We start from the raw sequence: 110510 nt of genomic DNA, 5'->3' as shown, positions 1-110510 counted from the left end.
AGTTGTTGACGCAGGCGTTGCCGAAGGTCGGGTTGAGCAGGCCGACCACGGAGGTGCTGTTGCCGCAGATGTTCGCGGGGATGTGGATCGGCGCCTGGGTGACGTTGCCCGAGGCGACGCCGGGCGACCCCACCGCGGCACCCTGGGCCTGGCCGTCGTGCGCGGAGGCGACGCCGGCGCCCGCCAGGACGAGACCGGCCCCCGCCATCGTGATGGCCGCAACCCGCTTGATGTTCTTCACTGCTCTTGCTCCTCGTTGCCGATGCCGTGGCCAGCCGCCACGACTGCACTGGGAAACGGCCCGGCACGGAGCTGGGATACGCCAAACGGGCTACGTATACACGACAGTATGAATCTCGGATCCGCGAGGCGACGTTCGGCTAATAGCTTTGATGGTCCGTCAGTACGCCGTACTCCCCCGTGTTTCAGGCCCCGATGCCGTGTCGCACGGCCCACAGGGCGGCCTGGGTGCGGTCGGCGAGGTCGAGTTTCATGAGGATGTTGGAGACGTGGGTCTTGACGGTCTTCTCCGACAGCACCAGTGCGCGGGCGATCTCGCGGTTGGAGCGGCCGTCCGCGATCAGGCCCAGCACCTCGCCCTCCCGCTCGGTGAGCGAACTCCCGCGTCCCTGGCCGCCGTTGCCGTCCTCCTGGGAGAGCAGCGCGCCGGCCACCTCGGGCTGCAGCAGCACGTGCCCGGCGTGCACCGAGCGGATGGCGCCGGCCAGGGCGTCGGGGTCGATGTCCTTGTAGACGTAGCCGGCCGCACCTGCGCGCAGGGCCGGGACGACGGTGCGCTGCTCGGTGAAGCTGGTGACGACCAGGACCTTGGCCGGGTTGTCGAGGGTGCGGAGCTGGCGGAGGGCCTCGATGCCGTCCATGCCGGGCATCTTGATGTCCATCAGGACGACGTCCGGGCGCAGTTGCTCGGTGGCGGCGATCCCCTCGGCGCCGTCCGACGCCTCCCCCACCACCTCGATGTCGTCCTGGACCTCCAGGAACGTCCGCAGGCCGCGGCGCACCACCTGGTGATCGTCGACCAGCAGCACGCGGATCGCGTGCCCCTCGCCCGTGGCCCGTTCCGTACCGCCCCGCGTGTGGTCAGCCACCGGGCACCTCCATCTCGACAGTGGTGCCCTTGCCGGGCTCCGATTCCACGGTGAGCTTGCCACCGACGCCACCGGCGCGGTCGCGCATCGACACCAGTCCCAGGTGCCGGCCGGCCCGGCGGACCACACGGGTGTCGAAGCCCCGCCCGTTGTCGGCGATCTTCAACAGGGCGCCCTGGCCGGCACGGCCGAGGCTGACCTCGACGCGCTCGGCGCCGGAGTGGCGCAGCGCGTTGTGCAGCGCCTCCTGGGCGACCCGGAGCATCGCCTCCTCCTGGGCGGAGGGCAGGGCCCGTACCCCCTGGGCGGTGAAGGTGACGCGGGCGGAGTGGGCCCGGTCGAGGACCTGGATCTGGGAGCGCAGGGTGGCCACCAGCCCGTCCTCGTCCAGCGCCGCGGGGCGCAGCTCGACGACGGCGGCGCGCAGCTCGTCGGCGGCCTCCGCGGCCAGCGCGGCGACCTGGTGGAGCTCGTCCTTGGCGCGGGCCGGGTCGCGGTCGACCAGGGCGGTCGCGGCCTGGGCGGTGAGCCGGAGCGAGAAGAGCTTCTGGGAGACCGCGTCGTGCAGCTCGTGGGCGAGCCGGGCGCGCTCGCCGGCGATGGTCAGCTCGCGGCTGCGCTCGTAGAGGCGGGCGTTGGTCAGGGCGATGGCGGCGTGCTGGGCGAGTATGCCGAGAAGCCGTTCGTCCTCCTCGGTGAAGCCGCAGCCGCCGGTGGGCTTGGGGCAGCGCTTGTTGGCCAGGAAGAGGGCGCCGAGGATCTCGTCGCCGTCGGCGACCGGCAGGCCGAGGAAGTCGGACATGTCCGGGTGGGCGGCGGGCCAGCCGCCGAAGCGGGGGTCCTCGCGGACGTCGGCGAGCCGCTCGGGGGTGGCGTTGTGCAGCATCGCGGCGAGGATGCCGTGCTGGCGGGGCAGCGGGCCGATCGCCTTCCACTGCTCGGCGCTGACACCGTCCACGACGAACTGGGCGAAGCCCCCGTGGTCGTCCGGCACGCCGAGCGCGGCGTACTCGGCGTCCAGCAGCTCACGGGCCGAGGCCACGATCGTCTTGAGGACGTCGCGCACCTCCAGATGCCTGCTCATGGCCAGGATCGCGGTGCTCACCGCGGGGATCCCGGCTCCCGGTCCGTTGCTCATGCGTTCACCGTACCGGCGCGTCGAGCAGCCGGTATCGGTCCGCCGACGCCGCGTGCCTACGCCGGCGGGCCTAGGTCAAACGCCCCGCTCAGAGTCGTGCGCGCATCACATCCGGGTCTCGTTTATACCGATTCGCACCTATGTATGCCTTATACCCCTTACATGGCTCGTTGCGTCCTCTTATATAGAGAGCCCCATATAGGGGGGTTCGATGGGGAGGTTCGATGCAGGGGGTCGATGGAAGGGCGCCCCGGCGCGGGGGCCGATACGGAGGGGCGGCAGTCGAACCTTTCCCCTTATATAGGGGTGAAGGGAATTAATAGGGACAGAGTGCGTGATTCCGGGGGTGGCTTCGCGTCGATCTCGTCCTGGACGCGGGGGGTCTCGGCGGGAATTCGGTGATCTGCGTCTCACGCCGCCATCGTCGCCCCCACACTCTGGGCATGTCCTCTTCATCGCAGGCGCGTACCGCGCCGACACCCCCCGAGCGTTGGACGCCGACCCACGGAGAGCCCTACCGCCCGGTGCCGTACCGGCCCGAGCGGATGCCCGCGACCGAGTCCCTGGCCCGCGCCGCCGAGCTGCGGGCCCGGATGGACGACCGACGGACGGTGCGGCAGTTCGCCACCGATCCGGTGCCGGAGCAGGTGGTCCGGGACGCGATCGCCTGTGCGGCCACCGCACCGTCCGGGGCCCATCAGCAGCCGTGGACGTTCGTCCTGGTCAAGGACCCCGAGGTGCGCCGCCGGATCAGGGCGGCGGCGGAGGTCGAGGAGCAGCGCTCGTACGAGGGGCGGCTGGGCGAGGAGTGGCTGGCGGCGCTGCGGCCGCTGGGCACGGACGAGGTCAAGCCGCACCTGACCGACGCCCCGCACCTGATCGTGGTCTTCCAGCAGCGGCACTGGCTGGGCCCGGACGGCACCAAGCGCAAGCACTACTACGTGGACGAGTCGGTGGGCATCGCGGTCGGCATGCTGCTGTCCGCGCTGCATCTGTCGGGGCTGGCGGCGCTGGTGCACACGCCGAGCCCGATGCGGTTCCTGCAGGAGGTGCTGGGGCGGCCGGCCAACGAGAAGGCGTTCGCGGTGATCCCCGTGGGGTACCCGGCACCGGACTGCCAGGTGCCCGATTTGGTCCGAAAGTCCCTTGACCAGGTGCTGGTCGAGGTCTGATCCGCACAGCCGGCCCACAAGGTACGCACAGTCTGTGCGATTGCAATTACTACCGGCGAGATAAACCTCGGCCGGATGTGACCCCGCGCATAGGGCGCAGGTCACTTACGACCCCGGTTAGTGGACTAACAAATCCGCCTTGAACTGGGAATATTCCCGTCCCGACGCAATCCGGGCAAGGTCGGTTCCACTAACCGGGGTCGTACGTCACACCATTGCTCGGCGAATTTTCGGCCGCTAAGAATGGCTCCCGTCGCTCGGCGCCGGATCAGAACTCGGCGTACTGCCGCCGCTCATGGCCCGTGCGACGCCCCCCATTGGAAGAGGTCGAGCCGCCATGTCCAAGTACGCCGTCTCCGGTCTGAATCTGACCCGCGTCCACAAGCTCACCGCCGCCGGCATCGCCGCCGCGGGTGCCGCCGCACTGGTCTTCACCGCCGTCCCGGGTGCCGACGCCGGCCAGAGCAAGGCCGAGGCCGCCTCTGCCAGCCTCAACGTCAAGCCGGTGGCCTTCAGCGCCGTCGACACCGCCGCCCGCGCCCAGCAGGCCACCATCGCCCAGCAGGCCGACGCTTCCGCCGCGCAGGGCAAGGCCGAGGCCGCCGCCGCCAAGAAGCAGGCCGAGGCCGAGGCGAAGGCGAAGGCCGAGAAGGAGCGCCAGGTCAAGGAGGCCGCGAGCCGCGCCGCCGTCCGCCAGGCGATCCCCGCCGCCGTCGAGAAGCCGGCCAAGGTCTACCCGAACAACCTGGACGGCTGGATCCGCGAGTCGCTGGCCGTCATGGCCAAGCACAACATCCCGGGCAGCTACAACGGCATCTACCGCAACCTGATGCGCGAGTCGTCCGGCAACCCCAAGGCGATCAACCTCTGGGACTCCAACGCCCAGGCGGGCATACCCTCCAAGGGCCTGCTCCAGGTCATCGACCCGACGTTCCGCCAGTACCACGTCTCCGGTACCTCCTGGGACATCTACGACCCGGTCGCCAACATCACCGCCGCCTGCAACTACGCGGCCGCCCGCTACGGCTCGATGGACAACGTCAACTCGGCCTACTGAGCCGGACGTTCACCGCGGACCGCGGCACCCGCACACACCGCCGAGGGGCGGCACCCGATTCCGGGTGCCGCCCCTCGGCGGTGTGTGCGGTGGTCGCGGGCGCTACTTGCGCATGACCTCCGGCTCGTGGCGGCGCAGCAGCCGCGAGACGACGAGGGCGAGTGTCACGCCCAGGGCGACCAGGATGATCACGTCCATCACGTAGACGCCGGTCTGGTGCTTCCACAGCGGGTCGGGGTTGCCCGGCTCCCACGGCAGCAGGGTGTTCATGTCCTCGGTGGCGCCGAGCGCGGCGACCGCCCAACGGGACGGCATCAGCCAGGAGACCTGGGAGACGCCGACGGTGTCGAAGAGCTGGAAGAGGACACCGGTGAAGACGACCTGGACGATGGCGAACATGACCAGCAGCGGCATGGTCTTCTCGGCCGTCTTGACCAGCGACGAGATGATCAGGCCGACCATCATCGAGGTGAAGCCGAGGGCGATGATCGCGATCGTCATCTCGACGGCCGGGACCTTGGCCACGATCAGGCCCTGGGACGGCATCTTCCGGGTGGAGAAACCGATGGCCGCGATGATCACGCCCTGGAGGGCGGTGGCCACGCCCAGCACGATGATCTTGGACATCAGGTACGCCGACCGCGACAGGCCGGTGGCCCGTTCGCGCTCGTAGATGACCCGCTCCTTGATCAGCTCACGGACCGAGTTGGCCGCGCCGGAGAAGCACATGCCGACCGCGAGGATCAGCGAGATGGTGCTCGCGTCGCGGTTGGTCTGGTGCTTGGAGACCGGGCCGTACCCGAGGCCGTAGTCGCTGGGGATCAGCAGGGAGACCACGCCGAGCACCGCCGGCAGGATCACCATCAGGGCGAGGAAGCCCCGGTCGGAGGCGAGCACCGAGACATAGCGCCGCATCAGGGTCCACAGCTGGGAACCCCAGCTCTGCGACTTCTGTATACGGGCCGGCGGGGCCTGGACGCTGACCGACTGCGGCGGGGCGGCGTCGAGGTCCGCGGCGTACATCTGGTAGTGCGGGGAGCCGCGCCAGCGGCCCGCCCAGTCGTAGTCCCGGTAGTTCTCGAACGCCGAGAAGACGTCGGCCCAGGTCTCGTACTGGAAGAAGTTCAGCGCCTCCTCGGGCGGGCCGAAGTAGGCCACCGAACCGCCGGGGGCCATCACCAGCAGCCGGTCGCACAGGGCGAGTTCGGCCACCGAGTGGGTGACGACCAGGACCGTGCGGCCGTCGTCGGCGAGACCGCGCAGCAGCTGCATGACGTCGCGGTCCATGCCCGGGTCGAGGCCCGAGGTGGGCTCGTCCAGGAAGATCAGCGACGGCTTGGTCAGCAGCTCCAGGGCGACCGAGACGCGCTTGCGCTGGCCGCCGGAGAGCGAGGTGACCTTCTTGTCCTTGTGGATGTCGAGCTTGAGCTCGCGCAGCACCTCGTTGATCCGGGCCTCGCGCTCGGACTCCGCGGTGTCGCCGGGGAAGCGGAGCTTGGCGGCGTAGCGGAGCGCCTTCTGGACGGTCAGCTCCTTGTGGAGGATGTCGTCCTGCGGTACCAGGCCGACGCGCTGGCGCAGCTCGGCGAAGTGCTTGTAGAGGTTCCGGTGGTCGTAGAGGACCTCGCCCTCGTTGGCCGGGCGGTAGCCGGTCAGCGCCTTGAGCAGCGTGGACTTGCCGGAACCGGAGGGGCCGATGACGGCGACCAGCGACTTCTCGGGGACGCCGAAGGAGACGTCCTTGAGGATCTTCTTGCCGCCGTCGACGGTGACGGTGAGGTGGCGGGCCGAGAAGGAGACTTCGCCGGTGTCGACGAACTCCTCCAGGCGGTCGCCGACCAGCCGGAAGGTGGAGTGGCCGACGCCGACGGTGTCGTTCGGACCGACCGGCGCGGTGCCGGACTTGGGGACCGGCTGGCCGTTGACGTAAGTGCCGTTGTGGCTGCCCAGGTCGCGGATCTCGAACCGGCCGTCGGGGGTGGCGCGGAACTCCGCGTGGTGACGGGAGACCTGGAGGTCGGAGACGACCAGCTCGTTGTCGAGCGCACGACCGATCCGCATCACCCGGCCCGAGTCCAGGCGGTGGAAGGTGGTCGGGCTGCGGTCGCCGCCCTGGGCCTGCGGGGCCGGGCGCTGCTGCGGCTGCCCCGACTGCTGGGCGGGGGCGGCCTGCTGGGGCACGCCCTGCTGCGGCTGGCGGGCCTGCTGGGCCTGCTGGGCCTGCTGGGCCTGCTGGGCCTGCTGGGCCTGCTGGGGCGGGACGTACGGCGGCTGCTGGCCCTGGGCCGGGGCCTGCCAGTTCTGCTGGGCCGGCGGCTGCCGCACGGGCTGCTGCTGCGCGGGCGGCGCCTGCCAGCCCTGCTGCGGCGCGGCCGCGGCGGGCTGCGCGCTGAAGGCGTCGGCGGGCGCCGCGGCGGCGGACAGGCTCAGCCGCGGGCCGTCGGTGGCGTTGCCCAGATGGACGGCGGAGCCAGGGCCGATCTCCAGCTGCTGGATGCGCTGGCCCTGGACGTAGGTGCCGTTGGTGCTGCCGTGGTCTTCGATGAGCCAGCTGCGACCTGACCACCGGATGGTGGCGTGCCGCCAGGAGACCCTGGCGTCGTCGAGCACCATGTCGCCCTGCGGATCCCGGCCCACGCTGTAGGTCCTGGACGGGTCGAGCGGCCAGGTCCTTCCGTTCAATTCCAGTACGAGTTCAGGCACTCCAGCCCCATTACATAGTCCCCCGAGTGACGCCCTGTGCGGGAAGTCTAGGGATGGCGAAACATCGTGAGGAACTATTTCAGGCTCGGCCCGCGGACCGGAAACCGGGACGGCGCCGGGGCACGCGGTGCACCCGCCGGCATCCGGCGAACCCTCCCGGAGAGCCGGAAGGGCCCGCGGTGTCTGCGATAGCCGGAATTCTGGGCATTTGATGCACCGCGGCTGGCGTCGGACGCTCTCCGGACCCCGAAGACGCCATACCAAAAGGGGAGTTGGAGTGCCAGCCCGGTCCCTCGCACCGGTGCAACCGGGGAGACGCGACACGAGTGCATAACGATCGCGTCGCAGCCCCCGGGGCCCGGCGCACGGCAGGCCGGACGCCGGCCCGGCACCCCGGAGACGCGGGGTCCGAACCCCGGACGCCCGTACGGCCGCGACCGCCCGCCGGATACCGTGGGGGCACCATGAGCGCATCGCAGACCCCGCCTGCCGCCGCCGCATCAGGCGAAGACGTACCGACACTCCTCGTCAAGATCTTCGGGAAGGACCGGCCCGGCATCACCGCGGGCCTCTTCGACACCCTCGCCGCCTACTCCGTCGATGTCGTGGACATCGAGCAGGTGGTGACCCGGGGACGCATCACCCTGTGCGTACTGGTCACCGCCCCCTCCCCCGGTGAGGGCACCACCGGGTCCTCCGAGGGCGACCTCCGGGCCACCGTGCACAGCTGGGCCGAGTCGCTGAACCTCCAGGCCGAGATCATCTCCGGTCGTGGCGACAACCGTCCGCGCGGTGTCGGCCGCTCCCACGTCACCGTGCTGGGCCACCCGCTCACCGCGGAGTCCACCGCCGCCATCGCCTCGGCCATAACGGCCACCGGGGGCAATATCGACCGTATTTTCCGGCTCGCCAAGTATCCGGTGACGGCCGTCGAGTTCGCCGTCTCCGGCGCAGCGACCGAGGCGCTGCGCACGGTGCTGGCCCCGGAGGCGGCCCAGCTCGGGGTGGACGTCGCGGTGGTCGCGGCCGGACTGCAGCGCCGGGCGCAGCGGCTGGTGGTGATGGACGTGGACTCCACGCTCATCCAGGACGAGGTCATCGAGCTGTTCGCGGCGCACGCCGGCTGCGAGGCCGAAGTCGCCGAGGTGACCACCGCCGCGATGCGCGGCGAGTTGGACTTCGAGCAGTCGCTGCACGCCCGGGTCGAGCTGCTCCGCGGGCTGGACGCGTCCGTGGTGGACCTGGTCCGCAAGGAGGTGCGGCTCACGCCGGGGGCCCGCACCCTCGTCCGGACACTCAAGCGGCTCGGCTACCAAGTGGGCGTGGTCTCGGGCGGCTTCACCCAGGTCACCGACGCGCTCCAGGAGGAGCTGGGGCTGGACTTCGCCTCCGCCAACACCCTGGAGATCGTCGACGGCAAGCTCACCGGACGGGTCATCGGCGACATCGTGGACCGGGCCGGCAAGGCCCGGCTGCTGCGGCGGTTCGCCCACGAGGCCGGGGTGCCGCTGGCGCAGACCGTCGCGATCGGCGACGGCGCCAATGACCTGGACATGCTCAACGCCGCCGGACTGGGGGTCGCCTTCAACGCCAAGCCGGTGGTCCGCGAGGCCGCGCACACCGCGGTCAACGTGCCGTTCCTGGACACCGTGCTCTATCTGCTGGGGATCACCCGCGAAGAGGTGGAGGCGGCGGACACCCACGCGGAGTGAGCGGCCGGGCCCGGCCCGCCGCCCCTTCCGGCCCACCACCGGCTCCCGGACGACGGACGGGGCCCCGGTGCGCACGATGCGCGCCGGGGCCCCGTCGCATGTCACCCGCCCGCCGCGGGTCGGGCACCGTCGGCTCGCCCGGCGTCCGGGAAGGCGCCGGGGGTGGCCTCAGGCGTGCGGCGACCAGAACGCGACGAGCCGGCCGATGCCGTGCTCGACCGCCTTCCAGGTGCCGTTGAAGGTCAGCACGGCCATCGACGCCGTCGGGAAGCCGCTGCGGTTCATCCGCGCCAGCAGATCCCCCTCGGCCTCCCCCGCCAGGGCGTCGGCGAGGGCGTGCACGCCGGGGTTGTGCCCGACGACCAGCAGGTCGCTCACTTCGTCGGAGGTCTCGTTCAGGATCGCGATGAGCTCGCCGAGAGAGGCTTCGTAGAGCCGCTCGTCGTAGACGGTCTTCGGCCGCTGCGGGAGCTCGGAAACGACCAGCTTCCAGGTCTCGCGGGTGCGGGCGGCCGTCGAGCAGAGGGTCAGTTCGGGGGTGACACCGGCTCCGGCCAGCCAGCGGCCGGCGACCGGGGCGTCCTTGCGGCCGCGGTCGGCGAGCGGACGCTCATGATCGCTCTCGTCGGACCATTCGGCCTTGGCGTGTCGGAGCAGGACAATCCGGCGGGGTGTATCGACGCTCATGCGTCCCAGCTTCGCATGAAACCCGCCGACCGGCGCGGGGTGTTGAAGCGCTGCGCTCGGCCGGGTGATGCTCGCCGTCGGCGCCGGCAGGCGCCCCCGCGCGGGCACCGCTCACCCCCCGAGCCGGAGCATCCGGGCGAGGAATTCCAGCAGCGGCGCGAGGCTCTGCGTGGCTCGTCCGGCGCCGGCCGCACCGGCCTCGCCGGGACTCACCACCAGCGCCAGCAGGGCTATGAAGGAGACCACCGGCAGCGCCAGCCCCCACCACGGCAGCGCCTTCCGCAGGCGCGGTGCCTTCGCTGCGGACGAACGGCTGAACGCGGCGGACATGGCGGGCTCCAGGAGAGGTCGCGGGGGCGGCGCGCCCCGCGAGCGGCGGCGCGCCCACCGCGATGCCGCGGTGTGACTCCGACGCTACGGATCTCCGGCGGCCGTTCCCATCCGGGAGGCCCCCTATTCGTCCCTGATACCCGCCCCCTAGGGGACGGGGGGACAACCCCACCACGGGGCGTCCGACCGGCGGCCGCACCGGGGAGCCGGCCGCCGCCGGATCATGGCGCGGCGATGCTCGCGACGATCGCCACGACGACGGTGACCCCGAGCATCAGACCCAGGACGAGCAGCAGCTTCTTCTGGCTGCCCTGCGGATTCGGTTCGAGCACTGGCATGCGCCCAGTGTCGCACCCGCCCTCCGCGCCGCACCGGCCAGGGCTCGCGAGCGGGTGCGAGGGGCGCGGTGCGGCGCCTCGGGAGCCCCCCCCGGAGAGGACCCGTGACCGGGCGGTTCAGCCGCCGGCCGGCACCCTCACCGCTCGTCCTCGATGCGGCGGTTACGCCCCGCCAGCACGCCGACCGCGATCTGCGGCACCATGAGCCCCACCATCAGCGCGATCGGCAGCCCCCAACCACCGCTGTGCTGGTAGAGCGTGCCGACCAACAGCGGACCGGGGATGGAGATCAGATAGCCGACGCTCTGCGCGAAGGCGGAGAGCTTGACCACCCCGGCCGGGGTGGCGGAGCGCATCCCGATCATCGTCAGGGCAAGCGGGAAGGCGCAGTTGGAGATGCCCATCAACAGCGCCCAGCCCCAGGCACCGGCGGCCGGCGCCAGCCACAGACCGGTGTAGCCGGCCAGCCCGCACACGCCGAGCGCGACCACCAGGGGACCCTGGTGCCGCATCCGGGACGCAAGCCGCGGCAGCACGAAGGAGAGCGGCACGCCCACCGCCATGGTGACGGCCAGCAGCACCCCCGCGGTGCCCGCCGAGACCCCGGCGTCGCGGAAGATCTGCGGCATCCACCCCATGGTGATGTAGGCGGCGGTCGCCTGGAGGCCGAAGAAGACCGCGAGCGCCCAGGCGGTCGGCGACGAGGTGATCCGGATGGGCGGTTCCCCGGCGCCCGGCCTGCCGCTCCCCGGCGCCACCCCTGCCGGCCGCCGCCGCAGCACCGCCAGCCAGGGCAGCACCGCGAGCGCGGCGAGCAGCGCCCAGACGGCCAGGCCGGTGCGCCAACTCCCGCCCAGCGCCGCCGTCATGGGGACGGTGAGCGCCGCGGCGAGCGAGGTGCCCAGGGCCAACGCCATCGAGTAGAGCCCGGTCATCGACCCGACCCGGTCGGGGAACCAGGTCTTGATGACCACCGGCAGCAGCACGTTGCTGACCGCGATGCCGGCCAGCGCCAACGCGCTGCCGGCCAGGAAGCCGGGCGTACCGCCGGCGAACGGGCGCACCACGACGCCCACCCCGATCGCGGCCATGCCGGCGCAGACGATCGCGCCGGGTCCCCAGCGCCGGGCCAGCCGGGGCGCGGCGAAGCCGAAGACGGCGAAGCACAGGGCCGGGACGGACGTCAGCAGGCCGGCGACGGTGCCGCTCATGCCGAGCCCGTCGCGGACCTCCTTCAGCAGCGCGCCGAGGCTGGTGATCGCCGGGCGGAGGTTGAGCGCGGCGAGGACGAGACCGGCGATCACGATCCCGGTCAGCCAGCCGGCGGCGGGCCCGGACTCCGGGACGCGCTCGGGGACGGCGTCGGGGCGCACCGCACCGGTGTCCCGGGCGGGCGGGGTGACGGGGGTCAGGGGCTCGGCGGCCGGGCCGAGGGTCGCGAGGTCTTCGTCTGCCATAGGGGACATCATAGAATCATGGGATGAATAGTTGTCCAGGGGAAATCGGTAGCCTCGGCACACCTCCACGGCGCCCCGGACCCCGCCGCCCCGCCCCTGTCCGCGCCGCCTCCGTCCGCCCGGACCCCCGGGCCCAGCACCCCGGAGCCCTGCCATGCCCCTGACCTCGCCCCGCCGGTCCGCGCTGGCCGACCAGGTGATCGCGCAGCTGCGCGCCCAGATCACGTCCGGCGACTGGCCGGTGGGGTCCCGCATCCCGACCGAGCCGGAGCTCGTCGAGCAGCTCGGGGTGGCCCGCAACACCGTCCGCGAGGCCGTCCGGGCGCTGGCCCACAACGGCCTGCTCGACATCCGGCAGGGCTCGGGCACCTACGTCGTGGCCACCAGTGAACTGGCCGGGGTGATGAACCGCCGGTTCGCCGACGCCGACCCCGGGCACGTCGCCGAACTGCGCTCCGCCCTGGAGGCCGAGGCCGCCCGGCTCGCCGCGTACCGCCGCACGGAGCAGGATCTGCGCCAGCTCGACGCCCTGCTGGAGCGGCGCGAGCGGGCCTGGGAGTCGGGCGCCGCCGAGGCGTTCGTGGCGGCCGACGCGACCTTGCACATGGCGGTGGTGGCGGCCTCCCACAACGACGTGCTGGCCGCGATCTACGCCGATCTGGGCGGCGTGCTGCGCGACTTCCTGCGGGCCGACGTCGGCGCCGTGCTGCGGCCCGAGGCGCACATGGACCACTCCCGGCTGGTGGAGGCGATCCGCGCCGGGGACGGGGAGCGGGCCGCCGCCGAGGCGGGCGCGCACCCCTTCGGCTGCCGACCGGGCGAGGGGGCCTCGGGGGAGTCGAAGGAGCCCTAGGTGTATTGCCCTGTGAGGTTGGGGACGCGGCTGGCGGGTGGTTGGCCTGCGAGTGCGGTGTGTCCGCGGTGGTGATTGTAGGTGTGTAGCCATTGTGGGAAGGCTTCGCGTCGTTCGGTTTCCGAGCGGTAGGGGCGGGCGTAGGCCCATTCGTCGAGCAGGGTGCGGTTGAGGCGTTCGACTTTGCCGTTGGTCTGGGGTCGGTAGGGCCGGGTGCGCTTGTGGGTGATCCCGGCCGCTGCCAGCGCGTCCCGCCAGTCGTGTGAGCGGTAGCAGGAGCCGTTGTCGGTCAGGACCCGCTCGACGGTGATCCCTGCCTGGGTGAAGAACGCCTGGGCGCGTTGCCAGAAGGCGGTGGCGGTCTCTTTGCGCTCGTCGGTGTGGATCTCGCTGTAGGCGAGGCGGGAGTGGTCGTCGACGGCGGTGTGGATGTAGCTGTAGCCGGCGTTCGAGCGGGTCTTGCGGCCTGCTTGCCGGCCGAGCGCCTTGTGGCCGCCGCCGTCGGGAATGTTGCCGAGCTTCTTGATGTCCACGTGCACCAACTCTCCTGGTCGTTCACGCTCGTAGCGGCGTATCGCACGGCCGGTGGCACGGTCGAGGTGGGACAGGCGGGCCAGACCGAAGCGGGTCAGGACGCGGTGCACGGTGGACGGCACCAGGTGGAGCAGGCCCGCGATGCGGGCGGGGCCCCACCGGCGCAGGAGGCGGACCTTGATGATCCGCCGTTCGGTGCGGGTCGGGGTTCGTCCCGGGCTGCGGTGCGGGCGGCTGGAGTGGTCGGCCATGCCCGCCTCGCCGAGCTGACGGTAGCGGTCTGCCCATCGCTGGGCCGTGGTCGGGGAGACCTGGAAACGTTCGGCTGCCCTGCGCAGGGGCCAGCCGTCCTCGACCACACAGCGGGCCAGGCGCAGGCGTCCGGTCTCGGTCAGGGGTGCATTACGGTGGGGCATGAGGGCCTTTCTGTCGGTGTAGACGTCGCAATCCACACCGAACCGGAAGGCCCTCACCCGTTCAAGATCCCCCAGCCGAGACCTGGCTCACCCGTCCACAACCTCCCCGGACAGAACACCTAGGGGGAGTCGAACAGACTCCGTAGGGGGCGTCAACGCCCCCTCGGGGCCACAACGGGGCGGGGGCCGGGGGCTATTCCCGGGCGAGGGTTCCCAGCGGGGGCAACGGATGCACCGCCGGCGCACGCGCGGCGCAGGCCACCGGGCAGCGCACGCACACGCAGCGGACGCGCCCCTGCGGCGCACGCGCGGTGGGGCACCCCTGCGGCGCACGCACGGTGGGCACGCCCCGGCAGCGCACGCACAGCGGTGAGGTCCCGGCAGCGCACCCGCGCACGGCAGGGCCGTCCCTGCGGCGCACGCGCGCAACGGTGGGGCACCCCGCGAGCGCACGCGCACGCTGAGGACGCCCCTTCCGGCGCACGCGCACGCTGGGGACGCCCCGCCCCAGCGCACGCACGCGCGGTGGGGGTCCCACGTGCCGACACGGAGCGGAGGCGGCCCGGCACCCGGTCGTCTCCGCTCCGGAATGCCGCACCGCCCGCCCCGGTGGACCGGGACGGGCGGTGTCGGCGGGTGGTGGGCGTCAGGCGCCCATCATGTGCACGCCGCCGTCGACGTGCACGATCTCGCCCGTCGTGCGGGGGAAGAAGTCGGACAGCAGGCCGACGACACCGCGGCCGGCCGGCTCCGGGTCGGCCAGGTCCCAGCCGATCGGGGCGCGGTGGTTCCACACGTCCGCCAGCTCCTCGAAGCCGGGGATGGACTTGGCGGCCATCGACTTGATCGGGCCGGCCGAGACCAGGTTGCAGCGGATGCCCTTCGGGCCCAGGTCGCGCGCCAGGTAGCGGTTGGTGCTCTCCAGCGCCGCCTTGGCCACGCCCATCCAGTCGTACTTGGGCCAGGCGATCTGCGCGTCGAAGGTCAGGCCGACGATCGAGGCACCGTTGCTCATGAGCGGCAGGCAGGCCATCGTCAGCGACTTGTAGGAGTACGCCGAGACCTGCACGGCCGTCGAGACGTCGTCCCAGTCGGCCTCCAGGAAGTTGAAGGCGCCCTGCGGGCCGAAGGCGATGGAGTGCACGATGCCGTCGAGGCGGGCGTCCTCGCCCAGGTGCTCGCGGACCTTGCCGGCCAGCCCGTCCAGGTGCTCCTGGTTGGTCACGTCCAGCTCGATGACCGGGGCGGGCTTGGGCAGCCGCTTGGCGATCCGCTCGACCAGGGAGAGCCGGCCGAAGCCGGTGAGGATGACGTCGGCGCCCTCGTTCTGGGCGACCTTGGCCGCCTGGAACGCGATCGACGACTCGGTCAGCACACCGGTGACCAGGATGCGCTTGCCTGCGAGGATTCCACTCATGCTGATCAGTGCCCCATGCCCAATCCGCCGTCGACAGGAATGACGGCTCCGGTGATGTACGCGGCCTCCTCGGAGGCCAGGAAGCGGACCGAGGCGGCGACCTCCTCGGGCTGGGCGTAACGCGCCAGCGGCACCTGCTTCACGATGCTCTCCCGCTGCTCGTCGCTGAGCACCCGGGTCATGTCGGTGTCGACGAAGCCGGGGGCGACGACGTTGACGGTGATGTTGCGGCTGCCCAGCTCACGGGCGAGCGAGCGGGAGAAGCCGACCAGCGCGGCCTTGGAGGCGGCGTAGTTCGACTGCCCCGCCGCGCCCGTCAGGCCGACCACCGACGAGATCAGGACGATCCGGCCCTTACGGGCGCGCAGCATCGCCCGGTTGGCGCGCTTGACCACACGGAACGTGCCGGTCAGGTTGGTGTCGAGGACGGCGCTGAAGTCCTCCTCGGACATCCGCATCAGGAGCTGGTCGCGGGTGATGCCGGCGTTGGCCACCAGCACCTCGACCGGACCCTGCTTCTCCTCGATCTCCTTGTACGCCTGCTCGACCTGCTCGGCGTCCGTGATGTCGCACTTCACGGCCAAAAATCCCGCCGGGGGCTCGCCCGAGCGGTAGGTGATGGCGACCTTGTCGCCTGCCTCGGCGAAGGCGCGGGCAATGGCGAGGCCGATGCCGCGGTTGCCTCCGGTGACCAGAACCGAGCGGCTCAAGAGATCACCCTTTCCGTGTCCTGTCCGTCTTGCGTTCGGTACGAAACTATCGGTCGGGGCGCCCTTCCGGGGAATCGAGGCCACACAGCGGCACGCCCCGGTTCACTGTCGGGTCCCCACAGAAGCACGGCATGATGCACCCGCCGACTACGGGAGGATGCCGTGCCAGCCGCACCCCATGACCTTGACCAGACCTTCCTCGCGCTGCCGCTGCGCGCACTGGCCGACGCCGCACTGGCGCGGGCCCGCGCACTGGGCGCGGAACACGCCGACTTCCGCCTGGAACGGGTGCGCAGCGCGATGTGGCGCCTGCGGGACGCCCGCACGTCGGCCACCTCCGACACCACCGACCTGGGCTATGCGGTGCGCGTGGTGCACAACGGCGCCTGGGGCTTCGCCGCCGGCGTCGACCTGACGATGGACGCCGCCGCGCGGGTGGCCGGCCAGGCGGTGGCGATGGCGAAGCTGTCCGCCAAGGTGGCCGAGGCGGCGGGCACCAGTACGGGCGGGAAGGTGGAGCTGGCCGACGAGCCCGTCCACCCGGACCGCACCTGGGTCTCCTCGTACGAGATCGACCCGTTCGACGTCCCGGATGCCGAGAAGACCGGGCTGTTGGCGGAGTGGAGCGCCCGGCTGCTGGCGGCACCGGGCGTGGCGCACGTCGACGCGCAGCTGCTGGCCGCGCAGGAGAACAAGTTCTATGCGGACACCGCCGGTACCAGCACCACCCAGCAGCGGATCCGGCTGCATCCGGAGTTGACCGCGGTCGCGGTGGACCCGGCCACCGGTGACTTCGAGTCGATGCGCACCCTCGCGCCGCCGGTCGGCCGCGGCTGGGAGTACCTGACCGGCGGCTACGACTGGGTGGGCGAGCTGGACCGGATGCCCGAGCACCTCGCCGAGAAGCTGCGCGCCCCGAGCGTCGAGCCCGGCAGCTACGACCTGGTGATCGACCCGTCCAACCTCTGGCTGACGATCCACGAGTCGATCGGCCACGCCACCGAGCTGGACCGGGCGCTGGGCTACGAGGCGGCGTACGCCGGTACCTCGTTCGCCACCTTCGACCAGCTCGGTTCGCTGGTCTACGGCTCGCCGATCATGCAGGTCACCGGCGACCGGACCGCCGAGCACGGGCTCGCCACGATCGGCTACGACGACGAGGGCGTGGCCGCCCAGTCCTGGGACCTGATCAGGGACGGCATCCTCACCGGCTACCAACTCGACCGCAGAATGGCGAAGTTGACCGGCTTCCCGCGCTCCAACGGCTGCGCGTACGCGGACTCCCCCAGCCATGTGCCGGTCCAGCGGATGGCCAACGTCTCGCTCCGTCCGGCGCCGGACGGCCCGTCCACCGAGGAGCTGATCGCCGGGGTGGAGCGCGGGATCCATCTCGTCGGCGACCGCTCGTGGTCCATCGACATGCAGCGCTACAACTTCCAGTTCACCCAGCAGCGGGCGTACCTCATCCGGAACGGGCGGTTGGCCGGGCAGCTGCGGGACGTCGCCTACCAGGCCACCACCACCGACTTCTGGGGGTCGATGGTCGCGCTCGGTGGCCCGCAGACCTACGTCCTGGGCGGCGCCTTCAACTGCGGCAAGGCCCAGCCGGGCCAGATCGCGGCGGTCTCCCACGGCTGTCCCTCGGCGGTCTTCGAGGGCGTGAACGTGCTCAACACGACACAGGAGGCAGGACGATGAGCCCGCGCGGTACGCGCAGCAACCGGCCGTACGAGATCGTCGAGCGGGCGCTGGAGCTGTCCCGCGCCGACGGCTGTGCGGTCATCGCCGAGGAGCGCTCCAGCGCCAATCTGCGCTGGGCGGGCAATGCCCTCACCACCAACGGCACCACCCGCGGCCGGACGGTCACCGTGGTGGCGACCGTGGACGGCGCCCAGGGCACCGCGTCGGGGGTGGTCTCGCGGTCGGCGGTGACCGCGCAGGACCTGGAGCCGCTGGTGCGGGCCGCGGAGGCGGCCGCCCGGGACGCCGGTCCGGCCGAGGACGCCCGGCCGCTGGTCACCGGCGGCCGGCCGGCGGCCGACTTCACCGACGCCCCGGCCGAGACCTCCTCGGAGGTCTTCGCCGCGTTCGCCCCGGCCCTCGGGGAGTCCTTCCGGCAGGCCGCCGGCGGCGGCCGTGAGCTGTACGGCTTCGCCCAGCACACCGTCGTCTCGTCGTACCTGGGCACTTCCACCGGACTGCGGCTGCGGCACGACCAGCCGTCCGGGACGCTGGAGCTGAACGCCAAGTCGCCGGACCGCACCCGGTCGGCCTGGGCCGGCCGGGCCACCCGGGACTTCGCCGACACCGACCCGCGGGAGCTGGACGTCGAGCTGGCCCGGCGGCTGGGCTGGGCCGAGCGTCGGATCGAGCTGCCGGCCGGCCGCTACGACACGCTGCTGCCGCCCAGCACCGTCGCCGACCTGCTGATCTACCAGCAGTGGTCGGCCACCGCGCGGGACGCCGCCGAGGGCCGCACGGTCTTCTCCAAGGCCGGTGGCGGGGAGGGTGCCGGCCGGACCCGGGTCGGCGATCGGCTCTCCGCGCTGCCGCTGACGCTGCGCAGCGATCCGACGGCCCCCGGACTGGAGTGCGCGCCGTTCGTCCTGGCGCACTCCTCCGGCGCGGACGCTTCGGTCTTCGACAACGGGCTGCCGCTGACCGCCACCGAGTGGGTGCGCGAGGGGGTCCTGGACCGGCTGGTGGCCACCCGGCACGGCGCCGCGCTGACGGGGCTTCCGGTGGCCCCGGCCATCGACAACCTCCTGTTGGAGGGCGGCGGTTCGGGGACCCTCGACGAGATGGTGGCCGCGGCGGGCCACGACGGCCCGACGCTGCTGCTGACCTGCATGTGGTATATCCGCGAGGTCGATCCGGCGACGCTGCTGCTGACCGGGCTCACCCGGGACGGCGTCTATCTGGTCGAGAACGGCGAGGTCGTCGGCGAGGTCAACAACTTCCGGTTCAACGAGTCGCCGGTGGACCTGCTGGGCCGGGCGGTGGCGGCGGGCCGCACCGAGCGGACGCTGTCGCGGGAGTGGGGCGACTACTTCCCGCGGACCGCGATGCCGCCGCTGCGGGTGCCGGACTTCAACATGAGTTCGGTCAGCCGGGGCGTGTGAGGGTCCGCCGCCGCCCGGCCCCCGGGTGGCGGCGCGGCCGGGGGCCGGGGTCGGGGCGGTGCGGGGCGCCGCCCGCCCCGACCTGCGTCCGGGTGGGCGGATATCGCGGTGAGCGGCGCATCCCGGCCTAATAGACTGTCGCTCTGTCCTCCCCTCGGGGAACCACGATCGATCAGGAACGCCATGACACGCCTCGGCGAATCCGTCGCCCGCGCCAGCACGCTGCTCTCCGCCGACCTCTCCTCGGACGCCACCGTCCGGGAGCTGCTCCAGGAGACCGGTGAGCGGCGCTATCTCGACCTGACGGACCTGTCGTCCAAGGAGCAGGCCGAACTGATCGCGTCCCGGACGGTCGAGGTGCTGCCGGGCGTCACGAAGCTGGCCGAGCGGATCGAGGAGCGCCGGGCGGCCGGCAAGGGTCTGCACGTCAAGCTGGGCATCGACCCGACGGCGACCGATGTGCACCTGGGGCACGCGGTGCCGCTGATCATCCTGAGCCGGTTCCAGCGCCTCGGCCACGACGTCACCCTCATCATCGGCGACTTCACCGCCAAGATCGGCGACCCGTCGGGCCGTACGGCCGAGCGCCCGCCGCTGACCGACGACGACATCGCGCACAACCTCGCCACCTACCGCGAGCAGGTGCGCCCGTTCTTCGACTTCGAGAAGGTCAGCTTCCGGCAGAACAGCGAGTGGCTGGCGCCGTACACCTTCCCGGAGCTGCTGGGGCTGCTCGCCCAGGTGCCGGCCTCGCAGCTGTTGCAGCGCGAGGACTTCCGCAACCGGCTGGCGGCCGGCTCGGGCCTGACCATGACCGAGCTGCTGTACCCGATCGCGCAGGGCCTGGACTCGGTGGCGCTGGAGTGCGACGTGGAGCTGGGCGGCTCCGACCAGCTGCTCAACCTCCAGATGGGTCGCAAGCTGATGGAGCTGCGCGGGCAGCGGCCGCAGCTGGTGGTGACCATGCCGCTGATCGAGGGCACGGACGGCACCGGCGCCAAGATGTCGAAGTCCAAGGGCAATTACGTCGGGCTGAGCTCGCCCGCCGACGATGTCTTCGGCAAGATCATGTCGGTGCCGGACCGGCTGATGGAGCCGTACCTCAAGGCATGGACGGAGTGGACGGACGAGGAGATCGCCCTCGTCCTGGGTCGGGTCGGTGACCGCTCACTGCACCCGATGGACCTCAAGAAGGTCCTCGCGGGCGAGGTCGTGGCGGCGCTCTACGGGCTGGACGCAGCGATGGCGGCCCGCGCCGGTTTCGTGGCGCAGTTCTCCAAGAAGTCGTTCGGGGACGTGGAGTCCCTGCCGGTCGTGGACGCCGGCGAGCACGGCGCCCTGACGGTCGCGGCGGTGCTGACGACGGTGCTGGAGTTCACCCCGAGCGCCTCGGCGGCGCGGCGGTTGGCGAAGCAGAACGCGCTGCGGCTGGTGGTCGAGGGCGGGTCCGGCCAGTCGACGGTGGTGCTGGCCGAGGCCGACGCGGTGCGGCCGCTCTCCGAGGTCCTCGCGGAGAAGCTGTCCGACGCCGAGGGCGTGGCCTACCTGAAGGCCGGGCGCAAGCTCGCCCAGGTCGAGGGCCGCTAGGGCTCTGGGAACAGACGGGCGCGCGTCGCCTTTCCGCGGGGGCGGGGAGGTCGACGCGCGCCTACGTCGTTCGGGGTACCGCCGCGTACGCCGACGGCACGACCCGGTCTCGTCGCGTGGGAAAGGGCGGCGTACCGTGGGATCTGACCGGAATGCGGGGAGAATCCGGCGGGACCGAGCAGGTGGTGGAACGTGATGCGGAAGCAGAGCGGCGGCGTCGAAACCTTCCGGATCACGGGGGCCCGTCAGGGGCTGACCGAGGACGTGCGGGGTCGCCAGCGGCGCTATGTGATCTCGATGGCGGTGCGGACCCTGGCCGTGGTGCTCACCGCGGTGCTCTGGAACGTCGAGCGGCCGATTGCCATTGCAACGCTCGTGATCGGCATGGGACTCCCGTACATCGCGGTGGTGATCGCCAACGCCGGTCGGGAGAACGTCCCTTCGCTGCCGTCGACGCTGGTCACGCCCACGCGTCCGGCGCTGACCGAGGGCCGCGCGGAATCCGTTGCGGAACGGCCCGCGGAGGGGCGTTCGCAGTCGCGGGACGAACGGGGCTGAGTGCCGCGGGGCGCGGCGGGCACAGCAAAGCTCAAGAAAAGCTCAGATCAATCATGCGGTTCGGCTGCACCGCGCACCATTCCCCATGACATACTGCGTACGCGCTCCGCATCCCCCGTCGGAGCGACGGACCGACGCCGGGCGGCTCCCCCCGTGGCTGCCCGGCGTCGTCATGTCCGCAGCGGGAGTTGGCGATGTCGTACGGAAGAGGGCGACGGGGCGCTCACGGGGCGGGACGTAGGGTTGAGGAGTGAACTCCCCGAACGATCCCGAGACTCTCACCATCTGCTCCGCCAAGGGCTGCCACGCCGCCGCGGTGTGGGTGGTGGCCTGGAACAACCCCAAGTTGCACACTCCGGACCGGCGCAAGACCTGGCTGGCGTGCGACGAGCACCGGGAGCATCTGTCGCAGTTCCTCGCCGTGCGCGGGTTCCTCAAGGACGTGGTGACGTTGGAGGAGTGGGAGCGGCGGTCAGCCGCCGATGGCTGACATCGGGCGCTCCGGCTGGAGGAAGGCGGGGTCGTCGAGACCGGATCCCGCCTTTTTGCCCCACATGGCCAGCTTCCAGATGCGGGCTATCTCGGCGTCGGGGGCACCGGAGCGCAGTGCGGCGCGCAGGTCCGTCTCCTCGGTGGCGAAGAGGCAGGTGCGGATCTGACCGTCGGCGGTGAGCCGGGTGCGGTCGCAGGCGCGACAGAAGGGGCGGGTCACCGACCCGATCACGCCGACGCGGTGCGGACCGCCGTCGACGACCCAGCGCTCGGCGGGGGCGGAGCCGCGCTCGTCCTGGCCCTCGGGGGTGAGGGTGAAGCGGGTGCGCAGCGAGTCCAGGATGTCGCCGGCGGTGATCATTCCGTCGCGCTGCCAGCCGTGTTGGGCGTCGAGCGGCATCTGCTCGATGAACCGCAGCTCGTAGTCGTGGGCGACGGCCCAGGCCAGGAGGTCGGGGGCCTCGTCGTCGTTGAGGCCGGGCATCAGGACGGTGTTGACCTTGACCGGGGTGAGGCCGGCGGCGCGGGCGGCTTCGAGGCCGCGGAGGACGTCGGCGTGCCGCTTGCGGCGGGTCAGGGCGGTGAAGACGTCGGGCCGGAGGGTGTCGAGGGAGACGTTGACGCGGTCCAGGCCGGCGGCGCGCAGGGCGGCGGCGGTGCGTTCCAGGCCGATGCCGTTGGTGGTCAGCGACATCTGGGGGCGGGGGGCGAGGGCGGCGACCCGCTCGACGATGCCGACCAGGCCGGGGCGGAGCAGCGGCTCGCCGCCGGTGAAGCGGACCTCCTCGACGCCGAGGTCGCGGACGGCGACGGTGATCAGGCGGACTATCTCGTCGTCGGTCAGCAGGTCGGGCTTGGCGAGCCACTGCAGGCCCTCTTCGGGCATGCAGTAGGTGCACCGCAGATTGCACCGATCGGTGAGCGAGACCCGCAGGTCGGTGGCGACGCGGCCGTAGGTGTCGATGAGCACTGGGCCCCCTCCCCGAGAGTGTGGATCGGTCTGTCGATCAGTACGCCTCCGAGACTACGCGATGGGTCCGACCGTGAGGAGGCGTGAGAAGCACGAGGTGGGCGGGGTGACCTCGTAGATCTCTACGAGGTCACCCCGCCCGTCGGCTGTAGGGACGGCTCAGTGCCCGTGGGGAGGGGTCAGTGGGCGCCGGTGCCGGTCAGGGAGCGGACTTCGAGTTCGGCGTACTTGGCGGCGTCCGGTTGTTCCTTGGAGAGCAGGGAGCCGAGCCAGCCGAGGAGGAAGCCCAGGGGGATGGAGATCAGGCCGGGGTTCTCCAGGGGGAACACCGCGAAGTGGGCGCCGGGGAACATCGAGGTCTCCTTGCCGGAGACGACGGGCGAGAAGAGGACGAGGAGGACGGAGGCGAACAGGCCGCCGTAGATGGACCAGAGGGCGCCCTGGGTGGTGAAGCGCTTCCAGAAGAGGCTGTAGAGGAGGGTCGGGAGGTTGGCGGAGGCGGCGACCGCGAAGGCGAGCGCCACCAGGCCGGCGACGTTCAGGCTGCGGGCGAAGACGCCGAGGACGATGGCGACCGCGCCGATGCCGACGGTCGCCCAGCGGGCCGCGCCGACCTCTTCCTTCTCGGTGGCCTGCCCCTTGCGGAGGACGTTGACGTAGATGTCGTGGGCGAAGGAGGAGGACGAGGCGAGGGTGAGGCCGGCGACCACGGCGAGGATGGTGGCGAAGGCGACGGCGGAGATGACGGCGAGCAGGACGGCGCCGCCGGTGGAGCCCGCGCCGCCGCCGATCTCCTGGGCCAGGAGCGGGGCCGCGGTGTTGCCGGCCTTGTTGTCGTGGGTGATGACGCCGGGCTTGAGGAGGGCCGCGGCGCCGAAGCCGAGGGCCAGGGTCATCAGGTAGAAGACACCGATGATGCCGATCGCCCAGTTCACCGACTTCCGGGCGGCCTTGGCGGTGGGGACCGTGTAGAAGCGGATGAGGATGTGCGGCAGGCCCGCGGTGCCCAGGACGAGGGCGAGGCCCAGCGAGATGAAGTCGATCTTCGAGGTGGCGGTGGCGCCGTACTTGAGGCCAGGCTCCAGGAAGGCGGAGCCCTTGCCGCTGTTCTCGGCCGCGGCGCCGAGCAGCGCGGAGGGGTTGAAGTGGAACTTCCATGCCACCAGGAAGGTGATCAGCAAGGTGCCGGCGATCAGCAGGACTGCCTTGATCATCTGGACCCAGGTGGTGCCCTTCATGCCGCCGATGGTGACGTAGAGGATCATCACGATGCCGACGAGGACGACGACGAGGATCTTGCCGGTCTCGCTGGTGATGCCCAGGAGCAGGGTCACCAGGGCGCCGGCGCCGGCCATCTGCGCGAGCAGGTAGAAGATCGAGACGACGATGGTGGAGGTGCCGGCGGCGGTCCGGACGGGGCGTTGGCGCATCCGGTAGGCGAGCACGTCGCCCATGGTGAAGCGGCCGGAGTTGCGCAGCGGTTCGGCGACGAGGAGGAGCGCGACGAGCCAGGCGACGAGGAAGCCGATGGAGTAGAGGAAGCCGTCGTAGCCGAAGAGGGCGATGGCGCCGGCGATGCCGAGGAAGGACGCGGCGGACATGTAGTCGCCGGAGATGGCCAGGCCGTTCTGGAATCCGCTGAACTGCCGTCCGCCGGCGTAGAAGTCGTCCGTGCCCTTGGTCTGCCGGCCGGCCCAGACGGTGAGGCCGAGGGTGGCGGCGACGAAGACGGCGAAGAGGGTGACGATCAGGGTGCGGTGCTCGCCGGCGGCACCGGCGGCGAGGTGCGGGGTGAGGTTCATGCGCCGGCCTCCTGTACGTCGGTCTGCTCGGGGCCGTCCCCCGGGGCGTCGGCCTGTGCCGCGCCGGCCTGCCGGGCGGCGGTCCGCGGGGCAGCGGCCTGCGGGGCGGGGGCTGTGCCCTCCAGGCGGGCCTTGATGGCCTCGGCGCGGGGGTCGAGCCGGGCGGCGGCGTGCCGGGAGTACCACCAGGCGATCAGGAACGTGGTGACGAACTGGGCGATGCCGAGCACGAGGGCGACGTTGAGGTGGCCCGCGACCCTGGTGGCCATGAAGTCGCCGGCGTAGCTCGACAGCAGCACATAGCCGAGGTACCAGAGGACGAAGGCGAGGGTGAGCGGGAAGGCGAACGAGCGGTGTGCGCGCCGGAGTTCGGCGAACTCCGGACTCGACTGCACCTGTGGGTAGTCGGGCGGGTCGTGCTGCCCCGGGTCGGCGTTGGGTGCGGTGATCACGAAGTCTCCTGACGCTCGATGAGCTGGTACGAGGCCGACGATAAGGCCCGGATAAGTGACGTGGATCACGCATCGTAGGGCGGCCGGGCGCGATGCGACAGACGATGGATGGTTGAATTCCCGAAGAAATCGGGGGAATGGGTGCACCGGCCGCCACCGCTCGGGCGACGCTTCGTTGACCGGTCATGACTCCGCCGCCCTCACCGGACCCGGCTCCGCACGCCCCCCGCCGGCGCCCGTACGGCAGCGTCCGGCTGTCCGCGCCGATCGCCGTCGCTCCGGCGCGACCGCACCCCGGGGCGGGCGCCCGGCGCTGGTACGGCCCGCGGGTCCCGCTGCCGCCGCTGAGCATGGGCACCCTGCGGCGGCGCGGCGGGGCGGGCCGCCGGGACTGAGGCCGGGGGCGACGCCCGGGGCGCGCGCCGCGTCGCGCCGCCGCGCCGCCCGTGCGTCTCCGCGCACCCTCGCGCGCGCCGACCGGCCGTCCGGCGGTCGCCTGACTGCCCGTCAATATGCTGCTCCTGAGCGGTTTTCTCCGCGTTCCATTGTTGTGCGCCGGTGATCGCCGATAGCTTCACCTGTCGTGTAACCGCCCGTGCGCGTCCCGCGCCCGGGCGGTCCGACGGATGAGGTGGAGTACCCCATGGCACGTCCCCTTGCACATCCCCGGAACAGACGCCTGCGGGCCCTGGCCGTACCGCTCGGGCTGGCGCTGACCGCGACGACCGGGTTCCTCGGCGCCCTGCCCGACGCGGCCGGCGCCGCACCCCAGGACAGTGGCCCGCTGCTGTCGTACGTCGTGAACACCGCCCCCGGCCACGCCACGGTCGACAAGGTCGAGCAGGCGATAGTCCGGGCCGGCGGCAAGGTGATCACCGCCCACGAGCGGATAGGCGTGATCGTCGCCCACTCGGCCAACCCGCGGTTCGCCGCCACCGTCCGGACGGTGGCGGGCGTGCAGTCGGCGGGCGCGACCCGCACCGCGCCGCTCAAGCAGTCCGGCACCACCGACTTCGGCAAGCCGCAGCGGCTGACCGCGGCCCAACTCGCCGCGGCCGAGCGGACCGCCAGGGCCAAGGGCGAGGAGCCGCTGGAGCCGCTCCAGTGGGACATCCGCGCCATCAAGGCCGACCGGGCGGCCAAGGTGAACCCCGGCAGCCCCAAGGTGACCGTGGCGGTCATCGACACCGGCGTGGACGACACCCACCCGGACCTCAAGCCGAACTTCTCGGCCCGGCAGTCCGCCAACTGCGTGGGCGGGGTGCCCGACACCTCCCCCGGGGCCTGGCGACCCTACGACCCGGTCGGCGACGCGCACGGCACGCATGTGGCGGGCACCATCGCCGCGGCCCGCAACGGCATCGGGGTGACCGGTGTCGCGCCGGGCGTGAAGGTCTCCGCCATCAAGGTGAGCGAGCCCAGGACCAGCTTCTTCTATGCGGAGAGCGTGGTCTGCGCCTTCGTCTTCGCCGCCGACCACGGCGTCCAGGTCACCAACAACAGCTATTACGTCGACCCGTGGATGTTCAACTGCAAGGACGACGCCGACCAGGCGGCCATCATCGACGCGGTCGGCCGGGCGGCGAAGTACGCGCAGGACAAGGGAGTGGTGAACGTCGCCGCGGCGGGCAACGCCAACTCCGACCTCGGGGCCGACAAGCTCACCGACGCCAGCAGTCCCAACGACTCCACCCCGGTCAGCCGCGCCCTCAGCCCCAAGACCTGCTGGGACGTGCCGACCCAGCTGCCGGGGACGGTGACGGTCGCGGCGACCGGTTCGCACGGCCTGAAGTCCGGCTACTCCAACTACGGCCTCGGCCAGATCGACGTCGCGGCGCCGGGCGGCGACACCAAGCAGGTGCCCGAACCGCCCGCCAAGAACGGCAACGTCCTCTCCACCATCCCCGGTGGTGACTGGGCCTTCTACGCCGGTACGTCCATGGCCTCACCGCATGTCGCGGGCGTGGCGGCGCTCCTGAAGAGCACCCACCCGAAGGCGAGCGCGCAGGAGATCCAGTGGCTGCTCAAGGAGCAGGCCGACAACCCCGGCTGCCCGGCGGGTGACGCCACCTGCACCGGCACCCAGCAGGTCAACAGCCACTTCGGCTACGGGATCGTCAACGCGCTGAAGGCCGTGGAGTAGCCGCCGGCCCGGACCGCCGATGCGGCGGCCCGGGCGGCACGGCGGGCCGGGCGGTCGACCGCCCGGCCCGTCACGCCTCGCGCCCCAGGAAGGCGGCGAGCCGGTCCGCCGCGGCGGCGCCGGGCGGCGCGGGCCGCTCCGGGGCGAACGAGCCGCCCTCGGTGCGGGGCGCGGCCCCGTAGATCCGGCGCGCCGCCGCCAGGGTCTCCTCGGCGACCTCCGGTGCCAGTGCGGTCGGCGCGCCGAGCGCCCGTGCCAAGTCCCAGCCGTGCGCGAGGAGTTCGACGACCACCTGCTGGACGAGGAGCGCGCCGGGCGCCTCGTAGGGGCCGAAGGTCCGCTCCGTCATCCCGCTGCTCCGGAAGGCGGCGAGCGCGGCCCGGGCAGACTCCTCGAAGGCGGCACGGGGGTCGTCGCCGAGATGGTCGGCGGTGTGGTCGGTGCGTGGCATCCCCTCGGCGATGGAGGTGACCATCAGGCTCTCCCACACCATGTGGTCGAGCAGTTCCCGGACGGTCCAGTCGGCGCACGGCGTGGGCCGCGCGAGGTCCGCCGGCCGCACCTGCGCGACCAGCGCGCCGACCGCGTGGACGACCCGTTGGTAGGCGTACAGCACCCGCTCCGGGTCGGGGGTGCCGAACGCGGCGCGGTCCACCAGGACGGGGGTGCGGTGGGCGCGCAGCGCGGCGGCGGTCCAGGCGCCGGCGGTCTCCCAACGGGGCGGCGCGGGGCGGCCGGTGGCGGTGCACAGTAGTCGCCAGTAGCGCGCGACGAGGGGTTCGGCGACGGTCTCCAACTGCTCCAGCAGACGGGTCCGGGCGGCCGGGCCGTCCTCGGCGGGCGGGGGGTCCTCGACGGGCGGGGCTTTCTGGGTGGGGAGCCAGGCGGCGACCAGCTCCGCGACGATCGGCTCGGCGGCCGGCGAGTCCGGCGCGATGCCGTCGGCGACGGCGGCCTCGGCGCGGGCGTGCATCAGGGCGGCGACCCGCTCGGCGGCCCTGGTGTCGGCCGCCGAGCGGCCGTCGGGCGTGGGGGTGCCGGGCGCCGTTCGGGCGCTGTAGACGGCCAGGCGGCGCAGGGCGGCGCGGAACTCCGGATCGCGGACCAGGGAGGCCAGTTCGTTCCAGGCGTGGAGCTGGTCGGGGGTGGGGTCGTCGGGCAGATCGGGGGTGGCGGCCAGCAGGCCGCTGCGGTAGGCGGGGGCGGGTACGCCGTCCAGCGCGTCGTCGATGACGTCGGCGACGATGCGGCGGCGTTCCTCGGCGGTCAGGCGGGCCTTACGTTGTTGGGCGGGTTGATCGAGCCATTCGTAGGGTTGGGTCGCCCAGGGGTGCTGGGTGTGGCTATCAGGCGGCTGCCGTCCGTGGCTGAACTCGCTTCGCCGCCCGGCACCCCACGACGACCAGGCCGCTGATTGGGAAGTGCGAACGAGTCGCTGTGTAAGGCAATGCCGGCGAGGTCGTCTGTGGTACGCACTGCAACGACGACCGTCTGGAGCATGATGAGCCGGGTATGGGCCGGGATCGACAGCGGCAAGACCCACCACCATTGCGTCGTCCTGGACGCCGACGGCGCCAAGCTGCTGTCGCGCCGGGTGGCCAACGACGAGCCGGAGCTCCTCCAGCTCCTTGCAGACGTCCTCGGACTCGCGGACGACGCAACGTGGGCGGTGGACATGGCCGACGGCGGTGCCGCACTGCTGATTGCACTGCTGGTCAACCACGATCAGGAACTGCTCTACATCCCCGGCCGCGCGGTCAACCGGGCCGCCGACGGCTACCGAGGCGAAGGCAAGACCGACGCCCGCGACGCGCTCGTCATCGCCGACCAGGCCCGCGTCCGCCGTGACCTGAAGCCCATACGTCCCAGCGACGAGATCACCGCGGAGCTGAAGCTGTTCACCGCGCGCCGCACCGACCTCGCATGCGACCGTAACCGGTCGATCAACCGCTTGCGTGCCACGCTGACCAGCATGTTTCCCGCACTGGAACGCGCGCTGGATCTGACCACCAAGGGGCCGCTGGTGCTGCTGACGGGCTATCAGACCCCGCTGGCAATCCGTCGCGTGGGCCTGACCCGTCTCACCAAGTGGCTGAGCGTCCGCAACGTTCGCAATGCGGAGTCCCTGGCCACCGCTGCGGTCAGAGCCGCCGAGCGGCAGCACACCGCCGTCCCCGGCGAAGCGGCCATCGCCTCGCTGGTGGGTGCGCTGGTCGAGGAGGTGATGGCCCTCAACGAGAAGATCGCGGACGTCGACAAGCTCATCGAGGGCCGGTTTCGCCGCCACGAACTCGCCGAAGTGATCACCAGCATGCCGGGAATTGGCTCCCTGCTGGGCGCAGAATTCCTGGCCGCCGTGGGCAGCGACATGGCATCCTTCGCCACCCCGGACCGGCTGGCCGCCTTCGCCGGCCTGGCTCCCGCCCCGCACGACTCCGGGAAGTCCCACGGCAACCTGCACCGACCGCAGCAGTACCACCGCGGCCTCCAGCGGGTCTTCTACACCTCCGCGCTGATCAGCATCCGCAGCGACCCGAACTCGCGCCGCTTTTACGACCGCAAACGCGCTGAGGGGAAGCGCCACATCCAAGCCGTCCTCGCGCTTGCCCGCCGACGAGTCAACGTCTTCTGGGCTCTGATCCGTGACCGTCGGTGTTACCAAGTGATACCTCCAGTCACTCATGCGGCTTGACTTCCAGATTGGGAAGCGAGTCGGGTCATCTGCGGCAGTTCCTCTGCTGCGGTGCCCCCCGCGGCCACCGCCCGGAGGACGGCGCGCTGCGCGCGCAGCGCGGCGATCTGCGCGTCCAGGGCGTCCGCGGAACGCGCCGCCGTGTCGGCGAGGGTGCGTTCGCGGTGCAGGACGGCGCGGATCGCCGCCGTCCCGACGCCCAGGTCGCGCAGGCTGCGCACGATCTCCAGGCGGGCCGGGGCGTCCGGTCCGTAGCGGCGGTAGCCCGCGGGGGTGCGGGCGGCGGGCGGCAGCAGGTCCTGATCCGACCAGTTCCTTATCGTCTTGACGGAGATTCCGGTCAGGCGCGACAGCGCGCCGATCGAGAGCAGTCCCGTGCCGTCCTCGTACATGCCCCCACCTTCGGGTCTCCCACGGGGGGAGACTCAAGGGGCACGGTACGCGACCGTCGGGCGGGGCTCCGCTGACTCCGGTGCGTCCGGACCCGCCGCGGCCGCCAACACCCCGATGGCGAGGGCGTATTGGGCCGACGTGTAGGTGAGCATGATCCAGAACTGGGGGGCGGGCAGCTGGGGCCAGCGGGCGATGCCGCCGGCGATCAGGGAGTCGGAGAGCAGGAAGAGCAGCCCGCCGACGGCGACCAGGGGACCGCCCCGGAGCGCGCCGAACGCCATCGCGGTGAGCAGCAGGCTGTAGCCGGCCACGGGGATCCGCAGGGCGGCCGGCAGGTCGGGCCAGAGCAGCAGCACGGTGGCGACCAGGGCCGCCGCGTACAGCCCGGCGGCCAGCGCGGTGCGCGCCCTGCGACCGCTGATCGGGCCGCCGTGCCGGGCGAAGAGCAGCAGGTAGCAGAGGTGTCCGGCGGCGAACGACCCCATCCCGACGCGGAACGCGGTCTCGCCGCCGATCTGGAGGAAGGTGTCGCCGCCGCAGCCGAACAGCAGCGCCCCGGCCAGCAGCGGTGGCCCGCCGCGGAGCAGGACGTGGGCGGCCAGCAGCGGCATCAGGGCCGGCTTGGTGACGTGGACGGCGGTGTCCGCCAGGGTCGCGAGGCCGTCGCCGGGCGCGGCGGCGGCGTGCGCCACGAGGGCGGCGAGGTGGCCGACGGCCAGGACGGCGAAGGCGACGAGCAGGGCCCGTGCGGCGCGCGGGCGGGGCGCGAGCGGGCTCACGCGGCGGTCTCCCCCACGGCCGGCTCGGCGGCGCTCCGGTCCGCGGCCGGGCGGCTGCCGGTGGGCGCGCCGGCCCGCTCCGCCGCGGCGGCGACGGCCGCGGCCTCGGCGGCCCGGACCCGGGCCGGCTGCCAGCCGGGCCCGCGGAACACCCGCCCGGCGCGCTCGCCCCAGCTCTCCGCGGCCCGGATGTCGCGGGCGATGGCGGCGTACTCGTGGGTGGCGACCCGCAGCGGGTTGTGGGTCTTGATGTTCTTGGTGAGGCCGTAGACGGGCCGGTCGGTCTCGGGGACGAACGAGCCGAACATCCGGTCCCAGACGATCAGGATGCCGCCGAAGTTGCGGTCCAGGTAGCCGCCTTGGGAGGCGTGGTGGACACGGTGGTGCGAGGGCGTGTTGAACACGAACTCGACGGGGCGGGGCAGTTTGCCGATCCGCTCGGTGTGCACCCAGAACTGGTAGACGAGGTTGGCGCCGGAGGTGAAGGCGATCGCCGCCGGGTGCACGCCCAGCGCGACCATCGGCACGTAGAACGGCCAGACCGTCCACGTCGTCCAAGGCTGCCGCAGCGCGGTGGTGAAGTTGAACTTCTCGCTGGAGTGGTGGACCACGTGGCAGGCCCACAGGACGCGGACGACGTGGTGGCCGCGGTGCGACCAGTAGTAGAAGAAGTCCTGGGCGAGCAGCATCAGGAGCACCGTCCACCACAGGACGGGGACGCGCAGCGGGGTCAGCTCGTAGACCGCGGCGTAGATCGCCACGATCGGTATCTTCCACAGCGCGTCGAAGACCAGGCTGCCCAGCCCCATGGTGATGCTGGTCGCCGCGTCCTTGGTCTCGTAGCCCTGGGCGTCCTCGTCGGGGTGCAGGCGGTAGCTCACCATCTCGACGACGGTGAGCAGGACGAAGGCGGGTACGGACCACAACACGACATCGGGCAGGTGCGGCATGCCCCGCACCATAAGTGCGCCGACGGGCGTACCGCTAGAGGTTGTTACTCAGAAGTATGTAAGACGTGGTGTCAGCTTCGGGCCGGGGCGTACCGGCGGTAGCCCGCTGTGCGGCCCTCAGGACTGCTGCCTTGACACGGCGCCGTCGGCCTTGATCTGGGCTGTGGGCGAGAGCTGGCGGTCTCCGCGCGTCCGGAGGGTGACATCGGCTTCGGGCTCGGCGACCGCCCACGCGGCCGCCTGGACCGCGTAGCCCTCCACGGCGTCGGCCGAACATGACAGGGGGCTGTACCAGATCGTGTCCGGGTTGATCACGATGCGTTGCCGCAGCGCGCTTCCCGTCTCGCATTCCCTGAGCATCCCCTTCCGGAGCCAGGCGACGTCCACGGACACCACGGCCTGTACCGACCGCGTATTGCGGACCCTGACCCCGAACTGTGCGGTGCCCCTGTGGTCCACGGCCTGTACACACGGGCTGATGTCCAGACCGCCGGCCCCCGAGCCACGCCAGTCCCCGCAGTAGACATCCGTGTGCGGATACGTGCTGATGGGTGACGCCTGAAGTGGCGGGGAGTCAGACGTCGACGGCGGGGCGGGCCGTTTCCGCTCCGCGGAGGCGGACTGCCCGGACGGCTCGGCCGTCGAGGGCCGTTCCGTCGGCGTCGCCGTGCCGGACGGGCCCGCCGGCCGGCTCGACCGCGGCGTGGCCGAGCCGCCCCGCGCCGTTGCCATGGGGTCCGACTGCGCGGTGTCCGCCACACCGGCCGGCCCGCCGAACCACTTCTGGCCACCCAGGGCGAACGCCACCGCGGCCAGCAGCACCCCGCCCGCGACCAGCGGCACCGGCCGGAGCAGTCGGGGGCGGGGCGGTCGCGGCGGCTCCGCGGGGAGGGTGACGAAGGTGTACTGCCGGTTGTCGGAGCGGTCGTTGACGTCTCCGCTGCCGGTGATGTTCTGCCGGCCGTCGTCCTGGGCCCGGTTGTGCTGGGCCCCCGGGGTCGTCATCCGGCGTTCTGGGGGCCGGGGTGGACGTTGATGGTGCCGCTCTGGAGGATGTTCTGGGTGCCGCCCGCCTGGGCGGTGTTGTGCTGTACGAAGGTCTGCCGGGCCGCCGGGCCGCCGTCGGCGGGTACCAGGGCCACCAGTTCACGCAGCCGTTCCGCGGCGTCCGGCCGTTCGGCCAGCAGCGCGTGCAGTTCGCCCGCCCACTGCTCGGCCTCCCACCGGCCGACGGTCGCGCGTTCCGCGTCGTCGGCGCGGGCGAGGGCGGCCGCCGCGTTCTCCAGCCGGCGGTCCGCCTCCTGCGTACGGCCCTGATCCCCGCGCCCGAGCAGTTCGGCGAAGCCCGTCCGTACCGAGTGCCACGCGTCCGTCGCCATCGCTCCGATCAGTGCCGTGCCGCCGGCCGCCGCGAGCTGGCCAAGCGCTTCTGGGATCACCGAACGCCCCCTGAATTCAGTCGAGTTGGGTCATCTTCCCGGCAACAGGCGATGCGGGAAGAGAAAATTACCCCCTTCAGCCTTGTCGCGCCACATCAGTGTGGTGATCGCGGGCAGCGGCGGCCCGTCACCACACCCGCGCCGCACCGCCCCGCGCGAACGCCGGGCTCGTCGCGTCCGGCGGGACCGTTTCCAGTGGTTCGGCGATCTCGGTGACCGTGGGGCCCACCCGGGCCGCGACGGCGTCGAGGGCGGTGAGGTCGAAGCCGTAGACGCGGGCGGCGTTGCCGCCGGTCATGGCGGCGATCTCGGCCGGTGGAAGGCCGGCGTAGGCGGCGCGCAGGGCGTGCCGGGAGTACGGGTGGGTGCCCTCGTCGTGAGGGTAGTCGCTGCCCCACATGATCTTGTCGAGGCCGATCCGGTCGCGCAGCGGGACCTCGTGCGGGCGCATGAAGCTGGCGCCGACATAGCAGTTGGCGTGCCAGATCTCGGTGGGGGTGCGGTCCAGGGAGGCGGCCAGCCCGGCGCCGAAGCGGGACTCCGCGGTGGTGGCGCGGGAGGCGGAGGCGACCAGGCGGCCGTGGTAGTAGTCCAGCATGTCGAGGACGCCGGGGATCCAGCCGGAGCCCTGCTCGGTCAGTACCAGGGTCAGCCCCGGGTGGCGGGTGAAGACGCCGCCGAAGACGAGGTGCCACAGCGCCCGGTGGGAGAACCACGTGGTCTCCACCATGAACACCGCGCGGGCGGCCGGTTCGTCGCCGAGCGGCGGGGAGGCCGAACCGCCGTGGTGGTTGACGGGCACGCCGAGTTCGGCGCAGACCGCCCACAGCGGGTCGTAGTACGGCGAGTGGAGTTCGGGCAGCCCGGAGCCGGGCGGGGTGCCGGGGAGCATGATGCCGCCGGTGAGGCCGGCTTCCTTGGTGCGGCGGACCTCGCGGACCGCCTCGTCGACGTCGTTGAGGAGGATCTGGGCGACGCCCGCGCGGCGGCCGGGGGCCTGGGCGCAGAAGTCCGCCAGCCACCGGTTGTGGGCGCGCAGGCCGGCCCAGCGCAGCGCGAAGTCGGCGAGGGTGGGCGGCGGCGCCATCAGGGACGCGCTGGGGAAGAACGGCGGGATGGTGTTGGGGAAGACGACCTCGGCGACGATGCCGTCGGCCTCCTGCTCGGCCAGTCGCCGGTCGGAGTTCCAGTTGCGGTCGGCGGTGTCGGCGAGCAGGTCCTCGTGCGGGTTGACGTAGCCGGCGGCCCAGGCGTCGAACGCCTCGTGGTGGCCGGAGGGGAGGTAGGAGCGGTAGTCGAGGAGGTCGGCGCCGGCGTGGCAGTCGGCGGAGACGACGGTGTAGCGGGGCGCGTCGGTGGGCGCGCCGGGCACGGCGGTGTTCTCAGGCATGGGTCACCCCCACGTACGGGAAGTCCTGTCCGGTGAGCCAGTGGCGGCCGGTCTCGCGGGCGCGCCGCCAGGACGCCGCGACCGGTTCCTGGTCGGCGGGCTGGCCCAGCTCCGCCGGGGTGGGGCCGATGCGGCGGGCGTGCGGGGCGAGCCGGGCCGGGTCGAAGCCGAAGACCTCGGCGGCGGACGTGCCGAGGATGCGGCGGGTCTCGTCGACCGGGATGTCGTGGAAGGTGTTCGCCAGCCACTCCCGGGTGCGCGGCCAGGTGCCCTCCGGGTGCGGGAAGTCGCTGCCCCAGAGGATGTTGCCGACGCCGATCTCGTAGCGCTGGGCCAGTTCGCGGCGCTTGGTGTTGGTGGCGCAGACGAAGACGTTGCGGTCGAGGTACTCGTGCGGCGGGCGCTTCAGCCCGGCGAACGGGGAGAGCTTCTTGCCGCCGTGCGCGCCAAGGTAGAGCCGGTCCATGAACCACAGCAGGTTCGGCAGCCACCAGCAGCCGGACTCGGCGATGCCGAAGCGCAGGCCGGGGTGGCGTTCGAAGACCCCGGACCAGAGCAGGAACCACAGCGGGCGGGCCGGCCACCAGGTCACCTCGCTGACGAAGATGCCGAGGTGGTCGCCGTACTCCTCGCGCGGGGCGGCGCCGGAGTGGGTGACCACCGGCATCCCGGCCTCGGCCGCGGCGGCCCACACCGGGTCGTAGCGCCGGTCGTGGTAGGGGGCGCCGGCGCCCCACATGGCGGGGACCATCAGGGCGCCCAGGCCGTCGTCGCGGGCCCGGTGCAGCTCGGCGACGACGGTGTCGACCTCGCCGGTGACGGGCAACAGCGCGACGCCGCAGTGCCGTTCGGGGTCGGTGGCGCAGAACTCCGCGAGCCAGCGGTTGTGGGCCCGGGCGCCGGCCATGCCCAGTTCCGGGTCCTGGTCGCCGGACAGGCCGAGGCCGACGCCGAAGGGCGCGGCGGTCGAGCTGTCCACGGCGTCCGCGTCGGGGAAGACGACCTCGGCGGCCACCCCGTCGCCGTCGAGCTCCTTGGCCCGCCGCACCGGGTCCCAGCCGCCGCGCAGCCCCTCCTCGTGGTCCACGAACCACCGGGTGGCGAAGGTCTCGTTGCGGACGCCGAGCCGGGTCATGGCCGCGCGCCGGGCGTCCCGGCCGGCCAGGAAGTCGTCGAAGGCCCGGTGGAAGCGACGCTCCAGATAGGGGCGGTACTCCTCGGTGGGCAGTCCGGCGTGGCAGTCCGAGGAGATGATCAGGTAGGGGTCCTGGGACCCGGGGTCCGCGGGGCCGCCGCCCGGTGGGGCGGGGCGCGGTGCGGCGGGGTCCTGGTACGGGTCGCTCATGGCGGTCCCTCACTCGTCGTCGAGGATGAAGTGCTCCAGGTACGTGGGGGCGGTGCGGTCCAGCTGGGACCGCGCCCGCGCCCGGATCTGTGCGTCGGTGTGCGCGCTGGGCGGCAGCAGCCAGAAGCGGCCGGCCCGGATGCCGGCCACGACCTGCTCGGCGACGTCCTCGACGGGCGTGAACGCCACCTCCTGCCCGGCCTCCTTCATGGCCGCCTCCCACGCCACGAGGGTGCGGTAGGGCGTCCTGCGGGGGCGGGACTTGGCGTGCCGTGCGGGCCGGTTGCGGTGCGACTCCCACAGGCCGGTGCGCAGCATGTGCGGGCCGGGGAAGAGCACCGACGCCCCGACGGGGGCGCCCTCGGCCGCCAGGTGCGCGTACAGGGACTCGGTCAGGGTCACCACGGCGGCCTTGGTGACGGCGTAGACGGAGGCGGTGGGCAGCGGCGCGATCCCGCCGTCCGTGGAGGAGGTGTTGACGACGTGCCCCGGCTCCCCGGAGGCCAGCATCCGGGGCAGGAAGCACTGGACGCCGTGGAAGACGCCCCAGACGTTGACCTCGAACGCCCACCGCCAGTCGCTGGGGTCGTGCTCCCACATCCGCCCCTCGGCGCCGGAGCCCACCCCGGCGTTGTTGCAGAGCACGTGGACGGCGCCGAAGGTCTCGTACGCGGCGCCGGCCAGCGCCTCGACCTCCTCCCGTACGCCGACGTCCACGGTGCGCGCCAGCAACTCGACGCCGTCCGCGGCGAGTTCGCCGGCGGCGGCGCGCAGCGGACCCTCCTCGACGTCGGCGAGGACGACCTTCAGGCCCTCGGCGGCGAAGCGGCGGGCCATCGCCCGGCCGATGCCGCTCGCCGCGCCGGTGACCACCGCGACCTGCCCGGCCCGCAGCTCCATCAGACGCTCCCTTCCGGCGGGGCGTCCAGGACCTGCCGCGGGTCGTCGTAGCGCTGGTGGACGTAGGGCAGCAGGGATTCGGCGGGGACCCGCCGGACGACCTCGCCGCTCTGGTCGGAGGTCTTCTCGCCCAGGGTGATCCCGACCAGGGCCTGCACCGGGAGGTCGGCGACGGGGTCGTACATCGACTCCCGCAGCACCACGTCGCCGGTGATCCGCTCCAGCGTGCGGACCTTCTCGGTGCGCCGGCAGTGCACCAGGAGCGGGTCGCCGTCGAAGCCCGAACCGTCCACGGCGGGCAGGAACTTGAAGTAGAAGTCGGTCCGGGTCTCCGGTGCCGGCGGCGGCAGCTGGCCGCCGACCGCGCCGCGCACCTCCACGAAGGCGATGCCGTGCCGGGCGAGGGCGGCGCGGATGGTCAGACCGTCGCGCTCCACGGTGACCTCGCCGAGCTTCTTGGGCTCGCCGAAGACCTCCCGGCCGCCGGTCAGCGCCCGCTCGTGGGTCATCGGCATGACCAGCGGATACCAGCCCTCGGTGCCGTCGTGGGCGGCCGCGACCGCGACCGAGCCGGCGCCCAGCGGATAGCCGGGCAGGTTGACGGTGCTGATGGTGGCCCGGACCAGCGGGCGTCCGGTGGGCGTGAGCGGAGGCGGGAGGACGGCCGCGACCGCGTCCGGGTCGGTCTCCCACAGGGCCACCACACCGGTGGACCAGATGTCGGGGAGCCGGGCGCCGGCGGCGCGGGTCGCGGCGATCTCCGCCTCGGTGCGGGCTCCGTAACGCATGCGTGCCATGGCGTACCACCCTTCGTCGTCCGTGACGCGCGGGGGTTGTGCGAGGCGTCTGTAACACAGTTACACCGCTTCCGATGAAGGGTAAAGAGCCGTGCAGCGAACGGAGTTGGGCGATAGTGGGGTGCTATGACACGCAGTGCGCTGACCGGTGAAGAGGTCCTGGCGACGGCCGCCCGGCTGGTCCGGGCGCACGGCCCGGAGACCCTGACCATGCGCCGGCTCGCCACCGAACTCGGCACCGCCGTCACCTCCATCTACTGGCACGTCGGCAACCGCGAGTCCCTGCTGGACGCGCTGGTGGCCCGCACCCTCCAGGAGATGGGCGAGATCCGGCCGACCGGTGGCACGCCGCGGGCGCGCGTCGTCTCGGTGGCCCGCGCGCTGCGCACGGCGCTCGGCGAGCGCCCGCACCTGATCGCGATGGTGCACGAACGCGGGCTGACCGAGCGGATGTTCCTGCCCGCGCAGCAGGCGCTGGTCCACGAGGTGCACGCGGCCGGGCTGCGCGGGGAGCTCGCCGCCGAGGCGGTGCGCGCCGTGCAGTTCCTGGTCGTCGGCTCGGTCCTGGTGGACCGCAACCGCGCCCGGTCGCCCGCCCAGCACCCCAGCGAGCGCGAGCTGTGGGACTCCCCCGCCGCCGGGCAGGACCCGGCACTGGCCCGCGCCCTGGCCGCACCGGCCGACGCCGAACGGCTCTTCCTGGTCTCCCTGGAGGCGCTGGTCTCGTCACTGCTGGGGCCGGACCGAAGGCCGGCGTGAGAGCCGGCGTGCGGGCCGGGGCACGGGCTCCGGACGGCCCCGTCCGGCCGTCCCGAGGCCGTACCGCGGCCGTCCCGCGGCCGTCCCGCGGACACGGTGGCGCGCGGCGGCCCGGCCGGATGTGCCCCGGCGATGCGGTGGCTGTCGGTGCCGGCCCGTATCCTCAATGACCATGCTCGAAGACCGCAGCGCAGCCGCCCCCTCGATCGCGCCGAAGATCGGCCGGCAGCCGGGCCCGCAGACGCCGCCGGCCGACTGGCCGACCGGGTATCCCCAGGGATACGCGGTGGTCGACGTCGAGACCACCGGCCTGGCCCGCGACGACCGGATCATCTCCGCCGCCGTGTACCAACTCGACGCCCAGGGCGAGTTCCAAGACTCCTGGTACACCCTCGTCAACCCCCAGCGCGATCCCGGACCGGTCTGGATCCACGGTCTGACGAGCGAGGTGCTGGCGGACGCGCCGCTCTTCCCCGAGATCGTGCCGGAGCTGTCGGCGCGGCTGGCGGACCGGGTGCTGGTCGCGCACAACGCCATGTTCGACTGGTCGATGCTGGCCCGGGAGTACGCCCGCGCCGCCGCGGTCGCCCCGGTGCGCCAGCGGCTGTGCACCATCGCGCTGTCCAAGGAGCTGTGCCTGCCGCTGCCCAACCACAAGTTGGAGTCCCTCGCCGCGCACTTCGGCGTCATACAGGAGCGCGCCCACCACGCCCTGGACGACGCCCGGGTGCTGTCTGAGGCGTTCCGCCCCAGCCTGCGCCGGGCCGCGCAGACGAACGTCCGGCTGCCGCTGCTGACCTGCCAGCCGCTGACGGAGTGGTCGGACGCCCCCGCGCCCCGCTCGCACCCCACCGGCTCGTCCTACCGCCCCGGCACCTGGCGGCCGGCCCGCAAGCGCCCGGCCTGCCCGTACCCCAACCCGGGGCGCTACGAGCCCGGCGGCCGGCTCGTCCAGGGCATGCGGGTCGCCTTCTCGGGCGACACCTCCGTGGACCGCGAGCTGCTGGAGGACCGGGCGATCGAGGCCGGACTGCACGTGGCGACGAGCGTGTCCCGGCTGACGAGCCTGCTGGTGACCAACGACCCGGAGGCCCGGACGTCCAAGACGGTCAAGGCCACCACGTTCGGCACGGCCGTCGTCGACGAGGCGGCGTTCATGCAGCTGCTCCAGGACGTCCGGCCGGCAGCCCCGGCACCGTCGTCCGGGTGAAGCCCGGCCAACACACCCGGCGCCGCCTCGCCCCGGGTGGGCCCCGCCCGCAGTCTGTGGCGCATGGCACGTTGTGAGGTCTGCGGAAACGACTACGGCATGACGTTCGAGGTGCACGCGCAGGGCGCGGTGCACGTCTTCGACTGCTTCGCCTGCGCGATCCACCGCATGGCGCCGATCTGCGAGCACTGCCGGGTGCAGATCATCGGGCAGGGCGTGGAGGCCGAGGGCCAGTGGTACTGCGGGGCGCACTGCGCCCGCTCGGCGGGGCGGGTGGGCATCGTCGACCGGGTCTGACGCCGGTCCGCATCGCGGCGGCACGGCGGTGTCCGGTCCCCCGGCGGGGCCGGTGCCGGTCGCCGCCGGGGGACCCGCGGGCGGGGCGTCCGGGAGCGCCAGGTACCGTCGCTGCCGTGTACCGCTTCCTGTTGACCCGGCAGTGGGTGATCCTCACCCTCTTGGGCCTCGTCCTGATCCCCGTCATGATCAAGCTGGGGTTCTGGCAGTACCACCGCCATCAGCACAAGGTCGCGCAGAACGCGCAGATCGAGCACAACGTGCACGCCACCCCGGTCCCGGTGACCGAGCTGGCGGCCGTCGGCCGGACGCTGCCGCACGGCGACATGTGGCGCCAGGTCACCGCCACCGGAAGCTACGACACCGCGCACGAGGTCGTGGTCCGCCAGCGCACCGCCGCCGACGAGCAGTCCATCGGCTACTACGTCCTGACGCCGCTGGTGCTGGGCAACGGCGACGCCGTGCTGGTCAACCGCGGCTGGATCGCGGCCGGCAACGACCTCACCAAGTTCCCGCGGGTGCCGGCCGCCCCCAAGGGCACCGTCACGGTCACCGGCCGGATGATGGCCGACGAGACCACCGCGGCCAGCGGCATCAAGGACACCAGGGGCCTGCCGCCGCGCCAGGTCATGCTGATCAACAGCACGGAGCAGGCGAAGCGGGTGGGCCGGCCGATGCTCGGCGGCTACATCGAGCAGACCGCGCCCAAGAGCGACACCCCCGAGCAGGTGCCCGAGCCGGACTACAGCTCCATCGGCCCGCACATGGCGTACGCGATCCAGTGGTGGCTGTTCGCCGCGGCGGTGCCGGTCGGCTGGGTCGTCCTGGTCCGTCGGGAGCGCCGCGACCGGCTGGCCGCTGCGGCCAAGGAGGCGGAGGGCGCCGGAGCGGCCGAGCCGGCCGAGCCCGCGGACGCCGCGCCCGCCGAGGCCAAGACCGCCGAGGCCACCGAGGCCGCGGCCGCCGACGCGGAGCCCGTAGCCCGGACGGCCGTCGCCCCCGACTAACGCACCCGCCGCGCGGGAAAGGCCGCGGAGTGCACTCACGCATCGAGGACTACGCACTCATCGGCGATCTGCAGACCGCCGCACTCGTCGGCCGGGACGGCTCCATCGACTGGCTGTGCCTGCCGCGCTTCGACTCCCCCGCCTGCTTCGCCGCCCTCGTCGGCGACAAGCACAACGGCCACTGGACGCTCGCGCCCCGGTCCGGCGAGGCCCGCGCCGAGCGCAGCTACCGCGGGGACTCGTTGATCCTCGACACCGTGTGGGAGACCCCCGAGGGCAGTGTCCGGGTCACCGACTTCATGCCGCAGCGCGACCGCATGCCCGACGTCGTCCGGGTCGTTACGGGGCTGCGCGGCCGGGTGGAGATGCGCGGGGTGCTGCGGCTGCGGTTCGACTACGGGCGGGTGGTGCCGTGGGTGCGCGCCACCGAGGGCTCCCGGGTGGCGATCGCCGGCCCGGACTCGGTGTGGCTGCGCACCCCGTCCCAGGGCACCACCTACGGCAAGGACTTCAGCACCCGCTCGGACTTCACGCTCGCCGCCGGCGAGCGCACCGCGTTCGTGCTGACCTGGCACCCCTCGCACGAGCCCCGGCCCGTCCAGATCGACCCGTTCCAGGCGCTGGCGGACACCACCGAGGACTGGCACGCCTGGTCCGCGCGGTGCCGCTACGACGGCCCGTACCGCGCCGCGGTGATCCGCTCCCTGATCACCCTCAAGGCCCTCACCTACGCGCCCACCGGCGGGATCGTGGCGGCCCCCACCACCTCGCTGCCCGAGGAGCCCGGCGGGGTGCGCAACTGGGACTACCGCTACTGCTGGCTGCGCGACGCCAGCCTGACGCTGAACTCGCTGCTCGCCGCCGGGTACCACGACGAGGCCGGGGCCTGGCGGGACTGGCTGCTGCGCGCGGTGGCCGGCGCCCCCGAGGACCTCCAGATCATGTACGGGCTGGCCGGGGAGCGGCGACTGCCGGAGTTCGAGGTGCCCTGGCTGTCCGGGTACGAGGGCTCGTTGCCGGTGCGGATCGGCAACGCCGCCGTCGAGCAGCGGCAGCTCGACGTCTACGGCGAGGTGATCGACTCGTTCCACCTCGCGCACACCGCGGGGATGCCCACCGAGCCGCACACCTGGAGCATCCAACGGGCGCTGATGGACTACCTGGAGTCCACCTGGCGCGACCCCGACGACGGCATCTGGGAGATCCGCGGCCCCCAGCGGCACTTCGTGCACTCCAAGGTGATGGCCTGGGTCGCGGCCGACCGCGCGGTACGGGCGGTGGAGCGGTTCCCGCGGCTCGGCGGGAACACCGACCGCTGGCGGGCGATGCGCGAGGAGGTGCACCGGGAGGTCTGCGCCCGCGGCTACGACGCCGAGCGGGGCACCTTCACCCAGTCCTACGGCTCGCCCGAACTGGACGCCGCGACGCTGCTCATCCCGCGGGTCGGTTTCCTTCCCGGCGACGACCCGCGGGTGGTCTCCACCGTCGAAACGGTCCGCCGCGAGCTGTCGCTCCCCCTCGGCCCGAAGGGCACGGGAGGTGCCCCCACCAGCCTGGTACGCCGTTACAGCACCGAGGGGCAGTCGGTGGACGGGCTGCCGGGCGGCGAGGGCACGTTCCTGGTCTGCTCGTTCTGGCTGGCGGACGCGCTGCTGCTGACCGGGCGCCGGCGGGAGGCCCGGGAGCTGTTCGAGCGGCTGCTGGCGCTGCGGAACGACGTGGGACTGCTGGCGGAGGAGTACGACCCGGTCGCCGGGCGCCAGTTGGGCAACTTCCCGCAGGCGTTCAGCCACATCGGACTGGTGGGGACCGCCTTCGCGTTGCGCGGCGGGCCGGGGGCAGACTAGGGCCATGGATCTTGGACTCACCGACCGGACGTATCTCGTCACCGGCGCCACCCGGGGCCTGGGCTTCGCCACCGCCCGCGAACTGGTCGCCGACGGCGCCAACGTGGTGCTCACCGGGCGCTCCGAGGAGGCCGCGGCAAAGGCTGCCGCGTCCCTGGGCGAGCGGGCCCTGGGGCTCGCCGCCGACAACTCCGACCCGCAGGCCCCGGCCCGCCTGGTGGCGGCCGCCCGGGAGCGCTTCGGCCGTTTCGACGGCATCCTGATCAGCGTGGGCGGCCCGCCGCCCGGCACCGCCGCCGACAACACCGACGAGCAGTGGCAGACCGCCTTCGAGACGGTCTTCCTCGGCGCGGTGCGCTTCGCCCGGACCGCCGCCGCCGAGTTGGGCGAGGGCGGCGTCGTCGGCTTCGTCCTCTCCGGCTCCGTCTACGAGCCGATCGGCGGGCTCACCATCTCCAACGGCCTCCGCCCGGGCCTCGCCGGCTTCGCCAAGTCCCTGGCCGACGAGGTGGGGCCGCGCGGCATCCGCGTCGTCGGCGTCCTGCCCGGCCGGATCGCCACCGACCGGATGACCCAGCTCGACGAGCTCTCCGGCGACGCCGAGGGCTCCCGCGCCCGCAACTCCGCGACCATCCCGCTCCGCCGCTACGGCGACCCCGCGGAGTTCGGCCGCACCGCCGCCTTCCTGCTGTCCCCCGCCGCGTCCTACGTGACCGGCGTGATGGTCCCGGTGGACGGCGGCGCCCGACGCGGCTTCTGAAGAGCCGGGCGGACCGGGCGGCTTCCGGGGGCCGGCACCGCGCCCCCGAAGCGCCCTAGCTGACCCGCTCCGCCCGATGGCGCACCGCGCGCAGACGGACCTCCGTCGGCAGCGCGTCCAGGCCGGTCGCGGTGCGGGCCTGCGCCACCGCCCTGTCGGCCAGCCGCAGCAGCACGGTCCCGGGGTCGGCGTGCGGGGCGAGCACCAGCAGGGCGCGCACCTGCGGTGTCGTAGGGCGGCCGGTCAGCACGACGGCCGCCCGGTCGACGCCGTCCACCGCCACCGCCTCGGCCGCCAGGACCGCCTCCAACGCCGGCCCGCGCACCCTCGCGCCCTCCCCGTCGCCGCTGTCGACCAGCACCGTGCCGAGCCGGCGCGGCCGGAGCTGCGCCAACAGCCACCACAGCAGCAACAGCACCAGCACGGCCAGTCCGGCGATGACCGTCGGCCACCACCAGCCCCGGTCCGTGAACCGGGTGCGGTCCGCCGCGGGGAGCAGCACGCCGTCCGGGCGCGTCCAGGGCCAACCCGACGGCAGGTCCAGGTGCCGGCGGGCGGGCAGGTCGAGGCCGCCCATCAGGACCGACCCGCCGGTGCCGAGCAGGAGGAGGCCGATCAGCCCGAGCAGCACCCGGTTGACGGTCGCGCGGGCGGTGCGCACGGCGCGCTCACCTCCTCTTCGGGCGCCGGACGTCGACGGTCAGCCGCAGCCGACGCGCCAGCCCCAGCTCCCGCAGGCCGTCGCCCAGCACCGTGCCGAGGTCGCCGCGGACCACGTCGAGCGCGCGGAAGTGCGCCACGGCCCGGGCCCGGGCCCGCCGCCGGCCGACGGTCATCCGTACGGACTGCACACCGGAGACCTCCATGGCCCGGTCGCGCAGCACCAGCACGGCGGCCGACCGGTCGAGCCCGGCCCGGACGCCGGGGGCGGTGCGCCGCATCGACAGCACCGCCCGCAGCCCCGGGGTGACGGCCAGCACCAGCAGCCAGATCCCCAGGGCCGTCGCGGTCGCCGCGGCGCCCAGCACCCAGGGGTCGTCGAGGTGCCGGACGGCCAGTTCGTGGGCCAGCCACCGGCGCCAGGCCATCGCGGTGCGGCCGGCCCGCACCGCGGCCACGTCGTAGAGCAGCAGGCCCGCGGCGCCCAGCAGGACCAGCGCGACCAGTCCGGCGGACACCCGGCGGGCCGACCAGAAGCGCCCGGCGGGTGCACCGGAGTCCGGGCCGGGTTCCGCGGCGTCCGGTACCTGTGCCGGCAACCCGCCGGCGGCGCCGGGCCGCTCGCCCGTCCCCGCGCCGGCACCGGCCTCCTCCGCGCTCCCCGGCCCGCTCATCGCACCCGCTCCCGGTCCGTCAGCAGCGGTGAGTTCAGCCGCTCGACCTGAACCGCCACCTCGGCGACCGTCATGCCCGCCAACTCCCGTACGCGTTCCGTCACATGACGGCGCACCAGGCCGCACTGGGCGCCGATGGGCGCGGGGTAGGACAGCTCCACGGCGATCCGCAGCCGGGCCTCGCCGAACGGCGGGTGGACGTCGCGGTGGGCCACCGTCACCGTCGCGTGGGCGTCGGTGGGGGCGCCGGGGGCCGCCTCGCGCAGCGCCTCGCGGGCCGCCCGCGCGGCGATCTTGGCGACCACCCGGTCGGCGACCCTGGTGGCGCCGCGCTCACCTGCCGGTACGTCGGCCCCGGTGGAGGGCGGGGACACCGTCGCCATCCGGGGTCACCGCCGCCGGTCGTCGCGGTCGCCGGTGCGGGTGCGGAAGAAGTCCCCGACCTCCAGGTCCCCCTCCAGGAACCTGCCGGCCACGAACCCGACGGCGCCCAGCGCCGCCACCAGGATGAAGGCCCCGAACCCGCCGAAGTACCCGGCGAAGCCCAGCGCCATCCCGGCCACGAGGCCGATCACGGCCATGCTCATCGTGCGCTCCTTCGCTACCGCTCCGGTCGGGCCCGGTCACTGGAGCCGCGGCCCCGCCTCCCCGGTCCCGTCGTCCCCGTCGTCCTCGTCGGGCAGCTTCACGTCGCTCACCGCGATGTTGACCTCGACGACCTCCAGGCCCGTCATCCGCTCCACGGCGGAGATCACGTCCTCCCGGACGGCCCGGGCCACCTCCGCGATGGCCACCCCGTAATCGACCACGACCTCCAGGTCCAGCGCGGTCTGCACCTCGCCGACCTCGGCCTTCACCCCGCGGGCCGAGCGCCCGCCGCCGGGCACCCGGTCGCGCACCGCGCCGAGCGTGCGGGCGAACCCGCTGCCCAGCGCGTGGACGCCGAGCACGTCGCGGGCGGCGAGTCCGGCGATCTTCTCCACCACGCCGTCGGCGATGGTGGTGCGGCCGCGCGTGCCGGGGTCGCCACCGCCCCGCTTCACCGGCGGCTTCGTCGTGTCCGCGCCCTGCTGGCTCTCGGTCATCGCCGTGCGTCCCTTCTGCGCCGCGTCCCGGACGTGCCACCTGACGGGTCACGGCCGCGCCTCGCCGTGCGCACCCCACACCCCGCCCGCGGTGCGCTGCGACGCGCACGCGGGGCGCGACGACCATCAGGATATATGCACCTTTCGCACTGTTCGTTCCCTGCCCACAGTAGAGGCGGACGACCGGGTGCGCTCCGGGGACGCGGCAGCGGAGTGCCGCGCCCTGCCGGGGCGGACGGGCTGCGGCACGCTGGGGAAGTGATCCGGGAAAGGGGGTGACGCGGTGGCCGGGAACGCGTGGGCACGCGCCGTGCGGGAACAGCTCGGCATCGGCCGGGTCCTGCCGCTCGGCGGCCCGGCGGACGGGGCGTGGATCACCGAACGCGCGGCCCGCGCGGCGCTCCTGCGGGCCCCCGGCACCCCGCCCGGCGTGCGCCTGGCCGCCCTGCGGCTCTCCCTCGCCGCCCCCGACGACGCCCCGGCACCGGCCGTGCCGGCACCGCCCAGCGCCCTGCCACCGGGCCCGCTGCGCATCGCGGCGGACTTCACCGCACCGCCCGGCCGCCCCCTGCCGGCGCTCGCCGCACGGCTGCGGACGGCGCTGCTGACCACGGCCGAGGACGGCCTGGGGCTGCGGGTGGGCGCGGTGGACCTCCGGGTCACCGACCTGCTCGACGGCGCGGACGGGGGTCGGGACGGCCCCCGGGAAGGCCCCCGGAACGGCCCCCGGGACGACGAAGCGCCCGGGGGCGAGGACGCGGCGCGGGAGGGTGCGGGCCCGGGCAGCGGCGAGCGGGAGCCTGCGGACCTCGCCGCCCGGGTGCTCGCCGTTCCCGGGGTGGCCCGGCTCACCCCGGCCCTGGCCGGGCGCTCCCGCCCGGTGACCCGCACCGGCGGTCATGTCCTGATTCAGCTGACGACCGCCGCCGGCCACCGCCCGCTGGACGTGGCCCGCGCGGTCCGCCGGGCGGTCACCGGTCCGCCGCCGGCGCCGGAGTCGGCGGCGGTGCTGGTCACCGGGGTGGCGGGCGACTGACGGCCGGTGACCGCGGGACGGGTGCGGGTGATCAGTCCCCGACGCCGGCCAAGTCCCGCAGCCGTCGCGCCTGGGCGGCACGCTCGGCACGGCGCTGCTCCTCGTAGGTGCGGTCCACGGCACCGGCCAGCAGGGCCTTGGTCTCGATGACGGCGTCCCGGGGCGCGGCGGTGAGCGCGGCGGCCAGGTCGGCCACCGCGGCGTCGAGTTCGGCGCCGGGCACGACGAGGTTGGCCAGGCCGATCCGCTCGGCCTCCGCGGCATGCACGAAGCGCCCGGTGGCGCAGATCTCCAGCGCCCGGGCATAGCCGACCAGGCCGACCAGGGGGTGCGTGCCGGTCAGGTCCGGGACCAGGCCCAGACTGGTCTCGCGCATGGCGAACTGGGCGTCCTCGGCGGCGACCCGCAGGTCGCAGGCGAGGGCGAGCTGGAAGCCCGCACCGATGGCATGGCCCTGGACGGCGGCGATGGACACCAGGTCGTTCCGCCGCCACCAGGTGAACGCTTCCTGGTACTCGGCGATCGTGGCGTCCAGCGCCTCGTCCGTACCGCGTGCCAGATCGAGGAACGACGGCTCGCCGTCGAACCCTTCGGGCGTGAACGCCTGCCGGTCCAGCCCCGCGGAGAACGACTTGCCCTCACCGCGGAGCACCACGATCCGTACGTTTCCCGGCAGCAGCGAACCCGCCTCGGCCAGCGCCCGCCACATGGCAGGGCTCTGCGCATTGCGCTTGGCCGCGTTGGCGAGGGTCACCGTGGCGATCGCGTCGTCCACGGTGAGCCGCACACCGTGCTTGTCGAGCAGAGTCATGAGGGCGCCTCCGAGTCAGCCACCGCACCTGCGTGCGTAAGTGACTGAACGGTAACCTCCCGGCCGACTCCTCGGACGGCCGGGGGGCACCACTGCACCCGGAGCCGCGGGCCTCAGACTGAGGCGGCCTTCTTGCCCCTCGTGGCTCCGCCGCGGCCTCGCAGGATCACGCCGGATTCACTGAGCATCCGGTGCACGAATCCATAGGAGCGGCCGGTTTCCTCGGCCAGCGCCCGGATGCTCGCTCCGGCGTCGTATTTCTTCTTCAGGTCTGCCGCGAGCTTTTCGCGCGCAGCGCCGGTTACCCGGCTGCCCTTCTTCAGAGTCTCGGCCACCCGTGCCTCCTCGTGGGAAGTGCGCTCTGGACTCTCATGATCACCCCTCCTCGGCTTCCTGGCCACCCATTCCGCTAGGTCCGTAGGACATCCTTTGCCGTCCCCCGGGCGCCCGGCGCGGTCGGAATGCGTTCTTCCGCGCGCCCCGCCGCGCCCACGCGCGCCCCGATACGCGAGAAATGCCAGGTCAGGTGGTGTGCCGCCGAAAAGGCGACGGCCGGGCCCACAGGGCCCGGCCGCAAGCCGCAGGCTCGCCGGTGTACGAGCCGTTCTCACTCAGATGATGGATCACCCATGGGCCGAATGATCCAGCGGGCGTGATCCATCCGGCGGCACCGGTACGGCGGTGATCAGGCCAGCGCGACCAGGTCCGCGTAGTCCTGGCCCCACAGGTCCTCCACACCGTCCGGCAGCAGGATGATCCGCTCCGGCGACAGCGCGTCCACCGCGCCCTCGTCGTGCGTCACCAGGACCACCGCGCCGGTGAAGGTGCGCAGCGCACCGAGGATCTCCTCGCGGCTGGCCGGGTCGAGGTTGTTGGTGGGCTCGTCGAGCAGCAGGACGTTGGCGGAGGAGACGACCAGCGTCGCCAGCGCCAGGCGGGTCTTCTCGCCGCCGGAGAGCACGCCGGCGGGCTTGTCGACGTCGTCGCCGGAGAACAGGAAGGAGCCCAGCACCTTGCGGACCTCGACGAGGTCCATGTCGGGCGCGGCGGAGCGCATGTTCTCCAGGACCGTGCGGTCCGGGTCCAGGGTCTCGTGCTCCTGGGCGTAGTAGCCGAGCTTGAGGCCGTGGCCGGGGCGGACCTCGCCGGTGTCGGGCGTCTCCACGCCCGCCAGCATCCGCAGCAGGGTGGTCTTGCCGGCGCCGTTGAGGCCCAGGATGACGACCCGGGAGCCCTTGTCGATGGCCAGGTCGACGTCGGTGAAGATCTCCAGGGAGCCGTACGACTTGGACAGGCCCTCGGCGGTCAGCGGGGTCTTGCCGCACGGCGCCGGGTCCGGGAAGCGCAGCTTGGCGACCTTGTCGGAGGCGCGCACCGCCTCCAGGCCGGCGAGCAGCTTGTCGGCCCGCTTGGCCATGTTCTGGGCGGCGACGGTCTTGGTGGCCTTGGCCCGCATCTTGTCGGCCTGGGAGTTGAGCGCCGCGGCCTTCTTCTCGGCGTTGGCCCGCTCGCGCTTGCGGCGCTTCTCGTCGGCCTCGCGCTGCTGCTGGTAGAGCTTCCAGCCCATGTTGTAGACGTCGATCTGCGAGCGGTTGGCGTCGAGGTAGAACACCTTGTTCACGACGGTCTCGACCAGGTCGACGTCGTGCGAGATGACGATGAAGCCGCCGCGGTAGGTCTTGAGGTAGTCGCGCAGCCACGCGATGGAGTCGGCGTCGAGGTGGTTGGTGGGCTCGTCGAGCAGCAGGATGTCGGAGTCCGAGAAGAGGATCCGGGCCAGCTCGACGCGGCGCCGCTGACCGCCGGAGAGGGTGTGCAGGGGCTGGCCGAGGATGCGGTCGGGCAGGCCCAGGCTGGCGGCGATGGTCGCGGCCTCGGCCTCGGCCGCGTACCCGCCCTTGGTGAGGAACTCGGTCTCCAGCCGCTCGTACTTCTTCATGGCCTTCTCGCGGGTGGCGCCCTTGCCGTTCGCCATCCGGTCCTCGTTCTCCCGCATCTTGCGCAGGACGGCGTCCAGGCCGCGGGCGGAGAGGATGCGGTCGCGGGCCAGGACGTCCAGGTCGCCGGTGCGCGGGTCCTGCGGGAGGTAGCCGACCTCGCCGGAGCGGGTGACCGTGCCGCTGGCCGGCATGCCCTGGCCGGCCAGCACCTTGGTGAGGGTGGTCTTGCCGGCGCCGTTGCGACCGACCAGGCCGATGCGGTCGCCGCGGGCGATGCGGAAGGAGGCGGACTCGATGAGGATGCGGGCGCCGGCGCGCAACTCAAGGCCGGAAGCGGTGATCACGGAAAAACTCCAGGGCAGGAAGACGGCGGGTTGGACGGACGGTCCGAGAGCGGTCTACGCCGTCTAATGAACCCAAAGGAGAACTGCCATGCAGGCAGTCTAACGGGCCGGTGCAAGTCGTTTTCCGGCGTTGTCGGTCCCCACTGCGAGACTGTGAGCCAGGACACAGGAGTCCGGGCGGTGGGGTGCCGTCCGGCGCGCGAAAGGCACGGTGATCAGCATGGCAGGCACGCCGACGATGTTCCCCACTCTGCTCTACCGGGACGTCCCGGGCGCCCTCGGACAGCTGACGGAGGCGTTCGGATTCGCCGTCGCCGTGCGGTACGACGGCGCGGACGGACAGGTGCTGCACGCCGAACTCGCCTATGGCGACGGGGTGGTGATGGTCGGTTCGAAGGGCCGCGGCGGCCCGTTCGACGAGGCGATGAAGGGCGCCGGACCGAGCGGCGTCTACGTCGTCGTCGAGGATCCCGACGAGCACTGCGAACGGGCCCGGCGGGCCGGGGTGGAGATCCTGGTGCCGCCCACGGACCAGGACTACGGCGCGCGCGACTACCTCGCCCGGGACGCCGAGGGCAATGTCTGGAGCTTCGGCACCTACCGGCCGGGCGGGGCGGGGTGAGAGCCCGCCCCGCCCGGCCGGAGTGCCCGGGCCGTCACGCGCCGCCGGTGTGGACCTGGAAGGCCGCCCGGCGGACGGCCTTGGCGAGCGCCGGGTCGGGGTGGGCGGCGGCCAGCGCCACCAGCACCTGGACGGTGCGCGGGTGGCCGACGGCGCGGACCTCCTCCAGCAGTCGCGGCACCGAGCCCTGGACGGCCGAGTCCAGGTGCCGGACGAGCAGTTGGGTCTCGCCGTGGTCGGCCACGGCCGCCGCGGTGTCCACCCACAGCCAGGTCGACTCCTCGCGGGTGAGGACGTCGGGCGCGGTCTCCGGGTCGCCGCCCTCGTGCTCGAAGAGCCACAGCAGGGCGTAGGGGCGCAGGCCCGGCTCCTCCGCGGCGGTGCGCACGGCCGGTTCCGCGGGGGCGCCGACCGCGCGCAGCGCCTCGAAGGCCAGCCCGCGCAGCAGCGCGTCCTCGCCGCGGGCGACGGTCAGCAGTTCCTCGACGGCGGCGCCGACGGAGCGGGCGGCGAGCCAGGCGCGGTATTCGGCGCGGGCCGGGCCCGGGGTCAGCCGCGCGCAGCCGCGCAGCATCGCCTCGGCGGACTGCTCGATGTTGCCGGCCGGGCTCTGCGCGGCGACGCAGATCTGCTCCAGCTTGACCCACACCGACCAGTTGCCGAGCGGCGTCAGCTGCGCCTCCTGGCCGTGCCGGCCGGCTTCTCCGGCGCCCCGGTGGGCCGCCTCGCCGGCGCCCGCCGGCGGCATCAGCGCGCCCACCGCGCGCAGGGCGTCCAGCGCCCAGTGCAGCAGGTCGACGAGCGGCGCCCCCGCGGCGTCGCTCGTCGTTCCCGCGGCGTCGGTGCCGTCCGGGGCCGGGTCCGCGCCGTAGGGGACCTCACAGCGTTCGGTGCGCAGTTCGGCGACGCGCTGGTCGAGCATGTCGAGCAGCACCGGCAGGCGTACCGGCCCGGCGGACAGGTGCAGCAGGGACAGCAGCTGCGGGACGGCCTCGACGACCTCGGCGACGGCGGCCGGGCCGGCCGCCTCCGGGACCGGCAGGGCCAGCGACCAGGCGTCGAAGAGCGCGACCCAGCCGCGCAGCGCGGCGGTGTCGTCGCGGTCCCAGGCGCGCAGCCGCCAGCCGGGGCGGGCGAGGCCGTCGTGGAGTTCGACGAGTCCGGCGAGCCGGGCCCGGTCCCAGTCGGTTCGGACCTGGTGGGGCGTCAGGCCCAGGGCCTCGGCGGCGCCGTCCGCGGCGGCCCGCGGGAGCGATCCGTCGGGGCCGGCGCGGAGACTGCCCGCGCGGTCGGCCCAGCGTGCGAGACGGGCCGCGCCGGCCAGTGCGGCACGGGCCTGGCGGGCCAGTTCCGCGGGCGACGGGGTGCCCTCGGGGGGCCGGGGCGCCGGGCGGGTGGCCCGGGTGCTCACCGCCCGGCGGGCGGCCGCAATCGGTTGGCGGGGGACGAGTCGGAGCCGGGAGTCGCGCGGTGTACGGGACGTCACAAGAGCAGTCTTGCCGCTGACGGCCCGAAAACCCAATCGGAACCCGGCTTGCGGCTCTTCCGGTGCGCGTCACCCCACCGCCCCATCCCCGATATGGGGAGTTGTCCGCCCGTCCACCTCCGCCGCCCGGCGCTCGACCGGGCCGCCGGGCGGCGCCGTCACATGAGGGGCGTGAGGAAGCGGCGCAGGGTCTCCTCGTAGCGGTCCGGGGCGGCGTTCCACATCGCGGCGTGCGGGGCGTGCGGGACGGGCTGAAGGGTGATCAGCTCCGGGCGGCGGGCGGCGAAGCGCCGGGAGGCGTCCCAGGGGGCGAGGAGGTCCTCGGGGCCGTGGAAGAGGAGGACGGGCACGTCGAGCTCCTCGGGGTCGACGGCGTCGGCCGGGCGGTCGACGGGCAGTCCGGTGTGGCCCTCGGCGGCGCGGACGGCCAGCGGGAGCAGGGCCCGCGGGATGCGCCGGGCGGTGGCCAGCGCCCGGACGGTGGCGTCCCGGTCCAGGACCGGGGAGTCCAGGACGAGGCCGGAGACGCGGTGGCGCAGGGCGGAGTTGACGGCGGCGCGCAGCGCCATGGTGGCGCCGGCGGACCAGCCGTACAGGACGACCCTGCGGGCGCCGTAGCGGACGGCGTAGCGGATCGCGGCGTCCAGGTCGCGCCACTCGGTTTCGCCGAGGTGGTGGATGCCGTCGGCGGTGCGCGGGGCGCCGGGGTCGTTGCGGTAGGAGAGGACGAGGACGGGGAAGCGGTGGTGGTGCAGGAACGGCAGCACCACCATGGGGTGTTCGCGGGTGGTGCCGATGCCGTGGACGGCGATGACCCAGGTGTCGCGGGCGCCCGGCACGAACCACGCGGGCAGCGCGCCCAGTTCGCCGGGGATGTCGACGTCGGCGCAGGTGATGCCGAGGGTGTCGTGGGGGTTGCCGATGTGCACCTGCGGGGTCAGCCGCATCCGGGCGCCGGGCCGCAGGGTGCCGTGGGTGACCCGTTCCAGGCGGCGTACGACGGCGTCGGCGGGGTGCGGGCCGCCGTGGACGACGGGGCCGACCACCGCATGGCAGCCGGCGCCGGTCAGGCCGTAGGTGCCGGGCCTGAGGGACACCAGGCTGCGGGTGAGGGCGATGCGGTCGCCGGCGGCGGAGTGGACGGTGAGCCGGGAGTCGCCCGGGAAGGGGTGGTCGGGCGACGGTTTCAGGGCAACGTCGCCGGCGTACCGCCCGGCCGCCACGGCGGCCGCCCCGGCACCGATCACTGTGGTGGCGGTCACCGCCGCCACGGTTCCCCGTCGCATCCCTCCAGTGTGCGCAGCGCCGCCGGTCCCGGCCACCGGGCGCCCGGGGCCGGCCGCCGGACCAGCGGTGTCGTGCCGGTCACGGGGCCGGGCGGGGCGCCGCCCGGGGTGCCGTGCGGCGCGCTCGGCGGAGCGTCAGGCGGGGGCGTGGCCGTGCTGGCCGTAGCCGCGCAGCCGCTCCCCCGCGGCGTCCAGTTGGGCGGGCGACAGCAGGCTGGGGGTGTGGCCGGGCACGGAGACGGCGGTGAGCCAGACCCGGCACATCCACTCCAGTTGGGCGGTGCGGTCCAGTGCCTGGGCGAGGTCGTCGCCGTAGGCGATGGTGCCGTGGTTCTGCAGGAGTGCGGCGGTGCGGTCGCGGAGGGCGTCGAGCATGTGGGCGGCGAGTTCGTCGCTGCCGTAGAGCGCGTAGGGGGCGACGCGCACGGGTCCGCCGAGCGCGGCGGCCATGTAGTGGATGGGCGGGAGTTCGGGGACGAGGGTGGAGACCGCTGTGGCGTGCGGGGCGTGGGTGTGCACGATCGCGGTCGCCGGCGTGTGCCGGTAGACGGCGAGGTGGAGCGGAAGTTCGCTGGTCGGGCGCAGCCGGCCGATGATCGGGCGGCCTTCGAGGTCCACCCCGGTGATGTCGGAGGGGCCGAGCCGGTCGTAGGGGACGCCGCTGGGGGTGACCAGGATCAGGTCCTTGACGCGGACCGAGACGTTGCCCGAGGTGCCGACGACGAGCCCGTCCGCGGCGGTCCGGCGAGCGGTGGCGACGAGCTCGCTCCAGGCGCCGGCGAGGTGGTCGGGGTGGTCCTTCATGGGTCCTCCGGTGCGACGCTGCGGGACGTGCGGAAACGCACGAGGGTGATCCACTACACCGTACGGGCGGGCCGGGGCACTGTACGCCCTGGAACCATCCACCTGGTATCCGCCATATGGGGATACCAGTTCCTCTCGGATGAATTGGCCGGAGATCGACCACCTTGCGTCGATCATCCATTAACGTCGAGTGAACTGCACCCCTCACGTGTCATCGCCCAGGGGGATCCATGACGTGCGACCGCACCACCCCCTGGCCCAGCTCAAGAAATTTGCCGACGGGTGAGACGGAAGTGGCAGCTGAGACGCCTCCGCGTGAACACTGCGGGGGTGTCACCGCGGCGCCCGGCCCAGTTCACTTTCCGTTCACCCGCCGTCCGTACGGTCCCGACGACACTGACCTTTCAAACGGATTGCCTGGGTGAATGGAACACATCACGCTTCTCATCGGGATCGTGATCGTCACGGCCTTGGTGTTCGACTTTACGAACGGCTTCCACGACACGGCCAACGCTATGGCCACCACCATCTCCACCGGGGCCCTGCGACCCAAGACCGCGGTGGCGATGTCGGCGGGACTCAATCTCGTCGGGGCGTTCCTCTCCGTCGAGGTGGCCAAGACCATCTCCGGCGGCATCATCGACGAGAGCTCCGGCATCAGACCTGAAGTGATCTTCGCCGGTCTGGTCGGCGCCATCATCTGGAACCTCCTGACCTGGCTCGCCGGTCTCCCCTCCAGTTCGTCCCACGCCCTCTTCGGCGGTCTGATCGGCGCGACGCTGGTGTCCGTCGGCACCCACGGGGTGCACGGCCAGGCCGTGGTGATGAAGGTCCTGATCCCGGCGGTGGCCGCTCCGTTCGTCGCGGGGCTCGCCTCGATGGCGGCGACCCGGCTCACCTACCGGCTGGCCCGCAACCGCGCCGAGGCCGACACCGCCAAGGGCTACCGCGCCGGGCAGATCGCCTCGGCGGCCCTGGTCTCGCTGGCCCACGGCACCAACGACGCGCAGAAGACGATGGGCGTGATCACCCTCGCGCTGATCACCGGCGGGGTCGTCGCCCCGCACTCCGACCCGCCGATGTGGGTCATCGCCTCCGCGGGCCTGGCCATCGCGCTCGGCACCTACCTGGGCGGCTGGCGGATCATCCGCACCATGGGCAAGGGCATCACCGACATCCAGCCGCCGCAGGGCTTCGCCGCCCAGACCGGCGCGGCGGCCACCATCCTGGCCTCCTCCCACCTCGGCTTCGCGCTCTCCACCACCCAGGTCTGCTCCGGCGCCGTGATGGGCTCCGGACTGGGCCGCAAGGGCGGCGTGGTGCGCTGGTCCACGGCCGGGCGGATGGTCGTGGCCTGGGGGCTGACCCTGCCGGCCGCCGGCCTGGTCTCCGCGGGTGCCGCCTTCCTCGCCGACCAGGGCACCTGGGGCGTGACGACGGTCGCCGTGCTGGCCCTGGCGATCGGCGGCGGCATCTGGGCGGCCTCCCGGCGCAAGCCGGTGGACCACACCAACGTCAACGACGGACCGGCGGCGGAGCCGGCCGGTGTCGTCACCACGGCGCTGCAGACCGTCGCCCCGCCCCCGGCGGGCCCGGTCGTCGCGGCGGTCACCGCTCCGGCGGCCACCGAGGCAGGCGTCGCTCCCACCCACCCGGACCCGGCGCAATCCCCCGCCCGGCCCGCGGCGGCCACCTCCTGACGCCGACCACCCTGACCTAAGGACTACGCAATGCACATCGACTGGGCAGCTCTCGGCCAGGTCTTCGGCGTCAGCCTCGTGGTGACGGTGGGGCTCGTGGGCCTGTTCACCGTCGGGATCGTGGGGGTCTCCCGCAAGCCCGCGGCACAGGGCGCACCGGCGACCACGACCACCGCACCGGCCGCCGGGGCGCGCGCCGGGGCACTGGCGGCCTTCGCGCTCTGCGCCGCGGCCGTGGCGTACGGGATCTACCTGATCGTCGCCGCCTGAGACCGACGCCGGCGGATCCGGCAACGGACGGGGCGTCCGAGAAGGCGCGGCAGCGGCCGCGGCCCTCGGGCGCCCCGTCCGCATGTGTCACTCCCGGCCGCTGAGCGCCTGGTCGGCCTCCTTGGCGAGCTCGTCGGCGATGGCGGTGCCGCCCTGGCTGTCGAGGTACTCCGAGACCCGGATCTGCACGACCTTGCTGAAGGTCTGGTAGTGGGCGCTGCGCGGTCTCGGCTCGGCGGCGAGCAGGGCCCCTTTGAGCACCTGCGTGTAGGGCGGCGGCCCGTCGGGCGGGGCGGACGGCGCTCCGCCGGCGCCGTGCTCGCCGCGCTGGGCGTCGCCCGGCGGCAGCGGGCAGTGCGGCGCCCCGCCGGCCGTGCGGTAGGCCGAGCTGCGGGTCGCCGCGAAGCCCCGTTCCAGGAGGCAGCGTTCGCTCTCCGGGTCGGTCAGCGCCTCGATCAGGGCCCGGGCGCCGGACGGGTGGGTGCTGTCGGCGGCGATCGCGAGGTTCTGCCCGCCCAGCACCGACATCCGCTTGCCGTCGGGCCGGGCGGGCAGCTGGGCGACGTCGAACTGCACGAGCGGGGTGAGCTTCTCGGCGATCGAGGCGTACTCCACCGGCCAGTTGCGCATGAACAGCGCGCGGCCGTCGGCGAACCAGCGGCGGCTCTCGGTCTCGTCCATCGCGGTGGCCTCGTGCGGCATGATCGTGTCGAGCCGGCTCTTGAGTTCGGCGACGCCCATCTGGAGCGCGCCGATCTGCTCGCCCTTGCTGAAGCTGGTGGCGTCCGGGTTGCCGCCGTTGGCCCAGGCGGCCTCCAGGGTGTTCACGGTCAGCCCCTCGTAGGGGCGCAGCTGGGCGACCATGCCGTAGAGGGTGGGCGGCGGTGCCTTGCCGGCGGCCTTCGCGGCCCGCGCGGCCTCGCGGTTGTAGGCGTTGGTCACCTCGATGGCGACGTTCTTCAACTCGCCCCAGTTGGAGGGGGGTTCGGCGGAGTGGTGGTACTTCTTCAGGATGTCCTTGCGGTAGTAGAGGAGCCCGGCGTCGGTGTTGAAGGGGACCGCCCAGATCCTGCCGTCGTCGCCGGTGGCGGTCTTGACCACGCTGGGCAGGAAGTCGCCGTCCAGGCCGCCGTCCCAGGGGCGGATGACGTGGGCGGCGGCGAACTCCGCAGTCCAGGCCACGTCGATGTTGAGCACGTCGTAGCCGCTGTTGCCGGCCTGTCCGGCGGCCAGCAGCTGGCTGCGCTGGGCGTCGGCGGTGTCGGGGAGTTTGACGATCCGCACGGTGCGGCCGGTGCGGCGCTCCCAGGCGTGGATGAGGTCCTGGCGGACGCCGGAGCTGCTGAGGTCGCTGCCGGTGGCCAGGACGATCGGGCCCTGTTCGGGGGCGGGTCGTCCGGACGTGCAGCCGCCGACCGCGGCGGTCAGGAGCAGCGCCAGGGCGGCGGCCGGCAGGGCGGCCCCGGCCCTCACCGCCGCACCGTCCCCGCGGTGCCGACCGAGGCGACCAGCCCGGCCAGCAGGTCGGGCGCGGCCGGGCCGCCGGGCACGCACTGCCCGGCGGAGGCGCGGGCCAGCCCCTGGAAGACGAAGGTGTCGCAGCCCACCCGGCCCATCACCACGGTCAGCACCGGCACCTCGGGGGCCTCCTTCAGCAGGGTGGTGAGCTTCTGTTCCACGCCCGCGGCCCGCCGGGGACCGCCGTCGTCCTCGTCGATGAGCAGCACGATGGCGCTGTTGCCCTCGCCCGGTTTCTTCATCTCGGTCACCGCCGTGGTCAGCGCCTCCTCCATCGCGGCGCCGTGGTCGACCAGTTCGCCCTTGGCGATCCGGTCCAGGGCGGCCCGGCCGGGCGCGGGGTCGGTGCTGCCGAGCGGGACGGCCCGGCGGACCGCCGCCGGGTCGCCGGGGTGCGCGGGGTCGGGGAAGGTCCACAGGCCGTAGGTGTGGTGGGCGCCGACCATCTCCAGGGCGCGGGCGGCGGCGCCGACCACGATCGGGAGCTTGCCGCCGTCGGCCATCGAGGTGGAGGTGTCCATCAGGATCAGCAGCCGACTGGCGCGTTGTGCCCGGTTGTAGTCGGTCAGCACCTGGGCGACCTGGTCGGGGCCGGCGGTGAAGCGGGTGACGGGGGCGGTGGGGTCGGTGTCGGCGCGGGGGTTGAGGAGCGGGGACGCGGGGTTGGGACGGGGCGCGGAGCCGTCCTTCTCGGGGAGGCCGCGGTAGCCCTGCGCGGTGAGCGACCGCTGGCCGCCGGCCGGGTCGCGCAGCCAGTCGGCGAACCGGGCGACGGCGGCCCGGCGGGGTGCGGCGTCGGCGGTGCCGGCCCAGTCCACGCGGATCAGCGGGTGGTCCAGCGCCGGGACGTTCTTGGGGTAGTAGGCGTAGTAGCGGTCGCCGAGGGGCGGCGGGGCGTCGAGGGCGGGGCAGCCGCCGAGAGCGTGGCCGAGGTTGAAGTCGGCGAGGGACTTCTCGGAGACCAGGGGGGCGGAGTGCGGGCTCCGGCCGGTGCCGGGCCGGTCCGGGGCCTGGTCCGGGCCGCCGTCCTGGCGCAGCGAGCACAGGAGTTCGGGGCTGCCGGCGTACTGGCTGCCGGGGGCGACCAGGCGGCGCTCGGCGTCCTGGGCGCGGGTGGGGTCGGGGGCGCCGGACGGCCCGATGGGGGCGCCGTCGCCGGCGAGGTAGAGGCCGAGGGTGTGCAGCAGCCCGGTGCCGGACAGGACCGGGCTGGGGCGCAGCAGCCGCAGGTTCCGGTGGTCGCTGTCGGTGCTGGTCAGCAGGTCCTTCCAGGGTGCGTCGACCCGTTCGACGCCGTCGAGTTGGGTGCCGGCGGGGATGCCGACGACCAGGGGGCTGTAGGCGACCGGGCCGGTGTCGGACAGGGTGGCCGGGGAGCCGGTGGACGGCATGCCGCGGCGGGCCTCCTCGTAGTCGGCGGTGGATTCGGGGATCCACAGGTCCGGCTGCGGACCGGGCCGGTAGAGGGGGTCGGGAGCGGTGGACCTGGCGGGGGCCTCGGGGGCGCCGCCGTGCGCCTCGCCCTGCCAGCGGTCGGCGGCGGCGAAGCCCTGGTCGATCTGGTCCTTGGCGGCGGAGTAGACGGTGATCTGGGCCCGCCGGCAGCCGTCGGGGAGGTCCCGTTCGCCGTCCAGCGGGCGGGTGTTGAGCGGGGACATCTCGTAGTCGAACGCGGCCCGGCGCAGGGCGGGCTCGGCCTCGGGCGCGGTGAGCAGGCGCAGTTCCAGGGCGGGCGGGCAGGGTGCGGGCGGGGTCAGCACGCGGGCCGCGACCAGGCCCGCGGCGAGCAGCGCGCACACCGCGGCGAGGGCGATGAGGAGCTTGGCGCGCCGCCGCGAGTGCTCGTTGTACCAGCGGCGCAGCCGGACCTTCAGCGGGGTGGCCGGCCGGTTCTCGGGGGTGGCGAAGGAGAGGATGACGTCGTCGAGGGTGTTCTGTTTGGCGGCGCGCGGCTCCCACGGCTCGCCCATCGGGGTCCGTTCGTCGACGAGTTCGTCGCGCAGGGCGCCGGCGAGGTCGTCGAAGGTGACGAACGGCCGGTCGGCGCGGCCCTGTTCGAGGATCCGCACCACGGCGCGGGTGAAGGCGGTGCCGCCGGCCTGCTCGTCGCCGCTGAAGATCCGGCGGTTGGGCTGGTGGGCCATCAGCAGCGAGACGGGCTTGCGCAGGGCGTAGAAGGCACTGTCGGCGTTCCCGGAGTAGCAGCACTCCAGGACGATCACGACGCGGTCGGCGCGGGCGTTGTCCAGGCAGGAGAGCACGGTGTCCTGCCAGGAGACGGTGGTGTAGCTCTGGCGGGTGTCCGAGGCTCCCACCATCAGCTGGAGGTCGGCGCCGTCGTTGCCGACCCAGCCGTGGCCGGAGAAGTACACCAGCAGCAGGCCGCGCGCCTCGTCGGCGGCGGTGCGCAGGGCGGTGCTGAGGTCCTCGGGCCGGTGGGGCCGGCAGACCACCACCTCGTCGGCGGTGAACAGGTCGGTGCCGGGGCGGGTCAGGGCGTGGCGGAGCGCCTCGGCGTTGGCCTCGACGGCGGGCAGGCGGGTCAGCGTCTCGTAGTCGTGGACGCAGATCAGCAGGGCGCGGTTGACCTTGCCCCGGGCGTCGTACTCGGACATCCGGGTCAGTCCTCGCCGGTGCTGCCGTCCTCGTCCGCACGGCTTCCGGTGCGGGGGCGCGCGGACCCCGGGGCGGCCGGCTGCTGCGGGCCCTCGCCGATGTCGTGCACCTGCGGGCCGGCGCCGACCGCGACCGTGGGCTCCTCGCCCTCCTCGCGGGCCTCCCGGCGGCGGCGCAGCCACTCGCGTAAGGCGATGCCCAGTCCCTTGGTGATCTCGGCGGCCACCGCCCCGACGACGACCAGGACCAGGTCGTCGACGCCGACCGCCATCGCGCCGTCGGCGGCGTCGCGGCCGGGGCTCTCCTCGGGGCGGGGCCGGCGCTGCCAGTCGTGCTGGTGCCGCGTCAGCCAGGGCTCGCGCTCCAGCCATGCGGTGAGGTCGTCGATGTCCTGGCTCGGATTGTTGGTACCCGCGACCCTGATGCGGATCTCGTGGCGGTCGGCGCTCTCCGGCATCCCCCGGTCCCCCTCCCGGCGGGCCCCTTCGCCCGCCGTGCACCAGATAGTGGCGCGGGAGGCGTGCCAGGGGCAACCGTCCGTGAGCCGGCGGCCACCCTGTGGCTTTGACCACAGGTCCGGCGGTGGGGCTGCTTCGCAGGTCAAGGGTGAGTTGACGGGCCTTCGCGGGGCGTGGTGGACTGCCCGGGCCAATCGGCGACAGCAGAGGAAGTCCGGTGCGAATCCGGCGCGGTCCCGCCACTGTCACCGGGGAGCGCTCCTCCGATGAGGGCCACGGCCCGTACTCCGTACGGGCGGGAAGGCCGGGGGCGGCGCCGATCCGGGAGCCAGGAGACTCTGGTCGCCGTCACGTCGAGCCAGGGCGCGGACCCTGAGTGAGGACATACCGCCATGCCCGGCTGCCCGTCGAGAACTCCCCTGCCCGCTGCCGCCGGGTCCCTTCGAGGGCGGACGGCGGCCTGATCCGATGCGCGGCGAACACGCGGGATATGCGTGCGGCGCGGTCCTCGGCTACCTCGGTGATCTGATCGCGGCGGATCCGCGGCGCGGCCATCCGGTGGCCGCGTTCGGCCGGGCCGCGGGCGCCGTCGAACGCCGGCTGTGGCGCGACCACCGCGGCCACGGGACGGCCCACACCCTGGTCTGCGCGGGCGGCGCGGCCGTCGGCGCCGCGCTGCTGGAGCGCGCCCTGCGGGACCGTCCGGGCGCCCGGACCGCGCTGACCGCGGCGGCGACGTGGGCGGTGCTGGGCGGCACCTCGCTCGGCCGGGAGGCGCGGGCCGTGGGCGGCGCGCTGGCCGTCGGCGACCTGGACGTGGCGCGGGAACGGCTGCCGCATCTGTGCGGGCGCGATCCGCAGTCCCTGGACGGGCCGCAGATGGCCCGTGCGGTGGTGGAGTCGGTCGCCGAGAACACCTCGGACGCGGTGGTGGGGGCCCTGGTGTGGGGCGCCCTCGGCGGCGTGCCCGGTCTGGTGGCGTTCCGGGCGGTGAACACCCTGGACGCGATGGTGGGTCACAAGTCGCCGCGCTACCGGCGGTTCGGCTGGGCGGCGGCCCGTCTCGACGACGTCGCCGGCTGGCCCGGCGCCCGGCTGACCGCGGCGCTGGCGGTCCTGGCGGGCCCGGACCGGCGCGGTGCGCTGCGGGCCTGGCGGGCGGACGGCGGGGCCCATCCGAGCCCCAACGCGGGCCCGGTGGAGGCGTCGTTCGCGGGGGCGCTGGGCGTCCGCCTGGGCGGCACCCTGGCGTACGGCGGGCGGGTGGAGCACCGGCCGGTGCTCAACGGCGGCGCGCGGCCGCCCCAGGTGCCCGACATCGAGCGGGCGGTGCGCCTGTCCCGGCGGGTGGGCCTGCTGGCGCTGGGCGTCACGGTGGCGGGCCGGCTGGCGGCGGGCACGGTACGGCGCAGGAGCCTGCGCGGGAACGGGAGGAGAACCCGGTGAACGGGCGGAGGAGGGCGGCCGGCGGGGCCGTGGGCGGCGGGCTGCTGGTGGCCGGGACGACGTCCGACGCCGGCAAGAGCGTGGTGACCGCCGGCATCTGTCGTTGGCTGGTCCGGCAGGGCGTCTCGGTGGCGCCCTTCAAGGCGCAGAACATGTCGCTGAACTCGTTCGTGACCCGGGAGGGCGCGGAGATCGGCCGGGCGCAGGCGATGCAGGCGGCCGCGGCCCGGGTCGAGCCGACCGCGCTGATGAACCCGGTGCTGCTCAAGCCGGGCGGCGACCGCAGCAGCCAGGTGGTGCTGCTGGGGAAGCCGGTGGGCGAGCTGAGCGCGCGCGGCTACCACGCGGGGCGGCAGGAGCAGTTGCTGGGCACCGTGACGGACTGCCTGGCGGAGCTGCGGCGCACCCACGACGCGGTGATCTGCGAGGGCGCCGGCAGCCCCGCCGAGATCAACCTGCGGCGGACCGACATCGTCAACATGGGCATCGCCCGGGCGGCACGGATCCCGGTGGTGGTGGTCGGCGACATCGACCGGGGCGGGGTCTTCGCCTCGTTCTTCGGCACCACCGCGCTGCTGTCGGAGGAGGACCAGGCGCTGGTCGCCGGCTACCTCGTCAACAAGTTCCGCGGCGATGTGACGCTGCTGGAGCCGGGGCTGGAGATGCTGCGCGGGCTCACCGGCCGGCGCACCTACGGCGTCCTGCCGTTCGCGCACGGGCTCGGCATCGACGAGGAGGACGGACTGAGGGTGTCGCTGCGCGGCGCGGTCCGCGAGTCGGTGGTGGCGCCGCCGGCCGGCGAGGACATCCTCCGGGTCGCGGTGTGCGCGGTGCCGCTGATGTCCAACTTCACCGACGTGGACGCGCTGGCGGCCGAACCGGGCGTGGTGGTGCGGTTCGTGGACCGGCCGGAGGAGCTGGCCGACGCGGACCTGGTGGTGCTGCCGGGGACCCGCGGCACGGTCCGCGCGCTGGCCTGGCTGCGGGAGCGCGGGCTGGCGGACGCGGTGGTCCGGCGGGCCGCGGAGGGCCGCCCGGTGCTGGGCATCTGCGGCGGGTTCCAGATGCTCGGCGAGCGCATCGAGGACGAGGTCGAGTCGCGGGCGGGCACCGTGGACGGGCTGGGACTGCTGCCGGTCCGGGTCCGGTTCGCGGTGGAGAAGACGCTCGCCCGACCGTCCGGCGAAGCGCTGGGCGAGCCGGTGGAGGGGTACGAGATCCACCACGGCGTCGCCGAAGTGGCCGGCGGCGAGGGGTTCTTCTCCGACGGCCGGGGAAACAGCCTGGACGGCTGCCGGGCGGGGGCCGTGTGGGGCACGCACTGGCACGGCTCCCTGGAGAGCGACGGCTTCCGGCGGGCGTTCCTGCGGGAGGTTGCCCGGGCGGCCGGCCGCCGGTTCGTGCCGGCGCCGGACACCCGCTTCGGCGCGCTGCGCGAGGAGCAGCTGGACCGGCTGGGCGATCTGATCGAGGAGCATGCGGACACCAAGGCGCTGCTGCGGCTGATCGAGGAGGGGGTGCCGGAGGGGCTGCCGTTCGTTCCTCCGGGGGCGCCGTGAGCACGATCCAGGGGACACGACAGGAGCCGGCCGGCGACGTGGAGGACGACAGGGCATGACAACGACGCAGAACCCGACCCGGCAGTACCCGTTCACGGCGGTCGTCGGCATGGACGACATGCGCCTGGGACTCCTGCTGAACGCGATCTCGCCGGCGATCGGCGGGGTGCTCGTCCGGGGTGAGAAGGGCACCGCGAAGTCGACGATGGTGCGCGGGCTGGCGGAGCTGATGCCGGCCGTGGACGTGGTCGCCGGCTGCCGCTTCTCGTGTGCGCCGGGCGCGGCGGACCCCGCCTGCCCGGACGGTCCGCACGGCGCGGCCGACGCCGAGCAGCGACCGACGCGGATGGTCGAGCTGCCGGTGGGCGCGTCCGAGGACCGGCTGGTCGGCGCGCTGGACATCGAACGGGCCCTGTCCGAGGGCGTGAAGGCGTTCGAGCCGGGCCTGCTGGCCGACGCGCACCGCGGCGTCCTCTACGTGGACGAGGTCAACCTGCTCCACGACCACCTGGTGGACCTCTTGCTGGACGCCGCCGCCATGGGCGCCTCCTATGTGGAGCGGGAGGGCGTCTCCGTGCGGCACGCCGCCCGGTTCCTGCTCGTCGGGACGATGAACCCCGAGGAGGGCGAGCTGCGACCGCAGTTGCTGGACCGGTTCGGGCTGACCGTGGAGGTCGCGGCGTCCCGGGACCCGGAGCAGCGGGTGGCGGTGGTCCGCCGCCGGCTGGCCTACGACGACGACCCGGCGGGCTTCGCGGCGCGCTGGGCGGACGAGGAGCGCCAGCTGCGGGAACGGATCGCGCTGGCGCGGGAGTTGCTGCCGCGGGTGCGGCTCGGCGACGCGGCGCTGCGGCAGATCGCGGCGACCTGCGCGGCGTTCGAGGTGGACGGGATGCGGGCGGACATCGTGATGGCCCGCACGGCGACCGCGCTGGCGGCCTGGGACGGGCGGACCGAGGTGCGGCCGGAGGACGTCCGGCAGGCGGCGCTGCTGGCGCTGCCGCACCGGCGGCGGCGCAATCCCTTCGACGCTCCGGGGCTCGACGAGGACAAGCTCGACCAGGTGCTGGAGGAGTCCGGCGGGATGGACGGCGACGACGATCCGGAGCCGGAGGGCCCGGACAGCGGCCCCGACGGCCCGGACGGCGGACCGGACGGCGGTCCCGGTGGCGGTCCCGGCGGGCTGCCGCCGCAGGACGGCGGGCCCCGGGAGCAGCCGGCGGACGCGCCGGGCCCGCAGATGCCGCGGCAGCCGGAGCCGGAGCGTCCGGCGCGGGCGGAGGAGCCGGAGCGGGAGCCGGCGGGCGAGCCGGCGGCCTCCGGGCCGGGCCGGGAGCAGGCCGCGGTGGGCGCCACCGAGCCGTTCCGGACCCGGCGGCTGGACGTGCCGGGGCTGGGCGAGGGCGCGGACGGCCGACGGTCCCGGGCGCGCACCGCGCACGGCCGGACGACCGGGGCGCGCCGGCCCCAAGGGGCCCTGGGCAAGCTGCACCTGGCGGCGACCGTGCAGGCCGCGGCGCCGCACCAGTGGACCCGCGGGCGGCGCGGCCCGGGGCTGGTGGTGCGCCGGGACGACCTGCGGGAGGCGGTGCGCGAGGGGCGCGAGGGCAACCTCGTGCTGTTCGTGGTGGACGCGTCCGGGTCGATGGCGGCGCGGAAGCGGATGGGCGCCGTCAAGGGGGCGGTGCTGTCGCTGCTGCTCGACGCGTACCAGCGGCGGGACAAGATCGGGATGATCACCTTCCGGGGTTCCGGTGCCGAGTTGGCGCTGCCGCCGACGTCGTCGGTCGAGGCGGGTGCGGCGCGGCTGGCGCAGCTGCCGACCGGCGGCCGGACGCCGCTGTCGGAGGGGCTGCTGCGGGCCCATGAGGTGCTGCGGGTGGAGCGGATGCGGGATCCGTCGCGCCGCCCGCTGCTGGTGGTGGTCACCGACGGCCGGGCGACCGGCGGCCCGGACCCGCTGGGGCGGGCGCACCGGGCGGCGGGGCTGCTGGCCGGCGGGGGCGTCGCGTCGGTGGTGGTGGACTGCGAGGCGGGGCCGGTGCGGCTGGGGCTGGCCGGGGAGCTGGCCCGGGAGCTCGGCGGCACCGCCGTCACCCTCGACGAGCTGCGCGCGGACAGCGTCTCCGCGCTCGTACGGACCGTGCAGGGCAGGCCCGTCCGCGGCGGCAGCAGTGCCGGCCGGGACCGGGATCACGATCACGTCAACAGGGAGAAGGCCGCGTAATGCCGCAGGGACAGCCGTCCGTCGTACCGGACGACGGGCTCACCACCCGCCAGCGCCGCAACCGCCCGCTGGTCCTGGTCCACACGGGCCGGGGCAAGGGCAAGTCCACCGCCGCCTTCGGGCTGGCGCTCCGGGCCTGGAACCAGGGCTGGCCGGTCGGGGTGTTCCAGTTCGTGAAGTCGGCGAAGTGGAAGGTCGGCGAGGAGCGGGCGCTGAAGGTGCTGGGCGCCACCGGGGAGGGCGGCACCGTCGACTGGCACAAGATGGGCGAGGGCTGGTCCTGGGTGCAGCGCGACTCCCAGTTCAGCAACGAGGAGGCGGCCCGGGAGGGTTGGGAGCAGGTCAAGCGGGACCTGGCGGCCGAGACCTACCGGCTGCTGGTGCTGGACGAGTTCGCCTACCCGATGAAGTGGGGCTGGGTGGACGTCGACGAGGTGGTGTCGGTGCTGCGCGAGCGGCCCGGTGCGCAGCACGTCGTCATCACCGGGCGGGACGCGCCCGAGGCACTGCTGGACTTCGCGGACCTGGTGACGGACATGACGAAGGTCAAGCACCCGATGGACGCGGGCCAGAAGGGCCAGCGGGGCATCGAATGGTGAGTTCGTCATGAGCGGCGGTGCCGTGCCCCGGCTGGTGATCGCCGCGCCGTCCTCGGGTGCCGGGAAGACGACGGTGGCCACCGGCCTGATGGCGGCGTTCGCCGAGGCGGGCCTTGCGGTGTCGCCGCACAAGGTGGGGCCGGACTACATCGATCCGGGGTACCACTCGCTGGCCACCGGCCGGCCCGGCCGCAACCTGGACGCCTACCTGTGCGGCCTGCAACAGATCGCGCCGCTGTTCCTGCACGGGGCGGCGGGCGCCGACCTGGCGCTGGTCGAGGGCGTGATGGGGCTGTTCGACGGGGCGTCAGGGATGGGCGAGCTGTCCTCGACCGCGCAGGTGGCGAAGGTGCTGCGGGCGCCGGTGGTGCTGGTGGTGGACGCCTCCTCGCAGTCCCGGTCGGTGGCGGCGCTGGTGCACGGCTTCGCGTCGTGGGACCCGGAGGTGCGGCTGGCCGGGGTGATCCTCAACAAGGTCGGTTCGGACCGGCACGAGGAGCTGCTGCGGGACGCCATGGGCTCCTCCGGGGTGCCGGTGCTCGGGGCGCTGCGCCGTACCGAGCAGGCCCGTACGCCGTCCCGGCACCTGGGGCTGGTGCCGGTCGCCGAGCGGCGTGCCGAGGCCCTGGACTCGGTGCGGGCGCTGGCCGCGCGGGTGCGCGAGGGCTGCGACCTGGAGGCGCTGCTGGCGCTGGCGCGCTCGGTGCCGGAGCTGCCGGACCGGCCGTGGGACCCGGCCCGGGCGGTGTCGGCGCCCGCCGTGGGCGCCGACCGGCCGGTGGTCGCGGTGGCCGGCGGCCCCGCGTTCACCTTCTCGTACGCCGAGCACGCCGAGCTGCTGACCGCGGCGGGCGCCGAGGTGGTGCCGTTCGACCCGCTGCGGGACGAGCAACTGCCGCCCGGCACCCGGGGGTTGGTGATCGGCGGCGGCTTTCCGGAGATGTACGCGCCGGAGCTGTCGGCGAACGCGCCGCTGCGGGCCGCGGTGGCCGACCTGGCCGCGTCCGGGGCGCCGGTCGCCGCGGAGTGCGCCGGGTTGCTCTATCTCTCCCGCTCGCTCGACGGGAAGCCGATGTGCGGGGTGCTGCCCGCCGACGGCCGGATGACCGAGCGGCTGACCCTCGGCTACCGGGAGGCGGTGGCGCTGACCGACAACGCGCTGGCGGCGGCCGGGACCCGGGTGCGGGGCCACGAGTTCCACCGGACGGTGCTGGAGCCGGGCGCGGGGGCGTCCCCGGCGTGGGGCGTGACGCACCCCCGGCGCGGCGTGGAGGGCTTCGTCTCCGGCGGGGTGCACGCCTCGTATCTGCATGTGCACTGGGCGGCGGAACCGGCCCTGGCCGGGCGGCTGGTGGCGTCCGCGGCCCGGGTCGCGGCGCCGGCCGCGGACGGCGCCCGGTGAGCGCCGAGGTCGCCGGGGTGACCGGCGCCCCGGTGGCGCTCGGGCGGGGAGCCGTCGCGGCATGAGCGGCGCGGCCGCGGTCCCGCGGCGGCCGGGCGGCGTGCTGGTCGCGGGGGTGGGGGCCCGGCGCGGGGTGCCGGCGGCGGAGGTGCTGGAGCTGATCGGGGCGGCGCTGGCGGCGGCGGGCCGGGCGCCGGGCGGGCTGGCCGGGCTGGCCGGGCTGGCCGGGCTGGCCACCGTCGACGCCAAGGCGGCCGAGCCGGGGCTGGTGGCCGCGGCACGGGAACTCGGGGTTCCGCTGTGGTCGTTCCCGGCGGCGGAGCTGGCGGCGGTGCCGGTCCCGGCGCCGTCCGCCGCGGTCCGGGCGGTGGCCGGTACGCCGAGCGTCGCCGAGGCGGCCGCGCTGCTGGCCGCGGGGCCCGGGGCCCGGCTGGTCGTCGGCAAGCGGGTGTCGGCGCCGGTGGGCCGGCCGGCCGCGGCGACCTGCGCCCTGGCGGCCCCCGCCGCCCCGAACTCCCGGGACATTCCCGCCATTACCTCCGGTACGGCGGGCGCGGCCGACATGCCCACGGCGGGTCCCGCTATCGTCATCGTCCCCTCCCCCGACGCACCGGCTCCACCGGAGCGGCCGACGCCGCGCTCCCCATCCGGCGTGGACCGGTGGGCGGCGGAGGGCGGCGGCCACCGCCCCGACAGCGAAGCCCCTGGCACCAAGGAGACGTTGTGACCACCCGTCCCGCACTGCTCATCGCCGGTCACGGCACCCGTCACGAAGGGGCGGCCGGCGCCCTGCGCGCACTGGTGCGCACGCTCGCCGAACGGCACCCCGAAGTGCCGGTCGCCGGCGGCTTCTTCGGCGCCGCGGCGTCGCCGCTGCCGCTGTCCGGCGCGGTCGAGGAGCTGGCCGCGCGGGGCGCGACCCGGCTGATCGTGGTGCCGCTGCTGATGGCGCCCACCGGGCCGATACGGGAGTCGCTGCCGGAGGCGGTGGCGCGGGCGGTCGCGACGCACCCCGGTCTCGACTCGGTGTGCCTGCCCGAGCTGGGGCCGCACCCCCGGCTGCTGGAGGTGCTGGAGCGGCGGCTGGACGAGGCGCTGGGCGGCGGCGCGCGGCGGCCCGCGGACCGGGCCCGCACCACGGTGCTGCTGGTGGGCCGGGGCGCGGCCGATCCCTACGCCAATGCCGAAGTGGTCCGGGCCGCCCGACTGTTGTGGGAGGGCCGCGGCTTCGCGGGCGTGGAGACCGCGTTCGTCACCCTGGCGGCGCCGGACGTGCCGGCCGGGCTGGACCGGTGCCGGGCGCTGGCCGCGGCGGCGCCGGGCACCTGGGGTCCGGGGCGGATCGTGGTCCTGCCGTTCTTCTTCTTCGCCGGTGACCTGCTGGAGCGGCTGCGGATGCAGACCGAGGGCTGGGCGGCGGCGCACCCGGGAGCCGAGGTGCTGGCCGCGGAGCCGATCGGCGCGGCGCCGGAACTCGCCGCGGTGATCATGGAGCGCTACCGGGCGACGGTGGCGGACGAGGCGGCGGGGCACGGCCGGGCGGCGGCGGGGGACGCCCGGCCGGCGACCGGCCCGCTGTCCGACACCGCGCTGAGCGCCACGGGGGGCCAGGCGTGACCGGGCCGACTTTGTCGTCTGCGTCCCCGGCGCACAGCGGGCCCGACTCCGGGGAGGTGGATCTGCGGCACCACGGCGACGCCGAGGTGCGCGGCACGGATCCGGCGGATCTGACGGACCTGGCGGTCAACGTCCGCGCGGGCACGCCCCCGGCCTGGCTGAAGGAGCGGATCGCCGCGTCGCTGGACGGGCTGGCCGCGTACCCGGACGGCCGGGCGGCCCGCCGGGCGGTCGCCGCGCGGCACCGGCTGCCGGTGCGGCAGGTGCTGCTGACGGCCGGCGCCGCCGAGGCGTTCGTGCTGGTGGCGCGGGCGCTGCGGGCCCGCCGGCCGGTGGTGGTGCATCCGCAGTTCACCGAGCCGGAGGCGGCGCTGCGGGACGCCGGGTACGAGGTCGGGCGGGTGCTGCTGGCGGAGCGGGACGGCTTCCGGCTGGATCCGGCGGCGGTGCCGGACGACGCGGACCTGGTCGTCGTCGGCAATCCCACCAATCCCACCTCGGTGCTGCATCTGGCGGGTGTGGTGGCCGCTCTGGCGCGGCCCGGCCGCACCCTGGTGGTGGACGAGGCGTTCATGGACGCGGTGCCCGGGGAGCGGGAGTCCCTGGCGGGACGGGTGGGCGAGCTGCCGGGGCTGGTGGTGCTGCGCAGTCTCACCAAGACCTGGGGGCTGGCCGGTCTGCGGGTCGGCTATGTGCTGGCCGACGAGGGGACCGTGGCGGCGCTGGAGCGGGCCCAGCCGCTGTGGCCGGTCTCCAGTCCGGCGCTGGCCGCCGCCGAGGCGTGTTGTGCGCCGGCGGCGCTGGCCGAGGCGGCCGCGGCGGCCGAGGGGATCGCCGCGGACCGGGCCCATCTGCTGGCCCGGCTGGCCGGGTTCCCCGCGGTGGCGGTGGCCGGTCCGGCGGCGGGGCCGTTCGTGCTGGTGCGGCTGCCCGGGGCGACGGCGGTCCGGGCCGGGCTGCGGGCCCGCGGGTTCGCGGTGCGCCGCGGCGACACCTTCCCCGGACTGGGCCCGGACTGGCTCCGGTTGGCCGTCCGGGACCGGGCGACCACCGACCGGTTCGTGGCCGCCCTGGCGGACGTGCTCGGCGAGCCGGCCCGGTAGAGCGGGCGGGGTGCGCCGCGCGGGCCCGCGCGGCGCACCCGTCCCCACCAGCGCCCGGCGCCCCCCACGGCACCGATGCGCTGGGGATGCCTCCCCCGCCGTGCGGGCGAGGGGAGGGTCCGTCAGCCGCGCCCGTCCGGCGCGGCGCTCCGGCGGCGGGTGTAGACCATCGCGCCGGCGCCGCCGGCGACCAACAGAACCGCGCCGCCGACGAGGTACGGGGTGGCGGCGCTGCCGCCGGTCTCGGCGAGGTTCTCGGTGGCCGGGCGGGCGCCGCCCCCGGTGTGCGCCTGGGTGCCGGTGCCCGGCTCGTGGGGCTGACCGGGGTGCGCCGGGGTGCCGGGCTGGTCCGGGGTGCCGTGCGGGGTGGTGCAGGTGGCCTGGGCCAGCGTGACCTGGCCGTGCACCTCCGCGACGTTGAGCTTCAACGGGTTGACGGAGACCCGGAGTTGGAGCGCGGTGGCGGCGGCGCTCGCCGAGGTGGTGCTCTTCTGCGACAGGTCGAGCCGGACGTCGCCGACGCCGGGCACGTCGACCTCGGTGGTCCCGCCGGCACGGAGCGCGACCCGCTTGCCCAGCACCACGACGTCGCCCAGCACCTGGGACTCGGCCCGGGGGCGCTGTCCTGCCGTGCAGACGGCGCGGGCGGTGACCTGCTGGACCTCGGCCAGCGGCAGCGCCGGCAGGCCGGGGAGCTGGACCTTGGCGCGGACGAGGTGGGCGTGGCCCTCGGCGGTCCGCCCGTCGGCGGTGGCCCGGGCGGTGGCGACGTCGGCCCGCAGCAGGCTGACCGGCCGGCCGCCGTCGATGCCGTCCAGCCGGACGGTGAGCGCGGTCTTGTCGGCCGAGGCCGGGGCGTGGACCTCGTCGAGGACGGCCCGGACGGGGACGTTCAGGCTCTTGTCGAGCAGGTTGACGTCCAGGGCGGTGCGCAGCACCACCGCCCCCGAGGTGCCGTGGCCACGGGCGTCGTCGCCGGTGGCGTACGCGGCGGGCGCGGCGGCGAGGGCGACGGCGGGACCGGCCGTCAGGACGGCGGCGGCCAGCACGGCGCCGATCCGCCCGGTGGTGCCGGTGGAGCCGGTGGAGCCGGCGAATGTGGTGGAACGGGTGGACACGGGTGTGGAACCCCCACAGGAGAGATGGCGCCGCCGACCGCGCCAATGGGGGACATCACGCGGGCCGACGGCATCGACTCGCACATCGTGTACGCACGGAGGGTGAACGGTTAGCCACGCGAGGTCAGTTCACTCCAATGGGTCATTTTCGCGCATTCATTCGATTTCTCCCGGCTCCTCCGCCTCGGCGGGCCTCCCCCGCCACAGCCGCACCGGGCCGCGGGGGCCCGGCACGGCCCGCCGGGCGGGGTGCCGAAGGCCGCTCAGCCCACGACCCGGCCGCGCAGCACCACCAGGCGCGGCGCCGCCAGCACCCGGACGTCGGCCCGCGGGTCGGCCTCGTAGACGACCAGGTCCGCGGAGGCGCCCTCGGTGAGCCCGGGGCGGCCGAGCCACTCCCGGGCGCCCCAGGTCGTCGCCGAGAGGGCGGCCTCGACGGGCAGCCCCGCCTTCATCAGCTCGGCGACCTCGTCGGCGACCAGGCCGTGCGGCAGCGAGCCGCCGGCGTCGGTGCCGGCGAAGATCGGGACGCCGGCGTCGTAGGCGGCCCGCACGGTGTCGTAGCGCCGGGCGTGCAGCCGGCGCATGTGGTCCGCCCAGCGCGGGAACTTCGTCTCGCCGCCGGCCGCGAGCTGCGGGAAGGTCGCGATGTTGACCAGCGTGGGGACGATCGCGACCTGGCGCTCGGCGAAGAGCGGGATGGTGTCCTCGGTCAGTCCGGTGGCGTGCTCGATGCAGTCGATGCCGGCCTCGACCAGCGGGGCGAGGGACTCCTCGGCGAAGCAGTGGGCGGTGACCCGGGCGCCGAGCCGGTGCGCCTCGGCGATGGCGGCGGCCACCTCGCCGGGCGGCCAGCAGGCGGCCAGGTCGCCGGTGGAGCGGTCGATCCAGTCGCCGACGAGCTTGACCCAGCCGTCGCCGCGCCGTGCCTCCCGGGCGACGTAGGCGACCAGGTCGGCCGGCTCGATCTCGTGCGCGTAGTTGCGGATGTAGCGCCTGGTGCGGGCGATGTGCCGGCCGGCGCGGATGATCCGCGGCAGGTCGGGACGGTCGTCGATCCAGCGGGTGTCCGAGGGCGAGCCGGCGTCCCGGATCAGGAGGGTGCCGGCGTCCCGGTCGGTGAGCGCCTGCTTCTCGCTGGTGGCGGCGTCCACCGGCCCGTGCGCGTCCAGTCCGACGTGGCAGTGGGCGTCGACCAGGCCCGGCAGCGCCCAGCCGGTCACGGTCCTGGCATCGCGTGCCAGGGCCGGCCGCTCGAAGCTGACCCGGCCGTCGATGACCCACAGCTCGTCGCGGACGTCGTCCGGCCCGACGAGGACCCTCCCCTTGAGGTGCAGCACCGCACCTTCACTCATGGACGTCATGCACGCACTGTATGCGGGGGCCCGAGCCGGCGGCCACGGTGTGCGAAGGGCCCGCGCCGGCCATGCTCCGGGCGGTTTTCCGAAAACCCGCGGCACGCCCGGGACACACCGAACCGCGGGGCTTCCACCATCTCGCCTGAAGCGCTTGACGGAACTTCTCGCACGACTTTTGAGGAAGCGCCTGGAACGCCTTCTACCGGCGAATTCCCTATTCCTCAGAAGAGCAGCTTCCCGTATTCTTATGCCCGCTTTCCCCAAGCTCAAACGCCAAGATTTCGCTAGTACCGAGTCTCATAATTCAGGCACTTCGCGGGAGCGTTACGAAGCTGTGACTGATTACACAGCGTGTCCGTTTCGCCCCGAACTATCGGACCAAACCATGACACTTTGCAACCGGTTCGCGCGCTCGTGCGCCCCCGCGTGATAACACAGATCAGGTTCTCACGTAACCCCTGCCCGCGATGCAATTTGCTTTTCGCCTCGGTAAATTTAATTTCCATGACCGCCGCACAAGCAGACCATGCCGGTGCCCGAAGCGAAATCAGAGAAATACCGGAGGGCTTCAAGCTCGACACCCCCCGGGTGGAGGACGGGGCCGCGATCTGGCGCATCGCCCGCGACTCGAAGACGCTGGACCTGAACTCCTCCTACAGCTACCTCCTGTGGTGCCGCGACTTCGCCGCCACCTCCGCCGTCGCCCGCGACGCGACGGGCGAGCCGGCCGCGTTCATCACCGGCTATCTGCGCCCGGACCGCCCGGACACCCTCGTCGTCTGGCAGGTCGCCGTCGACGCGGCGCACCGCGGGCGGGGCCTGGCCGCCGCCCTGCTGGACGGGCTGACCACCCGTGCCGTCGACGAACTGGGCGTCCGCCGCGTGGAGACCACGATCTCGCCCGGCAACACCGCCTCCAACCGGCTGTTCGCCTCCTTCGCCGAGCGGCACTCGGTGCCGATCGAGCGCGAGGTGCTCTTCGACGCGGCGCTCTTCCCCGAGCAGGGCCACGAGGCGGAGGTCCTGCACCTCATAGGCCCGTTCGAGGCGCCGCCCGGCAGCAGACGCTGACCCTGGCCGCGCGCACGGCGCCACCCCCGGACTTCTCCCTCCCCGCACTCATCTCCCAGGAGCATGCTGTGACCCTCACCCAGCCCGATCTGAGCGTCTTCGAAACCGTCGAGTCGGAGGTGCGCAGCTACTGCCGTGGCTGGCCCACCGTCTTCGACCGCGCCCAGGGCAGCCGCCTGACCGACGAGGACGGCCACACCTACCTGGACTTCTTCGCCGGTGCCGGTTCGCTCAACTACGGGCACAACAACGCCGTCCTCAAACGCGCCCTGCTCGACTACATCGAGCGGGACGGCATCACCCACGGCCTGGACATGTCCACCACGGCCAAGCGGGCCTTCCTGGAGTCGTTCCAGAACATCATCCTGCGGCCCCGCGACCTGCCCTACAAGGTCATGTTCCCGGGCCCGACGGGCGCCAACTCCGTCGAGGCCGCGCTCAAGCTGGCCCGCAAGGTCAAGGGCCGCGAGTCGATCGTGTCCTTCACCAACGCCTTCCACGGCATGTCGCTGGGCGCCCTCGCGGTCACCGGCAACTCCATGAAGCGGGCCGGCGCCGGCATCCCGCTGGTGCACGGCACCCCGATGCCGTTCGACAACTACCTCGACGGCCAGACGCCGGACTTCCTGTGGTTCGAGCGGCTGCTGGAGGACCAGGGCTCGGGCCTGAACAAGCCCGCGGCCGTGATCGTGGAGACCGTGCAGGGCGAGGGCGGGATCAACGTCGCCCGCACCGAGTGGCTGCGCGCCCTGGCCGCCCTGTGCCAGCGCCAGGACATGCTGCTGATCGTCGACGACATCCAGATGGGCTGCGGCCGTACGGGTGCCTTCTTCTCCTTCGAGGAGGCGGGCATCGTGCCGGACATCGTCACCGTCTCCAAGTCCATCAGCGGCTACGGACTGCCGATGGCGCTCACGCTGTTCAAGCCGGAGCTGGACATCTGGGAGCCCGGCGAGCACAACGGCACCTTCCGCGGCAACAACCCGGCGTTCGTCACCGCGGCCGCCGCCCTGGACACGTACTGGGCCGACGGTCAGATGGAGAAGCAGACGCTGGCCCGCGGTGAGATCGTCGAGGCGCACCTGAAGGCCATCGCCGAGGAGCACCCGGGCACCTTCGCCGAGTACCGCGGCCGCGGTCTGGTGTGGGGCCTGGAGTGCACCGACAAGAGCCTCGCCAACAAGATCGCGGGGCGCGCCTTCGAGCTGGGTCTGCTGATCGAGACCTCCGGCCCGCAGAGCGAGGTCGTCAAACTGCTGCCCGCGCTGACGACCACCCCCGAGGAACTGGACGAGGGCCTGCGGATCCTCGCCCGCGCGGTCCGCGACTGCGCCTGACCGCGGCCCCGCGCCGACATCCCCCGCCGAACCACAGAAAGGCATCCGACGCACCATGATCGTCCGCTCGTTCCAGGAGATCGAAGGCACCGACCGCCACGTCAAGGCCAAGTCCGGCACGTGGGAGAGCAAGCGCATCGTGCTCGCCAAGGAGCGGGTCGGCTTCTCGCTCCACGAGACGGTCCTCTACGCCGGCACCGAGACGTCCATGTGGTACGCCAACCACATCGAGGCCGTGGTCTGCGTCGAGGGCGTCGCCGAGCTGACCAACGACGAGACCGGCGAGAAGCACCTCATCACGCCCGGCGTGATGTACCTGCTCGACGGGCACGAGAAGCACACCATGCGGATCAAGGAGGACTTCCGCTGCCTGTGCGTCTTCAACCCGCCGGTCACCGGTCGTGAGGACCACGACGAGAACGGCGTCTACCCGCTGCTCACCGAGCCCGAGGCGGACTGAGCGGCACCGCTACCGCCGCGGGCCGCCGCGATGCCATGAGATTCCGTACGAGAGGAGAGGAAGGCACCACCATGACCACCGCACCCGAGCGCACCGCCGACCTGTACCCGACCCGTGGGACCTCCGAGGTCATCACCCCGCGGAAGGACCCGGTGGTGTGGTCGCGGCCCGGAGTCGAGGGGCCCTTCGCCGCTGCCGAGCTGAGCGACTTCGACCGTGACGGCTTCTTCGCGCTGCCGGAGCTGCTCGCCGCGGACGAGGTCGCGGTGTACCGCGCCGAGCTGGACCGGCTGGTGGGCGACCCGGCGATGCGCGCCGACCCGCGCTCGATCGTCGAGCCGACGTCGCAGGCCGTCCGCTCGGTCTTCGAAGTCCACCGGATCAGCGAGGTGTTCGCGAGACTGGTCGCCGACCCCCGGGTGGTCGGCCGGGCCCGGCAGATCCTCGGCTCGGACGTCTACGTCCACCAGTCGCGGATCAACGTCAAGCCCGGGTTCGGTGCCTCCGGCTTCTACTGGCACTCGGACTTCGAGACCTGGCACGCCGAGGACGGGCTGCCGCGCATGCGCACGGTGTCGGTCTCGATCGCGCTGACCGAGAACTACGACACCAACGGCGGCCTGATGATCATGCCCGGGTCGCACCGGTACTTCGTCGGGTGCGAGGGCGCCACCCCGAAGGACAATTACAAGAAGTCGCTCCAGATGCAGGACGCGGGGACGCCGTCGGACGAGGCGCTGACGACGATGGCGGACCGGCACGGCATCCGCCTGTTCACCGGCCGGGCCGGCTCGGCGACCTGGTTCGACTGCAACGCCATGCACGGCTCCGGCGACAACATCACGCCGTACCCGCGCAGCAACGTCTTCATCGTCTTCAACAGCGTGGAGAACGCCGCGGTGGAACCGTTCGCGGCCCCGGTCCGGCGCCCGGAGTACATCGGGGCGCGCGCCCCGTTCGTTCCGGTCAAATAGGGGACGGCCGGTGCTCCGGCACCGGACGGGGAAGCGGGGAGGCCCCGCGCGCGGCCGCCGCACGGCACCACAGGGGTGCGGTGCGGCGGCCGCCGCGTCGCGACGGACGCCGCCGACGCTCCGTCAGCTCTCGTCGTCCAGCGCGGGGTAGTCCAGATAGCCGCGGTCGTCGCCGCCGTAGAAGCCGTCCCGGTCCGGGGTGTTGAACGGGCCGCCGGCGGCCAGCCGGCGGGGCAGGTCGGGGTTGGCGAGGAACAGCGCGCCGTACGCCAGCAGGTCGGCCTCGCCGCGCTCGACGAGCGGGAGCTCCTCGGGGCCGGTGGGCCGGCCTTCGGTGGCCGGGTTGAGCAGGAACGTGCCGCCGAACCGCTTCCGCAGCCGGGCCAGCAGCTCCAGGTCGTGCACGTCGCAGGTGTGCAGATAGGCCAGGCCCAGCGGGGCGACGGCCTCGATCAGCGCGGTGTAGGTGGCCTCGGGCTCGGGCTCGTCGATGTCGTTGAACGGGTTGCCGGGCGAGAGCCGCAGACCGGTGCGGTGCGCGCCGACCGCGCCGGCGACCGCCCGGACCACCTCGATGGCGAACCGGGCGCGGGCCTCGTCGGAGCCGCCCCAGGCGTCGGTGCGCCGGTTGGCGTTGGGGGCCAGGAACTGGTGGACCAGATAGCCGTTGGCGCCGTGGATCTCCACGCCGTCGAAGCCGGCCTCGATGGCGTTGCGGGCCGCGGCGGCGAAACCGTCGACGGTCGCGCGGATCTCCTCGTCGGTCAGCTCGCGCGGGGTGACGAAGTCCGTCGGGCCGTCCTGGGTGAAGCCCTGGCCCGCCGCCTTCACCGCGGACGGGCCGACCGGCTCCAGCCCGTCGGGCAGCAGCACCGGGTGGCCGATCCGGCCGCCGTGCCACAGCTGGGCGAAGATCCGGCCGCCGGCCGCGTGGACGGAGTCGGTGACCCGGCGCCAGCCGGCGACCTGGTCCGCGGTGTGCAGCCCCGGGGTGAGCGGGTAGCCGCGGCCGACCACCTCGGTCTGGGTGGCCTCGGTGATGATCAGGCCGGCCGAGGCCCGCTGGGTGTAGTACTCGACCATGGACGGGGTGGGGACACCGTCGGCGGTGGCGCGGTTGCGGGTCATCGGCGCCATGACGATGCGGTTGGCGAGCGGTATACCGGCGAGTTCCATGGGGTCGAACGCAGTGGTCACTGACGGCCTTTCAGCGGTTTGTCATGGTTCGTCAACTCGGCTGTCGAGCTGAACCCTTGGCCATTACCTCAGCGGTCGATGCCCGCCCCGTATTCCCCTGGGGACCCGAACCGCCCGTCACGGAACCAACAGGGACAGCGCCCGGCTCACGTCCTCGGTCGAGTTGTAGAGGTGGAACGCCGCCCGGAGCAGCCCGCCGCGGACCGAGACCCGCACCCCGGCCTGAGCGAGCCGCGGTTCGGCGTCCGCCAGCCCCGGGGTGGAGACGATCGCGGACCCGGGCGCGGCCCGCGGGGTGAAGCCGGCGGCCTCCAGCCCGGCCCGGTACTGCTCCGCCAGCGCGACGTTGTGGGCGTGGACGGTGTCCACGCCCAGCTCCGCGAGCAGCCCGAGGGAGTGCTCGGCGGCCACGTAGGAGTAGTGGGCGTGCGGCTCGTCGTAGCGGCGGGCGGTCGCCGCCGGCCGGTCGATCGGACCGTAGTTGGACTCCCCCGGGTCCTCCCCGGCGACCCACCCCGCGTGCACCGGCACCGGCCACCCCGGGCCGCCCGGCTCCCCCCGCTCCCCGCCGAAGACCATGAACGTCGTCCCGCGCGGGCACAGCAGCCACTTGAACGCCCCGCACACCGTGTAGTCGAAGTCCGTGAGCCGCAGCGGCAGCCAGCCCGCCGCCTGTGTGATGTCGACATACGTCAGCGCCCCGTGCGCCCGGGCGGCGTCCCGGATGGCGGCCAGGTCGGCGATCCGGCCGTCCAGCGCGTGCACCGCGCTCACCGCGACCAGCGCCGTCCCGGGCCGCACCGCGTCGGCGAGCGCCTCCCGCGGCACCACCCGCACCGTGCATCCGGCGCGCGCCGCCAGCGGGTTCACCAGGGAGCTGAAGTCCCCCTCGGCGACCAGCACTTCGCTGCCGGCCGGCAGCGAGCCCGCGACGAACGCCGACTGCACCGCGACCGAACTGCCCAGCGCCACCCGTTCCTCGGGCACCCCCATCAGCCGGGCGAAGGCGCCGCGCACCCGGGCGCCCGTGCCGAGGTAGTCGCGCCCCATCGTCCCGTGCGACGCCGACTCCGCCACGGCGGCGGTCAGCGCGGCGGCGCTCCGCGCGGGCAGCAGCCCGCAGGACGCCGAGTTCAGATAGACCGTCTCGGGCGCGAACTCGCCGCCGCCCAGTGCCATGTGTCGCTGCATGACCCCACTCTGCTCGGTGGCCGCCCCGGCGTCCACGGGAATGCCGGGCCGCGACGCCGGGGCGGACCGGCCGGTGGGTCAGACCGCGCAGCTCCCGTCGCCGCAGCTGTCCGCGTCGTCGGCGGCCAGCACCTGGACGGCGGAGTCGGCGTGCGCCCGCTCCAGGGCCTGACGGAAGACGTCGGCGGGCTGGGCGCCGGAGACGCCGTAGCGGCGGTCGATGACGAAGAAGGGGACGCCGGTGGCGCCCAGCTCGGCGGCGGCGCGCTCGTCGGCCCGGACCTCGTCGGCGTAGGCGTCCGGGTCGGCGAGGACCCGCGCGGCCTCGGCCTCGGGCACGCCGGCCCCGACCGCGATCCCGGTCAGCACCGCGGGGTCCGCGAGCTGCCGGGCCTCGGCGAAGTTGGCGTGGTAGAGGGCGGTGAGCAGTGCGTCCTGGACGCCGTGCGCCTTGGCCAGGTGGAGCAGCCGGTGCAGGTCGAAGGTGTTGCCGTGGATGCGGTCGGAGCAGTAGCCCAGCCCCTCGCCGACCGCCGCCTCGGCCACGCGGGCCTCCATCGCCTCGGCCTGTTCCCGGCTGACGCCGTACTTCGTCGCGAGCATGTCCAGGATCGGGACGTCGGTGGCCGGCGGGGCGGCCGGGTCCAGTTCGAAGGAACGGTGGACGACCTCGACGTCCGCCCGCTGGGCGAAGGCCGCCAGACCGGCCTCGAACCGGGCCTTGCCGATGTAGCACCAGGGGCAGGCGATGTCCGACCAGATTTCGACGCGCATGGGGATGACTCTCGATGGCTTTCCTCGGGGGGGACCGGCCCGCGGCCGATCAGGGGTACGAAGGGGTGCAACGGTGCCGGCGGGGGGCTTATTCCGGAAAGCCCCCCGGGCGTCCCGAACGGGTCGGCCGCCGCGCGATGCGCCGGATGCGCGTCGGCCGGGCGGTACCGTCCCGCTATGGGCACGCCACCACCGCACGCGACCGACGGGTTCTGGGAGTCGACCGGGGCCGCCAAGACCTTCACGCATCCGCTCGACGCCGAGCTGCTGACGGAGTTCGTACCGCGGACCGCGCGGGTGCTGGACTACGGCTGCGGGTACGGGCGGCTCACCGCCGAACTGGTCGGGTCGGGGTACCGGGCGGTGCGCGGGGTGGACCGGTCCGCGGCGCTGATCGCGCGGGGGCGGCGGGAGCACCCGGGGCTGGCCCTGATGCGCTGGGCCGGGTTCCCGCTGCCGTTCACGGACCGCAGCTTCGACGCGGCGCTGCTGTTCGCGGTGCTGACCTGTGTGCCGGACGACGCCGACCAGCGGGCGATCGTCGGGGAGCTGGGGCGGCTGGTGCGGCCCGGTGGGGTGCTCTACGTGAGCGATGTGCCGCTGCAGGACGACGGGTTCCACGTCGGGCAGTACGAGCGGTTCGCGGCGCGGTACGGGACGTACGGGGTGTTCGAGACGGAGGACGGCGGGGTGTTCCGGCACCATCCGCCGGAGTGGCTGCGGGGGCTGCTGCGGGAGGCGGGTTTCGCCGTGCTGCGGGAGCGCCGCACGGTGGTGCCGACGCTGGACGGCCGCACCGCCGAGCGGCTGCAGATCATGGCCCGGCGGGAGCCGGCCGGTGCTCCGGCGGAGTCAGGCACAGGGTGAGTGCCAGGTGGGTGGCGTCGGGGGCGGGGCGGCGGTCCGGGTCGGGGCGCCAGCCGAGCCGGGTGTAGAAGGTGCGGGCGCGGTGGTTGTGCCAGAGCACGTCGAGGACGGCCCGGGAGTGGCCGGCGGCGCGCCAGGCGTGCAGACAGGCGGAGTGCAGGGCACGGCCCACGCCGGTGCCCCAGTGGGCCGGATCGACGTGCAGCTGGTGCAACGCGACGGTGGTCCCGGGGGCGGCGCGCGGGGAGTGTCCCCGACGGGGGCGGTAGGAGGCGGCGCCGAGGACGGTGTCGCGGTGGACGGCGCAGAGGGTGGGGGCCTCGTCGCGGTGCAGCACCCGGGCCCAGGCGTCCCGCCAGCGGGCGTGCTCGGCGGGCGCGTCGAACGGCGCGTCCGGCACCCGGCCGCGGAGGTAGGCGGCGCGGGCGGCGGTGTGCAGTGCGGCGATCTGCTCCAGGTCGGCGGGGGTGGCGGGGCGGACCTGCGGGGTGGGGTGCGGCGCGGCGGGGTTCACGGGCCGGTCCCCTCCCCTGCCAGCGGGCCACCGGCCAGGCGCCCGCCCGGCTCCTCGGCCCGGCCGTCGACCCGGCGCGGCAGCCCCAGCGGGTTGGCGTCGCGCAGCTCGGGCGGGAGGAGGGCCGGCGGGGTGTCCTGGTAGGCGACCGGGCGCAGCCAGCGCTCGACGGCGGTGGCGCCGACGGAGGTGGCGGTGGAGGTGGTGGCCGGGTAGGGGCCGCCGTGGTGCTGGGCGGGGGCGACCGCGACGCCGGTGGGCCAGCCGTTGACCACGACCCGGCCGGCGAGCGGGGTGACCGCGGCGAGCAGCCGGGCGCCGCGGCCGGCGGGGTCGGTGCCGGCGCTCTCGGCGGCGGAGAGCTGAAGGGTGGCGGAGAGGGTGCCGGGGACGCGGGCGAGGAGCGCGGTGGCCTCGTCCTCGTCGGCGCAGCGGGCGAGGACGGTGACCGGGCCGAAGCACTCCTCCAGCAGGAGGTCGTGCGGGCCGGGGGCGGCGAGGCGGGCCGCGTCGACGGTGAGCACGGCGGCGCCGACGGTGTGCCCACCGTCCTCCGCCACGGGCCGCAACGGGGCCTGGACGTCGGGGAGTTGGGCCCGTTCGCGGATGCCGGCCAGGAACGCGTCGCGCATCCGGTGGTCGAGCATGACGCCCGGCCCGGTGGCGCCCGCGGCGGTGGTGAGCGCGGCCAGCAGCCGGTCGCCGTGCGGGCCGTCGGGCACCAGGACGAGCCCCGGCTTGACGCAGAACTGCCCGGTGCCCAGCGTCATGGAGCCGGCCAGGCCGGTGCCGATCTCGTCGGCGCGTTCACCGGCCGCGGCCTCGGTGACCACCACGGGGTTGAGGCTGCCCAGTTCGCCGTGGAAGGGGATCGGGTGGGGGCGGGCCGCGGCGGCGTCGTAGAGGGCGCGTCCGCCGCGGATCGAGCCGGTGAAGCCGGCCGCCGTGACCAGCGGGTGGCGGACCAGGTCGAGCCCGGCCCGGAAGCCGTGCACCAGGACCACGGTGTCCGCGGGCAGTCCGGTCTCGGTGGCGGCGCGGCGCAGCAGGGCGGCGCACCGCTCGGAGGTGGCCGGGTGGTCGGGGTGGGCCTTGACGACGACCGGGCAGCCGGCCGCGAGGGCGCTGGCGGTGTCGCCGCCGGGCACGGAGAAGGCGAGCGGGAAGTTGCTGGCGGCGTAGACGGCGACCACGCCCAGCGGGATCTTGTAGCGGCGCAGGTCGGGGCGGGGCGGGGCGAGGCCGGGGTCGGCGTGGTCGATCCGGACGTCGAGGAAGTCACCCTCGTCGACCAGGTCCGCGAAGGACCGCAACTGGTAGGCGGTGCGGGCGAGTTCACCGGTCAGGCGGGGGACGCCGAGGGCGGTCTCGGCGTCGGCGTCCGCGACGACCGGGTCGGCGTCGGCTTCCAGGAGGGCGGCGGCGCGGCGCAGCAGGGCGGCCCGCCGGCCGCGGTCGGCGAGCGGGCCCCGGGCGGCGTGCGCGGCGCGGACCGCGGCGTCCACCGCGTCGGCTGTGGCCTCCACCGCAACCCGCTCCCGGCGCTTCCCGGTTCGGGGGTCCACGCTCCAGACTGGTGCTGCCACCGGCGCTGCTTCTGCTGCTGTCACCGTGCGTCCCTCCCGGGCGAAGTCAGTGCTGCGTGAACCCTTGCTGCACACGGGACAGCGCTGACAGCGTTCTATATGCTGAACGATGTCCCAGATGGTGAACATCTGGGACTCTATGACTGTCCGAACAGAGGGGTCAAGGGCGATGTCGGCTGCCGAGACCGGTGGAGCACAGGTCAAGTCCGCTGTGCGGACGGTGGAGTTGCTCGAATACTTCGCGGGCCGCCCCGGCATGCACAGCCTCGCCTCCGTCCAGGAAGCCGTCGGATATCCCAAGTCCAGCCTCTACATGCTGCTGCGCACCCTGGTCGACCTCGGCTGGGTGGAGACCGACGCCACCGGCACCCGCTACGGCATCGGCGTGCGCGCCCTGCTGGTCGGCACCTCGTACATCGACGGCGACGAGGTGGTGGCCGCCGCCCGGCCGACCCTGGACCGGCTCTCCGACGACACCACCGAGACCATCCACCTCGCCCGGCTCGACGGCGTCAACGTCGTCTACCTCGCCACCCGCCAGTCGCAGCACTACCTGCGCCCGTTCACCCGGGTCGGCCGCCGGCTGCCCGCGCACTCCACGTCGCTGGGCAAGGCACTGCTCGCCACCTGCACCGACGACCAGGTGCGGGCGATGCTGCCGCCCACCCTGCCCGCGCTGACCGAGCACACGATCACCGACCGCGAGCGGCTGATCGAGGAGCTGCACGCGGTGCGCGAGCAGGGATTCGCGGTCGACCGCGAGGAGAACACCGTCGGCCTGCGCTGCTTCGGCGTGGCGATCCCCTACCGCACCCCGGCCCGGGACGCGATCAGCTGCTCGGTGCCGGTGGCCCGGCTGACCCCCGCCCACGAGCAGACGATCAAGGACGCGCTGTTCGACGCCCGGGACCGGCTGACGCTGGCCACCCGGCGCCTCTGAGACCCGGCGGCCGGAGCGGTCGCGGCCACCGGACGGCGCAACCGGCCGGTCCCGCTCACCCGTTCACCGTAGGCCAGCAGGACCGGCCGGCCGTCGCGGGCTTATCTCGTGGGTGGAGGCGCGGAACTCCGCCGATTCCCCCAGTGGCACACCTGTGTCACGTCCGCGCTTCGCGGAGGTTGTTCCCATGGGTTCCACCCGACTGCTCACCGGTGCCGTGCTGTCCGTCGCCACGCTGGGTCTGGCCGCCACCGCGGCGTACGCCGGCGACTTCGGCACCATCGAGGTCTCTCCGGGGGCGGCTGCGGCCGGCTCCACGGTCTCCCTGTCCACCACGGGGTGCGGGGCCAGCCGCTCGGCGAGCGTGGACGCCACCGCCCTGGGCGGGGGCACGGTCGCCTTCGCCCCGGGCAGCGCCAAGGGCTCCCTGGTGGGGAAGGTGATGGTCAAGCCCGGTACCAAGCCCGGCAACTACGGGATCGGCGGCAAGTGCGCCGACGGCAAGGAGCTGACCGGCACGGTCCGGGTCGGCGAGCAGGGCGCGTCCGCCGGCCCGAGCATGAGCCCGGGCATGAGCGCGAGTCCGAGCATGAGCATGAGCCCCGGCATGGGGCACGGCAGCGCGGCCCCGAGCATGCCGGCCAAGGAGCACCCCAGCACGCCCGCGAAGGGCAGCGCCGGCCCCACCACGCCGCCCAAGGGCAAGATGAAGACCGGCGAGGGCGCCACGAGCGAGGACGGCATCAACACCACCGAGATCGCGGCCGGCGCCGGTGTGGTGGTGGCGGCGGCGGCCTGCGGGGTCTGGCTGGTGCGCCGCCGCCGGCCCGGCGGCCGGTACTGATCCGGGCCCCGCTCCGCGCGCGGCGGGCCGGCCGGCGCCGGGCCTGGGCCCGGCCGGCCGGTGCGGTGGCGGCCGCCGTCACCGCCGCCGCGTGCGGCACCGGCGTTTGGCTGATCGTCAACGGCAGCCGGGACACCGCGCCGCCCCAACCGTCCGTCGCGCAGGGGTTCACCGCCCGACCGCCGGGCGGCGAGGCGGCCACCGAGCGGGCCGCGCCACCGCTGCCGGCCGCCGAGCCGCTCCGGGTGGCGGTGCCATCCCTGGGCATCGACGCGCCGCTGACCCGGCTGGGGCTGGCCGCGGACGGCAGCCTCGCCCCGCCGCCGGAGGGCGACCGGAACCTGGCGGGCTGGTACGCGGACGGCACCCCGCCCGGCGCCACCGGCACCGCCCTGGTCGCCGGCCATGTGGACACCCGCGCGGGCCCCGCGGTGTTCTACCGCCTGGGCGCCCTGAAGAAGGGGCACACCGTGCGGATCCTGCGCGCCGACGGCCGGATCGCGGTGTTCACCGTCGATGCGGTGGAGGTCTACGACGGCCGGCACTTCCCCGACGAGAAGGTCTACGGCGAGGCCCGCCGGCCCGAGCTCCGCCTGATCACCTGCGGCGGCGGCTTCAGCCGGACCCGGCAGGAGTACCTGGGCAACGTCGTGGCCTTCGCCCACCTGACGGACAGTCAGGCACGGGATGCGGGCTCCGCGCCACTGCCCTGGGCCCGGCCGCCGGCCGACCGGTTCAGCGCCCGCAGCGCGCCCCGTACCGCCACCAGGTCCGCCGGTCCCGCCAACCCCGCGTGGTAGAGCCGCAGTTCGTCCGCGCCGAGCGAGGCGGCGTGCGCGGCGTCGGCGGCGAGGCGGTCGGGGCGGCCGCCCATCCCGGCGACCACGGTGAGGTTGGCGGCCACGGTCGCGCCCGCGGGGCGCTCCGCGAACGGGCGCAGCGCCTCGGCCCGCGCCGCGGCGTCCCCGGTGCAGGGCACCACCACCCCGTCCGCGCAGGCCAGGGCGGCCGCCGGGGCCACGCCCGGGTTGGCCCCGCAGCGGTGCGGGGCGGGATCGGCGTGCAGCAGCACCCGGAAGCCGTCCACCGGCGCCCGGGCCGCGGCGTCCCGCACGGCGCCCACCACCGCGCGCCGCAGCTCGTCCGCCGCCCGGTCCCGCCAGGCACGCACCGCGCCCGCCGGCTCCGGGCCCAGCAGTTCCTCGACGGCGGCCCACTCCCCCGCCCGGCCGCCGCCGTCCGGGAGCGCCGCCCCGGCCCACACCGGCTCCAGCGCCCGCCGCACCCGCGCCCGCAACTCCCCTTCGCCCAGCCCGAGTTCGGCATAGCCGGCGAGGCACACCGGGCAGCAGCACAGCGACATCAGGTACTCCGCGACGCCGCCCAGGCCGACCCCGCCGATCTTGTCGTGGCCGTGCAGGTGCGCCAGCCCGTACCAGCCGCAGGACTCCAGCTCCACGCCCCGGGCGCCGGGCCGGACGGCGGCCTCGGCGGCCAGGTGGACGAGGTGGTCGCGCACCTCGGGGCGGGCGATGCAGGGCGCCCACGGATAGCGGTCGCCGTAGACGTTGCGGACGACCGAGGCGGGATGGTCCGCGCCCAGACGGGAGTTGTGGGCCAGCACGACCCAGCTGTGCACCTCCAGGCCGGCCGCGGTCAGCGCCCGCGCGGCGGTGCCGAAGGGGTCCGGGTCCGCGATCCAGTCCTGGGCGTACGGGCGCAGTCGGCGGCCCGCCCAGCGGTCCGGGTCGGGCGGGTAGAGGACCGCGGAGTGCCGGGCGGTGACGATGCGGTGGTGGGGGTGGCGCGGGGTGAGGGCGCGGGTGGAGTGGTAGGCGGCGGCCAGTGTGACCTGCGCGAGGCCCAGTTCGGCGAGGCGGGCGGGGGCGTCCGGGTCGCCGACCACGTCCCAGGGGTAGAGGAAGGCCGCGGTGCGCATCAGGCGCCGCTCCCGGGGGCGGCCGCGGCCAGCGCCAGACCGTGGTCGAGCAGGTGCGACAGGCGCTCGACGTGCGCCGGTGCGGGGTCGCTGAGCGGTGGCCGCACCCCGCCGACGGCCGGCCCGCCGCGCAGCCCCACACCGGCCTTGACCAGCGCGACGGCGTAGCCGCAGCCCTCGTTGCGGAGCTCCACCAGCGGCCGGTAGAAGCCGTCCAGCAGCCGGGTGGCGGTGGCGTCGTCGCCGTCGGCCAGCGCCCGGTGGAAGGCGAGCGCGATCTCGGGGGCGAAGGCGAACACGGCCGAGGAGTAGAGGTGGACGCCCAGGCCCCGGTAGGCGGCGCCGGTGAGTTCGGCGGTGGGCAGGCCGTTGAAGTAGAGGAACGGCCGGCCGGGGGCGTCGGTGCGGACCGCGCTGATGATGCGCTGGAGCAGTTCCAGGTCGCCCAGGCCGTCCTTGAGGCCGATGACGCCGGGAGTGCGGGCCAGGGCGGCGACGGTGTCCGGCGTGAAGACGGCGTTGTCGCGCTGGTAGACGATGACCGGGAGCGGGGTGGCGGCGGCGAGTTCGGTGTAGTGGCGGAGCAGGCCGGGCTGGTCGGCCCGGACGAGGTACGGCGGCATGGCCAGCAGCCCATCGGCGCCGGCGGTGTGCGCGAGGCGGGCGAAGTGGGCGGCGAGCGCGGTGCCGTAGCCGGTGCCGGCGAGGACCGGGACCCGGCCGGCGGCCTCCGCGACGGCCGCGGCGACGCAGGCGGCGTACTCCCCGGGGGTCAGGGCGTGGAACTCGCCGGTGCCGCAGCAGGCGAAGACGGCGCCCGCGCCGGCGTCGATGCCGCCGCGCAGATGCGCCCGGAAGGCGTCCAGGTCCAGTGCGCCGTCCGGCGCGTACGCGGTCACCGGGAAGAACAGCGGTCCGTCGAGGCGGTCGGCGAGCTGGTGGTGCCCGGCGGTGGCCGGCGGAGGGTGTGCGGTCACGGGCTCTCCCTGGCGTGCGCGGACGCGTTCCCGCAGACGTTTCCGGTCGATTACGTTTCTGATCGACGTCTACATTTCTGAACGTCGTCACGGTATTGCAGCCGCCCGGGCGGGTCAAGGGTCCCCATCCCGTGCCGCACAAGCCGATTTGACTGCCCGATCAAGCGTCTTGACCGGCCCGGAGGGTGCTCCCTAGCGTGTCCCTCCATCCACCTCGTCCATCCATATGAACCTGGTCCATGCATACGGCCGCACGACCAGTCGGAGGAGTTCCGCCCATGACCGCACCCCGCACCGTCCTGCTCACCGGCGCCGCCGGCGGAGTCGGCACCCTGATGCGCGCACTACTGCCGCCGTACGGCTACCGGCTGCGGCTGTTCGACCAGCGGCCGGTCGAGGGCGAACCAGACGCCGTCACCGCGGAGTTGGCCGACACCGAGGCGCTGCGCGCGGCGGTCCACGGGGTCGACGCGATCGTCCATCTCGCCGGCATCTCCCTGGAGTCGTCGTTCGAGAAGATCCTGCGGGCCAACATCGAGGGCACCTACCGGCTCTACGAGGCGGCCCGCGAGGCGGGCGTGCGCCGGGTGGTCTTCGCCTCCTCCAACCACGCCGTCGGCTTCACCCCGCGCCCGCCGGACGGCTCCGCGGCCATCCCGGCCGACACCCCGCACCGCCCGGACACCTTCTACGGCCTCTCCAAGGGCTTCGGCGAGGACCTCGCCGCCCTCTACTGGGACCGGCACGGCATCGAGACCGTGTCACTGCGCATCGGCTCGTGCTTCCCGGAGCCGACCACCGTGCGGATGCTCTCCATCTGGCTGAGCCCGGCGGACTGCGCCCGGCTGCTGCACGCCGCGCTCACCGCCGAACACGTCGGCCACACCGTCGCCTACGCCTCCTCCGCCAACACCCGGCTGTGGTGGGACCTGACGACCGCCCGCGCCCTCGGCTACGACCCGCAGGACGACTCCGAGCCGTACGCCGCGCAACTCCTCGCCGCGCAGGGGGAGCTCGATCCGGACGACCCCGAACACGCGCACCTCGGCGGAGCTTTCTGCACGAACCCTCCCATGTGGCAGCACTGACCGCGATTCCGGATGATCCACCACCCTACGGAACCTCGTCCCCGCCCCCCGGCGTCCTTGAGGGCACGACGCCTGCCGGCACCCCGCGTTCCGGCAGGCGCAAGCACACCACGCGAGAACGAGGTAACACACCATGGGCATCGTCAGCTGGCTCGTCCTGGGCCTGATCGCGGGCGTGATCGCCAAGGTCCTGCTGCCGGGGCGGGACCCGGGCGGCCTCGTCGGCACCACCCTGATCGGCATCGCCGGCTCCTTCATCGGCGGCTGGCTCTCCACCCGCATCCTGCACCGCCCGATACCCAAGGACTTCTACGACCCGGCCATGTGGATCGCCGCGGTGGCCGGCGCCCTGGTCCTGCTGATCGCCTACCGGCTGCTCTTCGGCAACTCCCGGGCCCGACGCTGACCGGCGGGGACGGCCGCCCCGACCGGCTTGGGGGCGGCCCCCGCGGGGAACCGCGTACGCCCGCTGACCGTTAGGGCTGGCATGACCGCAATGACTCCTGGCTCGAACCTCCCGCTCACCGCCGCGCGGGTGGCGGTGACCGTCACCGCCCCCGTGCGGCTGGACGTCTCGGGCCTGCTGCTGACGGCCGGCGGCAAGGTGCGCTCCGACGACGACTTCGTGTTCTACAACCAGCCCGCGGGGCCCGGGGTGAGCCACCGCTCGGCGCCGGACGGCGACACCATCACGGTGGACACCGCCGCGGTGCCCGCGGACATCGACAAGGTCGTGGTCACCGCGAGCCTGGACGCGCCCGGCGCGACCTTCGCCGGCACCGAGCCGACCGGCACGGTCCGCGACGCCGACGGCGGCGGCGTGCTGGCCGCCTTCACCCCGCCGCGGCTGGGCGCGGAGACCGCGCTGGTCGTGGTGGAGATCTACCGCCGCGGCGGCGGCTGGAAGGTCCGCGCGGTCGGCCAGGGGTATGCGGACGGCCTCGCCGGCATCGCCACCGACTTCGGCGTGAGCGTGGAGGAGCCGGCCGCCCCACCCGCGCCCCAGGCGCCTCCGGCCCCCCGGACCCCGCCGACGCCCCCGGCCCCGCAGGCGCCCCCGGCGCCCGTCCCGCCGGAGCAGTGGGCACCGCCCGTCGGCGCCCCCGCCCCGGTCGCCCCGCCGCCGGCCCCCGGCGAGCCCGCCGCGCCGGTCCCGCCGGCCGCCGGCAAGGTCAACCTCGACAAGGGCCGGGTCAGCCTCCGGAAGAACCAAACCGTCTCCCTGGTCAAGGGCGGCCGCCCGCTGCTCACCTCGGTCCGGATGGGCCTGGGCTGGGAGCCCGCCCGCCGCGGCCGGAGCATCGACCTGGACGCCTCGGTGATCGCCTACGGCCCGGACCGCGGCAAGATCGACGCCTGCTACTTCGGCAAGCTCAGGATCCTCGACGCGGCGATCCAGCACTCCGGCGACAACCTCACCGGCGACGGCGACGGGGACGACGAGGCGATCACCGTCCACCTCGGCGGGATCCCCCCGGAGGTCACCGGCCTGGTCTTCGTCGTCAACTCCTTCTCCGGCCAGAAGTTCTCCGACGTCACCAAGGCGTACTGCCGGCTGACCGACGCGCAGACCGGCGAGGAGCTGGTCCGCTTCGACCTGACCGGCGCCGAGCCGCGCACCGGCGTGCTGATGGCCAAGCTGATCCGGCAGTACTCCGGCGAGTGGGAGATGACCGCGCTGGGCGACTTCGTCGACGCCCGCACGGTGCGCGGCATGGTCAAGCCCGCGGCCGCCGCGCTGTAGCCCGCGCCCGTGGTGGGTGCGGGGCCGCCCGTCCCGCACCCGCCCCACCGGCCGGCCCCGGCCGATGGGCATCGCGGCGAGCGGGTGTCCCGCCCTGGTGCGGGAGCCGTCGAGGACCGAGAATTGTGTCGTCGGTACCGTCGCGCCCGCCCTCCCCCCACCCTCCGCGCACGCCCGACGTCGGCCCCCTCCCCCACGGCTTACGACGAGGAGCGTCCGATGACCCAGCAGCCGCCCCCGGCCGGCGGACCCGACCGGCCCGGGCACCCGGACCACCCGGACGGCGCAGCCCGCCCGGACCTCCCCGAGCGGGTCGCCGCCACCTACGGCGAGGAGGATCTCAGCACCGTCTCCGCGTTCGCCGGCGGCTTCATCAACTTCGGCTACTGGGCCTGGCTGCCCGAGCTCGCGGACCGCCCGCTGACCGAGGAGGACCGGGTCCGCAGCGAGCAGGACCTCTACCGGCTGGTGCTGGACACCTTCGACCGGCCGCGCGGCCGCACCGCCCTGGAGGTCGGCTGCGGGCGCGGGCTGGGCTGTGCGCTGGCCCTGCGGGAGTTCGACTTCGGGTCGCTGATCGGTCTGGACGCCCATCCGGACCAGATCGCCCGCGCCCTGGAGGCCAACGCCGAACTGCTCCGCGAGGACACCGGCCCCCGCCGGCTGGAGTTCGTGCTCGGCCCTGCCCAGCGGATGCCGCTGCCGGACGCCTGCGCCGACTTCGTCTACTCCGTCGAGGCCGCCCAGCACTTCCGCGACCTGGCCGGCTTCGCGCGGGAGGCGGTACGGGTGCTCCGCCCGGCCGGCCAGTTCGCGCTGAGCACGTTCTTCGCCCGGGTCCCGGAGGCGGTCCGGGTGCTGCCCGAGCTGCTGCCCCCGTACGCCGACGGGTTGGACGTCCCGCACCTGGTGGACGACGTGGCCGCCACGTTCGACGCGGCCGGGCTGCGGGACGTCGCGGTGACCCCGATCGGCGACGGTGTCTGGGAGCCCTACGACCGCTACATGGAGCAGCGGCCGGAGCTGCGCGACAAGTGGCCCCGGCAATACCTGACGGCATATCAGACGGGGTTGCTGGACTACTACTTGATCACCGCGGCGGCCCCGGGCGAGTGAGCCCCGGCGCGACCACCGGCTCCGCCGGAGCGGCTGACGCCGCGCCCCGGCCGGCCCCCGGTCAGTCGGACTGCCGCGACCGCGCCTTGAAGGCGGCCTTGCGTGCCTCCTTGGCGGCCTTCTTGTCCGGGTGGAGCTGCCCCATGACCTCCAGCACCTCCGCGGTGGCCGGGTGGTCCACCCGCCAGACCTCGTCGAAGAACCCGCTGTGCTGCTCGGTCAGGGCCTGCACCAGCTCGCGGAGCTCGGCCGCCGCCGCGTCGTCGGTGTCGCCCAGCTGGGCCGCGATGGTGTCCACCGTCAGCCAGAAGACCATGTCCTGGGACGGCTCGGGGATGTCGGGCAGCCCGCGCTCGGCGAGCCAGACCCGGGCCAGTCCGCCCAGGTACCGGTCGTCGAGCACCTCGCGCAGCGCCGGCTCGGCCTCGGGGGCGACCAGCGAGAGGGTCTGCTGGGCGGCGAGCCGGCGCAGCGGGCCGTACTCGTCGTCGCCGCGGGCCGCCGCGAGCAGGTCCCGGGCGGCGTCCAGCGGGGTGCGGGCGGCCAGCCACTGCTCGGACTCCGCCTGGGCCAGCACCTCGGGGTAGTCGGGCAGCGCGGCCAGCAGGGCGTCGGCGCTCTGGTCGGCGAGGTCGCCGACGGCCGGGGCGTCCACGCCGGCGTCCAGCATCCGGGCGCGGACCGCCCAGACGCCGAGCGGGGTGAGCCGGACCATGCCGTACCGGGCGACGTCCTCGTCCGCCAGCGGCTCGGCGGCCCTGACCGTGTCGCCGTCCTCGTCCAGCTCCTCGATGAGCGCCTCGTCGACCGGCCGGTAGGCGACCAGTCCGATCGGCTCCAGCACCCGGAACTGGTCGTCGAGCCGCATCATCACCGCGGAGACCTCTTCGAGGATCTCGTCGGTGGGCTCGTCCATGTCGTCCGGGACGATCATGGAGGCGGCCAGTGCGGGCAGCGGGACGTCCTGGCCGGGGACCTCGTTCAGGGCGCTGAGGAGGTAGAGGTTGCCGAGGATGCCGTCCAGCAGCTCGGCCTCCTCCTCCGGGTCCCAGTCCAGGGCGTCCAGGTCCAGCTCGCCGCCGTCGGCGAGCTGTTCGGCGATGTCGGAGAGGTCCGGGGCGACCGCGTCGGCGAGCACCGTCTCCATACCGCCGAGCCAGATGTCCAGGACGTCCTGGGGGCTGCCGGAGGTGAGCAGGGCGAGCTCCTCGCCGGGGGTGGCGGTGCCGACCGCGGCGTCGTCGGGGACGTCCGCCGCGCCGTCAGCGGCGTCCTCGTCCTCGGTGATCTCGACCAGTCCGGTGTCGACCGCCAGCTGCCACGCCTCGGCGGTGTAGGCCGGGCCCTCCTCGTCGCCGGCCAGCCCCAGGTGCTCGGTGGCGGCGACCAGCGACGGGTCGACCAGCTCGCCGCCGACGCCGACCGGGACGCCGGTCCCGGCCCAGCGCGCGAGCCGGGCGGCCCGGGCCAGCAGCGGGGCGCTCAGCGCGTCGCGGGCCAGCTCCGCTTCGGGGTGCAGCCGCACCGGCGGCATGGTGGGGCGGTCTGCGGGCATCGGGCTCAGCTCCTCGGACGGACGTCGGCGTGTGCGCCGCCCAAGCGTAGACGGAATTCTCCCCATCTCGGGCGGTTCACCCTCCCGTACGCTCCCGTCCACCGGGAGAACCTTGACAACTCCCTTGCGCACACAAGAGATTGACGCGCGTAGCGCGAGCGTCGGTCCCGCTCCGCCGCTTCTCCCACCCCCCTACCCCCCTTTTTCTCCGGAGGCTTGGATGCCATCCCGTCGTACGCTCCGCAGGCCGGTCGCCCTCAGTGCGGTGGCCGCCTGTGCCGCCCTCGCCGGCGGACTGCTCAGCGTGCAGTCCGCTTCGGCGGCCGGCACCCGGATCCACGACATACAAGGCAGGACCCGGATATCCCCGCTGGCCGGGAAGCAGGTCGGCGACGTGCCCGGCATCGTGACCGCGGTCCGGGCGTTCGGCTCGTCCCGCGGCTTCTGGGTACAGGACCCGCACCCGGACAACGACCCGGCGACCAGCGAGGCGGTCTTCGTCTTCACCGGCAAGGAGACGCCCGCGGTCGCGGTCGGCGACGCGCTCACCTTCAGCGGCACGGTCAGCGAGTACTACCCGGGCGGCAAGGACGCCGGCGGCCAGTCCGTCACCGAGATCACCGACGCCACCTGGACGGTCGGCGCCGGCAAGCAGCCGCTGCCGGCCCCGGTCAAGCTCGACGCGTCCACGATTCCGGCGGCCTACGCGCCCCGAGCGGGCGGCAAGAGCATCGAGGCGCTCACCCTGCGGCCCGCCAAGTACGCCCTGGACCGCCTGGAGTCGCTGGAGGGCATGCGGGTCGCGCTCTCCGACGCCCGGGTCGTCGGCCCCACCAACACCCACCACGAGCTGTGGGCGACCGCCACCCCCGACCACCACCGCACCGCCCGCGGCGGCACCCTCTACGGCTCCTACGCCGACCCCAACGGCGGCCGGATCAAGGTCCAGTCGCTGATCCCCCCGGCGCAAGCGCCGGCTCCATCGGAGCTTCGCGCCCCTGAAGGGCGGCCCTTCCCGGTGGCCAACGTCGGCGACCGGCTGACCGGCACCACCGCCGGCCCGCTGGACTACGACAACTTCGGCGGCTACACCGTCCAGGCCACCGAACTGGGCACGCTCGCCGCCCACACCCCGGCGCCCGAGGTCACCCGCAAGCAGGCGGCCGGCGAGCTGGCGGTGGCCACGTACAACGTCGAGAACCTCGCGCCGGACAACCCGCGGTCCAAGTTCGACCGGCTGGCGAAGGGGCTGGTGCACAACCTCGCAGCGCCGGACGTCGTCGCCCTGGAGGAGGTCCAGGACGACAGCGGCGCCAAGGACGACGGGACGGTCACCGCCGGCGCCACCCTCAAGAAGCTCACCGACGCCGTCAAGGCGGCCGGCGGCCCGGCGTACGCGTGGCGGTCCATCGACCCGCAGAACGACCAGGACGGCGGCCAGCCGGGCGGCAACATCCGGGTGGCGTTCCTCTTCAACCCGCAGCGGGTGGCGTTCACGGACGTCAAGGGCGGCGACGCGACCACGCCGGTCGAGGTCGTCGACGACCACGGCCGGGCCGGGCTTTCGGCGTCGCCGGGCCGGATCGCACCGGCCGACGCGGCGTGGAAGTCCAGCCGCAAGCCGCTGGTCGGCGAGTTCGCGCTGCGCGGCAAGCCCGACCGCCGGGTCTTCGTGATCGCCAACCACTTCAACTCCAAGGGCGGCGACCAGGGCCTGGACAGCCGCTTCCAACCGCCGGCCCGGTCCTCGGAGACCCAGCGCACCGCCCAGGCGAAGCTGGTCAACGGCTTCGTCAAGGAGCTCCTGGCCAAGGACCCGAAGGCCGACGTGGTGGTGGCCGGCGACCTCAACGACTACCAGTTCTCACCGGCGTTGAAGACCCTCACCGGCGGCGGCGTGCTCACCGACCAGGTCACCAGACTGCCGGTCGCCGAGCGCTACAGCTACGTCTACCAGGGCAACTCGCAGGTGCTGGACCACCTGCTCACCAGCCGGGCACTGACCCGGACCGACTACGACATCGTGCACATCAACGCCGAGTACGCGGACCAGACCAGCGACCACGACCCGCAGGTGCTGCGGATCAAGCCCTGACGCCCGACACCCCTGCCCCTCGCCTCACCCGGGGTGACCGTCTCGTCACTCCACCAGCCCACCTCCGGGGGCCGATCGCGCCCGGGGGTGCGGTACTGGGCTGGTAAGCACCATTTTCGGCGAGACAAAGGGAGTCATGATGCCGAAGTCGCAGAACCGTAAGTCGGGCAAGCAGGACCGGGCCGCCGAGCGGCGCTCCGACCAGCACCGGCCGCGGTCGGAGGAGTCCGCAGCAGAGCGCACCCAGGACCTGAAGCCGCGGTCGCGCAAGGCTGACTGACGCGGGTAGGGCAGTACGCCCGAGCGGCCGCCGCACTCACCGGTGCGGCGGCCGCTTCCGTCGTTCCGGGCGCCCGTGGGGCGCGGTCACCAGGCGGCGGGCACCGCCCGTCCCTCGGTCTCGTCCCCGTCCGCGACCGCCGGCCCGGCGTCCGGACCGGCGGGCACCAGGTCCCGCACCAGCAGGGTGGCCCCGGCCACCGCGCCCGGCATCAGCAGCACCGCCACGAACGGGATCAGGAACAGCAGCACCAGCGGCGTCCCGAAGCCGACCGCCAGGCCCAGCCGGCCGCGCAGCAGCCGCAGCCGCTCGCGCACCGGCACCTCCCGGCGCTGCATCGCCACCGTGGTCAGCTCCACGGCGAGGAAGAAGCCGGAGACGCAGAAGCCGACGGCCGGGACGACGGTCTGCCCGACGACCGGCAGGAAGCCCAGGACGAAGAACAGCACCCCGAACCCGGCGGCCCGCAGCAGCACCGGGATCATCTCCCGCACCGCGACGCCGATCTCCCGCCACAGCGGACGGTCCGGGCCGGGCGGGCAGTGGCCCTCGCTGCGCTCGACCTGCTCCGACAGCGACTCGTAGAAGGGGTCGCCGATCAGCAGGGTGACGGCGGTGAACGTCAGCACCGACAGCATCAGCCCGCCGGCCAGCAGCAGCGCCACGAACAACCCCCGCAGCAGCCCCTGCCACGGGGAGCCCCAGCCGTCGGCGAACGGGGTCGCCCAGGCGGCGAGGTCGCCGGACCACAGGGCCAGCCCGGTGAGCGCCCCCGCGTACAGCGCCAGTGCGACCAGTGCGGGAATCAGCCCGAACCCCCACCACCGGCCGTGCTGCGCCGTCCAGCGCATGCCCCGCCCCAGATACCGCATCCCTGCTACCAGATCACGCATGGGCCCACCCTAAGGTCCTGTCCGCCAAGTCCCGCCGTCCGTCCGGCGCCCGGCATGCGCGCGCCCCGGGCCGGTGGGCCCGGGGCGGCAACTGCGCAGGCGTGCCCGGTCAGTTGTGGCTGTGCAGGATCTCGTTCAGACCGCCCCAGACCGCCTTGTTCGGGCGGGCCTCGACGGTGCCGGTGGTGGAGTTCCGGCGGAAGAGGATGTTGTCGGCACCGGACAGCTCCAGCGCCTTGACGATCTGACCGTCGGGCAGCGTGACCCGGGTGCCCGCGGTCACGTACAGGCCGGCCTCGACCACGCACTCGTCGCCCAGCGCGATGCCGATGCCGGACTCGGCGCCGAGCAGGCAGCGCTCGCCGATCGAGATGATCTGCTTGCCGCCGCCGGAGAGGGTGCCCATCGTGGAGGCGCCGCCGCCGATGTCGCTGCCGTCGCCGATCACCACGCCGGCGCTGATCCGGCCCTCGATCATGGAGGTGCCCAGCGTGCCGGCGTTGAAGTTGACGAAGCCCTCGTGCATGACGGTGGTGCCGGCCGCGAGGTGGGCGCCCAGCCGCACCCGGTCGGCGTCGGCGATCCGGACGCCGGCGGGCGCCACGTAGTCGGTCATCCGCGGGAACTTGTCGACGCTGGTGACCTGGAGGTGCAGGCCCTCGGCGCGGGCGTTCAGCCGGGCCGTCTCCAGCTGGTCGACGGGCACCGGGCCGAGCGAGGTCCAGGCGACGTTGGCCAGCAGGCCGAACATGCCCTCCAGGCTCTGGCCGTGCGGCTTGACCAGGCGGTGGCTGAGGAGGTGCAGCCGCAGGTAGACGTCGTGCGCGTCCAGCGGCTTGTCGTCCAGTGAAGCGATGACCGTGCGGACGGCCACGACCTCCACGCCGCGGACCGGGTCGGGGCCGACGGCCTTGCGGACGGCGTCGCCCAGCAGCTCGGCGGCGCGGTCGTCCGCCAGCTGCTCGGTGCCGGCCGGGCCGGGCGCGTCGACCAGCTGGGGCGCGGGGAACCAGGTGTCGAGAACGGTGCCGTCGGAGGCGACGGTGGCGAGCCCGGCGGCGACGGCGCCGGTCGTACGAAGAGTTGCAGCATCGGTCATGCTGGAAACCTAACCGGAGCCGGCCCGCGGAGGCGAACCGGTCTCAGCGATCGGTCCCGACCCGTACGGTCGCACGATCCCGGCGGCCCGCCGGCACCTCCCCTCTCGTACGGTCGCACCAGTCGCCCGGCCGTCGCCCAGGCGTCGCCGCCGGTCAGCCGGAGGCGCCCAGCACCCCCGCCAACCCCTCGCGCACCACGGCCGGTTGGAAGGGTCGGTCGGTGAGCAGGTGCTGGAGCAGCAGCCCGTCGGTGAAGGCCACCACCGCACGCGCGGTGGCCCGGTCGCCGATCCGCCGGGCCAGCAGCGTCTCCATCTCGTCCAGGCACTCGGCGGCGATCGGCCGCACCGCCTCGTGCCGCAGCGCGGCCAGATACAGGTCGTACTCCAGCTCCACCCGCGAGCGGTCCCCGGCGAGGGTCTCGCCGACCAGTCGGGCCACCTCGTCGGCGAGCGGCACCGCGAGGTCGATGCCGTCCACCCAGCGCGCGAAGTCCGCCAGCCACCGGCCGTTGGACTGCCGCAGCGCGGCGACCAGCAGATCGTCGAGGGTCGCGAAGTGGTACGTCGTGGAGCCCAGCGGGACGTCCGCGGCGGCGGCCACCGCGCGGTGGCTGAGCCCGGCGATCCCCCGCTCCCGGACCACCGCGAGCGCCGCGTCGATGATCCGCTGCCGCCGGTCCGGGTCGTAGCGCCGGGCCATCAGTGCGCACCGTCGAGGTTGAGCACCACCACGCCGGCGATCACCAGCAGCACCCCGAGGATCTTGAGCGTGCTGGTGCTCTCGCCCAGGAAGACCATGCCGATCGCGGCGATCACCGCGGTGCCGGCCCCGGACCAGATCGCGTACGCGGTCCCGACGCTCATCGACTTCAGCGTCCGGGCCAGCAGCGCGAAGGCGACCACATAGCCGACCGCGGTGCCGAGCGAGGGCCACAGCCTGCTGAAGCCGTGGCTGTACTTCATCGATGTGGTCGCGAGGATCTCGGAGAGGATCGCGCCGGCGAGCGTCGCATAGGCCATGCGTACGAGCGTACACAGCGATGCGTACGGGCGTACACAACGACCGCCGGCCCGCCCGGAACGACGACAACGGCCGTGCCCGCCGGAGAACCGGTGGACACGGCCGTCGAAGACCGTGCGGCAGTGCCGCGGAGCGAAGCTCAGACGTTGAACCCCAGCGCACGCAGCTGTTCGCGGCCGTCGTCGGTGATCTTGTCCGGTCCCCACGGCGGCATCCAGACCCAGTTGATCTTCAGCTCGTTGACGATGCCGTCCGTCGCCGACTTCGCCTGGTCCTCGATGACGTCGGTCAGCGGGCAGGCCGCCGAGGTCAGCGTCATGTCGATGGTCGCGATGTTGGCGTCGTCGATGTGGATGCCGTAGATCAGCCCGAGGTTGACGACGTCGATGCCCAGCTCCGGGTCGACGACGTCGTACAGCGCCTCGCGGACCTCTTCCTCCGAGGCCGGCTTGGTGGTGGTCGGGGTGTCGGTCATGCGGTCTTCGCCTCCTGGGAAAGGGCCTTGGCCGTGGCGTCCTTCCAGGCCATCCAGCTGAGCAGGGCGCACTTCACGCGCGCCGGGTACTTGGAGACGCCGGCGAACGCCACCGCGTCCTCCAGCACCTCCTCCATGGCGTCGTCCGGTTCCACCTGGCCCTTGGACTGCATCAGTTCAAGGAAGGTCTCCTGGATCCGCTGCGCCTCGCCGAGCTCCTTGCCGACCAGGAGGTCGTTGAGCACCGACGCGCTGGCCTGGCTGATGGAGCAGCCCTGGCCCTCGTAGGACACGTCCTCGATCGTCGTGCCGTCGTACTTCACGCGCAGGGTGATCTCGTCGCCGCACGTGGGGTTGACGTGGTGCACCTCGGCGTCGCCGTCCCGAAGACCGCGCCCATGGGGGTGCTTGTAGTGGTCCAGGATGACGTCCTGGTACATGGAATCCAGCTTCACGACTCAGTCAGTCCTCGTCCTCATCCGCTGTGCTCGTAACCGCGGTGTTCGTTAACCGAAGAAGTTGCGCACGTACTCCAGGCCCTCGACCAGGGCGTCGACCTCGGCCGGGGTGGAGTACAGATAGAACGACGCTCGCGTGGTCGCAGGAATTCCGTAGCGCAGGCAGACCGGGCGCGCGCAGTGGTGTCCCACCCGGACCGCGATGCCCTGTTCGTCCAGCACCTGGCCCACGTCGTGCGGGTGGATGTCACCCAGCGTGAAGGAGATCGTCGCCCCGCGGTCCTCGGCCGTGCTCGGGCCGATGATCTTCAGGTCGGGGACCTCCAGCAGCCGCTTGACGGCGTACTCGGTGATCGCGTGCTCATGCGCGGCGATCCTGTCCATGCCGATCGCGGTCAGGTAGTCCACCGCGGCGCCGAGGCCGACGGCCTGGGCGATCGGGGGCGTACCCGCCTCGAACTTGTGCGGCGCCGGGGCGTAGGTGGAGGAGTGCATCGAGACGGTCTCGATCATCTCGCCACCGCCGAGGAACGGCGGGAGGTCCTCCAGCAGTTCCTGGCGGCCCCACAGCACGCCGATTCCGGTCGGGCCGCACATCTTGTGGCCGGTGAAGGCCACGAAGTCCGCCTGCAGCGCCTGCACGTCCAACGGCATGTGGGGTGCGGCCTGCGAGGCGTCTATCACCACCAGCGCGCCGACTTCCTGGGCGCGACGGACGATCGTCTCGACCGGGTTGTACGTGCCCAGGAGGTTGGACACCAGGGTGAAGGAGACCACCTTGGTGCGCTCGGTGATGACCTCGTCGATCGTGGAGAGGTCCAGCCGGCCGTCGTCGGTCAGCCCGAACCACTTCAGCTTCGCGCCGGTGCGCTGCGAGAGCAGCTGCCACGGCACGATGTTGGAGTGGTGCTCCATCTCCGTGATGACGATCTCGGTCTCGCGGTCCACCCGGTAGGGCTCGTCGGCCCAACCCAGCATGTTGGCCACGAGGTTGAGCGACTCCGAGGCGTTCTTGGTGAAGATCACCTCGTCGCGGCTGGGCGCGTTGATGAAGGCGGCGACCTTGTCGCGGGCGCCTTCGTACAGCGCCGTGGCCTCCTCGGCGAGCACATGCACGCCGCGGTGGACGTTGGCGTTGTGGCGTTCGTAGTAGGCGCTCAGGGCGTCCAGCACCTGGCGCGGCTTCTGCGAGGTCGCCGCGTTGTCCAGGTACACGATCTTCTTCCCGTCGTGGACCTGACGGTCCAGAAGGGGGAAGTCCTTGCGGATCGCCTCTGTGTCGAGGAGGCCCGGCAGCTGTGTCACGCGGTCGTACCACCCTTCACGTATGCCTCGTAGCCCTCGGCCTCCAGCTTGTCCGCCAGCTCCGGGCCGCCGGACTCGGCGATCCGGCCGTTGGCGAAGACGTGGACGTGGTCGGGCTTGATGTAGCGCAGGATGCGCGTGTAGTGGGTGATCAGCAGAGTGCCGACCTGACCCGTCTCGCGGACGCGGTTGACGCCCTCGGAGACGATCCGCAGCGCGTCGACGTCCAGACCGGAGTCGGTCTCGTCGAGGATCGCGATCTTCGGCTGGAGCAGCTCCAGCTGGAGGATCTCGTGGCGCTTCTTCTCACCGCCGGAGAAGCCCTCGTTGACGTTGCGCTCGGCGAACGCCGGGTCCATCTGGAGACGCTCCATGGCCTCCTTGACCTCCTTGACCCACGTCCGCAGCTTGGGGGCCTCGCCGCGGATGGCGGTGGCGGAGGTGCGCAGGAAGTTGGAGACCGAGACGCCGGGGACCTCGACCGGGTACTGCATGGCGAGGAAGACGCCGGCCCGGGCGCGCTCGTCGACGGACATCTCCAGGACGTCCTCGCCGTCGAGGGTGACGGTGCCGCCGGTGATCGTGTACTTCGGGTGACCCGCGAGGGAGTAGGCGAGGGTCGACTTGCCGGAGCCGTTGGGGCCCATGATGGCGTGCGTCTCGCCCTGCTTCACGGTCAGGTCGACGCCCTTCAGGATCTCCCGCTGGCCGTTCTCGGCCTCGACGGAGACGTGCAGGTCGTGGATCTCAAGCGTTGCCATGGGTGACTCAGGACTCCTGGGTGATGGAGACGAGCACGTCGTCCCCTTCGATCTTTACGGGGTAAACGGGGACGGGGCGCGTCGCGGGGAGGCCGGACGGCTTGCCGGTGCGCAGGTCGAAGCTGGAGCCGTGCAGCCAGCACTCGATCGAGCAGTCCTCGACCTCGCCCTCGGAGAGGGAGACGTTGGCGTGCGAGCAGATGTCGTTGATCGCGAACACCTCGCCCTCGGTACGGACCAGCGAGATCGGCGTGCCGTCGATCTCCACCCTCTTGGGGGTGTCCTCCTCCAGCTCGCTCAGCGCGGCCGCGCGTACGTAGCTCATGCCGCGGACGCTTCCAGCTCGGCTTCGATCTTGTTCATCAGACGCTCCTCGACGTCCGGGAGACCGATCTGCTGGACCAGCTCGGCGAAGAAGCCGCGGACGACCAGACGGCGCGCCTCGTCGGCGGGGATGCCGCGGGCCATCAGGTAGAACAGCTGCTCGTCGTCGAATCGGCCGGTCGCCGAGGCGTGGCCGGCGCCGACGATCTCGCCGGTCTCGATCTCCAGGTTGGGCACCGAGTCGACCCGCGCGCCGTCGGTCAGGACGAGGTTGCGGTTGAGCTCGTAGGTGTCCGTGCCGGTGGCCGCCGCCTGGATCAGGACGTCGCCGATCCAGACCGCGTGCGCGTCCTGGCCCTGCAGCGCGCCCTTGTACGTCACGTGCGAGCGGCAGTTCGGGGTGTCGTGGTCCACGAACAGGCGGTGCTCCTGGTGCTGGCCCTGCTCGGTGAAGTACAGGCCGTAGAGCTCGGCCTCGGCGCCGGGGCCCGCGTAGTCGATCCGCGGGTGCAGGCGGACGAGGTCGCCGCCGAAGGTGACGACCACGGACTTGAAGGTGGCGTCCCGGCCGACCAGGGCGTTGTGCTGGCCGCAGTGGACGGCGGTGTCGTCCCAGTCCTGGACCGAGACCACGGTCAGCTTGGCGCCGTCGCCGAGGACGTAGTCGACGTTGGCGGCGAGCACGCCGTCACCGGTGTGGTCGATGACCACGACGGCCTCGGCGAACGCGCCCAGCTCGACGACCTGGTGGCCGAAGGCGGTGCCGCCCTCGCCGTGCACCCGGATCCGGATCGGCTCGGTGAGCACGGTCTCCTTGGGGACGGTGACCACCGACGCCTTCTCGAACGCGCTGTACGCCTGGGCGGCGACCCGGTCCACCGGCTTGCCGGCCTTGCCGACCCGCGGGTCGTCGCGGTCGACGAGCTCGTGGGTGACGCCCTCGGGCGCGGTGATGTCGACCTTCAGGTCGGGGCCGCCGGCGGTGGCGGTGCCGTCGTGCAGCCCGCGCAGCCGCGCCAGCGGCGTGAACCGCCACTCCTCCTCGCGGCCGTGCGGAACGGGGAAGTCCGCCACGTCGTAGGACGGCGGGGCGCTCATCCGGGTGGCGACGGTGGACTCCGCGGCCACCGCGATGGAGCCGGAGGTCGTGGAACCCGCCGGGATGGTCGTCTGAGCCTCAGCCATGGCTGTCGTCTAGCTCGCTTTCTGCGTTCTCAGGGAGTCGTTCGCTGCGTGGGGCCGGGGTCAGCCGACCGCGCCTTCCATCTGCAGCTCGATCAGCCGGTTGAGCTCCAGCGCGTACTCCATCGGCAGCTCACGGGCGATCGGCTCGACGAAGCCGCGGACGATCATCGCCATGGCCTCCTGCTCGCTCAGGCCGCGGCTCATCAGGTAGAAGAGCTGGTCCTCGCTCACCTTGGAGACGGTCGCCTCGTGGCCCATCGACACGTCGTCCTCGCGGACGTCGACGTAGGGGTAGGTGTCGGAGCGGGAGATGGTGTCGACCAGCAGCGCGTCGCACAGCACGTTCGACTTCGAACCCGCGGCGCCCTCGCCGATCTCCACCAGGCCGCGGTAGGAGGTCCGGCCGCCGCCCCGCGCCACCGACTTGGAGACGATGTTGGAGGAGGTGTTCGGCGCCATGTGGACCATCTTGGAACCGGCGTCCTGGTGCTGGCCCTCGCCCGCGAACGCGATCGAGAGCGTCTCGCCCTTGGCGTGCTCACCCATGAGGTAGACCGCGGGGTACTTCATGGTGACCTTGGAGCCGAGGTTGCCGTCCACCCACTCCATCGTCGCGCCCTCGTAGGCGACGGCGCGCTTGGTCACCAGGTTGTAGACGTTGTTCGACCAGTTCTGGATCGTCGTGTAGCGGCAGCGGCCGCCCTTCTTCACGATGATCTCGACGACCGCGGAGTGCAGCGAGTCGGACTTGTAGATCGGCGCGGTGCAGCCCTCGACGTAGTGGACGTAGGCGTCCTCGTCGACGATGATCAGCGTCCGCTCGAACTGGCCCATGTTCTCGGTGTTGATCCGGAAGTAGGCCTGGAGCGGGATGTCGACGTGCACGCCCTTGGGGACGTAGATGAACGAGCCGCCGGACCACACCGCGGTGTTCAGCGACGCGAACTTGTTATCGCCGACCGGGATGACCGTGCCGAAGTACTCCTGGAACAGCTCCGGGTGCTCCTTGAGCGCCGTGTCGGTGTCCAGGAAGATGACGCCCTGCTTCTCCAGGTCCTCGCGGATCTGGTGGTAGACCACCTCGGACTCGTACTGCGCGGCGACACCGGCGACCAGGCGCTGCTTCTCCGCCTCCGGGATGCCGAGCTTGTCGTAGGTGTTCTTGATGTCCTCGGGCAGCTCCTCCCAGGAGGCGGCCTGCTGCTCGGTGGAGCGGACGAAGTACTTGATGTTGTCGAAGTCGATGCCCGACAGGTCCGAGCCCCAGGTCGGCATGGGCTTCTTGTCGAACAGCTTCAGGCCCTTGAGGCGCAGCTTGAGCATCCACTCCGGCTCGCTCTTCTTCGCCGAGATGTCGCGGACGACCGCCTCGGAGAGGCCGCGCTTGGCGGCGGCACCGGCGACGTCGGAGTCGGCCCAGCCGTATTCGTACTTGCCCAGACCCTCGAGCTCAGGGTGAGCAGTCTCCGTGGGGAGCGTCATGCGGGGTTCCTCCCGGCCGTGCTAGCAGATGCTGTGGTGGTCTGTGTGGGGCGCTCACCGGTGCGGTGAGCTGCTTTGCCGGCACCGGCCTTCGGGACGAAGGTCGTGCACACCCCGTCGCCGTGGGCGATGGTGGCAAGGCGCTGTACATGGGTCCCGAGCAATCGGGAGAAGACCTCGGTCTCCGCCTCGCACAGCTGCGGGTACTGCTCGGCGACGTGGACGACCGGGCAGTGGTGCTGGCAGAGCTGCTCACCGAGCTGGGGATTGGGCGCACTGCGTGCCGTAGCAGCGTACCCGTCCGCGGTCAACGCCTTCGCAAGGGCCTGGGTGCGGGCCTCGGGCTCGGCGCCCTCGACCGCCTCGCGGTACCCCTCGGCCTGCGCGGCGAGCCGGGCGCGGGCGAACGCGGCGACCGCCGCCTCGCCCTCGGCGCCGCCGCCCGCGCTCTGCGCGATCCAGCGCAGCGCATCGGCGGCGAGGGCGTCGTACGCCTGGTCGAAGGCGTCCCGTCCGCAGTCGGTGAGGGCGAACGCCTTGGCCGGGCGGCCGCGGCCGCGCGCGCCGTAGACCCGCTTCTCGCGGGGCTCCACGACGCCCTCGGCGACCAGCGCGTCCAGATGACGGCGGACGGCGGCCTGGGTCAGTTCCAGGCGGAGCGCCAGCTCGGCCGCGGTGGACGGGCCGTGGTCGAGGATGGAGCGGGCGACGCGGTTGCGGGTGCCGTGCTGATCGTCGTGCGCAGGGGCGGACGGAACCGGGCCGGCGGTCTGCCGGGCCGCTGGCCTCTTCCGATCCTCGCTCACGTTTTTCACAACGCCATTGTTGCGTAATTCGCCAAATCGATTCAACCCCTGTGCGGGATCACGGACCGGTGGCCTCCGTCACTAAGGGTTACCTAATTTCGGGGCTCCCGGTCACGCTCCGGAACTGACGCCGGCCACCGGGGAGGCCCGGCGACGGTCCCGCACGGAACGGCTCCCGGACAGCTTCCGGCCCCCGCTCCCGGCGCCCCCGCCCGCTCCGTAGACTGCCCGGCATGCCCAGCACCTCCCCAGGGGACGCCCCCCGCTCGCCCGGTCGCGAGCCTGCCGTCGAGGTCGTCGGCCTGGTCAAGCGGTACGGGTCCAAGACCGCCGTGGACGGGCTCGACCTCACCGTCGCACGCGGCACCGTGACCGCCGTCCTCGGCCCCAACGGCGCCGGGAAGACCACCACCGTCGAGACCTGCGAAGGCTATCGGCGCCCGGACGCCGGCCGGGTCCGCGTCCTGGGACTGGACCCGATCGCCGACGCCGCGACCCTGCGCCCCCGGATCGGCGTGATGCTCCAGTCGGGCGGGGTCTACGCCGGAGCCCGGGCCGAGGAGATGCTGCGGCACACCGCCACCCTCCACGCCCACCCCCTCGACGTGGTCGCGCTGATGGAACGGCTGGGCCTGGGCGGCTGCGGACGGACGCCCTACCGGCGGCTGTCCGGCGGCCAGCAGCAGCGGCTCGCCCTGGCGATGGCCGTGGTCGGCCGCCCCGAGCTGGTGTTCCTGGACGAGCCGACCGCCGGCCTCGACCCGCAGGCCCGCCGCGCCACCTGGGACCTCGTCCGGGAACTGCGCGCCGACGGCGTCAGCGTGGTGCTGACCACCCACTTCATGGACGAGGCCGAGCAGCTCGCCGACGACGTCGCGATCATCGACGGCGGCAAGGTCGTCACCCAGGGCAGCCCGGAGCAGCTGTGCAAGGGCGGCGCCGAGAACAGCCTGCGCTTCACCGGCCGGCCCGGCCTGGACGTCGCCTCGCTCCTCAAGGCACTGCCGGCCGACAGCGCCGCCGCCGAGCTGACCGCCGGCATCTACCGCGTCCAGGGCCGGATCGACCCGCAGCTGCTGGCCACCGTGACCTCCTGGTGCGCGCAGAACGGCGTGATGCCCGACGCGATAGCCGTCGAGCGCCACACCCTGGAGGACGTTTTCCTTGAGCTCACCGGTAAGGAGCTGCGCGCATGAGGTCGGGTCACCCTTCTTTCGGCCGGGGGTCCGGGGGTCGTCCCCCGGGAAAGCACAGCCTTGAGCTCACCGGTAAGGAGCTGCGCGCATGACCACCGCGAGCGGTACGTTCGCCCCCCGGCCCGGCGCGGCCCCGCTGCCCCGGATGATCCGCGCGCAGGCCGCCCTGGAGACCAGGATGCTGCTGCGCAACGGCGAGCAGCTGCTGCTGACCGTCATCATCCCGACGCTGCTGCTGGTGCTGTTCTCCGCCGTCCGCATCATCGACACCGGCGCCGGCAGGTCGGTGGACTTCCTCACGCCGGGCGTGCTGGGGCTGGCCGTGATGTCCACGGCGTTCACCGGCCAGGCCATCGCCACCGGATTCGAGCGGCGCTACGGCGTCCTCAAGCGGCTGGCCGCCTCGCCGCTGCCGCGCTGGGGGCTGATGACCGCGAAGACCTGCGCGGTGCTGGTCACCGAGGTCCTCCAGGTCGTCCTGCTGACCGTGGTCGCCCTGGCGCTGGGCTGGTCCCCGCAGGGCGCCGCGTCCCTCTCCGGCGTGGCTTCCGTGGTCCTGCTGCTCCTGTTGGGCACCGCCGCGTTCTCCGGCCTGGGCCTGCTGATGGCCGGCACCCTCAAGGCCGAGGCCACCCTGGCCGCCGCCAACCTGGTCTTCCTGCTGCTGCTCGTCGGCGGCGGGGTGATCGTCCCGCTGGCGAAGTTCCCGGCCGCGGCCCAGCAGGTGCTCCAGTTCCTGCCGATCTCCGCGCTCTCGGACGGCCTGCGGGAGGTGCTCCAGCACGGGGCCGGGGTGCCCTGGGCGGACCTCGGGATCCTGGCGGCCTGGGCCGTCCTAGGACTGGGCGCGGCCGCGAAGTTCTTCCGCTGGGAGTGACCCCGCCGGTTCTTCCGCCGGGAGTGACCCCACCGCCCGCCGGACCGGCCGGAACGCCGCAACCCCGACCCTCGTGCCGATTCCCTCGGGGGACACCCCCCGACCCCCCGGCCGGACAGCGGAACCCCGACCCTCGTGAAAACGCGCACAAGCCGCCGCCTACGATGACTCCCGTGCCGAACACGCTGAATCCCTTTGAGCTGATCGCCCGCCGCTGGCAGCCCTCCGCGCGCTTCGTCGAGCGGGCGGCGCTCGCCACCGTCGTGATGGCCGTGGTCATCGTCGTGACCGGTGGTGCGGTCCGGCTGACCGAGTCCGGGCTGGGCTGCTCGACGTGGCCCCAGTGCACGCCGGACAGCCTCACCCCGACCGCCGAGATGGGCATCCACGGCCTCATCGAGTTCGGCAACCGCCTGCTGACCTACGTCCTGTGCGCCTTCATCGGGCTGTTCATCGTGGCGGCACGGGCCCGCGCACCGCGCCGCCACGCGCTCACCCGGCTCGGCTGGGCGCAGTTCTGGATCGTGATGGGCAACGCGGTCTGGGGCGGCATCGTCGTGCTCACCGGCCTGAACCCGTACCTCGTCGCCGCGCACTTCCTGCTCACCAGCGCTCTGTTGACGGTCTGTGTGCTGTCCTGGCAGCGCGCCAAGGAGGGCGACGAGGAGCCGCGCGACCTGGTCTCCCCCGCGGTCCGGCAGCTCTCCTGGGTGCTGGTGGTCGCGGTGGCCGCGCTGACGGTGATCGGCACCGTCGTCACCGGCACCGGTCCGCACGCGGGCGACGCCCGCAAGGTCCACCGGATCCCGCTGGACTGGCAGGAGGTGACCCAGCTCCACGTCGACTTCGTCTACATCGTCGTCGGGCTGACCGTCGCCCTGTTCTTCACCCTGCGCGCGGTCAAGGCGCCGCCGGCCCCGCGCCGCGCCGCGCTGGCCCTGTTCGCCACCCTCGCCTTCCAGGGCGTCGTCGGCTACGTCCAGTACTTCCTGAGCCTGCCGACGCTGGTCGTCGGACTGCACATGTTCGGCTCGACGCTGGTCTGGATCGCGGTGCTGCGGGTCTTCCTCACCCTGCGCGACCGCGGCCCGGTGCCCGCCGCCCCGGACGCACTCGGCGACGGCGAGGCCGCGGAGGCCCGACCGGCCGCCACCACCGCCGCCTAGGCCGCGGAGGCCAGCCCGTAGACCCGGCGGGCGGTGCCGGAGCCGACCATCTCGGCGATCCGCCGCCCGTCCGCCGGGGCGCACAGCCCCTCGGCGGTCCACTCCCCCACGACGCGATCCATGGCCCGCCGGAAGAGCCGGGCCGCGGTGACGTAGAGCTCGGGCAGCCCGCGCGCGCCCGAGGAGAACAGCAGCTTGCCGAACGGCGCCTGGCCCAGCGTCTCCTCGGGACACGGGCCGGCGTCCGCGTAGACGTGGGCGTGCACGGCGGCCAGTTGCGCGGCCCGCCGGTGGTGCGGGGCCTCGGGCAGCAGGACGAGGTCGGAACCGAGCCCGGCGGTGGCCCGCAGGAAGTCCGCCAACGGCTGCGGATCGGCGCAGTGCAGCTGCACCGGGAGGCCGGTCGCCACCGCGCTCCACAACAGGTGCCGGACGAGCGCGGGCTCCGCCAGCGGCTCCCCCGGTCGACGATCGCGCAGCCAACGGTCCGCGGCCCGCCGTACCGCGCCCGCATCGGGCGCCCGCCCCTCGCAGTACGTGCCCCCGCAGGCGAAGGCGGTCGCGTGCTGGGCGGCGGAGTAGAGGGCCTCGGCGGTGTAGCCGAGGAAGGCGTCGACGCTGCCGGAGGTGTCGGCGACCTGTTCGGCGAGCGGTTCGAGCCGGACGACCTCGTGGGCGCGGACATCGGCGGCGTCGGCGAGTTCGGCGGCGGACGTCAGACCGCCGGGGGCACCGGACTCCACCAGGAACGTCTCGATGCCGGCGCCGCGGAGCAACATCCGGCCCGCTTGGAAGGCGCCCACCTCGCGCCGCCGGGCCAGATAGCGCACCGGCGCGCAGTGCGGCTCCAGGCCGAGCAGGGGTGGGCACCAGCGGCGTATCGCGAGACCGGTGCGGGTGTCGAAGTGGCTGGTGCCCGCGGGGGCCGGGCCCCGGGCCCCGGCCGCGGCGCCCAGTTGGGCCTCGAAGGAACCCAGGCCCAGTTCACCGTGGACGGCGCCGTGACTGTGCTGGTCGATGAGCGGGGGGAGTGTGTCCATCCGCCCCTCCTCGCCGTCGGCCCGCCGGGCGTGGCCGGTCCACCGCGCCTGGTGAGCTTAACGGGCGAGCGGGTGGTGAGGTAGCGGGCGACGCGCCCCGGCGCACGGCACGGGGGCGCGTCGCGCGAGGCTCAGGCGTTGGCCGGTCCGCCCAGCTGGAGGCCGGCCATCCGCGACCACTCGTAGCGGCCGGTGCGGACCTTGGCGGCCAACTCGCCGTCGAAGTCGTCCTGGAGGGCGATGCCGGCCTGCTCGGCGGCCTTCTTGGCGGCGAGGTAGCTGTCCGCGACCAGATTGCCCCACTCGCCGTTGGCGCCGACCAGGGCGATCCGGGTGCGACCGCGGCCGATGTGGGCGAGCTGGCCCTCGGCGCTGCCGCCGTGGCTGCTCGCGAAGGAACGGATCTGCCGGGCGAGCCGGGCCGCCTGCTTGTCGGCCCGCTTCTCCGCCGGCGTCGCGGCGGCCGCGCCGCCCGCCGCCTGCTCGTCAGCCTGCTGGGTGTCTGCCATGGTCAGCATGTTACCCACCGGTACCGCCTTTGTGGGGGTGATCCGCCACACCCCCGGCGACGACGGGAAGGTGACAACAAGCCCTAGCGCAGGAAGGGGTCCACCGCGACGGCGACGAACAGCAGCGACACATAGGTGATGGACCAGTGGAACAGCCGCATCTCCTTGAGCTTGGCCCCGGTGAGGCCGGCCTTGGCGCGGACCTGGAGGGCGTGTGCCTCCCACAGCCAGAACGCGCCGCAGGCGACCGCGACCCCGGTGTAGAACCAGCCGGTGTAGCCCAGCGGCTGGAGCAGCA

At 73.6% G+C, this 110510-nt stretch carries 109 protein-coding genes, 1 pseudogene and 1 riboswitch (2 of these 111 only partly in view); of the genes and pseudogenes, 47 read left to right on the top strand and 63 right to left on the bottom strand.

Going from position 1 to position 110510, the window contains the following annotated elements:
* From SNOUR_RS29980 to SNOUR_RS29970, 3 genes are all read right to left on the bottom strand, one after another.
* On the bottom strand, window positions 1–208 hold the 5' portion of the coding sequence (locus SNOUR_RS29980) for a chaplin (RefSeq protein WP_067358921.1). The gene continues 2 nt to the left of window position 1, outside the view; the window shows 208 of its 210 coding nt (coding positions 1–208); the start codon lies at window positions 206–208; its stop codon straddles the left edge of the window (only 1 of its three bases is visible, at window position 1).
* Between the two features lie 217 nt (window positions 209–425).
* A complete protein-coding gene (locus SNOUR_RS29975; RefSeq protein WP_067353145.1) occupies window positions 426–1109 on the bottom strand; it encodes a response regulator in 684 nt (227 codons plus the stop codon).
* Window positions 1102–2247, bottom strand: a complete 1146-nt coding sequence (locus tag SNOUR_RS29970; RefSeq protein ID WP_039637638.1) for a GAF domain-containing sensor histidine kinase — start codon at window positions 2245–2247, stop codon at window positions 1102–1104. Before SNOUR_RS29970 ends, SNOUR_RS29975 begins: the two co-directional genes overlap by 8 nt.
* 443 nt (window positions 2248–2690) lie before the next feature.
* Between SNOUR_RS29970 and SNOUR_RS29965 the strand changes: the two genes are divergently transcribed.
* A complete protein-coding gene (locus SNOUR_RS29965; protein ID WP_174717914.1) occupies window positions 2691–3419 on the top strand; it encodes a nitroreductase family protein in 729 nt (242 codons plus the stop codon).
* Between the two features lie 337 nt (window positions 3420–3756).
* Window positions 3757–4476, top strand: a complete 720-nt coding sequence (locus SNOUR_RS29960; RefSeq protein WP_067353141.1) for a transglycosylase SLT domain-containing protein — start codon at window positions 3757–3759, stop codon at window positions 4474–4476.
* 102 nt (window positions 4477–4578) lie between these two features.
* On the opposite strand, the gene SNOUR_RS29955 is transcribed toward SNOUR_RS29960, so the two are convergent.
* Entirely contained in the window at window positions 4579–7179 is a 2601-nt protein-coding gene (locus SNOUR_RS29955; protein ID WP_079142962.1) for an ABC transporter ATP-binding protein/permease, read from the bottom strand.
* 464 nt (window positions 7180–7643) lie between these two features.
* On the opposite strand from SNOUR_RS29955, the gene serB reads away from it, so the two are divergent.
* Window positions 7644–8891, top strand: a complete 1248-nt coding sequence (gene serB / locus SNOUR_RS29950; RefSeq protein ID WP_067353136.1) for a phosphoserine phosphatase SerB — start codon at window positions 7644–7646, stop codon at window positions 8889–8891.
* Between the two features lie 168 nt (window positions 8892–9059).
* Here the strand turns inward: serB and SNOUR_RS29945 are convergent, their stop codons facing one another.
* From SNOUR_RS29945 to SNOUR_RS29935, 4 genes are all read right to left on the bottom strand, one after another.
* Window positions 9060–9578, bottom strand: coding sequence for a SixA phosphatase family protein (locus SNOUR_RS29945; RefSeq protein WP_067353133.1), 519 nt, complete (start codon window positions 9576–9578; stop codon window positions 9060–9062).
* Between the two features lie 111 nt (window positions 9579–9689).
* Complete coding sequence (locus SNOUR_RS29940) at window positions 9690–9908, bottom strand: hypothetical protein (RefSeq protein WP_067353130.1); 219 nt, start codon at window positions 9906–9908, stop codon at window positions 9690–9692.
* A 221-nt stretch (window positions 9909–10129) separates the two neighbouring features.
* Window positions 10130–10246, bottom strand: coding sequence for an SGM_5486 family transporter-associated protein (locus SNOUR_RS48535; protein WP_258017738.1), 117 nt, complete (start codon window positions 10244–10246; stop codon window positions 10130–10132).
* 137 nt (window positions 10247–10383) lie between these two features.
* Entirely contained in the window at window positions 10384–11703 is a 1320-nt protein-coding gene (locus SNOUR_RS29935; RefSeq protein ID WP_067353127.1) for a CynX/NimT family MFS transporter, read from the bottom strand.
* A 154-nt stretch (window positions 11704–11857) separates the two neighbouring features.
* Between SNOUR_RS29935 and SNOUR_RS29930 the strand changes: the two genes are divergently transcribed.
* Complete coding sequence (locus SNOUR_RS29930) at window positions 11858–12556, top strand: FadR/GntR family transcriptional regulator (RefSeq protein WP_067353125.1); 699 nt, start codon at window positions 11858–11860, stop codon at window positions 12554–12556.
* Here SNOUR_RS29930 and SNOUR_RS29925 read toward each other — a convergent pair.
* From SNOUR_RS29925 to fabG, 3 genes are all read right to left on the bottom strand, one after another.
* Window positions 12553–13506: an IS481 family transposase gene (locus SNOUR_RS29925; RefSeq protein WP_067358055.1), complete on the bottom strand. Its 954-nt coding sequence runs from the start codon at window positions 13504–13506 to the stop codon at window positions 12553–12555. The genes SNOUR_RS29930 and SNOUR_RS29925 overlap by 4 nt on opposite strands.
* Window positions 13507–14152: 646 nt before the next feature.
* Window positions 14153–14923, bottom strand: a complete 771-nt coding sequence (gene fabI / locus SNOUR_RS29920; protein WP_067353122.1) for an enoyl-ACP reductase FabI — start codon at window positions 14921–14923, stop codon at window positions 14153–14155.
* Window positions 14924–14928: 5 nt separating this feature from the next.
* Window positions 14929–15633 carry a 3-oxoacyl-[acyl-carrier-protein] reductase gene (gene fabG / locus SNOUR_RS29915; protein WP_067353120.1) on the bottom strand — a complete coding sequence of 235 codons (705 nt, stop codon included), beginning with the start codon at window positions 15631–15633 and terminating at the stop codon, window positions 14929–14931.
* Between the two features lie 162 nt (window positions 15634–15795).
* Here fabG and SNOUR_RS29910 point away from each other — a divergent pair, with 162 nt between their 5' ends.
* The 5 genes from SNOUR_RS29910 to SNOUR_RS29890 all read left to right on the top strand — a co-directional run bounded on the left by SNOUR_RS29910 (window position 15796) and on the right by SNOUR_RS29890 (window position 21390).
* Window positions 15796–17331, top strand: coding sequence for a TldD/PmbA family protein (locus SNOUR_RS29910; protein WP_067353118.1), 1536 nt, complete (start codon window positions 15796–15798; stop codon window positions 17329–17331).
* Window positions 17328–18755, top strand: coding sequence for a metallopeptidase TldD-related protein (locus tag SNOUR_RS29905; RefSeq protein ID WP_067353115.1), 1428 nt, complete (start codon window positions 17328–17330; stop codon window positions 18753–18755). Before SNOUR_RS29910 ends, SNOUR_RS29905 begins: the two co-directional genes overlap by 4 nt.
* Window positions 18756–18938: 183 nt before the next feature.
* Entirely contained in the window at window positions 18939–20342 is a 1404-nt protein-coding gene (tyrS, locus tag SNOUR_RS29900; RefSeq protein ID WP_067353112.1) for a tyrosine--tRNA ligase, read from the top strand.
* A 195-nt stretch (window positions 20343–20537) separates the two neighbouring features.
* Window positions 20538–20900, top strand: coding sequence for a DUF3099 domain-containing protein (locus tag SNOUR_RS29895; protein WP_067353109.1), 363 nt, complete (start codon window positions 20538–20540; stop codon window positions 20898–20900).
* A gap of 250 nt (window positions 20901–21150) precedes the next feature.
* Window positions 21151–21390 (top strand): hypothetical protein, encoded by a 240-nt coding sequence (locus tag SNOUR_RS29890; protein ID WP_067353107.1) that lies wholly within the window; start codon window positions 21151–21153, stop codon window positions 21388–21390.
* Here SNOUR_RS29890 and moaA read toward each other — a convergent pair.
* The 3 genes from moaA to SNOUR_RS29875 all read right to left on the bottom strand — a co-directional run bounded on the left by moaA (window position 21373) and on the right by SNOUR_RS29875 (window position 24616).
* Window positions 21373–22362, bottom strand: a complete 990-nt coding sequence (gene moaA / locus SNOUR_RS29885; protein WP_067353104.1) for a GTP 3',8-cyclase MoaA — start codon at window positions 22360–22362, stop codon at window positions 21373–21375. The genes SNOUR_RS29890 and moaA overlap by 18 nt on opposite strands.
* Before the next feature lie 179 nt (window positions 22363–22541).
* Window positions 22542–24164: a monocarboxylic acid transporter gene (locus SNOUR_RS29880; RefSeq protein WP_039637621.1), complete on the bottom strand. Its 1623-nt coding sequence runs from the start codon at window positions 24162–24164 to the stop codon at window positions 22542–22544.
* The gene (locus SNOUR_RS29875) at window positions 24161–24616 is read right to left on the bottom strand and encodes a DUF485 domain-containing protein (RefSeq protein ID WP_067353101.1); all 456 of its coding nucleotides are present in this window, start codon (window positions 24614–24616) and stop codon (window positions 24161–24163) included. The genes SNOUR_RS29880 and SNOUR_RS29875 overlap by 4 nt, the downstream gene beginning before the upstream one ends.
* A gap of 185 nt (window positions 24617–24801) precedes the next feature.
* Here SNOUR_RS29875 and SNOUR_RS29870 point away from each other — a divergent pair, with 185 nt between their 5' ends.
* A complete protein-coding gene (locus SNOUR_RS29870; RefSeq protein WP_067353099.1) occupies window positions 24802–25011 on the top strand; it encodes a hypothetical protein in 210 nt (69 codons plus the stop codon).
* Window positions 25012–25259: 248 nt separating this feature from the next.
* Complete coding sequence (locus SNOUR_RS29865; protein ID WP_067353096.1) at window positions 25260–26759, top strand: S8 family serine peptidase; 1500 nt, start codon at window positions 25260–25262, stop codon at window positions 26757–26759.
* A 70-nt stretch (window positions 26760–26829) separates the two neighbouring features.
* Here SNOUR_RS29865 and SNOUR_RS43445 read toward each other — a convergent pair whose 3' ends face one another.
* Window positions 26830–28308: a TIGR03086 family metal-binding protein gene (locus SNOUR_RS43445; RefSeq protein WP_312634150.1), complete on the bottom strand. Its 1479-nt coding sequence runs from the start codon at window positions 28306–28308 to the stop codon at window positions 26830–26832.
* On the opposite strand from SNOUR_RS43445, the gene SNOUR_RS29850 reads away from it, so the two are divergent.
* Entirely contained in the window at window positions 28261–29451 is a 1191-nt protein-coding gene (locus SNOUR_RS29850; RefSeq protein ID WP_067343972.1) for an IS110 family RNA-guided transposase, read from the top strand. The genes SNOUR_RS43445 and SNOUR_RS29850 overlap by 48 nt on opposite strands.
* Here SNOUR_RS29850 and SNOUR_RS29845 read toward each other — a convergent pair.
* From SNOUR_RS29845 to SNOUR_RS29805, 9 genes are all read right to left on the bottom strand, one after another.
* Window positions 29439–29843: a helix-turn-helix domain-containing protein gene (locus SNOUR_RS29845; RefSeq protein ID WP_067353090.1), complete on the bottom strand. Its 405-nt coding sequence runs from the start codon at window positions 29841–29843 to the stop codon at window positions 29439–29441. The genes SNOUR_RS29850 and SNOUR_RS29845 overlap by 13 nt on opposite strands.
* A gap of 33 nt (window positions 29844–29876) precedes the next feature.
* Complete coding sequence (locus SNOUR_RS29840) at window positions 29877–30623, bottom strand: lysoplasmalogenase (protein ID WP_067353088.1); 747 nt, start codon at window positions 30621–30623, stop codon at window positions 29877–29879.
* Window positions 30620–31573, bottom strand: coding sequence for a sterol desaturase family protein (locus tag SNOUR_RS29835; RefSeq protein ID WP_067353085.1), 954 nt, complete (start codon window positions 31571–31573; stop codon window positions 30620–30622). Before SNOUR_RS29835 ends, SNOUR_RS29840 begins: the two co-directional genes overlap by 4 nt.
* 117 nt (window positions 31574–31690) lie before the next feature.
* Entirely contained in the window at window positions 31691–32578 is an 888-nt protein-coding gene (locus tag SNOUR_RS44815; RefSeq protein ID WP_067353082.1) for a hypothetical protein, read from the bottom strand.
* A complete protein-coding gene (locus SNOUR_RS29825) occupies window positions 32575–33012 on the bottom strand; it encodes a hypothetical protein (protein ID WP_159425934.1) in 438 nt (145 codons plus the stop codon). The genes SNOUR_RS44815 and SNOUR_RS29825 overlap by 4 nt, the downstream gene beginning before the upstream one ends.
* Window positions 33013–33139: 127 nt before the next feature.
* Window positions 33140–34402, bottom strand: a complete 1263-nt coding sequence (locus tag SNOUR_RS29820) for an amidohydrolase family protein (RefSeq protein ID WP_067353077.1) — start codon at window positions 34400–34402, stop codon at window positions 33140–33142.
* On the bottom strand, window positions 34395–35747 hold the full coding sequence (locus SNOUR_RS29815) for an amidohydrolase family protein (RefSeq protein ID WP_067353074.1): 1353 nt from the start codon (window positions 35745–35747) through the stop codon (window positions 34395–34397). The genes SNOUR_RS29820 and SNOUR_RS29815 overlap by 8 nt, the downstream gene beginning before the upstream one ends.
* Window positions 35748–35756: 9 nt before the next feature.
* Window positions 35757–36647, bottom strand: a complete 891-nt coding sequence (locus SNOUR_RS29810; protein WP_067353071.1) for an SDR family NAD(P)-dependent oxidoreductase — start codon at window positions 36645–36647, stop codon at window positions 35757–35759.
* Window positions 36647–37444 carry an acetoacetate decarboxylase family protein gene (locus SNOUR_RS29805; RefSeq protein ID WP_067353067.1) on the bottom strand — a complete coding sequence of 266 codons (798 nt, stop codon included), beginning with the start codon at window positions 37442–37444 and terminating at the stop codon, window positions 36647–36649. The genes SNOUR_RS29810 and SNOUR_RS29805 overlap by 1 nt, the downstream gene beginning before the upstream one ends.
* A 126-nt stretch (window positions 37445–37570) precedes the next feature.
* Between SNOUR_RS29805 and SNOUR_RS29800 the strand changes: the two genes are divergently transcribed.
* The 6 genes from SNOUR_RS29800 to SNOUR_RS29775 all read left to right on the top strand — a co-directional run bounded on the left by SNOUR_RS29800 (window position 37571) and on the right by SNOUR_RS29775 (window position 43324).
* Window positions 37571–38203 (top strand): TetR/AcrR family transcriptional regulator, encoded by a 633-nt coding sequence (locus tag SNOUR_RS29800; RefSeq protein ID WP_067353066.1) that lies wholly within the window; start codon window positions 37571–37573, stop codon window positions 38201–38203.
* A 166-nt stretch (window positions 38204–38369) separates the two neighbouring features.
* Window positions 38370–39413, top strand: a complete 1044-nt coding sequence (locus tag SNOUR_RS29795) for a DEDDh family exonuclease (RefSeq protein ID WP_079142960.1) — start codon at window positions 38370–38372, stop codon at window positions 39411–39413.
* Between the two features lie 63 nt (window positions 39414–39476).
* Entirely contained in the window at window positions 39477–39710 is a 234-nt protein-coding gene (locus tag SNOUR_RS29790) for a metallothionein (protein ID WP_039637610.1), read from the top strand.
* A 116-nt stretch (window positions 39711–39826) separates the two neighbouring features.
* Complete coding sequence (locus tag SNOUR_RS29785) at window positions 39827–40717, top strand: SURF1 family cytochrome oxidase biogenesis protein (RefSeq protein WP_067353063.1); 891 nt, start codon at window positions 39827–39829, stop codon at window positions 40715–40717.
* Window positions 40718–40746: 29 nt separating this feature from the next.
* Window positions 40747–42564 (top strand): glycoside hydrolase family 15 protein, encoded by a 1818-nt coding sequence (locus SNOUR_RS29780; RefSeq protein ID WP_067353060.1) that lies wholly within the window; start codon window positions 40747–40749, stop codon window positions 42562–42564.
* A 4-nt stretch (window positions 42565–42568) separates the two neighbouring features.
* Window positions 42569–43324, top strand: a complete 756-nt coding sequence (locus SNOUR_RS29775; RefSeq protein ID WP_067353058.1) for an SDR family oxidoreductase — start codon at window positions 42569–42571, stop codon at window positions 43322–43324.
* Window positions 43325–43379: 55 nt separating this feature from the next.
* Here the strand turns inward: SNOUR_RS29775 and amaP are convergent, their stop codons facing one another.
* From amaP to SNOUR_RS29750, 5 genes are read right to left on the bottom strand one after another with little or no spacing between them, the layout of a single operon-like run.
* Window positions 43380–43985, bottom strand: coding sequence for an alkaline shock response membrane anchor protein AmaP (gene amaP / locus SNOUR_RS29770; protein WP_067353055.1), 606 nt, complete (start codon window positions 43983–43985; stop codon window positions 43380–43382).
* Between the two features lie 7 nt (window positions 43986–43992).
* A complete protein-coding gene (locus SNOUR_RS29765) occupies window positions 43993–44658 on the bottom strand; it encodes a DUF6286 domain-containing protein (RefSeq protein WP_067353053.1) in 666 nt (221 codons plus the stop codon).
* Complete coding sequence (locus tag SNOUR_RS29760; RefSeq protein WP_067353050.1) at window positions 44655–45041, bottom strand: hypothetical protein; 387 nt, start codon at window positions 45039–45041, stop codon at window positions 44655–44657. Before SNOUR_RS29760 ends, SNOUR_RS29765 begins: the two co-directional genes overlap by 4 nt.
* Before the next feature lie 6 nt (window positions 45042–45047).
* Window positions 45048–45245 carry a hypothetical protein gene (locus tag SNOUR_RS29755; protein WP_067353047.1) on the bottom strand — a complete coding sequence of 66 codons (198 nt, stop codon included), beginning with the start codon at window positions 45243–45245 and terminating at the stop codon, window positions 45048–45050.
* A 36-nt stretch (window positions 45246–45281) separates the two neighbouring features.
* Window positions 45282–45743, bottom strand: coding sequence for an Asp23/Gls24 family envelope stress response protein (locus SNOUR_RS29750; protein ID WP_067353045.1), 462 nt, complete (start codon window positions 45741–45743; stop codon window positions 45282–45284).
* 283 nt (window positions 45744–46026) lie between these two features.
* On the opposite strand from SNOUR_RS29750, the gene SNOUR_RS29745 reads away from it, so the two are divergent.
* Window positions 46027–46779: a hypothetical protein gene (locus SNOUR_RS29745; RefSeq protein WP_067353043.1), complete on the top strand. Its 753-nt coding sequence runs from the start codon at window positions 46027–46029 to the stop codon at window positions 46777–46779.
* 31 nt (window positions 46780–46810) lie between these two features.
* Here the strand turns inward: SNOUR_RS29745 and SNOUR_RS29740 are convergent, their stop codons facing one another.
* From SNOUR_RS29740 to abc-f, 3 genes are all read right to left on the bottom strand, one after another.
* On the bottom strand, window positions 46811–47590 hold the full coding sequence (locus SNOUR_RS29740) for an enoyl-CoA hydratase/isomerase family protein (RefSeq protein ID WP_067353040.1): 780 nt from the start codon (window positions 47588–47590) through the stop codon (window positions 46811–46813).
* A 113-nt stretch (window positions 47591–47703) separates the two neighbouring features.
* Window positions 47704–47925 carry a helix-turn-helix domain-containing protein gene (locus SNOUR_RS29735; protein WP_018541244.1) on the bottom strand — a complete coding sequence of 74 codons (222 nt, stop codon included), beginning with the start codon at window positions 47923–47925 and terminating at the stop codon, window positions 47704–47706.
* Between the two features lie 350 nt (window positions 47926–48275).
* Complete coding sequence (abc-f, locus tag SNOUR_RS29730; RefSeq protein WP_039637600.1) at window positions 48276–49874, bottom strand: ribosomal protection-like ABC-F family protein; 1599 nt, start codon at window positions 49872–49874, stop codon at window positions 48276–48278.
* A gap of 220 nt (window positions 49875–50094) precedes the next feature.
* Between abc-f and SNOUR_RS29725 the strand changes: the two genes are divergently transcribed.
* The gene (locus tag SNOUR_RS29725; protein ID WP_067353037.1) at window positions 50095–50496 is read left to right on the top strand and encodes a VOC family protein; all 402 of its coding nucleotides are present in this window, start codon (window positions 50095–50097) and stop codon (window positions 50494–50496) included.
* A 34-nt stretch (window positions 50497–50530) separates the two neighbouring features.
* Here the strand turns inward: SNOUR_RS29725 and SNOUR_RS29720 are convergent, their stop codons facing one another.
* The 3 genes from SNOUR_RS29720 to SNOUR_RS29710 form a co-directional block, all read right to left on the bottom strand.
* Window positions 50531–51982, bottom strand: coding sequence for a hypothetical protein (locus tag SNOUR_RS29720; RefSeq protein ID WP_079142958.1), 1452 nt, complete (start codon window positions 51980–51982; stop codon window positions 50531–50533).
* 158 nt (window positions 51983–52140) lie between these two features.
* Complete coding sequence (locus SNOUR_RS29715; RefSeq protein ID WP_067353032.1) at window positions 52141–53268, bottom strand: alpha/beta hydrolase; 1128 nt, start codon at window positions 53266–53268, stop codon at window positions 52141–52143.
* A 135-nt stretch (window positions 53269–53403) separates the two neighbouring features.
* On the bottom strand, window positions 53404–54072 hold the full coding sequence (locus tag SNOUR_RS29710) for a class II aldolase/adducin family protein (RefSeq protein ID WP_067353030.1): 669 nt from the start codon (window positions 54070–54072) through the stop codon (window positions 53404–53406).
* Window positions 54073–54497: 425 nt separating this feature from the next.
* Here SNOUR_RS29710 and SNOUR_RS29705 point away from each other — a divergent pair, with 425 nt between their 5' ends.
* Window positions 54498–55772: an inorganic phosphate transporter gene (locus SNOUR_RS29705; protein ID WP_067353028.1), complete on the top strand. Its 1275-nt coding sequence runs from the start codon at window positions 54498–54500 to the stop codon at window positions 55770–55772.
* A gap of 30 nt (window positions 55773–55802) precedes the next feature.
* Window positions 55803–56042: a hypothetical protein gene (locus tag SNOUR_RS29700; RefSeq protein ID WP_067353026.1), complete on the top strand. Its 240-nt coding sequence runs from the start codon at window positions 55803–55805 to the stop codon at window positions 56040–56042.
* A gap of 87 nt (window positions 56043–56129) precedes the next feature.
* Here the strand turns inward: SNOUR_RS29700 and SNOUR_RS29695 are convergent, their stop codons facing one another.
* From SNOUR_RS29695 to SNOUR_RS29685, 3 genes are read right to left on the bottom strand one after another with little or no spacing between them, the layout of a single operon-like run.
* A complete protein-coding gene (locus SNOUR_RS29695) occupies window positions 56130–57515 on the bottom strand; it encodes an extracellular solute-binding protein (RefSeq protein WP_067353023.1) in 1386 nt (461 codons plus the stop codon).
* Window positions 57512–60175 carry a caspase family protein gene (locus SNOUR_RS29690; protein ID WP_067353021.1) on the bottom strand — a complete coding sequence of 888 codons (2664 nt, stop codon included), beginning with the start codon at window positions 60173–60175 and terminating at the stop codon, window positions 57512–57514. Before SNOUR_RS29690 ends, SNOUR_RS29695 begins: the two co-directional genes overlap by 4 nt.
* Window positions 60176–60180: 5 nt before the next feature.
* The gene (locus SNOUR_RS29685; protein ID WP_174717913.1) at window positions 60181–60633 is read right to left on the bottom strand and encodes a hypothetical protein; all 453 of its coding nucleotides are present in this window, start codon (window positions 60631–60633) and stop codon (window positions 60181–60183) included.
* A 208-nt stretch (window positions 60634–60841) separates the two neighbouring features.
* A riboswitch (cobalamin riboswitch) is annotated at window positions 60842–60972 on the top strand.
* Between the two features lie 130 nt (window positions 60973–61102).
* Between SNOUR_RS29685 and SNOUR_RS29680 the strand changes: the two genes are divergently transcribed.
* The 8 genes from SNOUR_RS29680 (at window position 61103) to cobC (ending at window position 70587) form a co-directional block, all read left to right on the top strand.
* Window positions 61103–62080 (top strand): cobalamin biosynthesis protein, encoded by a 978-nt coding sequence (locus SNOUR_RS29680; protein WP_067353019.1) that lies wholly within the window; start codon window positions 61103–61105, stop codon window positions 62078–62080.
* A 29-nt stretch (window positions 62081–62109) separates the two neighbouring features.
* Entirely contained in the window at window positions 62110–63639 is a 1530-nt protein-coding gene (locus SNOUR_RS29675) for a cobyric acid synthase (protein ID WP_067353017.1), read from the top strand.
* A gap of 55 nt (window positions 63640–63694) precedes the next feature.
* Complete coding sequence (locus SNOUR_RS29670) at window positions 63695–65866, top strand: putative cobaltochelatase (RefSeq protein ID WP_067353014.1); 2172 nt, start codon at window positions 63695–63697, stop codon at window positions 65864–65866.
* Entirely contained in the window at window positions 65866–66465 is a 600-nt protein-coding gene (gene cobO, locus SNOUR_RS29665; RefSeq protein ID WP_067353012.1) for a cob(I)yrinic acid a,c-diamide adenosyltransferase, read from the top strand. The genes SNOUR_RS29670 and cobO overlap by 1 nt, the downstream gene beginning before the upstream one ends.
* Window positions 66466–66472: 7 nt before the next feature.
* Window positions 66473–67867 carry a cobyrinic acid a,c-diamide synthase CobB gene (locus tag SNOUR_RS29660; protein WP_067353009.1) on the top strand — a complete coding sequence of 465 codons (1395 nt, stop codon included), beginning with the start codon at window positions 66473–66475 and terminating at the stop codon, window positions 67865–67867.
* Between the two features lie 61 nt (window positions 67868–67928).
* Window positions 67929–68594 carry a cobalamin biosynthesis protein gene (locus SNOUR_RS49290; RefSeq protein ID WP_067353002.1) on the top strand — a complete coding sequence of 222 codons (666 nt, stop codon included), beginning with the start codon at window positions 67929–67931 and terminating at the stop codon, window positions 68592–68594.
* Window positions 68591–69484, top strand: coding sequence for a sirohydrochlorin chelatase (locus SNOUR_RS29650; protein ID WP_067352999.1), 894 nt, complete (start codon window positions 68591–68593; stop codon window positions 69482–69484). The genes SNOUR_RS49290 and SNOUR_RS29650 overlap by 4 nt, the downstream gene beginning before the upstream one ends.
* Entirely contained in the window at window positions 69481–70587 is a 1107-nt protein-coding gene (gene cobC, locus SNOUR_RS29645; RefSeq protein WP_067352996.1) for an Rv2231c family histidinol phosphate aminotransferase CobC, read from the top strand. Before SNOUR_RS29650 ends, cobC begins: the two co-directional genes overlap by 4 nt.
* 122 nt (window positions 70588–70709) lie before the next feature.
* On the opposite strand, the gene SNOUR_RS29640 is transcribed toward cobC, so the two are convergent.
* Window positions 70710–71705, bottom strand: coding sequence for an SCO1860 family LAETG-anchored protein (locus tag SNOUR_RS29640; protein WP_079142954.1), 996 nt, complete (start codon window positions 71703–71705; stop codon window positions 70710–70712).
* Window positions 71706–71968: 263 nt separating this feature from the next.
* Window positions 71969–73060 (bottom strand): amidohydrolase family protein, encoded by a 1092-nt coding sequence (locus tag SNOUR_RS29635; protein ID WP_174717983.1) that lies wholly within the window; start codon window positions 73058–73060, stop codon window positions 71969–71971.
* Between the two features lie 507 nt (window positions 73061–73567).
* Here SNOUR_RS29635 and ectA point away from each other — a divergent pair.
* The 4 genes from ectA to thpD all read left to right on the top strand — a co-directional run bounded on the left by ectA (window position 73568) and on the right by thpD (window position 76905).
* A complete protein-coding gene (gene ectA / locus SNOUR_RS29630; protein WP_174717912.1) occupies window positions 73568–74134 on the top strand; it encodes a diaminobutyrate acetyltransferase in 567 nt (188 codons plus the stop codon).
* Window positions 74135–74202: 68 nt separating this feature from the next.
* Entirely contained in the window at window positions 74203–75471 is a 1269-nt protein-coding gene (gene ectB, locus SNOUR_RS29625) for a diaminobutyrate--2-oxoglutarate transaminase (RefSeq protein ID WP_067352991.1), read from the top strand.
* Window positions 75472–75526: 55 nt separating this feature from the next.
* On the top strand, window positions 75527–75931 hold the full coding sequence (locus SNOUR_RS29620; protein WP_067352988.1) for an ectoine synthase: 405 nt from the start codon (window positions 75527–75529) through the stop codon (window positions 75929–75931).
* Window positions 75932–76002: 71 nt separating this feature from the next.
* Window positions 76003–76905, top strand: coding sequence for an ectoine hydroxylase (gene thpD, locus SNOUR_RS29615; RefSeq protein ID WP_067352981.1), 903 nt, complete (start codon window positions 76003–76005; stop codon window positions 76903–76905).
* A 123-nt stretch (window positions 76906–77028) separates the two neighbouring features.
* On the opposite strand, the gene SNOUR_RS29610 is transcribed toward thpD, so the two are convergent.
* From SNOUR_RS29610 to SNOUR_RS29600, 3 genes are all read right to left on the bottom strand, one after another.
* Complete coding sequence (locus SNOUR_RS29610) at window positions 77029–78102, bottom strand: alkene reductase (protein WP_067352979.1); 1074 nt, start codon at window positions 78100–78102, stop codon at window positions 77029–77031.
* A gap of 117 nt (window positions 78103–78219) precedes the next feature.
* Window positions 78220–79293 carry an aminotransferase class V-fold PLP-dependent enzyme gene (locus tag SNOUR_RS29605; RefSeq protein ID WP_067352977.1) on the bottom strand — a complete coding sequence of 358 codons (1074 nt, stop codon included), beginning with the start codon at window positions 79291–79293 and terminating at the stop codon, window positions 78220–78222.
* A gap of 78 nt (window positions 79294–79371) precedes the next feature.
* Entirely contained in the window at window positions 79372–80067 is a 696-nt protein-coding gene (locus SNOUR_RS29600) for a DsbA family oxidoreductase (RefSeq protein WP_067352975.1), read from the bottom strand.
* A gap of 177 nt (window positions 80068–80244) precedes the next feature.
* Between SNOUR_RS29600 and SNOUR_RS29595 the strand changes: the two genes are divergently transcribed.
* Window positions 80245–80934: a class I SAM-dependent methyltransferase gene (locus tag SNOUR_RS29595; protein WP_067352973.1), complete on the top strand. Its 690-nt coding sequence runs from the start codon at window positions 80245–80247 to the stop codon at window positions 80932–80934.
* Here the strand turns inward: SNOUR_RS29595 and SNOUR_RS29590 are convergent.
* Both SNOUR_RS29590 and SNOUR_RS29585 read right to left on the bottom strand, forming a co-directional pair.
* Window positions 80882–81448, bottom strand: coding sequence for a GNAT family N-acetyltransferase (locus SNOUR_RS29590; protein WP_067352971.1), 567 nt, complete (start codon window positions 81446–81448; stop codon window positions 80882–80884). The two genes, SNOUR_RS29595 and SNOUR_RS29590, sit on opposite strands and share 53 nt — an antisense overlap.
* Entirely contained in the window at window positions 81445–83034 is a 1590-nt protein-coding gene (locus SNOUR_RS29585; RefSeq protein ID WP_079142953.1) for an aldehyde dehydrogenase (NADP(+)), read from the bottom strand. The genes SNOUR_RS29590 and SNOUR_RS29585 overlap by 4 nt, the downstream gene beginning before the upstream one ends.
* A gap of 169 nt (window positions 83035–83203) precedes the next feature.
* Between SNOUR_RS29585 and SNOUR_RS29580 the strand changes: the two genes are divergently transcribed.
* From SNOUR_RS29580 to SNOUR_RS43435, 3 genes and pseudogenes are all read left to right on the top strand, one after another.
* Window positions 83204–83974 (top strand): IclR family transcriptional regulator, encoded by a 771-nt coding sequence (locus tag SNOUR_RS29580; RefSeq protein ID WP_067352965.1) that lies wholly within the window; start codon window positions 83204–83206, stop codon window positions 83972–83974.
* Between the two features lie 187 nt (window positions 83975–84161).
* Window positions 84162–84818 carry a GVDTG sorting domain-containing protein gene (locus tag SNOUR_RS29575; RefSeq protein ID WP_067352963.1) on the top strand — a complete coding sequence of 219 codons (657 nt, stop codon included), beginning with the start codon at window positions 84162–84164 and terminating at the stop codon, window positions 84816–84818.
* A gap of 65 nt (window positions 84819–84883) precedes the next feature.
* Window positions 84884–85498, top strand: a pseudogene (locus SNOUR_RS43435) (class F sortase); the annotation flags it as partial.
* Here SNOUR_RS43435 and SNOUR_RS29570 read toward each other — a convergent pair.
* Window positions 85495–86757: a hypothetical protein gene (locus SNOUR_RS29570; protein WP_067352961.1), complete on the bottom strand. Its 1263-nt coding sequence runs from the start codon at window positions 86755–86757 to the stop codon at window positions 85495–85497. The pseudogene SNOUR_RS43435 and the gene SNOUR_RS29570 overlap by 4 nt on opposite strands.
* Entirely contained in the window at window positions 86757–87734 is a 978-nt protein-coding gene (locus SNOUR_RS29565) for a 5-dehydro-4-deoxyglucarate dehydratase (protein WP_067352958.1), read from the bottom strand. The genes SNOUR_RS29570 and SNOUR_RS29565 overlap by 1 nt, the downstream gene beginning before the upstream one ends.
* 278 nt (window positions 87735–88012) lie before the next feature.
* Between SNOUR_RS29565 and SNOUR_RS29560 the strand changes: the two genes are divergently transcribed.
* The 4 genes from SNOUR_RS29560 (at window position 88013) to SNOUR_RS29545 (ending at window position 91682) form a co-directional block, all read left to right on the top strand.
* A complete protein-coding gene (locus SNOUR_RS29560) occupies window positions 88013–88822 on the top strand; it encodes an NAD-dependent epimerase/dehydratase family protein (RefSeq protein ID WP_067352956.1) in 810 nt (269 codons plus the stop codon).
* 133 nt (window positions 88823–88955) lie between these two features.
* Entirely contained in the window at window positions 88956–89228 is a 273-nt protein-coding gene (locus SNOUR_RS29555; protein ID WP_067352953.1) for a GlsB/YeaQ/YmgE family stress response membrane protein, read from the top strand.
* A gap of 90 nt (window positions 89229–89318) precedes the next feature.
* Window positions 89319–90566 carry a TerD family protein gene (locus SNOUR_RS29550; protein ID WP_159426083.1) on the top strand — a complete coding sequence of 416 codons (1248 nt, stop codon included), beginning with the start codon at window positions 89319–89321 and terminating at the stop codon, window positions 90564–90566.
* A gap of 219 nt (window positions 90567–90785) precedes the next feature.
* Complete coding sequence (locus SNOUR_RS29545) at window positions 90786–91682, top strand: class I SAM-dependent methyltransferase (protein ID WP_067352947.1); 897 nt, start codon at window positions 90786–90788, stop codon at window positions 91680–91682.
* A gap of 61 nt (window positions 91683–91743) precedes the next feature.
* On the opposite strand, the gene SNOUR_RS29540 is transcribed toward SNOUR_RS29545, so the two are convergent.
* Window positions 91744–93237 carry a hypothetical protein gene (locus tag SNOUR_RS29540; protein ID WP_067352944.1) on the bottom strand — a complete coding sequence of 498 codons (1494 nt, stop codon included), beginning with the start codon at window positions 93235–93237 and terminating at the stop codon, window positions 91744–91746.
* A gap of 220 nt (window positions 93238–93457) precedes the next feature.
* On the opposite strand from SNOUR_RS29540, the gene SNOUR_RS29535 reads away from it, so the two are divergent.
* Both SNOUR_RS29535 and SNOUR_RS46425 read left to right on the top strand, forming a co-directional pair.
* Window positions 93458–95332, top strand: a complete 1875-nt coding sequence (locus tag SNOUR_RS29535) for a DUF8508 domain-containing protein (RefSeq protein ID WP_067352941.1) — start codon at window positions 93458–93460, stop codon at window positions 95330–95332.
* A gap of 136 nt (window positions 95333–95468) precedes the next feature.
* Window positions 95469–95612: a hypothetical protein gene (locus SNOUR_RS46425; RefSeq protein ID WP_159425933.1), complete on the top strand. Its 144-nt coding sequence runs from the start codon at window positions 95469–95471 to the stop codon at window positions 95610–95612.
* 86 nt (window positions 95613–95698) lie between these two features.
* Here SNOUR_RS46425 and SNOUR_RS29530 read toward each other — a convergent pair whose 3' ends face one another.
* The 12 genes from SNOUR_RS29530 to SNOUR_RS29475 form a co-directional block, all read right to left on the bottom strand.
* Complete coding sequence (locus tag SNOUR_RS29530) at window positions 95699–96505, bottom strand: EI24 domain-containing protein (RefSeq protein WP_067352939.1); 807 nt, start codon at window positions 96503–96505, stop codon at window positions 95699–95701.
* Between the two features lie 109 nt (window positions 96506–96614).
* On the bottom strand, window positions 96615–97604 hold the full coding sequence (gene dapD / locus SNOUR_RS29525) for a 2,3,4,5-tetrahydropyridine-2,6-dicarboxylate N-succinyltransferase (RefSeq protein ID WP_067352935.1): 990 nt from the start codon (window positions 97602–97604) through the stop codon (window positions 96615–96617).
* A gap of 154 nt (window positions 97605–97758) precedes the next feature.
* Window positions 97759–98307, bottom strand: a complete 549-nt coding sequence (locus tag SNOUR_RS29520) for a TetR/AcrR family transcriptional regulator (protein ID WP_067352932.1) — start codon at window positions 98305–98307, stop codon at window positions 97759–97761.
* The gene (locus tag SNOUR_RS29515) at window positions 98307–98627 is read right to left on the bottom strand and encodes a DMT family transporter (RefSeq protein ID WP_067352929.1); all 321 of its coding nucleotides are present in this window, start codon (window positions 98625–98627) and stop codon (window positions 98307–98309) included. The genes SNOUR_RS29520 and SNOUR_RS29515 overlap by 1 nt, the downstream gene beginning before the upstream one ends.
* A 140-nt stretch (window positions 98628–98767) precedes the next feature.
* Entirely contained in the window at window positions 98768–99103 is a 336-nt protein-coding gene (locus SNOUR_RS29510; RefSeq protein ID WP_033270552.1) for a metal-sulfur cluster assembly factor, read from the bottom strand.
* Entirely contained in the window at window positions 99100–99558 is a 459-nt protein-coding gene (sufU, locus tag SNOUR_RS29505; RefSeq protein WP_018536854.1) for a Fe-S cluster assembly sulfur transfer protein SufU, read from the bottom strand. The genes SNOUR_RS29510 and sufU overlap by 4 nt, the downstream gene beginning before the upstream one ends.
* Before the next feature lie 51 nt (window positions 99559–99609).
* Window positions 99610–100866, bottom strand: coding sequence for a cysteine desulfurase (locus tag SNOUR_RS29500; protein ID WP_067352927.1), 1257 nt, complete (start codon window positions 100864–100866; stop codon window positions 99610–99612).
* A complete protein-coding gene (gene sufC / locus SNOUR_RS29495; protein ID WP_067352925.1) occupies window positions 100863–101627 on the bottom strand; it encodes a Fe-S cluster assembly ATPase SufC in 765 nt (254 codons plus the stop codon). Before sufC ends, SNOUR_RS29500 begins: the two co-directional genes overlap by 4 nt.
* Before the next feature lie 7 nt (window positions 101628–101634).
* Window positions 101635–101952 (bottom strand): non-heme iron oxygenase ferredoxin subunit, encoded by a 318-nt coding sequence (locus tag SNOUR_RS29490; RefSeq protein ID WP_067352923.1) that lies wholly within the window; start codon window positions 101950–101952, stop codon window positions 101635–101637.
* Window positions 101949–103136 (bottom strand): Fe-S cluster assembly protein SufD, encoded by a 1188-nt coding sequence (gene sufD, locus SNOUR_RS29485; protein ID WP_067352920.1) that lies wholly within the window; start codon window positions 103134–103136, stop codon window positions 101949–101951. Before sufD ends, SNOUR_RS29490 begins: the two co-directional genes overlap by 4 nt.
* 60 nt (window positions 103137–103196) lie before the next feature.
* A complete protein-coding gene (sufB, locus tag SNOUR_RS29480) occupies window positions 103197–104618 on the bottom strand; it encodes a Fe-S cluster assembly protein SufB (RefSeq protein ID WP_067352917.1) in 1422 nt (473 codons plus the stop codon).
* A complete protein-coding gene (locus SNOUR_RS29475; RefSeq protein WP_067352915.1) occupies window positions 104615–105433 on the bottom strand; it encodes a helix-turn-helix transcriptional regulator in 819 nt (272 codons plus the stop codon). The genes sufB and SNOUR_RS29475 overlap by 4 nt, the downstream gene beginning before the upstream one ends.
* Before the next feature lie 224 nt (window positions 105434–105657).
* Here SNOUR_RS29475 and SNOUR_RS29470 point away from each other — a divergent pair, with 224 nt between their 5' ends.
* The 3 genes from SNOUR_RS29470 to SNOUR_RS29460 all read left to right on the top strand — a co-directional run bounded on the left by SNOUR_RS29470 (window position 105658) and on the right by SNOUR_RS29460 (window position 108663).
* Window positions 105658–106620 (top strand): ABC transporter ATP-binding protein, encoded by a 963-nt coding sequence (locus SNOUR_RS29470; RefSeq protein ID WP_067352913.1) that lies wholly within the window; start codon window positions 105658–105660, stop codon window positions 106618–106620.
* An 88-nt stretch (window positions 106621–106708) separates the two neighbouring features.
* The gene (locus tag SNOUR_RS29465; protein ID WP_039637556.1) at window positions 106709–107497 is read left to right on the top strand and encodes an ABC transporter permease; all 789 of its coding nucleotides are present in this window, start codon (window positions 106709–106711) and stop codon (window positions 107495–107497) included.
* Window positions 107498–107670: 173 nt separating this feature from the next.
* A complete protein-coding gene (locus SNOUR_RS29460) occupies window positions 107671–108663 on the top strand; it encodes a COX15/CtaA family protein (RefSeq protein WP_067352911.1) in 993 nt (330 codons plus the stop codon).
* Here the strand turns inward: SNOUR_RS29460 and SNOUR_RS29455 are convergent.
* From SNOUR_RS29455 to SNOUR_RS29445, 3 genes are all read right to left on the bottom strand, one after another.
* Window positions 108660–109703 carry an amidohydrolase gene (locus tag SNOUR_RS29455; RefSeq protein ID WP_067352909.1) on the bottom strand — a complete coding sequence of 348 codons (1044 nt, stop codon included), beginning with the start codon at window positions 109701–109703 and terminating at the stop codon, window positions 108660–108662. The two genes, SNOUR_RS29460 and SNOUR_RS29455, sit on opposite strands and share 4 nt — an antisense overlap.
* Window positions 109704–109834: 131 nt before the next feature.
* The gene (locus SNOUR_RS29450) at window positions 109835–110221 is read right to left on the bottom strand and encodes a type 1 periplasmic-binding domain-containing protein (RefSeq protein ID WP_067352907.1); all 387 of its coding nucleotides are present in this window, start codon (window positions 110219–110221) and stop codon (window positions 109835–109837) included.
* A gap of 74 nt (window positions 110222–110295) precedes the next feature.
* A protein-coding gene (locus tag SNOUR_RS29445) for a heme o synthase (RefSeq protein WP_039641890.1) crosses the window boundary here: on the bottom strand, window positions 110296–110510 show its final stretch. Its footprint extends 736 nt past the window's final position; 215 of the gene's 951 nt are visible here — the last part of the coding sequence; the start codon falls outside the window, past its right edge; it ends in the stop codon at window positions 110296–110298.

This window comes from Streptomyces noursei ATCC 11455 (genome assembly GCF_001704275.1).
GTDB classification, from domain to species: Bacteria; Actinomycetota; Actinomycetes; order Streptomycetales; family Streptomycetaceae; genus Streptomyces; species Streptomyces noursei.
Note: the sequence above shows the minus strand (reverse complement) of the source record. Positions and strands in the feature narration are given on the sequence as shown.

Bases quoted from the DNA above. Each gene is read 5' to 3' on its own strand.
- sufC (WP_067352925.1), bottom strand. From the start codon at position 101,627: ATGGCAACGCTTGAGATCCACGACCTGCACGTCTCCGTCGAGGCCGAG.
- ectA (WP_174717912.1), top strand. From the start codon at position 73,568: ATGACCGCCGCACAAGCAGACCATGCCGGTGCCCGAAGCGAAATCAGA.
- SNOUR_RS29510 (WP_033270552.1), bottom strand. From the start codon at position 99,103: ATGACCGACACCCCGACCACCACCAAGCCGGCCTCGGAGGAAGAGGTC.
- SNOUR_RS29970 (WP_039637638.1), bottom strand. From the start codon at position 2,247: ATGAGCAACGGACCGGGAGCCGGGATCCCCGCGGTGAGCACCGCGATC.
- SNOUR_RS29740 (WP_067353040.1), bottom strand. From the start codon at position 47,590: ATGACTCTGCTCGACAAGCACGGTGTGCGGCTCACCGTGGACGACGCG.
- SNOUR_RS29710 (WP_067353030.1), bottom strand. From the start codon at position 54,072: ATGAAGGACCACCCCGACCACCTCGCCGGCGCCTGGAGCGAGCTCGTC.
- SNOUR_RS29580 (WP_067352965.1), top strand. From the start codon at position 83,204: ATGTCGGCTGCCGAGACCGGTGGAGCACAGGTCAAGTCCGCTGTGCGG.
- SNOUR_RS29540 (WP_067352944.1), bottom strand. From the start codon at position 93,237: ATGCCCGCAGACCGCCCCACCATGCCGCCGGTGCGGCTGCACCCCGAA.
- SNOUR_RS29620 (WP_067352988.1), top strand. From the start codon at position 75,527: ATGATCGTCCGCTCGTTCCAGGAGATCGAAGGCACCGACCGCCACGTC.
- SNOUR_RS29685 (WP_174717913.1), bottom strand. From the start codon at position 60,633: ATGCCGGAGAGCGCCGACCGCCACGAGATCCGCATCAGGGTCGCGGGT.
- SNOUR_RS29725 (WP_067353037.1), top strand. From the start codon at position 50,095: ATGGCAGGCACGCCGACGATGTTCCCCACTCTGCTCTACCGGGACGTC.
- SNOUR_RS43445 (WP_312634150.1), bottom strand. From the start codon at position 28,308: ATGGTGGTGGGTCTTGCCGCTGTCGATCCCGGCCCATACCCGGCTCAT.
- SNOUR_RS29865 (WP_067353096.1), top strand. From the start codon at position 25,260: ATGGCACGTCCCCTTGCACATCCCCGGAACAGACGCCTGCGGGCCCTG.
- SNOUR_RS29810 (WP_067353071.1), bottom strand. From the start codon at position 36,647: ATGGAGCTGCGGGCCGGGCAGGTCGCGGTGGTCACCGGCGCGGCGAGC.
- serB (WP_067353136.1), top strand. From the start codon at position 7,644: ATGAGCGCATCGCAGACCCCGCCTGCCGCCGCCGCATCAGGCGAAGAC.
- SNOUR_RS29690 (WP_067353021.1), bottom strand. From the start codon at position 60,175: ATGTCCGAGTACGACGCCCGGGGCAAGGTCAACCGCGCCCTGCTGATC.
- SNOUR_RS29965 (WP_174717914.1), top strand. From the start codon at position 2,691: ATGTCCTCTTCATCGCAGGCGCGTACCGCGCCGACACCCCCCGAGCGT.
- SNOUR_RS29705 (WP_067353028.1), top strand. From the start codon at position 54,498: ATGGAACACATCACGCTTCTCATCGGGATCGTGATCGTCACGGCCTTG.
- SNOUR_RS29660 (WP_067353009.1), top strand. From the start codon at position 66,473: ATGAGCGGCGGTGCCGTGCCCCGGCTGGTGATCGCCGCGCCGTCCTCG.
- SNOUR_RS29515 (WP_067352929.1), bottom strand. From the start codon at position 98,627: ATGGCCTATGCGACGCTCGCCGGCGCGATCCTCTCCGAGATCCTCGCG.
- SNOUR_RS29715 (WP_067353032.1), bottom strand. From the start codon at position 53,268: ATGCGACGGGGAACCGTGGCGGCGGTGACCGCCACCACAGTGATCGGT.
- SNOUR_RS48535 (WP_258017738.1), bottom strand. From the start codon at position 10,246: ATGCCAGTGCTCGAACCGAATCCGCAGGGCAGCCAGAAGAAGCTGCTG.
- SNOUR_RS29845 (WP_067353090.1), bottom strand. From the start codon at position 29,843: ATGTACGAGGACGGCACGGGACTGCTCTCGATCGGCGCGCTGTCGCGC.
- SNOUR_RS29555 (WP_067352953.1), top strand. From the start codon at position 88,956: ATGGGCATCGTCAGCTGGCTCGTCCTGGGCCTGATCGCGGGCGTGATC.
- SNOUR_RS29850 (WP_067343972.1), top strand. From the start codon at position 28,261: ATGAGCCGGGTATGGGCCGGGATCGACAGCGGCAAGACCCACCACCAT.
- SNOUR_RS29635 (WP_174717983.1), bottom strand. From the start codon at position 73,060: ATGAGTGAAGGTGCGGTGCTGCACCTCAAGGGGAGGGTCCTCGTCGGG.
- SNOUR_RS29490 (WP_067352923.1), bottom strand. From the start codon at position 101,952: ATGAGCTACGTACGCGCGGCCGCGCTGAGCGAGCTGGAGGAGGACACC.
- SNOUR_RS29880 (WP_039637621.1), bottom strand. From the start codon at position 24,164: ATGAACCTCACCCCGCACCTCGCCGCCGGTGCCGCCGGCGAGCACCGC.
- SNOUR_RS46425 (WP_159425933.1), top strand. From the start codon at position 95,469: ATGATGCCGAAGTCGCAGAACCGTAAGTCGGGCAAGCAGGACCGGGCC.
- SNOUR_RS29835 (WP_067353085.1), bottom strand. From the start codon at position 31,573: ATGCCGCACCTGCCCGATGTCGTGTTGTGGTCCGTACCCGCCTTCGTC.
- cobO (WP_067353012.1), top strand. From the start codon at position 65,866: ATGCCGCAGGGACAGCCGTCCGTCGTACCGGACGACGGGCTCACCACC.
- SNOUR_RS29530 (WP_067352939.1), bottom strand. From the start codon at position 96,505: ATGCGTGATCTGGTAGCAGGGATGCGGTATCTGGGGCGGGGCATGCGC.
- SNOUR_RS29450 (WP_067352907.1), bottom strand. From the start codon at position 110,221: ATGCTGACCATGGCAGACACCCAGCAGGCTGACGAGCAGGCGGCGGGC.
- SNOUR_RS29960 (WP_067353141.1), top strand. From the start codon at position 3,757: ATGTCCAAGTACGCCGTCTCCGGTCTGAATCTGACCCGCGTCCACAAG.
- SNOUR_RS29545 (WP_067352947.1), top strand. From the start codon at position 90,786: ATGACCCAGCAGCCGCCCCCGGCCGGCGGACCCGACCGGCCCGGGCAC.
- SNOUR_RS29905 (WP_067353115.1), top strand. From the start codon at position 17,328: ATGAGCCCGCGCGGTACGCGCAGCAACCGGCCGTACGAGATCGTCGAG.
- sufB (WP_067352917.1), bottom strand. From the start codon at position 104,618: ATGACGCTCCCCACGGAGACTGCTCACCCTGAGCTCGAGGGTCTGGGC.
- SNOUR_RS29815 (WP_067353074.1), bottom strand. From the start codon at position 35,747: ATGAGCGACCCGTACCAGGACCCCGCCGCACCGCGCCCCGCCCCACCG.
- SNOUR_RS29470 (WP_067352913.1), top strand. From the start codon at position 105,658: ATGCCCAGCACCTCCCCAGGGGACGCCCCCCGCTCGCCCGGTCGCGAG.
- SNOUR_RS29755 (WP_067353047.1), bottom strand. From the start codon at position 45,245: ATGAGCATGGCCGTGATCGGCCTCGTGGCCGGGATGGCGCTGGGCTTC.
- SNOUR_RS29560 (WP_067352956.1), top strand. From the start codon at position 88,013: ATGACCGCACCCCGCACCGTCCTGCTCACCGGCGCCGCCGGCGGAGTC.
- sufD (WP_067352920.1), bottom strand. From the start codon at position 103,136: ATGGCTGAGGCTCAGACGACCATCCCGGCGGGTTCCACGACCTCCGGC.
- SNOUR_RS29550 (WP_159426083.1), top strand. From the start codon at position 89,319: ATGACTCCTGGCTCGAACCTCCCGCTCACCGCCGCGCGGGTGGCGGTG.
- SNOUR_RS29570 (WP_067352961.1), bottom strand. From the start codon at position 86,757: ATGCGCACCGCGGCCTTCCTCTACCCCTGGGACGTGGTCGGCGACCCG.
- SNOUR_RS29670 (WP_067353014.1), top strand. From the start codon at position 63,695: ATGACAACGACGCAGAACCCGACCCGGCAGTACCCGTTCACGGCGGTC.
- SNOUR_RS29805 (WP_067353067.1), bottom strand. From the start codon at position 37,444: ATGGCACGCATGCGTTACGGAGCCCGCACCGAGGCGGAGATCGCCGCG.
- SNOUR_RS29870 (WP_067353099.1), top strand. From the start codon at position 24,802: ATGACTCCGCCGCCCTCACCGGACCCGGCTCCGCACGCCCCCCGCCGG.
- SNOUR_RS29765 (WP_067353053.1), bottom strand. From the start codon at position 44,658: ATGAGCGGGCCGGGGAGCGCGGAGGAGGCCGGTGCCGGCGCGGGGACG.
- SNOUR_RS29600 (WP_067352975.1), bottom strand. From the start codon at position 80,067: ATGCGCGTCGAAATCTGGTCGGACATCGCCTGCCCCTGGTGCTACATC.
- SNOUR_RS29700 (WP_067353026.1), top strand. From the start codon at position 55,803: ATGCACATCGACTGGGCAGCTCTCGGCCAGGTCTTCGGCGTCAGCCTC.
- SNOUR_RS29790 (WP_039637610.1), top strand. From the start codon at position 39,477: ATGGCACGTTGTGAGGTCTGCGGAAACGACTACGGCATGACGTTCGAG.
- SNOUR_RS29800 (WP_067353066.1), top strand. From the start codon at position 37,571: ATGACACGCAGTGCGCTGACCGGTGAAGAGGTCCTGGCGACGGCCGCC.
- SNOUR_RS29925 (WP_067358055.1), bottom strand. From the start codon at position 13,506: ATGCCCCACCGTAATGCACCCCTGACCGAGACCGGACGCCTGCGCCTG.
- SNOUR_RS29760 (WP_067353050.1), bottom strand. From the start codon at position 45,041: ATGGCGACGGTGTCCCCGCCCTCCACCGGGGCCGACGTACCGGCAGGT.
- SNOUR_RS29935 (WP_067353127.1), bottom strand. From the start codon at position 11,703: ATGGCAGACGAAGACCTCGCGACCCTCGGCCCGGCCGCCGAGCCCCTG.
- SNOUR_RS49290 (WP_067353002.1), top strand. From the start codon at position 67,929: ATGAGCGGCGCGGCCGCGGTCCCGCGGCGGCCGGGCGGCGTGCTGGTC.
- SNOUR_RS29750 (WP_067353045.1), bottom strand. From the start codon at position 45,743: ATGACCGAGAGCCAGCAGGGCGCGGACACGACGAAGCCGCCGGTGAAG.
- SNOUR_RS29595 (WP_067352973.1), top strand. From the start codon at position 80,245: ATGGGCACGCCACCACCGCACGCGACCGACGGGTTCTGGGAGTCGACC.
- SNOUR_RS44815 (WP_067353082.1), bottom strand. From the start codon at position 32,578: ATGACGACCCCGGGGGCCCAGCACAACCGGGCCCAGGACGACGGCCGG.
- SNOUR_RS29535 (WP_067352941.1), top strand. From the start codon at position 93,458: ATGCCATCCCGTCGTACGCTCCGCAGGCCGGTCGCCCTCAGTGCGGTG.
- SNOUR_RS29575 (WP_067352963.1), top strand. From the start codon at position 84,162: ATGGGTTCCACCCGACTGCTCACCGGTGCCGTGCTGTCCGTCGCCACG.
- dapD (WP_067352935.1), bottom strand. From the start codon at position 97,604: ATGACCGATGCTGCAACTCTTCGTACGACCGGCGCCGTCGCCGCCGGG.
- SNOUR_RS29775 (WP_067353058.1), top strand. From the start codon at position 42,569: ATGGATCTTGGACTCACCGACCGGACGTATCTCGTCACCGGCGCCACC.
- SNOUR_RS29465 (WP_039637556.1), top strand. From the start codon at position 106,709: ATGACCACCGCGAGCGGTACGTTCGCCCCCCGGCCCGGCGCGGCCCCG.
- fabI (WP_067353122.1), bottom strand. From the start codon at position 14,923: ATGAGTGGAATCCTCGCAGGCAAGCGCATCCTGGTCACCGGTGTGCTG.
- SNOUR_RS29455 (WP_067352909.1), bottom strand. From the start codon at position 109,703: ATGGACACACTCCCCCCGCTCATCGACCAGCACAGTCACGGCGCCGTC.
- thpD (WP_067352981.1), top strand. From the start codon at position 76,003: ATGACCACCGCACCCGAGCGCACCGCCGACCTGTACCCGACCCGTGGG.
- SNOUR_RS29945 (WP_067353133.1), bottom strand. From the start codon at position 9,578: ATGAGCGTCGATACACCCCGCCGGATTGTCCTGCTCCGACACGCCAAG.
- SNOUR_RS29795 (WP_079142960.1), top strand. From the start codon at position 38,370: ATGACCATGCTCGAAGACCGCAGCGCAGCCGCCCCCTCGATCGCGCCG.
- SNOUR_RS29605 (WP_067352977.1), bottom strand. From the start codon at position 79,293: ATGCAGCGACACATGGCACTGGGCGGCGGCGAGTTCGCGCCCGAGACG.
- SNOUR_RS29680 (WP_067353019.1), top strand. From the start codon at position 61,103: ATGCGCGGCGAACACGCGGGATATGCGTGCGGCGCGGTCCTCGGCTAC.
- tyrS (WP_067353112.1), top strand. From the start codon at position 18,939: ATGACACGCCTCGGCGAATCCGTCGCCCGCGCCAGCACGCTGCTCTCC.
- SNOUR_RS29940 (WP_067353130.1), bottom strand. From the start codon at position 9,908: ATGTCCGCCGCGTTCAGCCGTTCGTCCGCAGCGAAGGCACCGCGCCTG.
- SNOUR_RS29930 (WP_067353125.1), top strand. From the start codon at position 11,858: ATGCCCCTGACCTCGCCCCGCCGGTCCGCGCTGGCCGACCAGGTGATC.
- SNOUR_RS29895 (WP_067353109.1), top strand. From the start codon at position 20,538: ATGCGGAAGCAGAGCGGCGGCGTCGAAACCTTCCGGATCACGGGGGCC.
- SNOUR_RS29820 (WP_067353077.1), bottom strand. From the start codon at position 34,402: ATGCCTGAGAACACCGCCGTGCCCGGCGCGCCCACCGACGCGCCCCGC.
- SNOUR_RS29520 (WP_067352932.1), bottom strand. From the start codon at position 98,307: ATGGCCCGGCGCTACGACCCGGACCGGCGGCAGCGGATCATCGACGCG.